We start from the raw sequence: 115343 nt of genomic DNA on the forward strand, positions 1-115343 counted from the left end.
GCTGGCTGCAAACTGATCGCTGTGTAACCACCTGTCCTCGCGATGTGGATAACTGCCCGGTGCCTGGGCGCGACCAATCTGGACAACCGCGCCGCAGACCAAGGCAGCGGATGTCCGATAGCGCACCGGTTTTCAGGAAACCCCTACTAGGGAGCGAGCACACCCGCCACTGCAGCAGCCACCGCGGCCTTGATCCTGCCGTGCAGCTCGCGCAGGGCCACCCGGTCCGTGCGCACCTCAATGATCTGGCGCCGCCCGTCCGGCCGCGAGGACAGCGCCTCGGCGAGTCCCGCCGTCGTCGTTACCAAGCAATGTTCGACGCCGTAAGCTGCGGCCAGCGCGGAAATGTCCACTGTGTGGGGGGTGCCGAAGAGGCGCTCGACGACGTCTCCGTACTGTCCGGCCGCCCGGACAGAGCCGTGCTCAAGGAGGTCGAAGATGGCTCCGCCGCCGTCGTTGAGCACCACGATCCGCAGCAGGGGGTCAGGTTCGCCGAAGCCGAGGAGGAGGCCACCGGCGTCGTGCAGGAACGTGACATCCCCGACGAGAAGCGTCGTCTCCTGCCGCCCTCCCCAAGCAATTCCAGTGGCCGTCGAAATGGTCCCGTCGATACCGGCAAGTCCCCGGTTCGCGAAAACGGTGGCCAGCGGCTCCGGGCCCGGTTGGCCAGCGAGATCGACGTCGCGGATGCCGTTGGAGGAGCCCAACACCAACTGACCGCGGGAATGCTTCCAAACGGTGGCGCCGACGGACGGGCCTGTGGCGGCATCTGAGGACGAAAGGACTTCGTCCAGGGCGTGCTGGGCCGAAGCACCCGAGAGCAGCCAGGAATCCAGCCACTCCGATGAGCCGCGCCCCGAGAATTCCGCCAGGTCGGTGAGGTTGTCGATGGGTGTTTCACGCCGGCGCCCTGACTCATACCAAGCCACGGCCACCGGCTGGTAGAGCGCACTGGGAACGTCGCGGCGGGCCAGCAAGGATGCTACCGGCCGGGACAGGGTTGGCCTGCCAAAGACCACCACGCGCTCGATGGGCAGCGCAGACTCCGGTCCGAAGTGCTCGAGCAGCAAACGGTAGGGTCCCACTGCATTTGGCCCAAACCTGGAATTCGAGGAGGGTTCGGCGAGCAGTGGCAGGTTGTGGGCGCGGGCGAACGCTTCGGCGACCGGACCGGCGTCGTGCCCGGCAAGGACAACCGTTCTCCGCTCTGGAAGCCCGCTGGGGGCGGGCGGCAGGACCAAGGCTTCCGGGGAACGTCCAACCGAATAGTGGCGGCGGTCGGGGACTGCGGGCAACCCTTCGCCTTCGGCCGGCACCAGCGGATCCCGGAAGGCGAGGTTGAGCTGGACAGGGCCGGGGGCGACGTCGTCGAACGCTCCCGTGGCCGCGCTCAGGGCGGTTTCCACGGCGCGTTGGGGATTGTCGCCTGCGGGGACGTCTGCAGCGAAACGCACGTGCTCGCCGAAGAGGTCCAGTTGGATGGTGGTCTGGTTGGCTCCGGTCCCCCGCAGTTCCGAGGGCCTGTCAGCCGATATGACCACCAGCGGAACTGCGGCGTGGTTGGCCTCCATCACGGCCGGGAGCAGATTTCCGACGGCGGTTCCGGACGTCGTCAGCACGGCGGCGGGTGCCCCTGTGGACAACGCGAGCCCAAGAGCTGTGAAGCCCGCACTTCGCTCGTCGATCCGAACCAGCAGTTCAACCAGGCCGGCGGCGTCTGCTTCAGCCAGGGCATAGGCCATGGGAGCCGACCGCGAACCCGGCGCGACCACAACGTAGTGCACCCCGCCCTCCACCAGCGACGCAACAGCAACCCTGGCCGCCGCGAGCGAGGTCAGGATGTTCCGGGCGGGCCCAGTGTTCTCAGAAGTCACCGAACCAGTCTGCCACCCTTCAAACCCTCCCTCACCTTTCCCCCCTTTTAGGGCAACCCTCCCTCACGTTTCGCCCCTTTTAGGGCAACCCTCCCTCACGTTCCGCCTCTTTTAGGGCAACCCTCCCTCACATTTCGCCTCTCGGGCAACCCTCCCTCACCTTTCGCCCCTCGGGCGACGAAAGCTGAGGGAGCGTCTCAAAAAAACCGACGAAAGCTGAGGGAGCGTCTCAAAAAAACCGACGAAAGCTGAGGGAGCGTCACAGGTCGGGCCACAGTCGGCTACATGTTCTCCGGCGTCTCGATGCCCAGCAAGTCCAGGCCTTCGATGAGCCTGTGGAGGACGAGTCCGCACAGGGCCAGCCGTGATTCCCGGACCGATTCCGCAGCCTTCAGAACGGGGCACTGGTCGTAGAACGTGGTGAACAGCTGGGCCAGCTCGAAAAGGTAGGCGCAAAGCCGGTGCGGTTCCAGGAGTTCCCCTACCTTCCGGAGGGTGCTGCCATGCTCAAGAAGATGCAGCGCAAGCGCGCGCTCCGCTGGTTCGACGACGGCGATCCCGACGACGGTTCCTGCAGCACCTGCTTCCCCCGAAACGTCGAGCGCCGCGGCTTTCCGCAGGATCGACCGGATCCTCGCCGCAGCGTACTGAACATAGGGGCCGGTGTTTCCGTTAAGGGCGAGCATCCGATCAAAGTCGAAGACGTACTCGGTATCGTGCCCCACGGAGAGGTCCGCATATTTCACCGCGCCGATTCCTACTTGCCTGGCCGTGACCTCGCGTTCCTCGGGAGTCAGATCCGGCCGGCTTAGATCCACGACTGCGCGGGCCCTGTCCACGGCTTCGTCGAGCAGCGCCATGAGCTTTACGGGGGCGCCGGAGCGTGACTTCAGAATCTTTCCGTCCTCCCCCAGCACATTGCCGATCTGCACATGCGTGGCTTCAACGGTCTCCGGCAGCCAGCCAGCTTCGCGCGCAGTGGCCATCACCATCCGCAGATGGACGTTTTGCGGAGCCCCCACGACGTAAAGCACCCGATCGGCCTGAAGCTCACGGACACGGTACCGGATGGTGGCAAGGTCGGTGGTCCCGTAGCCGTAGCCGCCGTCAGACTTGCGGATAATGAGCGGCAGGGGCTCGCCGTCGCGCCCGGTAAAGCCCGCCGGGAAAGTGCAGAGCGCGCCGTCGCTGACCCTGGCGATTCCGAGGTCCTCAAGTTCCTGGCACAGCCGTGCTAAATCAGCGTCATAGGAGCTTTCGCCGGCAATATGGTCGTCGGTCAGGCTCACGCCGAGCTTGGCGTAAATCGCATTGAAGTACAGCTTCGACTGGGCCACCAGACGCTTCCACACCTCAAACGTCTCCGGGTCGCCGCCCTGAAGCGCAACCACCCGCCGTCGTGCCCTTGTGGCAAAACCGTCGTCGTCGTTGGCAGAGGCATCAAACTTGACCCGCGCCGCCTGGTAGAACGCGCTGGGGTCATCCACCAACAGCGCGGCCTCCTGCGATCCCTCACCCACTTCCAGCCAATGCTCGATGAGCATGCCGAACGGCGTCCCCCAGTCGCCGATGTGGTTCTGCCGGATCACCGTGTGCCCGAGTGCCTCAAGGACGCGGACCAGGCTGTCGCCCACCACAGTGGTCCGCAGGTGGCCAACGTGCATTTCTTTGGCCACGTTTGGGGAGGAATAGTCGACGACGACGCGGTGGAGTACCGCCGTCGGCTCGCCGTCGGGCAGCTTCGCCTGGTTGAGGAGTTCCTCTATCCAGGTGCCATCGAACGTAAGGTTGATGAAGCCGGGACCGGAGATTTCAACCGATGTGCAGATGCCATTCACTTCCAGTGCCGCAACGATCCGCGAAGCGACTTCGCGGGGCGGAAGGCCGACTTTCTTGGCCAGGGCCATGGCTGCGTTGATCTGGATGTCGGCGAATTGCGAGGGCCGGATCACCGGGTCCGTCTGGCGAAAATCTTCACCGAAGGCTTGGGTAATGGCGGTCTGGACTCTGGGGACGAGCAGGTCGGCTGGGCTGTTCACCCTGTCAAAATATCAGTCGGCGCCAAAAGCAACCCTCCCTCACCTTTCGCGCCGAAACCCAAAACCCTCCCTCACCTTTCGCCAAGTGTGCGGCGGAACGTGAGGGAGGGTTCCCAAAAAACGGGCGGAACGTGAGGGAGGGTTCCCAAAAACGGGCGGAACGTGAGGGAGGGTTCCCAAAAAACAGGCGGAACGTGAGGGAGGGTTCCCAAAAAACGGGCGAAACGTGAGGGAGGGTCAGTCCTCGGTGCGGAAGACCTGGATCACGGACGGACGGGGAGCCGCGGCCTGGCCAGGCGCGGGGGTCGCTCCGGCAGCAACGTAATCCGGGAAGAGAGACCTTGGCGCGGCAAACGTTCCCTCTTCGCCCGGGTGCTGCACAGAGACAAACACGTTGCGCTCGGCGTCGTGGATGATGGGGCCGCACGTCTCGGCGTCCCGCGGAACGGCCAAGAACTGCTCCACCCGGCCCCGTTCGGCTCCTTCCAGGGTGACCTTGAACAGACCGTCAGCCTTACCGATGCCCGAGGGCGCGCCGTCGGTCGAGATCCAGAGGTTTCCGACCGAGTCGAAGGCCAGGTTATCCGGGCAGGAAATGGGCGAGACCTTGTCGGAAGGGAAGCCGCTGAAGTACGTGACGTCTCCCTGGGCAGGGTCGCCGCAGACCATCAGCAGGTTCCAGTTGAAGTTCGTGGCAGTCTGGTCGCCGCTCTCCGTGATCTCCACAATGTGGCCGTCGCGGTTCAGGTTGCGCGGATTGACCTCGGTGGCACCTTCCTTGCCGGCCTTGCCACGGTCCGAGTTGTTGGTGCAGGCCACGTACACCTTGCCCGTGAAGGGGTTCGGCTCAACGTCTTCGCAGCGGTCCATCTTGGTGGGGCCAACTTTGTCCGCAGCCAGACGGGTGTAGACCAGGACTTCGGCCACGGTCATTCCCGCCACAGCCGAGGCGCCGTCCACCACCAGCGGGAGCCACTGCCCGCTCCCGTCGAACTCGCCGTCGGCCGGCAGGGCGCCGGATCCGTCGATTTCGGCGAGGGGCGAGTTGCCCGTGAACTTGGCGACGTACAGGTTGCCGGCGGAGAGCAGCGTCATGTTGTGGGCACGGTCGCCTTCAATGTACTTGTCACGGGAGACGAACTTGTACAGGTAGTCGAAGCGCTCGTCGTCCCCGGAGTAAGCCACCACATGGCCGGAGTCGGCCACGATCACGTTGGCACCCTCGTGCTTGAAACGGCCCAGGGAGGAGTGCTTCTTGGGGGTGGACGTCGGGTCGAAGGGGTCTACCTCGACGATCCAGCCGAAGCGGTTGGACTCATTCGCGTATCCGGCGTTGCGGGTATCGAAGCGCGGATCGTCCAGTTCCCAGCCCCTGGCAGTGGACGACGACGTCAGGCCGTACCGCTTGTCAGCGGCAGAAGTGCCGGCTGCAGCGAAGTAGCCGTTGAAGTTCTCTTCCCCGGAAAGGATGGTGCCCCAGGGGGTGGTGCCGCCGGCGCAGTTGCCCAGGGTTCCCTTGATGGCCTTGCCGGAGGGGTCGGCCACGGTCTTGACGAACTCCGAGCCGGCCGCCGGCCCGGTGAGTTCGTAGACCGTCTCGTTGAGGTAGCGGCGGTTGAGCTTGGCACCCTGAACGTAGGTCCACGGTTTGCGGGCGTTCTGGCGCTCGAGCTCCACCACAGACAGGCCGTGGGCGGCTGCACCGACGGCGCGCACCTGGTCGGCAGGCATGGTGGGCGGGAACATGATGGCATCGTTGGTGTACTCGTGGTTCGCGAAGAGCACCGCCCTGCGGCCCTTGCTGCCGGGGATCTCCAGGATGTCCGTGTAGTCGTTGTTATAGCCGAACTGGCGCTCCTGCGCGGCAGCAGTCTGGTTCGACAAATCAAAAGCGGGCGCGTCGCTGAAGAGCGGATCGCCCCAGCGGATGACCGGCTTCCACGTGAAACCCTCGGGAACGGTGACGGCATCAACGGCGGCGTCAACTGGAGCGATGGCCGTGAACTGGAGCCGGGAATGAAGGCCCTCTTTCGCTGCGGGCGCCAGGCCCGGGCCGCCGTCGGCAACTGCAGTTTCTGCCGAACTCAAGGAGCCTCCAAGCGCGACGGCGAGGGCACCGGCGGCGCCGAACCCAAGGGCGGCGCGGCGGGACATGGTGGCGGAGGCGATGTCCCGGAAGTAGGAGTTGGAGCTGGTGTTGCAGACTTCGCCGGAGCAGGCGTTGTCGCATTTCAGGGCGCAGGTGACGGGGCTGCGCTTACCCTTCGTGTGCCCGAGCATGGGAAGCACAGGGAGAAAGGAAAATTTGCGCCGGGCAGTATCCGGGGTGGAGATTTCAGGCATGGGGACCTTCCAGGGGGTGAGATGCGGTCCCGCCCACCCTGTCAGCGCGGTGCGAAGCCCGGAGGACGGCCCGGTGAAGCTTCGGTGAACTGAAGGTGGCCGTAAACCCGGCGCAGCCGCTCCATCCACCAGTCCACACGATCGGGTGGCGCAGCGAACTCAGCCAGCAGCCCCGGGTCGGCGACGACCTCGCGGAGCCGGATGGCGCCGTCGTCGGGCACCAGGGAATCCCGGGTGACGTCCCCGGCGAGCAGCGACACCGTCCCCAGGCCGCAGGCATAGGGGAGCTCCGGGAGCGTTGCGGCGAGCGCCAGCCCGGCCCGGATTCCCACGGAAGTGTCCAGGGCGGAACTCACGACGGCGGGAAGTCCGGCCTGGCTCACGATCTCCAGGGCACGCCGCACTCCGCCCAGCGGCGCTACTTTCACCACGATCAGGTCGGCGGCACCGGCCCTTGCAACCTTCAGCGGGTCCTCTTCCTTGCGGACGCTCTCGTCGGCGGCGATCAGTACGGGGGTTCCGGCCGCTCGAAGCTGGCGCCGCACCTCCGCGAGGCCCTCGATATCCGCAACGGGCTGCTCGGCGTACTCAAGCCCGACGCCGGAGAGCCGGGTGAGTGCGTGAACTGCCTCAGCCACATCCCAGCCGCCGTTCGCGTCTACCCGGATGGCCGCCTCGGGGAGGGCTGCACGGACGGCGGCGACCCGGTCGACGTCGTCCGTCAGGAACTGTCCTCGCTCGGCCACCTTGATCTTGACGGCGTCCACGCGACCGAAGCGCGCCAGTACCTCAGGCACCTGGCTGGCATGGACCGCCGGCACAGTGGCGTTGACCGGAATGCTGTTCCGAAGCGGCTCGGGGAAGTCGTGCCAGGCAGCCTCAATGGCCGAGGCTAGCCAGCGGGAGGCTTCGGCGTCGGCATATTCAGGAAAGGGGCCAAACTCACCCCAGCCCCTGGGACCCTGTAGCAGGAGGGCCTCCCGGTGCAGGATCCCGCGGAACTTCACTCGCATGGGCAGGCTGACTACACGGGCGCCGTCGCGGATTTCCTCCCAGGGCGGGAGCCCGGGGTTATTCGGCAGGGAGGAGGTTGGTGACTCGGGCACAGCGCCACTCTACCTTCAGGCAGTTCGCAGGCTTTTGTGGCACTCTGGGAGGAATGACACACAGCCGCCAGCCCTTCACCGCCCATGCGTCCTCAGACGCTGAGCATGAGGCTGCCGGACACGATGAAGCAGCCACACGGCACCACCGTGGGGGCGGCAACATGGAAAACAGCAACGGACGCAGCATTAACAGAGACGACGACTACAGCCGTGGCGGCTTCGCGTCCGGGTTCCTCTTCCTGCTGGCCACACTCGCCTGCGGCGCTGGCGTTGCCGGGACTTACTACTTCTTTGTCCGCACCACCACAGGCCAGTACATCGATGAATCGGCCCTGGTTGAGGCGGTGGCCATCCACGGACCTGCGGGCAAGGCGGCCACGCAGCTACTGGACTGGCTTCCCACTCTCTCCCTGGTGATGGCCATCATTGTGGTCATTTTTGTGTGCGTAATCCGACGGCGGTGGATGGCCGCAGGCATTACGGTGACCGCTTGTGTGGCCGCGAACCTTGCCACACAGGTCATCAAGGATCTGGTTCCCGTCCGGCCTTTCCGGGGCGTCACGACCCTTGACCTGAATTCCCTCCCGTCCGGGCACACCACCCTGGCAGCGTCCGCCGCGGCCGCTGTTTTCATCATGGCTTCACCGCGCTGGCGTCCGCTCGCCGCGTTCCTGGGCGGCAGCTTCGCCGTCGCGAGCGGCGTTTCCACCCTGATCAACCAGTGGCACCGCCCCGCCGACGTGGTGGCGGCGTTCCTTGTGGTGGGGGTCTTTATGTTTCCGGCGGGCTGGCTGGTGATCCGGACCGGGCCGGCATGGAACGTATGGGAGGGCTACGGACGGCACCTGGGATCCCTGCGGCTGTGGGTGATCCTCCCGGTGCTGACGTGCCTGGCCGCCGCGGGAGTAGCCGCCTACTCGCTGCTGATGGTCGGGCCGGGAGCGCAGCAGGCAGGCGGCACCATCAGCTACTTTTGGGCCGGGGTCTCGCTCATTGTGATCGCCGGGTATCTGGCCACTCTGGCGGGAGTCTGGCTTTTCGGGCATGCAGTACGACGGCGGAACAGGGCCCTGCGGTAGCCCCGCCTCCCGCTAGGCCCACCCGAGCGCCCAACTAAGTAGCAGTAGATGCTGTTATGAGCGCCCAAAACAGCAGGTACTGCTACCTAGTTGGGTAGGCCGGCCCCTAGTAGTTCCGGCGGTGCCTGAGCCGCGGAATTGTCACCGCGAACACGGCGGCCGCAGCGAAACCCAGCAGCCCCGTTGCCCGCACCCCCATGCCCAACGAGGCGAGCGCGGTGACGCCGGAAAGCAGCACGGGCCCTCCGGTTGCGCCGGCATCCGCAATGAACCGCCACAGGCCAAGGAACTGCCCGCGGCCGTGTTCGGGCGAGAAGTCAGCTCCGAGAGTCATGACAAGGCCAGAGCTGATGCCGTTGCCGAATCCCACCAGCATGGCCACGAGCGTGAGCCCCAGGAATCCGGACGTCAGCGGAATCAGCATCAGGGCAATGCCCATGATGACCGTGGCAGGAAGGGCCACCCACAGCCGGCCTTTGCGGTCCATGAGTTTGCCCGCCGGGTAGAACACCAGCATGTCCACGGCGCCGGACAACCCGTAGATCAGCGACGCCTGGGTGGCATCCATCCCCAAGTGGTCGGCCCAGAGCGGGATCACCACCTGCCGGGAGGCACGCAGGGCGCTGAGCAGCAGGATCCCGAAGCCAACGGTGAGGAACACTCCGGCATGGGAGGAGCCAACGCTGCGGAGGGTGGGCGCAGGTCCGCTGTGCGAGCCCGCTGTGTCCGCCGGCGCCAGCTCCTGAATGGTCAGGGCAATGGCGGCGGCGGCCAGCATCGCCGCCACGCCCACCCAGTACGCTCCGCTGATTCCGGCCAGCTGCATCACGCCCGCCCCGATGAAGGGCCCCAGGAAGATGCCGATCCGGCTGACTCCGCCAAGGGTCGATAAGGCCCTCGCCCTGTACCTCACGGGCACAGCTTCGGTGAGGTACTTCTGGCGGGCCAGACTGAAAACGCTCGCGGCCATCCCGACGACGACCATCGCCGCCGCGAGCAGCCAGACTCCGTCCGGCACAAGCGGCGAAAGCCCGGCTGCGGTCAGCGCGAGCGCTCCCGCCGCTGCGGCGCCCGCGATGGACCACTTCTCGCCGAACTTCAGGGTAATAAGGGAGGCGGGGAGGTTGAAAAACCAGGACCCAAGGCCGATCAGGGTGACGATGAGCGCGGCAGCGGCCACGGAGGCGCCAAGGTCGCGGGCGGTCAGGGCCACCACCGGGAGGATGGCCCCCTCCCCCAAACTGAACAGCAGGCCCGGGCCGAACGCGGGAACTGCGATACCGCGGAGGCTGAAGGGAGGGGCTGCACGCTGGGTGGTCATCCCTTTTATCCTAGGTGTGATCTGGGCCGCGACGTTCGATGAGGGCGACCCGCCAACGAGATGGTCCAACGAACTGCACCCCTCAAAAGTTCCTGTTGGTCCCCACATGACGGCCTCTGCTCACAAATCCTGTCACACGAGTCACATCTGCTTGTCACCATACGTGACAGGTTTTCTAGGCTGGAGGAGCCAGTCATTCGCCCAGCCAAGGAAACCCAATGCTGCATTCGTCAGATTCCGCCGCTGTCCCCAACGATGCCCACAGCCCGCCCGGCAAGAAGGCATCCATGCAAGGCAAGCCCAGTCTCCTCAGCAATCTAGGCGCCGACCTCCCCGCATCCCTGGTGGTCTTCCTTGTGGCGCTCCCACTCTCGCTCGGTATTGCCGCTGCTTCCGGAGCGCCGGTTATGGCGGGCCTCATCGCAGCGGCAGTGGGAGGCATTATCGCGGGCAGCCTGGGTGGTTCGCCGTTGCAGGTGAGCGGCCCAGCTGCCGGTCTCACCGTCGTCGTTGCCGGCCTGGTTGACGAGTTCGGCTGGCAGGTAACGTGCGCGATCACCGCTGCGGCCGGCGTCGTGCAGCTGGTGCTGGGCATCAGCCGTGTTGGCCGGGCCGCGCTGGCAGTGTCGCCGGTTGTTGTCAAAGCCATGCTCGCCGGCATTGGCATAACGATCATCCTGCAGCAGGTGCATGTGCTGCTCGGCGGCAAAGCTGCTGGTTCCGCCGTCGAGAACCTGACTGGCCTGCCAGCAGCCATCATCAACGTGGAGTTACATTCCGCCTTCCTCGGTTTGGCGGTTGTCGCCGTGCTCCTTGGATGGAAGTACCTGCCCACCGCGGTGCGCAAAGTTCCGGGCCCGCTGGCGGCCGTCGTAGTGGTGTCTGCGCTGTCCATGGCTGTGGCCCCCAACGTCGAGCGCATCAGCTTCACCGGTTCGCTGTCCGACGCAGTTGCCTTGCCCAGCTTGCCTGACGGTAACTGGCGTGCTGCGGCCATGGCGGTCATTACGGTGGCCCTGATCGCGAGTATCGAATCGTTGCTGTCCGCCGTCGCCGTGGACAAGATGCATGCCGGTGCGCGCACGAATCTTAACCGCGAGCTCGTGGGACAAGGTTCCGCCAACGTGGTTTCCGGTATGCTCGGCGGCCTCCCGGTTACCGGCGTGATTGTCCGCAGCGCCACCAACGTCGAAGCCGGCGCGGCGACCAGAGCGTCCGCAATATTGCACGGCGTCTGGGTCCTGGTGTTCTCGGCCCTGTTCGCCGGCCTCATCCAGCTGATTCCGCTCTCAGTGCTGGCTGGCCTGTTGCTGGTCATCGGCGCGAAGCTCATCAAAATCGCCGACATCAAAACGAGCCTGCGCACCGGCGACCTTCTCGTCTACGTGGTCACCCTCGCTTGCGTCGTCATACTCAACCTGCTCGAAGGTGTCATCATCGGACTGGCACTCGCAGCCCTCTCCGTGCTGTGGCGCGTGCTCAGGGCGCAGATCCAAGCGCAAGCACCCTTAGCCGACTCCCTGCCCTGGCGTGTCACCATCGCCGGATCCTGCAGCTTCTTTGCCCTCCCGCGGCTCAATCGCGTGCTCCACTCCGTGCCCGCGAGCGAGGACGTGGTGGTCGAGCTCAACGCCGACTACCTCGACCATGCATTCCGCGAGGCCCTGGTCGCCTGGCAGACGCAGCATCGGAATACCGGCGCCACCGTGACCCTGGAGGAGCACGGCACTACCGCCTTCCGCGATGCCGCGGACAACGCGCCCCAGCGGCAGGACCCGAGCGAGTTTCCGCTGCCGCCCCGGACTTCCTGGCAGCCGTCACCACCGGAGGCCGCTCATAAAGCAGAGCACGACGACGCCGGGCAGCTGCCGCTGCGGTCAATCCTCCTGGGCAGCGACAAATACCATCGGCGGCACGCTGACAAGGTGCGCCCGCTCGTGCAGGACCTCACTGAGGGTCAGAATCCGGACACGCTGTTCGTCGCCTGCGTGGACTCACGGGTCAATCCGAACCTCATCACCAGCAGCGGCCCCGGAGATCTCCTGACACTCCGGAATATCGGCAACGTCGTGTGCAGCGACGGACGGGATGCCTCGATTGATTCGGCACTGTCCTTCGCTGTCAAAGGCTTGTCCGTGGACTCGATCGTGGTCTGCGGACACTCCAACTGTGGCGCGATGAAGGCTGTTATTGCCGACGCAGAGGGTGGTTCCAATCCCGTCTTGGGCGCCGGGTTTGATGCCTGGCTGGAGCACTCACGGCCGAGCTATCGTGAGCTCCTTAACAGTCACCCCGTGGCGGTCGCTGCTGAGGCGGAGGGGTACAGCCGCCTCGACCAGCTGAGCATGGTGAACGTCGCCCTGCAGCTCAGGAAGCTGGAACAGCACCCCGTCACCGGTCCCGCCATGGCTTCTGGTGATGTGCAGGCCACGGGTCTGTTCTACGACATCCCCACGGCCCGCGTGGTCCTGGTAACTCCGGAGGGCATCGAACAGCTGGATCCAAGCATGGCGGCTCGCTAAGGGAAGGTCCGCTCCTCACCGCAACGCCATTCAGCCTTCAGCCAGCAGCATGCCCGGAAGGACGTCACAGAGCCATGCCATAATCTGGTCGTGGCTCCAGCCGCGCTCGACAACAAGCTGGTGGTACGTGCTGTCGCCGTAAACAGTCATGAACGCATCGGTGAGCTGATCGATGGGCCCATCGGCACGGAGCGGCCCCTTCTCCGCCAGTATCTCCAGGACCTGTCCGAAACCGTCCCTGCGAAGGTTTTCATGGTACTGGTGCGTTCGGCGCACCTCGTCATCGGTCAGGGCAGCTGCGCGAAGAACTTCGGAGATGGCCGACGCACGCGCAAACAGGGGACCTGCTCCACGAATGAAGATCCGCAATGCCTCAGCAGCGTCGGGCTCCTCCATCATCTCTGTCCACCATGGTTGGGACTGCGGTGGGCGGGGATCCTCTTCGCCCAGGACCGCGGCGTCAATTACGGCACTGATGAGCTCGGGTTTGGTGTGGAACACGAAATACACGGTCTGCGAAGCTACTCCGGCACGGGCAGCAATGCCAGCCATGGTGGCGCCATGGAATCCTCGGGCAATAAATTCCTGATGCGCTGCCTTTACCAGCTTGCGCCGCGTTGCGTCCGCTTTCTTCCTGCGGGAGCTCTTGACGTGCAGTGTGTCGGGGTCCATATTTAGAGTATCTCACTAGAGCGTTACTCTAGTTGGATTCAAAATCAGAGGCCATCATGAAAACGCGGTTCTTTGGCAGACCAGCGGTCACTCTCACAGCGGTGGGCATGACGGGCGGGATTGCCTGGGCCGCGGGCTTCCGCGGTTACATGGTGGAGCTCGCCGGTCCGGCATCCACTTTCGATTGGTGGGGTACATTCGGCGGACTCATCTTTCCCGGTGCCGTTGCCGGAGGAGCGATCGCAGTGGCCCTGATGGCAGTGGGTGGTGGCTACGCTGTGTCGCGCCGGGGTCCGCTGTGGAGCAGGCTGGCCTGTGGCATCACCAGCGCAGCCCTCCTTGCGGCCCTTGCTCTGGCCGGGCCCGGAATCGCCGGCCCTGCACTCGCTCTTACGGAGCCTCGCGGCGCATGGGTTGCCGTCCTGGCCGTGTCGTTCGTGATTGTCCTGGCCCTCGCCTCGTCGATCCCGCATCGGCCCGCGGTGACTGCCGCGGATCCGCTCGTCCCGTTCCAATCAATCAAGCTTGCACGCGAAGGCGTGCGTCCGCCCCTGGGAAAGGACGCCTCATGAGACGGCTCCAGCTGGAGACTCGCATCGAGTTGCGGGCTCCGGCCTCAAAGGTGTTCAACTTCGTCGCGGACCACACGAACGCACCCCGATGGCAGAGCGGCCTCGATGAGATAAGGCGCATCACGCCGGGTCCTATCGGCGTTGGCACTGAACATGAGTTAACGCGACGATTCGCAGGAATGAAAGTCGTCGCCCGCAACCGCTTCATCGCCTACGAGCCTGGCCGCTTCGTAGCCTTCGAGATCCCATCGGGCAAGATGACCGGTGTCGCTTCCTATCTGGTTGAGCCCACCGGCGCCGACACCTGTCGGCTCACCAGCAATGTGGATTTCCAAGTGGGCGGCCTGGCCCGGTTCGCAGTGCCCCTTCTGACGGTGATCTTCAAGCGAGACGTCAAGAAGGCCCTGGCCACCCTCAAGGTCCTGATGGAGCACCACTAAGCCAGCGTCGACAGGATCTGATGCACGTGATCGCACTCCCGCTCACCACGGCCATTTAGACAGTAAGCTTACTATCCATGAAGTCCATCGACGAAGACGCCCATATCCCGCATCCCGGATCTGGTCGCGGTGAACTGCCAGGAAATGCCACGGCGGGGCGGCGATATCCTCAAGCCATGGACCGTTCCGTAAAACCTGACGTCACCGACGTCGAGTACGGAGGCCTTCGCGGGCGCATCTACGCGTCCCCCGGCAATGGGAGAAACCCCGACGGCGGGCCCACCTTCCTGCTGGTCCACGGCATCGGCGTTTCCCACCGGTACCTTGCCAGGCTTCACAAGGCTCTGTCCTTATCCGCCGACGCGTACTCCATCGATCTCCCTGGGTTCGGCTCCATGCCCAAGCCGAAGCGGCAACTGAGTGTGGAGGACTACGCCTCCTTCATCCGTTTGGCCCTGACGGACCTTGGCATCACGGAGAACTGCGTCGTTATCGGCCACTCCATGGGAACGCAGTTCGGGGTGGAGGCGGCCATCCAGGATCCGGGACTGTTCTCGTACGTGGTGCTGATGGGGCCGGTGGTTGATCCGAAGCGGCGGCACGTTCTCAAGCAGGCCTGGGATCTTATCCGCGACGGTGTGGGCTCCGAATCCTGGAGCTCCAACTGGATCGTCTTCTCGGACTACTGGAGGTGCGGGCCGCGGTGGTACCTGAAGGAGCTGCGCGTCATGATGGACTACCCCATGGAAGAACGCGTGGCACAGGTCAAGGCTCCGGTCCTGGTGATCAGGGGTGAACGGGATCCGGTGGCCAAAGGAGACTGGGCCCGCAGGCTTGCAGCGCGGGCAGGCGCCCGGATCGTCGAGTTCCCCGGATGCGGTCACGTGGTGCAGCACCTGGCCACTGAAAAGGTAGCCGAGGTGATCAGGACGTTCGCAGGCCTTCCCGCTGTGGCCTCCAAGGACGGAACGAAGTGAGTGGCGCCGCCCGGCGGGCAGTGAACGCCCGGCAGGCAATTCAGAAGGCAGCATGGTGGACGGAGGACTACGCCTACGCCACCGGGCGGCAGCTTCGCAGTTTCTTTGACCGGACACAGCCGGACGACTTCCTCAGCGGTACTGGACGCCCCGTCGTCGTGATCCCCGGTGTGTACGAAAACTGGCAGTTCATGCTGCCCCTGATCACTGCCCTGCATCAGGCGGGGCATCCGGTGCACGTTGTAACGGTGCTGCAGCGGAACCGGCTCGCAATACCGGCGGCAGCCAAGCTGGTGGCCAAGCACCTGGCCTCCGAGGACGTGATGAATGCTGCCATTGTGGCGCACAGCAAGGGCGGCCTGATCGGCAAATACCTCATGATGACGCACGACGGCGAGCGCCGGGTCGAGCGGATGGTGGCGGTCTGTTCGCCGTTCTCGGGATCCCGGTACGCGCGTTTCATGCTGGCGCCGAGCCTGCGTGCGTTCTCCCCCCGGAATGCCCTGACCCTGCAGCTGGCCAGGGAAGAACGCATCAACCACCGCATTACATCAGTGTTCGGGCAGTTCGATCCCCACATTCCGGAGGGCAGCATCCTCCCCGGAGCGCGGAACATCAAGCTGGACGTCCCGGGACACTTCCGGATCCTTGGCCACCAGGACACCGTCCGCACCATCCTGGAAGAGATTCCACTTTAGGGTCGGCAGGCGGGCTGCCATTCCGGAAGAGTGAGGCGATGGGTAGTGTGCACTCCATGACAAGCAGCGATGCGGTAGCCATAGTTGTGGTGAACTATGGCTCGCACGAGCTCCTCGAAGCAAACCTCCTCAAGGTCGCGCGGGGCACTCCTGAGGCGTACGTCGTGGTTGTGGATAATTTCTCCAGCCAGCAGGAGCGTGAGGCTGTACTGAAGCAAGCGGAGCAATTCGGTTGGGAGACGGTTCTTCCATCCTCGAACCTTGGTTTCGGAGCAGGCATGAACCTCGGCGTGGAGAAGGCCCAGGCGCTGGGAGCAACCAGCTTTCTGCTCCTCAACCCTGATGCCAGCCTGGACGCTGACAGTTTTAACGCATTGAGGAAACAGGTGTCAGCCCAACCCAGGAATCTGGTGTCACCCACTGTTATTCGCCCCGACGGGTCAGTCTGGTTCGCCGGGGTGGACTTGGATTTGGATTCGGGGACGATGCGCTCCTGGAGGAAGAGGAATCCTGCTGACGGCAGGAGGACCGAGCCGTGGCTGAGCGGCGCCTGCCTGATGGTGGGCCTTGAGCTTTGGCAGGAGCTTGGCGGGTTCACTCCGGACTATTTTCTCTATTGGGAAGATGTTGATTTGTCTCACCGGACGCGGCTGGCGGGAGGCGACGTTGTGGTTTTGGCCGGAGCAACTGCAGTCCACGACGAAGGCGGAACGCACGAGGTGCAAACACGGTCCAAAGCCGGCCACGGCAAGTCCTACACCTACTACTACTACAATCTTCGGAACCGTCTCCTGTTTGCTGCCCAGCACTTGGATGAGAAAGATGTCCGGCGCTGGATGCGGACATCGGCTGCTGCCGCCCGGGGGGTGCTCCTGCAAGGTGGCAGGCGCCAGTTCCTCCGGCCCGTCCAACCCCTTTTGGCAGCTATCCGCGGCACCCGGGACGGCCTCCGCATCGCACGTGTAGAGCTGAAACGCAGGAGCAGCCCGGAAGCCACCTCCGTCCCTCCTGAGTCACGAGCAGAACGGCTGTAGGACCCCGGCAGATACTCAATGATCAAAACTTGATGGAATAGAAGTTCATTCCTTGTCAAGTGGGTACTAGTACTGGATAGTATGCATTGATCCACCATTAACCGGGGGGAACGGGTGACACCCAGTGAATTCATAGCGATCTTGCGCAAGCAGTGGACGACGATCGTCGCCCTCGGCCTCATGGGCGCACTGATCGGTTTTGCTGTGGCGCGCTTTACTCCAGAAAGCTTCCAGGCGACAAGCAGCGTCTTTGTCTCCACCCAGCGTGGGGAGACGTCGGCAGAACTCGTCCAAGGATCCACCTTCACGCAGAACATCGTTCAGTCCTACGCGCAACTGGCCACCATGCCCGTTGTATTGGATCCCGTCATCCGCCAGCTCGGCCTGCCCGTTACCGCGACTGCCCTTTCCAAGTCCATCCGAGCGGAAACGCCCCTGAATACGTTCATCATCGAGATCACTGTGACCGACGGCTCCGCCGAACAATCGGCCAGGATTGCAAACGCTGTTTCGGACGAGCTGGCCACAGCCGTTCAGCGCATTTCACCCAAAGATGCAGACAACGAGCCTGTGGTGAACCTGGAAAACGTGGCCCAAGCCACCACCCCGCCTACACGATCCGCGCCGAACACCCCGTTGCTCGTCATCACCGGCTTGGGCATCGGCCTTGCCCTGGGTTATGCCTTCGTTCTGCTCCGGGCGGTGGTTGACACCCGGATCCGCACAGAAAACGATCTGCAGCGTATCGGTGATACGCCTGTCCTCGGAGTGATCGGACGTCAGCCTGTATATCGTTCAAAGGAACAGCGCGCACGTAACCCCATGGCTGAACCGACGGCCGAAGCTTACAGACGGCTCGCCACCAACATTGAGTTCCTCGATCCTGATACGAAGATCAGTTCCATCGTCGTAACGTCGTCAATGCCTGGTGAGGGAAAAACAACGACGGCGGTAAACCTGGCACTCGCTGCCGGCGAGCTCACTCCACGTGTGCTGATAGTGGATGCTGACCTGCGCCGTCCGAATGTGGCCAAGCATTGCGGAATTGAAGGGTCGGTAGGACTCACATCAGTACTGTCGGGACACGTCTCCATTGAGGACGCGGTACAGCAATGGAACCACATCAATATCCTTACCGCTGGCTCCCTGCCGCCCAACCCGAGCCAGATCGTCAACAGCCACGCCTTCGCAGACCTGATGGTCAAGCTTTCAAGCTCCTACGATCTTGTGGTGGTGGATTCCCCACCCCTGTTACCTGTCACTGATTCCCTTGCGCTTTCCCGCGTCACCGACGGGGCGCTGATCGTGGTTCGATTCAAGTCGACGCGGCGCCAGCAGATTAGCGGCTCCCTGGATGCGCTGGAGGCCGTCAAGGCACGGGCCATCGGCGTCGTCCTGAACCGGGTAACGCAAAAGAACAAAGATTCCGAGTACGTCTATGAGGGCACAACGGCCTTGCGGCCCCAGGAGCGCTTGCGGGCCTACGTATCCAGCCTTGGAGAGAGGACCCGCGCTGCTGCCGCCAATGCAGGCAGGAAGAACAGCGCGGCGAATGGTACTGCGCCTCAGGCTAACCCGGTCGGCGTGCTCAGCTCAGTTGTGAACACGAAACGCACCGGCAAACAGCCCAAGCCATGAACCCAAGGCGTGGTCCGGCAACGCCCGTCCTCCCTGCACGCAGAGGGGGTCCAGCCTCTGCCCACAGCGCCAGTGCTTTGTCAGTGCCGTCCAGCGGGCATGCGGGAAACATGCTGGCTGCTTACGCCGCCGCTCTCACCTTGGTTCTGCTGGGAATACGATTCAACATTGGCCAGGGAATGACTCCTGGATACCTGTTGGCTATCTTCCTCCTCCCGCTGTGGCTACCCGCGCTCCACCATTTCCGCGGGGCGAGACTGATCCTGCTCACCGGCGCTCTGGCCTTGATCTCCGGCATCTGGCTGACGGCACTCGCAGCTGCCGATCATGAAATCAGTCTCAAGAACCTGACGTCTGACTCCGTCCTGGTGTTGGGAATCATGGCTGGCGTTGGAGCGGTCCTGTGGGCCCGCCAACTGTTTCCTGTTCAGGTTGTCGGCTTGCTTTTTGGTGTCGGGCTCGTGGCATCCAGACTGATTGATGAGTCACGCATGGGGGCAAACCCATGGAAATACGCCTTCTCTGTCCCTGTTGCTGTGATTGCTCTGGCACTGGCACGGTACCTCCAGAGCCGTTTGGCCGAGATCCTCACCCTGCTCGCGCTTGCGGCAGTCTCCGCTGTCAGTGATTCGCGCTCATTCTTCACCATCATCGCGTTAACCGGCATTCTTCTGTTGTGGCAATACCTCCCACGCAGCCGTCGAAACGCCATCTACAAGACGATACTCTCGATCGGAGCTGCGGCCGTCATCACGTATAACGCTGCGGAAATCCTGGTAGTTGAGGGATATCTCGGTGAAGAATCCCAGGCCCGTTCGTTGGAACAAATCAGAACCTCGGGTTCCCTGCTTGTCGGAGGCCGGCCGGAGCTTACGGCGTCGCTGGCCCTTTTCCAGGAACGGCCCATGGGATTCGGCACAGGGGTACTTGCTAACCCGGCGGACGTCCTAGTTGGCAAGGAAGGAATGGCAGGGATTAATTACGATCCCAACAACGGGTACGTCGAACGTTACATGTTCGGCGAAAAGATCGAGCTGCACTCGGTGCTGGCCGATCTGTGGGCCTATTTCGGCATACCCGGCCTTGTTGCGGGATTGGCCATCCTTGTGCTTCTACTTCGCGTGCTGCTTACGCTGGTTGCCCACAGAAACGGCTCCGGACTCGAGTTATTCCTGATCGTCCTGACTCTGTGGAATCTGTTTTTCAGCCCCCTGTACACGTCTGCCCCCACCCTCCTGCTCACTCTTGGCCTCGCCCTGTTACGGAAGCCCGGCCGCCATGAACAGTGGGACCATTCTGCGGTGAGGGAACCCGGGGGTCGAACAACATGGCAGGGCGCTTGAGGTTTCGCCGCGGTGCTTATTAATTCGCTGGCGGAATCCAAGTCCCCCAAGTCTGACGACTTCGTCCTGAGGACCATCGTCACGCGTTCCGTATCCTGACGGTATCCGGACTGATCATTGTCGTCCTCGCGGTGACCGTCGGTCAGCGCATCGCCAAGATATTGGAAACTATTCCGCCTGGGCCGGTGATTATTGTGCGGACCCTGAGTACAGTGGAAACAACCGCTTTGGGGGGGCAACCCGGCGGCAGGTGAAGCATGAAACGAAGCTATCACTTCAAAAGTCCGGCACAGCGCGGCTGGACTCTCACCGTTGCCGCCCTCATGGTTTTCCTGCTCGCCGGCGTACTCTGGTCCGCCGCCGCCTCGGGCGGCGGGAACCAGCAGGAAATGGTTCCTCTAGCCGGGGAAACCCCAACGAACGCCGCTCCAAAAATCATCGACGAAGGCCCTCAGGAACCGATTCCGGAAGCTTCGCAGGAATCCGTAGCTGAACAGCCCGCTGATGCACCGGCGGGCGATCCTGCCCCGGAGGCCCTCGTGGCCGAGAAGCCAGCCCCCGCTCCCCCGGTTGGTCCCCCACAGCAGCCTGCTCCCTCGGCACCACCCATGGCGCGGCCATCCGCACCTCCTGTCGCTATCGGCGAACCAGCCCCGGTTAGCGCAGGAATCCTCACCAAAGTTTTGAGCATTGAGTCTGTCCAGGGGGAGGCCCGGATCCCGGGTGAAATCGCTGCTCCTGCCATCCGCGTAACTCTCCAATTCACCAACCACACTCAGTCTTCAGTGGATATGACCCGCACTGTGGTCATCGCCGAATACGGCCCCGACTCTGTACCAGCCGAAGAACTTGGCGGCGGCGCATCGGACTTTCCCACCGAGATCGCACCGGGGCAGAGCGCATCCGCCGTGTTCATTTTTGCCGTTCCAGTTGAGCAAAGGAACGGAGTCCGGTTCCTGGTGGACCACAAATTGGATCTGCCCGTAGTAGTCATCGAAGGTGCCGCGCCCCGCGGTTGACAACTGGCCAAGGAGGCCCCCATGCGCATTCTCCCCACCATGGCACACCGTGTGCTTGCCTTGCTCACGGGTTTGGCCATGATCCTCGCCGGGCTCGTTGTCCTCGGATCAACCGCGGTGGCGGACTCCTCACCGGTAGACCCGACGAATCCGGCCACTCCTCCGACGGTCACAGCGGACGCCCTGCCTACGGTGCAGGTGAACGGCGTCGTCTGGCAACAGGTGGTGGTCGGGGACATCGTCTATGTGGCCGGCAACTTCACCACTGCGAGGCCTCCGGGAGCAGCTCCCGGAACCAATACCACCCCCCGCAACCACACCCTCGCCTTCCGCCTGAGCACGGGTGCGTTGATAACCGACTGGGCTCCCAGACTCAATGCGCAGGCGATCACCATCACAGCGTCTCCTGACGGAACAAGAATTTACGTTGGCGGGGCCTTCACCACTGTGGATGGGGCAACGGCCTACCGTGTTGCAGCCATTAATGCAGTAGGCCAGCCAAACCAGGGAAAGATGATCACCAGCTTCCGGCCAGTTGTGAATACCAGGGTGAATGCCATCGTGGCAACGGCCAGCGTGGTGTATCTTGGCGGCTGGTTCAGCGGGCTGAATTCGTCGGGGCGGTCAAAGGCAGGTGCCGTAAATGCGTCGGACGGAAGCACCACGGCATGGAATCCGCTCACTGCAGGAGGAGACGTACTGGCAATGAGGATGTCGCCGGATGGGAGCCGCATGGTGCTGGGTGGAAACTTTACCAGCATGAACGGCTCGTCCAATCCCGGCTATGGCCTTGCCTCCGTTGATACCGGAACAGGGCGAACCAACTATCCGATGGCGGTGAACTCCGTGGTTCGTGACGCGGGAGCCAACGGTGCCATCCTGAGCCTTTCCGGCGACGCCAACTATGTGTATGGGACGGGCTATGACTTCGGCACCGGTGCTAACTTCGAGGGAGCGTTTTCCGCTGCCTGGGGTGACGGGAAGATCAACTGGATCGAAGACTGCCATGGAGACTCCTACGGCGTCGCCCCCATTGGAAATGTTGTCTATGTGGTGAGCCATGCGCACTATTGCGGGAATGTCGGCGGTTTCCCCCAGACCAATCCCTGGACGTATTACTACGCCAAAGCGTTCAGCCGGCAGGCTACGGGAACAGTCACCAGGGATCCGCTTGGTTACCCTAACTTCGAAGGGAACCCGGCCCCTACTCTCCAGAACTGGTTCCCGTCGCTTTCAGCCGGTTCCTTTACCGGTCAGTATCAGGCTGCCTGGACTGTCACGGGGAACTCACAATACGTTGTCCTGGGCGGTGAGTTCCCCCGGGTGAACGGCGTGGCCCAACAGGGTCTGGTGCGGCTGGCCGTTAAGGAACTCGCGCCCAACGCCCGCGGCCCGGTGCTATCCGGAGGATCATGGGTGCCTACCGTGCAGTCGCCGTCCTCGGGAACTGCGCGGATTGACTGGCAGACGAACCACGACCAGGACAATAAGAACCTGACTTACCGTGTAGTTAGAGACGGCGCAGTTACCGTCACCACGGTGTCGCGCGAATCGACTTTCTGGCAGCGGCCCACGTTGAGCTTCACGGACTCGGGCTTGGCGCCGGGCTCCACCCACAGCTACCAGGTCATCGCTTCGGATCCGTTTGGACGGCAGGCCTCGTCCGCGACGGCGTCAGTCACCGTAGCCGGAACCCCCACGGGAAACACTCCGCCCACCGCTTCCTTTACTGTCAGCGCCACGGGCCTCACCGCTTCAGTCAACGGGTCCGCCTCATCTGATCCAAACGGCACCATCAGCTCGTACGCTTGGAACTTCGGCGACGGACAGACCGGGTCGGGCGTCTCCACATCCCACACATATGCCGCAGCTGGAACGTACACCATTACGTTGACGGTCACGGATAATGCCGGAGCCACCGGAAGTACTTCCCGTCAGGTGAGTGTCACAGCGGGCGGCGTGCAGCTGCAGGTGCATGCGCGGGACGCTTTTGAAAGGGCCGTCACGAGTGGCTTCGGTCGCGCGGAGGTCGGCGGAGACTGGAGCGTCTGGGGCTCGAGCGGAACCTCCCTGAACGTCAGCGCAGGGCGGGGCAACATCACCCACTCGAACGGCGGGTCCTCCGGTACCGCTCACCTCAGGTCGGTGGCCACTAACGACGCCGATTTGTGGGTCAAGCTCTCGCTGGACAAAGTGACCAATGGCGGAGGCTCCTACTTGAGCATCGTGGGGCGTGACCGTGGAACATCCGGTGACTACCGGGCGAAGGTGGTCATCGGCGCATCGGGTGCCGTGTCGCTGCAGGTTTCCAGGGTTTCCGGCGGCGAGACAGTGCTCGGTTCCGCGAACCCAGGGCTGACGTATGTACCGGGCGACGAACTGCAGCTCAGGCTGAGAGTGACGGGCCAGTCACCCACAACAACCAGTGCCAAGATCTGGAAGGTGGGAACCGCGGAACCTGCCGCTTGGCAGATCAATGCACAGGATTCGACGGCGGCACTCCAAGGTACGGGAGCGATTGGGTTCAGCACCTATCTCTCCGGAAGTGCAACCAATCTGCCCGTGACTGTCCGGTACAACGATCTGCTGGTTCAGACCACTAAATGACAGGCAGAGATCCAAAAATCCAACGCCCTGCCGTGGGTTTGAACGCCGGCAGGGCAATGGAGCTGTCGCCCCTGCTTTCCCGCCGTGAGCTTCTGTTGCTCACGGCGGGCGGCATTCTGATGGCCTCTTGTACGGCCGTCCCGGACAAGCCCGAAGGGTCCGATGGATCTTCAGACCAGACGTCCGGATCAAGCACTGATGCCGGTACGACCCCCAGAAGCAAGCCTTTGCTCGATGAATTCCTCGCCGGGACAGACTCCTTCTTCATCGCGCACCGCGGCTCAGGGGACAACTGGCCAGAGCACACCGCCTACGCCTACGCACAGGCCGCAGCCTTGGGGGCCAAGGCAATCGAGATATCCCTGAGCAGCACTTCCGACGGCGTCCTGGTCTGTCACCATCTAACCAATACCCAGAAACTGACCGGCACCGACCGGGATATTGCCGAGCATTCCTATGCCGAACTTGCGGACCTGCGGAATGATGCCCGCAAGTGGCTAGGCCCCGCCTCACCATTGGAACCCATCCCGATGCTGAAGGACGTCCTGGACGCGCACGCGGCAGACCATGTGCTCTTCATTGAAGACAAACAGCGGACAAACACCGAGGCCCTGCTGGAGGTGCTGGACAGCTATCCGGATGCTACGCAGCGCTTTGTGTGGAAGCAGCCTGGTACTGTCCCCTTGCCTGAGCAGGTGAAGGAGCGCGGCTACAAGACCTGGGGATACTTCACGGACAGCTCGGACAATCAGTTCGAGCGTTTCTCGGCCCCTTTTGACCTTCTCGGCATCTATCACGGTGCGACCGATGAGGAGATACGCCAACTCCTGTCCTACGGCAAGCCCGTGATCTGCTGGGAAGTGCACACCCGCTGGATGCGCGATCGCCTTGAGGGGCTGGGCGTGCGGGGGATGATGTGCTCAAACTTCCCTTACGTGAGCAGCAACGGCCCCCGAAGCACCACCGACAGTTTCGGCTCCGGTCTCAGGGCACCCGGTGACCTGCCTTGGCTGCACCTGTGGGAAAACCAGCCCGTCTTTCAACCAGGGAATGCCTCGATCAGTATCGAGGGCGAGGGTTCCAGCAGCTATGTTATGGGTTCCATGTGTCCCGTCAGCGCCCCATCTTACGTGCTGACCTTCGAGATCCGGCGGCCTGGTGCGTCGTCGCAAGGGGACGGGTTGAGCGCTTGGGGAGCCGGATTAGCATTCGGGCAAGAAGACGACCATCCCTTCCGCCCATGGAGCAGGGTTCCTGTCGGCGGAAACTTTATTTCGCTGAGCGGCGACGGCCTGCTGGAGCTATATCGGCAGGATGCTGGCAGCAACAACCCCCTGCCCATCGCGTCCGCCCAAACGCCGTCGCCCGTTCCCGGCCAATGGATGAAGTTCAGCCTGACCGTAACCCCGTCCACGGTCCGGATCGCACGGCTCGACGACGTCGAAAATGCAGCGGAAGCCGTGGACCACACCTACCGCGGCGGATATTTTTCCCTCTACAAGAGCCACCCCGGTTCCGAGCCGGTGGAGTTCAGGGCCGTGTCAGTGACCCCCGCATAAGCAACGGCGGCTCCCAGTCCTCTCTCGCCCTCAGGGCTGCGTCGAAGCCTGGGTGGCTTCGGGCTCCCGATGGAAGCAAAGATAGAGGCCCACCGCCTGTTCCATCACATAGAACACGGCCGGCGGTATGTCCTTCTTGGCGGCCAGAATCGCTGCGAACGCGGGAGCGCTCAGCAGGGTGGCCACCCCGATCCATCGCCTGGCCCGGTCGCCCGGCACTGCAGTGCTTTGCGCTGAAATGCTCGACGCCGGGACGTCCCGCGCTGCGCCGCTCGCCGCCGCGCCGTCCGGCGCCGGCATTGTCAGAAGCGCTGTCCCGAGTGACGCGAGGGCTACGAGGTGGAGGGTGCAGTAGCCCATGAAGCGCCACGCCGGACCACGCTGGTAGGCGAAGCGTTCCAGGTCCGATGCGCGGTCAGCAAGGTCCGCCACGAACAAGGGCGCACCCGCGAGCAATGCCGCTGCTGCCGCCGTCGCCAGTTTCTTGGGAGGACCGGCCGGAAGCGCGTCGGCAAAGCCGGCGACGCCAACCGGGACGGCGGCTGTTCCTACGGCTGTTACGAACTGCCCGGCCACCCATGCCCGGCGGCCGCGCTGCAGCATTGCCAGACGGTCTGCAGCCCGGGGTGTAATGTACACGCGTGATACCGGGGAGACTCCGGCTCCCCACACAATGGTGGCTGCCACGATGACTGCCCCCACCCGGCGATAAGGGTGCCCCCCGCTGGTGGCGTGAGCCGCATTCATGTGTCAGCCCGCCGGGTGGTCGGCGAGCAGTTCGGCCAGCGACTCCAGGTTGGCGCGGATTGTCCTGCCCTGAGCGCGTTCGATGAGCGGATCGGCCAGTTTGCCGAATACCCCACCCAGGCCGGATTCGGCGTCAACGTGATACGTCAGCTTTGTCCCGCCGTCGACGGGTTCCAAAATGAGGGCCACCGCGAATTTCATTGGCCCCTCCACGGCGGTATTGACCACGCGGTGGGGTGGATCGAATTCCGTGGCTTCCGTTGTCCAATGGAAGCGGCGGCCCATGATCTTGCTGGTTCCGCGCGCACGCGTCCCGAGGCGCGGCGGGCCATCGCTGATCTGCTCCGCGTCGACCACCGAACTGTCCCACACGGGGAGATTCGTGGGGTTGGCGATGTAGTCGAAAACTATGTCCGGCTCCCGATGAAGCACAACACTTTCTTCTATGACAGGCATGACTGTCCCTTCAGCATCTTCCCGACGAACTCGTCAGGTGGCACAAATTCTCCGCCGCCGCTATGAGGGGGTCAAGACGCTGAAGCTGCCCGCTTGGTTAGCTGTAACCGTCCACAATCGCGGCAGCGATTTCACGGTAGGCCCGCCGGGTTTCGGGCCGCAGGGACTCCAGGGTGACCAGATCGCCGTCGGCCACTCCCCTGTCGTGGGGAACCGCAATCAACTGGCGGCAGATGCCTGAAAGGTGCTCCTCGATGGCGTCCTTGTCCACGCGTGTGGAGACCTCGTCCTTGTCCGTGATCACCACAATGGCGTTGCTCGCCAGCTCCTCGTAGCCGTGGTGAGCCAGCCACTGGAGGGTGCTCCGGGCCCGCTTGGCGCCGCTGACGGCGTAGCCCGCAGCGATGATGAGGTTGTCCGCCGATTGCAGGATGCCGCTCATGGCGTTGTGGGTGACTCCGGTGCCGCAGTCGGTCAGGGCGATCGAGTAGTAGCTGGAGATGAGCTTGCGGATGCGCAGGTATTCCTCGGCTGTGAGCGAATCCGAGACTTCCGGATCCTGCTCGCCGGCGATGAGGTGCAGCCGGCCCGCGTGGTGCATGTAGCGTGCCAGGGCCGTGAGTGAATCGATGGATTCGATGTTCTTGAGCAGGTCGGTGATGGTGCGCGGGCTGGCCTGCTGGTAGATCCCTTCGCCGAGGGCGCGCTCCACGAGGTCCCCGGAATCCGGGTTGGCGTCGATTGCGCAGGGCGGGTCACCGCGGAATTCAGCAAGGGTGAGGCCAACGCCCACGGTGGTGGAGGTCTTGCCTATGCCGCCCTTGAGGCTGAGGACTGCGGTGTTGTAGCTCCCCTGCAGCTGCCGTGAGATGCGGCGGCCGAGTTCGTCTTCCTCGCGCTGGCGGGCGCTGGGGCCAAGATTCAGGGAGCCGCCGCTGAGGGCATAGAGGACGCCGCGGAAGCCACCGATGGGGCGGGGCTTCTGCTCGCGGACAAACAGGCCGGGCGAGCTGATGAAGTCCGGCATCGGGGCATCGGCCAGGGCGTCGCGGGCCGCATTCCGGCTTTTTCCGCGCTTTGGAACGGCCTCGGCAGCAGGGGCCGGCTGGCCAGAGACGGATGAATCCGGGACTACAGGGGCTGCTGGTGCACGCTCCGGCGGGCTGGGGATCTCCGCCTCGAGGGTTGCGACGGAGCCGGCTGCGCCGGGTACGGTCGGCATGGTTCCTGTCGCGGTGGCGTCGTTGCCATCAGTACGACGGCGGTCGCGGCGGCGCACCGGCGGCTGTTCCAGGCCTGCCACGGCATTAGCAGCGCTGTCTTCCAACGAATCGGACATTTCTGATCTCCCATACTCGCAAGCTGAGACCTGCGGAGGCCGTTAAACTTCGTCCAGCTAGCAATTCTAGGTGCTCAGCCTGCAGTTCCTGTTTCCGGCGCCGGAAACGGTTACCCGCGTGCTTCTGGTTGTGCACATGGGCGGCACAATTTACATTGAAGAATGACCACTTCCTCGGAACGTGAGCGCGTTCTTGAACTGCAGGATCTCATCATCAGCAGCGAAAGCGTTGCTGAGTTTTTGGGGCACCTCTCCTCATTGGCTGCGACCACACTCAGCCGTGAAAGCGGCTCTACTGTGGAGGTCGGCGTCACGCTGAAACGACGACGGCGGACGGACACCGTTGCGGGCAGCAGCCCGCATGCGGTCAAGCTGGACAGGATCGAGCAGCAGATGGGCGATGGCCCCTGCATCGCGGCCCTGCGGGTCAAAAGTACCGTCCTGCTGGGTGATGTCCGCAGCGATCCCCGCTGGCCGGCCTACCAGGCGGAGCTGGAGAAAATCGGTTGCTACAGCACTCTGGGCGTACCCCTGGAAATCGGCGAGGATTCCTCAGCTGCCCTGAACTTCTTCGCCGGCGAAACCAACGTGTTCACGGAAGCCGTGGTGCGCGAAGCGGAGGACTTCGCCGACATCGCCGGCCGCGCCCTGCGCCTGGCGGTCCGCCTGGGTTCGGCACAAAACCTCGCCGACGATCTCAAGGCAGCAATGCAGAGCCGCACCTCCATTGACCTGGCCTGCGGCGTGATCATGGGCCAGAACCGGTGCTCGCAGGACGAGGCCATGGCGATCCTCGGCAAGGTATCGAGCCACCGCAACCAGAAACTGCGTGTTGTGGCCGAGGAGATGCTGGCCAACATTTCAGGGGCTAAGGTCAGCACGCACTTCGACGGGTAGATGGCTTCGCCACGATCGGCGGGCGATCTCCATGACCCGAACGATTCTCCATCAAAGACAGCTATCGGCCCAGAATGCGCTTAATGAGCTGTTTCGTGGAGTGCTTCACCCACAGCTGATAATGCTCCAATACGTACTGGACTCCCAGTCTCCCCTGTCCGCTCCGGAAGACGAGACCAAACGGCGATGGCGCACTCAGGGCTGATGCGGCTCGATCAGCAAGGGTCAGGTACCCGAGGGCTGTGGGATGGACGCCGTCTGATCGGAGAAGGCGCACACCTTTGAGAGCTCCGTCTACTACGATCACTCCATGCTCGAGCGCAACTTCTCGAATGATGGCTGTCGCTTCGACGCTTGCGGGTACCGTGATGACAATTACGCGATCACACATGGCGGCAAGGCTCGCTGCCGCCGTCTGCATGTTCGCGCGGAATAACGCTGCATCCCACGCGATCCGGGCGTCATTGGTACCCATACTGAGTAGGCCAACAGAGAACTTCCCGTGTATTCGGGGCAGTAACTGATCAACAATGAAGGTTGAGGTGGCACCTCCCTTCGCATACTTCGTGAACGGCAAATCCATGGCCTCAGCTAACCATTGACCCCAAGACTGTGCTTGCACTCCTGCCACCATACGACCATTACCATTCATGATGCTGTCGCCAATCGCGACCAATCCGCCCACGTTTCCCCCATGTTCATCAGTCAAGTGAGACGCAAGTCTATGGCCTCCATATGGGCTTCATGAGACTACGTCGTCATTGGGCGGAAATGAGTCGTCGCCACTGGCGGCAAGAGGGGTGGTGCAACTGAACCAGCAGTCACCTAAAAAATGCTCAGACCTGCCGCGAGATCCGAGCAGACAGCTTCCGGAGCACCCCTGCAAATTTTCTGAATCCAACAAAGACTGGGACGGGTTCGATGACGGCACTCTTAAGTACGCCGTCTTGAGCGTTAATCACGGCCATGAGCGCCTGAATATCTTGTTCCGTAACCCGGGGCCGTTGGCGCAACGACCCGCTCTTGTGCGCCTGTTGTTCCATGATCCGAGACTATGAAGTCGTGAGGAAGGACGCACGAGTAACGGCTACCTGCTTTTCCGATGCCCACTACTTATTTACAGGCGCCGATGATCCGCGATCACGTATGGATGTGTCCGCGGCTGTCCCCGCGTTCTAGTCGGCACCAAGAGCTAGGACGACCACGGCGACGGTCGCCAGAGAGAGGACTGCGAGCACCAGTAGTCCCATCCATTTGGGGCGTTGTTTATGAGGGTTGATATCGACGTACGGCACAGGGAACCCTATCGTTCTGCGGGGTATCGGGCGGATGTCTCTGAGCTGTGGACGCGCACCGGCCTCGGCTTTTGTCGGCGTTGCTTCAATGCAAGGGAGGCAAACGCCACCATCACCGCTGTTGCTGCCATGAACAGGAGAAGACTAACGGCATATCGGGTCACATCCACAGTGAGGACCTTTCAGGTTCAGAGTGAACTTCCGCGATATTAGCCCAGATGTGCACTGTCACATAGTCAAAGGGAAATCGATTACCTCTTCGCCGCTATTGTTGGCCGGATCCTAGTGATGGCCGCGCGTCTCCTGGAGCCGCTTAATAAACCAGCGGGACTGTTCCGGGCCGTAAGGAAGCACAGGGATGGCCTTCGTAGCATCCGACGGTGTGTCCCGGATGGACTGCAGCGCCTGGCGCACTGCCGTACTCATGGTGTTGGCCATGGTCTTCACGAACTGGTCGCTGCAGGGACCGCCGTGGCCGGGGATGAGGAATTCGTAGCGGTGTCTGAGGGCGGAGATATGGCGCAGAACGTCTGCCCACTCCTCCGGATAAGAGTCCTCGAAGGAGGGACGGGAGCCCTGCTCCAGCAGATCGCCCGCGAACAGGGTGGTCGGAGTGCCCACCAGCAGGTCGCCGTCAGTATGCCCCCGGCCCAGCCAGAAGAGGGTTGCGGCCAGTCCGCCCAGGTCCACCAGAACCGGTTGGTCCTTGACGACGGCGTTCGGCACCACCAGTTCAACGTTTTCGCCTTCGCCGGCGGCCATCTCCGGTTCAATGGCGGTAACGAACCGGCGCTGGGCGTCGCCTTTTCCCTCAATCTCCGCAGCGCAGTTTTCGTGGGCCCAAAACTCCGTAACGCCGGCGTCCGCAAACACCGAGTTACCGAAAAAGTGATCGTAGTGGGCGTGGGTATTCACCACCACAAGGGGCAGCTGGGTCTTTTCGCGAACGGCTTCCAGGATTTCCCGGGCCTGCCGTGGACCACAACCGGTATCAATCACCATGGCCCGTTCCGTACCGACAACCAAGCCAGTGTTCAGCAGTGAACCCCGGGTTGCGAGCACATAGTTTTCCGAGCCAACTTCTTGCCATGGTGACATTACTTCTCCGTACTTCCGGCGCGTACCTGCGTTGTTCAGGCCTCGATTCTACGCGGTGAGTTTGGGGAAGCTCGGGATTGTGGGTGTTCAGCGGCGCACGATTTCCTCGGTTATTGCCTTACCCATGGCCATACCGATCACCTGTGCAGCTGCCTCCGTAGGGTGCACTCCATCGGTTGTCATGCCCGAAGCAAAGCGATCGCCCTCGCGGACCCCTGTCACGGGGTCAACGAAAACCCAGCCACGTGACATCGCAAACTGTTTCAGCTGTTGATTGAATCGGGTGGCTAGTTCTGGCTCGAAATCGATAGGGGGAATGGCGGACACGAGAACCTTCTCGGATCCCACCTTCTCTGCGACGCGGACCAAGTTTCCGGCACTTTGCTCGAACGGCACGTCGTTGAAGACATCGTTGGTTCCAGCCAAGATGACAAGTACGTCTGCCTCAACATCCCGGGCGTTCTCTGCCATGGCGGAGGAACGCGCGCCGCTAAGGGCCCAGCCGCCGGCGAACGTCGCCCCAGGCCCAACATGTGACACCCACGAACGTGACCCGATCTTGCCGGCCAAGAAATCGCTGCTGTTGGCTTCAGTGATCGAATCACCGATGGCAGCGAAAGTAACCGACTTTGACGTTGCGCTGGACGGTAACGGTGCCACAGGCGGGTTGGCTGAACAGCCAACCGAGAAAGCAATCGCAGCCGACGCGGTGATCACCAACAAGAAGCGATGGAAACGCATGTACACCTCGGAGCTCTAGTTCAAGTACCCACTAAGTCTATTGCGTCAGGCTCTGCAGACTCATCTTTCGAAGTATGCATTTGTTGACCTTACTCTCGGTTGAATTACGCTCAATTTATTCTTATTATTCGATCAACATTGAGTCAACATTTACTTTTTCCGAAATAGCCACCCAAGTGGCCCGATTGAATAACTACGTATTCGACCACGCGAGCAAGTAGGCACCGCAAATAAAACGCGTAGTCACCACTGTGGTTTGCGCAATTTGGCGGGATTAGTTTCTAAGTACAGCAATTTATGAGTTTGGGAGGCTCAAAGTGTTGATACTTAGAATGGCAGTACCCTGCGTCGCGCGTCTCTGCATTAAAGCGAACAGGTCCATCTCAGCTCCAGGATCGGGTGCGGTCTGCTCTGGATCGAATGAGCACGCCATCATTAGGCGGTCGTATGTCTCGAGGTGCAGTCATGGCTGACGAAGAAATCAGACAGGAAGCCAGCCCAGAAGCTGGCATTAAACGCCGTGGGCTCCTCCGATTTGGAACCATACTGACTGCCTTCACAGGCGCTTCCGCTGTATCCGCTTTTGGCCCTGGGAGTGCCCAGGCCGCGCCAGGGGACAAAAACCCACCGAACACATACGTCCCCGTTGCCGAAAAGGGTGTGCCCTCAGGGGTGGCGACCCTGGATTCTGCATCGAAAATCCCTGTTGTACAAGTTCCCGATCTTTCTACGACCTATTGGCCACGGACGAGCGATGCTATTCGGATCACCAAGGAGGAAGTTGCCGGTCTAACTGACGTAGTTCCGGTGCTCCGAGCGGCTTCAGACTTTGCTGTCGCTAATGGCATCCACCGAATTTACCTCCCACCTGTAACGATGGAATATCGATCTCGATGGTACTTGAATGTTGGTCCGGAACGTGGACTCGAAATAATTGGACATGGCGAACACACGATATTTAAGCATACTGGCGGAACACCGAACCTCGCATTTATTCACGCCCTCGGTACGGACGGGCCTAAAGTAGCTGTTACTGCAGATATCCCCGCCGGCAGCACTTCAGCAGTTTTTCCCCCCGCCGTGGCATCTACGCTCACCGTAGGGAGCTGTGTTGGATTTGAATCCAGTTTGGTAGTTTTTGATGTCAACAATGAAGCTGGCATGCCTACTCACGCTAGCGAAATCCGAAAGGTCGCCGCCGTAGCCGGCGAGAACGTGACCTTTGACGGCCCGACTATATGGCCCTACAACGTCGCGCAAGCTGCTGTTGTCTGGAAGATGAATCCTGTCAACGGCATCAAGCTCCGAGATTTCGTCATCACATCGTCCGATCCTCTGGTTAATAAGTGGAAAGGAATCCAAATCGCAAAAGCGACCAACATCGAAATTAGCGGTATTACCTTCCGCGACGCTGGTGGGGGACTCTTCCTCTATGACGTACTGGATGCCGTTGTGTCAAACGTCAATGCGGATCGACTACCCAATTACACCAGTTTCCTAGGCTATGGCGTCTGCGTTGCGGGACGGTCCGCTAATATTCTCGTTCAAAATCTGAAGGGACGGGGTACGCGCCATGTCTTCACTACCTTGTCAGACGAGCGGAACGGAATTCTCTGGGGTGGCCCGAGGCACATCACTGTCCGTGGAGGGGTAGGGGAAGCTCATCCAGGCAGCTTCTCGGTTTGGGACACCCACCCGCAAGCATACGATGTAACATTCGAAAATTGTCATGCTTCGGGTGGCGTTGCGGGATCTGGGGATTCCTGCGGCTTTCAGATACGTGGACAAAAAGTACAGATTATCAATGGTGTGGCAAGAAACATGGGCGCGGGCGGCTTACGTCACCACACAATGGCTGAAAATCTCGAGGTCAATGGAGGTGAATTCTCATATTCGAAAACGTTTGGGCTCGCGCTAAATTCCAATGCCCGAATCAGTGGAGCATGGGTGCATCATAATGGCGCTTCTGGCGTCGTATTAGGGGCAAGGTCTTCGAAGGTACAAATCGTCAACAGCCGCATAGAGGACAACGCACAAATATCAAGTGGTTATGGAGTCCATGACCAAAGCAAGGGCGACCAGCCGGGGATAGTATTGGGGCCAGGAAACATTGTTCCGAAGGGCGCTTCACAGGTTATAAGCGTAATGTCCCCAAAAAACGATATGGTGATCTATGGGAATGTCTTACGCGGGTACGGTGCAGGATCCGACGGCATAGGCGGAACCCCTGGGACCGGTGTTTTCCGAGGGCAGAATATTACCGATTGACATGCAGCAACGTAGACTCAGCAATTTCTGGGGCCGCAGAAGTCGATCTATCAATGAGCGAAAATGCCCCGATAATCAACAACCAAAAATACCCCTGTTGCAGTGCCGCTGAAGTTAAAGAAAATCCTACAAGAACCGCCATTACGCCGACAATCACCGCATCCACGCCTCGGACTATTGCGTGGATGGCCAAGCCGATAATTAGGCAATATATAATCGCAAAAGCCAAGCCGAGCGCCAGGCCACCTTGGAACCATGCACGCAGAAGGACATTGTGAGTTAGCGTCACGTTGTCAAAAGTTGCACCTGACGAGAAGTCCAACCCGCGTCCCATGAGAGGGTCCGACTGGATTCTTTCCCATGCATAGGCGTACGTGTTCTGCCTGATGTCCAGGGTGCTTGCGGCCGATGTCTGTCCTGTCACCTGCAGGAACCTCTCGTAGGGTCCACGCATGATTCCGGCTTGTCCCATCTGCCCGATCCCCCAGAGTGCAGCTGCTGCACCTCCTGTGATAAGCAGTGGAACTCGGACTGAAACCCTAGCCGCACTCATGAAAACTACCACCCCTGCTGAACAAGCAATCAGCGAGCTAATGCTTCCGGAGGCGAGAAGCGCCCCGATGTTGACGATGAGACCCAGCATCCAGAGCACCTTGCGCCTGTTGCTTTTGAAGATCAGGTGAAGGAAGACAACAATCGCTACGCTGGACAGCACTCCGACGATATTGGGGTGCCCGGCGAGGCCCGGCGCCCTGCCATATAGGACCTTTGCGCCGAGTACCGACGTTCCTGAAGCTTGGACGATGGCAGCCAGAGCCGACACCGTTTGCCCGGCCAGGAGTGCCCCCACAGCTGCCTTTTGAAGGCCGGGGACGGTAGCAAGATACCGCAAAACATATGGACCGAGGGCGATGAAAAAGACAACTTGAGCGCCTATTAGCATGTGACCCGCAAGCGAGTCGGCGTGGATAGATGAACTTACTACTCCGATGACTGCCAAATAAGCGGCCGTAAGCCAAACCGCCTGCCCTACTGGACGTTGTAATTTGCCGAGCACAGCGACAGCAAATATCACTCCGAAGACGGATACGGACCAGGCAGCTGCTGCCAGTCCTGGCATTGCCTCGGAGAATGGCAACAGCAAGAAAATAATGGCTGTTGCGCAGCGGAAAAGACCATCTGTCGCATCACGACCGGGCTTGACCAGATCATCAGTATTCCCCATTTGCATAATCCTATCGGTGCCCGGGTGCCGAGGACTGAACACGAATATATTGGAGTCCTAATGCTTGATTGGTTCCATGCGATTGAGTAAAACGCCCGTTGCCTCCATATCAGCCACAACTTGTGTCCTAGTTCGAGTCAAGCCCTTGTTATCTGCCAGGCTCGTAAGCGGGTACGAAGCTTCCTGGTGGAGAAGAGTTTCGTCAGCCACGGAAACCATTGACGCACTGGAAAAGCGAAAAATACTGCGTAGACAAGCAAATAGTGGGCAAAGTCGATACCCAAGGCAAGGTATACGCCCGCATGAAAACCCACGAGGATAAGAAGGCTGAACCGGAACAGCATTGGAACGAGGACGGCAAGGATAACCCAACCCTCGGCAAGTATCGTTGCGTAATCCAACGCCTTCCAGAAGATCGCTGAGTCAATGGTCCCGAAGAAGTCCGTCAAGGGGCCAAGCTTGATCGGCTCGGCCAAGTCCCTGGCCACGTAACCCCTGGTGGCCTGACGAGAAGGATCTAGCCATCCGGTCAGGATCTTAGGCACCGCTGCAGTTAACAGGGCAAAGCCAACGGTGATTGCCCAAAGAAGCATAGGGAAACCGTATGCGGCACTACTCCGGGCACGGCGCGCATCGATCGAATAACGTGATCCCCATCCGGCAAAGGCCATCGCAGCGGGCAACGTCTCGTAGAGGATGAAATGGTCAACTTTGCCAAAGGAGTGAGTCAGGCCAGATCCAACAATCAATACAGCGGCCAACGCCAGAGAAGCCGTTTTTGTGCGGTAGCCGACCAGCACAAGTACAGCCAACAGGGCACGCAGAACCTCGAGCGCGACAAGCATTTCCATCGGCGGTGAGCTACTGAAAAACATGAACGGCCCGGGAGGAGGATGAAAGAAAGCACCAGGTACTTCTGCAACCCATTTGTAGTCGATGGGAAAAATGAGGATGTGCGCCGCAAACAGAATCCGGATACCTGACAGTGCCTTTGGCGACGCTGTGTACGCTTCAGAGAGCCCGTCAATGAAAGCCGAGAACATGCTCGTGAGTCTGCTCATAGCTTGATCACCACTGCATCGCACTCGCCTATGTTCTTGTAGGTAGCTGACCGAATGTCCAGCTCTGTCTTGTACCAACACATCTCAATCTGCTTTGGGTTCTTTCCGCCTGCGAGTTCTCTTGCTTGACCAGCAAGCCACGTTATGACTTCCTGATCAGGTGTCCCTGGACTTCCGGGCTTGAAGACGTAGTCGAAGGAATAGCGTGCAGACGAGAACCGGAAACTGCTGAGGAGCTCGGACACATGCGGCTCCAGCGTCGTCCCGTCCGAGTATGTGATTTTTACAGATGCCACATCAGTTGGGAACATATTGGACTTATTGGGGGCTGACCCAAAAGAGGGCATACGTACTGCCGGATACGGCTCCGGCTCAACGATAAAGGATATGCCTGCTTGGATTACCAGGGCACCAATGAATGCCATAGTGGTCAGCGCACGCCAGCTCAGTTGGGTAGCCGACATGCGTCGGTTCCTCCAGGCATGGCATGGCGATTGCGGGCGATGAGTTTGTATACATTCGAAGCAAGGTGACGGACCCCCGGAAGTAGTATAAAGCGTCCGGCGATCTGCCATCCCCCGCGTTTGGAGATTAGGGCCTGAGCAATGGCGGATTCTCCGCGTGCCATCACCGCCCCACCATCAGCCCAATAAGCAGCAGATTCGACCATGTCCTCAGTCAAACCTATAGATTCAAGGTCATGAATTCCCTGCCAAGGTTTGATATTGACAGCTCCGCCTTTGGCAAGCCAGTTCGCCGAGCGTGTGCAGAATCCGCAATCAGCGTCATAAATTAAAGTGCGCTCTAGCGCCATCCCCCCGATAGTCATGCCCCAAGCATAAGGGCACACATACAACGACATGCCAACATGATTTACGAATAAATCCTGCGCTGATAGTCAAGATCTTGTGATTGTTTCAGGGAATGAATGGATCGAGTACCCAGCTGCAGCGGAGGAAATGCGTGACAGCCGGCTGGAATCAATAGACCGGTTTTCGGGGCCTAGTGCTCGACTCAAAGATCAGCCAGCACAGCCCCAGGGTTCTCCATTCCGTCCGCCACGTACCGCAGGAAGCCGGCTGCCGTTCCGCCGTCACACACGCGGTGATCGAAAGTCAGGGTCAGCTCGGTGACCTTCCGGACGGCCAGTTCGCCATTGACCACCCACGGCTTGTCCACGATCCGCCCAACACCGAGGATTGCCACTTCCGGATGATTGATGATCGCCGCTGACCCATCCACACCGAATACTCCGTAGTTGTTCAGCGTGAACGTGCCGCTCCCCAGCTCAGAAGGGGTTGCCTTACCTTCACGGGCAACTGCGGTAAGTCTGCGAATTTCCTCATCAAGTTCCCGGGCACTGCGTTTGTCGGCGTTTCGAATCGAGGGCACCATAAGGCCCCGGTCAGTCTGCGCTGCGAAGCCGAGGTTGACGCCATCGAATGCGACAATTTCCTGGGACTGGACGCCTTGGCCGTCCTCGGCCGAGACGATGCGCGAGTTTAGCTCCGGGTATTTCTTTAACCCGGCTGTGACAAATCGGGCAATGAAGGCAAGAAGGCCTGGGGCGTTGTGAGGATCTGCCTTCTTCAAGGATGCCCTTATCTCCACCAAGGCTGTCGTGTCCACATCTACCCAGACAGTCGCCTCGGGGATCTCAGAATGGCTACGTGACATGTTGGCAGCCGTGGCTTTGCGGACTCCGCGGATAGGCGTCCGGCTGACGATACTGAGACCGCTCCGGGGATCTGTCTCCAGCTGGCTCTCCGATGGGCCCGCAACGCCGGCAGAATGTGTCTCCTCAAGTTCGGCGGATTCCTGCTGCCGCCTTGGTGAAATTGCAGCCTCCACATCACGGCGCATGATCAGGCCGCTTTCCCCCGAGCCCTGCAGTTCGCCGAGGTCAACGCCGTGCTCTCGAGCCATCCGGCGGACGAGCGGCGAGATGACTGCCCCCAGTTTTCCCGGTACCCGCGTCCGAAGAAGCGAGAGGTCACCTGCATCAGCCGCTGGAGTGGGCGGTTCCGGCTCCACTAAGGACAGTGAAGCTGAGCCCTTTCGTGCCCTTGTGCGTCGTGCCGTGCCCACACCGCCCGGGGTTCCGTATCCGATGAGGACGTTCCCCGAACCGGCCTTTTCCTCCTCCCGGTAGGTTTCCGCAGCTTCCCGAACCGGAGTCTGGGTTGGCTCAAGGCCCGGGCCTGAACTGACAGAGATCAGTGGCTTACCCACATCCAGTGTTTGCCCTGGCTCACCATGCAGCTCCGCTACGGTGCCCGCGAACGGCGAGGGCACCTCCACCATGGATTTGGCGGTTTCCACCTCAGCTATTGGCTGGTCCACCTGGATCTCGTCGCCGACGGCCACGAGCCAGTTCACAAGTTCGGCCTCCGTGAGGCCTTCGCCGAGGTCCGGCAGGAGGAATACTTTTGTTTCGCTCATAGGATCAGTCTTCCCACTGGAGGTCGTCAACGGCGTCAAGAATGCGGTCCACGCCGGGCAAGTAGTAGTGCTCCAGCTTGGGAGCGGGGTAGGGGATATCGAATCCGGTCACCCGCCGGATGGGTGCCGCCAGGTAATGGAAGCAGCGCTCCTGCACCCTGGCCACTATCTCCGATGACACAGAGGCGAAGCCGTGCGCCTCCGCGATCACCACTGCACGGCCGGTCTTGCGAACAGATGCGCTCACCGTCTCGTCGTCGAAGGGCACAATCGAACGCACATCGATCACTTCCAGGGAGCGTCCTTCTTCGGCGGCCGCAGCAGCGGCAGCGAGAGCGGTCGGAACAGTGGGGCCGTAGGCGATGAGCGTTGCATCTGTGCCGGGACGGGCGACGGCGGCGCGGCCTTCGGAGGAAGTCCCGCCGTCGAGGTTTGCCTGGTGTTCTGCCCGGAGGGCGCCCAGATCAACCATGTCCTTGGACCAGTACAGCTTCTTGGGTTCCATGAACATCACCGGATCATCTGAATCGATGGCCTCCCGCAGCATCCGGTATCCATCCGCAACCGTTGCCGGCGTAAAGACTTTGAGACCGGCAGTGTGCGCGTAGTAGGACTCAGAGGAATCGCAGTGGTGCTCCACTCCCCCGATGCCGCCCGCATATGGGACACGGATAACGATCGGCAGCTTCACGGCGCCCTTCGTGCGGTTATGCATCTTCGCGACATGGCTGACGATCTGCTCGAAGGCCGGGTAGGCGAAGGCGTCGAACTGCATTTCGATCACGGGGCGCATGCCATTGATGGCCATACCAACTGCCATGCCAACGATGCCCGATTCCGCCAGAGGAGTGTCGAAGCAGCGCTGTTCACCGAAGGTTTTTGTGAGTCCATCTGTAATTCGGAAGACGCCACCCAGCATTCCGACGTCTTCACCGAAAACAAGGACGGAAGAATCAGCCTGCATTGCATCGACCATGGCGGTATTAAGCGCCTTGGCCATTGTGATGGCCTGCGGGCCGGAGTCCTCAGCGGACGCTGCAGCCTTCGCGGCTGCTCGGGCCGTGGCAGCGCTGACGTTGCCATTGACCTCTGACGACGTGGTGATAGACGGGCTCATCGTTCTGCCTCTTCTGTGCTGGCGTCAGCTGCTGCTTCGCGGGCAAGTTCATCAGCGAGCATTGCCGACTGTTCCCTCAGCTGGGGTGTGGTTTTTGAGAAGACATGGCGGAAGAGTTCCTGCGGATCCACCGGAGCGTCTTGGCCCAATCCTTCCCGGAGTTGGGCGGCCACCGTCTCGGCCTTCTCGGAGATCCGGGCCTCAGCAGCTTGATCCAACAACCCCCTTTCAGTCAGGTAAACCTGCATCCGCTTCAGCGGATCCCTGGCAGCCCATTGGGCAACCTCGCTGTCCTGGCGGTAGCGCGTGGCGTCATCGGCGTTGGTATGGGCCTGCATTCTGTAAGTGTGGGCCTCGACCAAAAGTGGGCCGGAGCCACCGCGGGCAAGGCTCACTGCCCTGTCCAGCACCGCGAGCAGCGCAACGATGTCGTTGCCGTCCACGCGCTCACCTGCCATTCCATAGCCCACAGCCTTGTGAGCCAGAGATGGAGCGACCGACTGGTGGGCCAGAGGCACCGAAATTGCGTACTGGTTGTTCTGGACGAAGAACACCACGGGAAGGTGGAAGACGGCAGCGAAGTTCAGGGCCTCGTGGAAGTCACCTTCACTCGTGGCTCCGTCACCGCACATTGCCAGCACAACGGTGTCTTCGCCGCGGAGCTTTGCGGCATGGGCCACCCCGACGGCGTGGAGGAGTTGCGTGGTCAGCGGTGTGCACTGAATGCCTACCTTGTGCTCGGTGGGGTTGTAGCCGCTGTGCCAGTCGCCCCGGAATATGGTCATGGTCTGGACAGGGTCAACTCCCCTTGCCATCACAGCGACGGAATCGCGGTAGGTGGGAAAGATCCAGTCGCCCTCTGAAAGACAAAGAGCGGCGGCCACCTGGCAGGCTTCCTGGCCGTGGCTGGAGGGATAAACCGCCATCCGTCCTTGGCGGACCAGGGCCGAGTTCTGGTCATTGACCCTGCGGCCGACCACCAGTTGCTCGTAGGCGGCGAGCAGCTCTGCGTTACCGGGCAGCGGGTACTCGTGGCCGGGCTGGGTGCCCTGCTCAGTGTGGTGTATCAAAGCACCGTCCTGGTCCACCATTTGAATCGGATGCCGGGCCGGCAGCATGTAGTCCTCAACTGTGATGCCGAACTTACGTACAGCCTCGGTAACTGCATCCTCGCCGGTTTGTCCGGGCTGGCTATCTGGCCCTGCCGGCTGCGCGGCGGCGTGGTCTGCGGAGATCGTCATTGGTCAGTCCTTCTATAGCCACTATTCATTCCCAGTATCGTCCCGAAAGCTGTTTCGTATCCAGCCCCAGGGTTAATCGTGGAAAAGCGCGGCTGAGTAGCCTACTCTGAAAGACGAAACGTAAGTGTGAGCTGGATTACGGGCAGGGGTTGTAGACGAATGGCCGAGAGTGGCATCGACCGGGGGGAAGTCCGGCTGGATGATGTGGACCGGAACATCATTGCCGAGCTGACCCGCGATGGCAGGATGTCAGTAACGCAAGTGGCGGAGAACGTCCATATTTCCCGGGCACATGCCTACACACGTATTGCGCGGCTGACCAGCGAAGGCGTGCTGACTAAGTTCACTGCCCTCGTAGATCCCATTAAGGCCGGTCTCAAGTCCTCCGCCTACGTGACCCTCAAAGTCAGCCAACATTCCTGGCGTGAGCTCCGCGAACAACTTCGCACCATTCCTGAAATTCATCACATTGCCCTGGTGGGCGGGGATTTCGACGTGATTCTCCTGGTCAGGGCAGTAGACAACGTGGATTTACGCCGGGTTATCTTCGACCAGTTGCAATCCATGCCCGGTGTGCTCGACACGCAGACATTCCTGGTGTTTGAGGACTTGGATACGCGATAAATTTCGAAGTGCAGACGTCCCGACTTGCACTAACGCGAGCACCCAGCAACCCAGCATCAATCCGAATCGTTCACAAAGATTTTCCTTCTCAGACACAAGATGAACATGAAATTGAGGGTGGCTGCCTCTGCTTCATAATAAGTGAGCGGATTTCCGGTGAAATGAACCGACCAGCCCGCCGCCAGCTATGATTATCAGGACTGGACGAATAAAGGCGTTTCTGGTGGCGCGCCAATGGCTAGCCCCAGCCACGAAAATAGGGGGATCGTTTGGACCTACGCGACTATCTACGCATATTCCGCCGCAACTGGGTACTGGTCGTGGCGCTTGCCTTGACTGGGATTTTGGTTGGTGGGGTTGCTTCGGTGCTCATCAAACCCACTTACACCGCAAGTACACAGTTATTCGTCGCAATTCAGAGTTCTGGAACTGTTACGGAGCTACAGCAGGGGAACACGTTCAGTCAAGCGCGGGTTCAGTCGTATGTTAAGACAGTAACCACTCCGGTTGTCCTGGGGCCTGTTATAGAGACATTGGGGCTAAACGACTCAGCTGAACAACTGGCGGACAGAATTGAAGCCAGTACGGATCCGAATACAGTACTGATAACAATTAAAGCGGCCGACGATTCTCCAGCTAAGGCGGCAGCCATAGCCCAGGCTGTGGGAAATAGCCTAGTCAAGGCCGTTGATGACCTCGAACGACCCCAGGCGGGCGGCACGTCGCCTGTAAGGCTATCGATCATTACTCCGGCAGCGGCCCCAAGTGAGCCGTCTGCACCAAACACCAAGATAAACTTGGCACTTGGATTACTGATAGGTCTTGGACTCGGTATCTTCTTGGCGATACTAAGAACGACCTTTGACACCCTCATCCGAGCAGAGTCTGACCTGCGTCAAGTCACTGATGCGCCGCTCCTGGGCCGTATTACATTTGATCCGGATGCCTCCAAAAAGCCGCTACTCACCCAGACGGCCACCCAAAGCCCGCGAGCCGAATCATTTCGTCAATTGCGGACGAACCTCCAGTTCGCTCATGTTACTGGTGGCCGCAAGAGTGTGCTGGTTACTTCGTCCGTTCCCGGCGAGGGAAAAAGTACGACTGCTACCAATCTCGCTCTAGCAATTGCTCAAGCAGGGCAAACTGTATGTCTCGTTGACGCCGACCTCCGCCGGCCAATGGTGGACTCGTATCTGGGGCTGGAGCGCAGGGCTGGCCTTACCACTGCTCTGATTGGTTCAACAGATATTAACGATCTTCTCCAGCCTTGGGGAGAAGACGATCTCTACGTTCTTACGTCGGGAGTGATCCCGCCTAATCCAAGCGAACTGCTTGGATCTGACGAAATGAAGTCACTCCTTAGCCGACTCGAATCTGCTTTTGACGTCGTCATATTGGACGCACCTCCGCTCCTCCCTGTGACGGACGCGGCTGTGCTGTCCCAACACGTCGGAGGGGTTGTAGTCGTCGTGGGTGCACAGAAGACAAGCCGTGCCGAGCTTGAAAAATCCTTGACAGCATTAGGTCTCGTCGGCGGGCACCTGCTCGGAGTGGTACTCAATAGGCTGCCAACCCGAGGCGCGGACGCCTACTCCTACAGCTACTACAGCTACGGAGCGTCCAGCACAGTAGACAAAGACTTGGGCGCGGCCAGTCCAGCACTTCAATCTATGGACTCGAATGTGCTTGCTGAACTAAGCCGCGAACCTGCAACGTTTCCTCGAGAACAAAGTTCCGTATCGACGGCCTTGCGGTCGTCACGGCAAGGAAATTAGCCGTATGTAGCCTCACTACTACTGCTTGGAATGGTCTCATTGGTCCTGGAGATGGTTTGTCTGCAGGACCAACTCAGCAAGAACTTATTGGCATAAGTGATGCAAAATCTGCCGGGGGGCGGTGAAAGATTGAGCAGGAAGAAACTAGCGTCTCAGTTTGCTTGGATTTCGACAGGTCGTTTGCTGGGCGCACTCATTCAAGCCGTCACGATACTCCTGGTGGCCCGGGACCTCGGTCCTCATAGCTTCGGGGTGTTTTCCGCCGTCTTCGGGGTGGCGATCGTATTCCAAGCTGGTTTCGATCTGGGGATTGCAACCATGGTGGTACGTGAGCGGGCCGTAACTCCAACGAGTCCGATTATCTACTCCGCGCTCACCCTGACGGATCGGCTTGCCCTGGCGATAACGCTCATCACAGGGCTCCCTTTGTTGTTTCTGGCCATCATCATCGATCCTTTCTTCTATAATCTCCTGCCCTTGGCCATCTGGGCGGCATGTGAAAGGCACACCGATACATGGCTGGCAATTCCTTTAGCAGACGGCGATGCACGCATAAACACCCAAAATTTGGTAACTAGACGCGTCGGAACCGTCCTTCTATATCTAGGTGCGGTCTTCGCGGGCGTAAACGCCGCACTAGCCTTTTCCGCATCATTGGCAATCACGGCAACTGTATCGCTTATAGTCATCCGAAGGATTGTCATACACCGCATCGATACATCGCGTTCGAGAATGACATATAGAGAAGTTGTTAATCGTTCTTGGCCCTACTGGCTAAATTCCCTCGGGACCCAAGCGCGCAATTTGGACACTTTGGTGGTTTCGGCTGTCGCTGGACCAAGCCAGGCAGGATTCTATGCCGCTACCAGCAGGGCCACGGGCCCGCTGCGAATTCTGTCAACGTCCCTTGCCGCGGTTCTGCTGCCGGCAAGTGCTGACCGCAACAGAAAAATCGGTAGCTTGATTGGAATTGTTGGCTTCACGGCTCTTTTTTGCTGCTTACTTTATGGCAGCTTGATCCTGATTGTTCCGGCTGCTGTCGAGATGTTTCTGGGTGCCGTCTATAAGGGGGCCGTGCTTCCCCTGCAAATAGTTCTGGGCGGACTCGTATTTGCTGCTATAGCATCACTGTTCACTTCGATGCTTCAGGGTCTGGGTTACCAGCTTTTTGTGGCCAAGACAGCAATAGCAAATACGGCTATTTGTCTTTTGGCGGTCTGCATAGGTGGATTGGTTGGCGAGGCTGTAGGAGCAGCGTGGGCATTGAGTGCTTCTTTTGCAAGTCAAGCAGCCATCCTTGGATACAAGGTCGCTTTACATACGCGCAGTATGCAGAACGGCCCTGTGCCGGTACTGCTGGAATCATCGGAGTGAATTAGATTGGGACGTGGTTTGAAGAGAAGAGTATTTGGCAGCATTGCGGCCCAACATGACAACCTTGGTGACATCGCCATTCGACGTGTCTTTTTCCAGAAATATGCCGATGAAGGCCGATCGCTAGTTTTATTGTGTAAAGGAATGCCGAAGACATATATCGAGCATTTCAACTTTTCCACGCATGTAACACTTGTCCCAAATTCAATAGCTTTCCAGTTCAAGCTGCTCTGGGAGGCCCTCAACCGTCGCGCTGACTTGGTCTATGCTCCTGGCCCTCATAGGCTCGACGACGACCCAAAAGCCGTTGCAAAAACGATTCTTATGCTTGCGAATATTGCGCTCATCCGGGCCACCGGAGGCGTGATTCAAACTGCCGGGAGGGCACTCCGAGGCAACGGTCGGTTGAGTTGGATGCTAGAACGGCAAATCGTCAGATTATCCCAATTGTATGTGGTTAGGGACTCGGCTTCGCTAGCGCTGATGAAAAATGGAGTCCTGCACGCGCCCGATTTGGCATTTGGAATGGAGCGTACGGCACGATCCTCTAACCAGCCGCGCAAGTTGATTGCACTGTCTTTTCGCAACGATACGAAGATTGATGTGGACACCTTTGAACGGCTAATCCGTAGCTTAAAGTTCCACAATTTCAGTCCAGTTTTGGTTAGCCAGGTGAGGCGCGATGACGTCCAACATGAAGAGCTGGCCACAAAGTTCGGTCTGGAGGCGTTTCTCTGGGGCCAGAAAAGCCATACAGACCAACAGTCAGTTGTAGACAGCGTGTATCGCCGGTCTTTTGCCGTAGTCAGCAATAGGCTGCATGGACTGATTTTTGGAATCATGGCCGGAGCAATTCCTGTCGAATACCGTATTGGTGCTTCCGACAAGATCAGCTCGACTGTGACTCCGTGGTTCGGCTCCTACCCCATAATCAACGACCAGGAATACACTCCTGGCGCTAATACAGAGACCATCCAGTCCCTCATCGAGGGCGTCAAGGACTTTGATCAGCGAGTCGATAGTGCACGCACATCAGTGCGCCACACGCTGACCGCGCTAACGAGAGTCTCATGAAGCGTCTACTGAGCGAGAAACGCTCATGGAAGCGACTCGACCGTTTTTTGAGAGCTAGGAAATCGAATGAGTAGCTACAGCAGCCGAAGAACCAAAGCCATGTACCTGACGGTCCTTCCCTTCTATCGTGAAAATTGCATACAGTCTTTGTTCTCCGAGTCAGGGGATACCGTAGAGATATACGCAGGCCCGCGCCAGTTGACCGCGACTGTAAAAACAGGCATTGATCCAACCCTTTATCAACCATTGCGCGCGTTCTTTCTTTTTGGACGTGCAATAATTCTGAGGGACCATTGGCTACGTGCCATTAATGCAGATTCACTCATGCTTGATCTGAATCCTCGCTGCTTGACGGCGTGGGGAATGCTCCTGGCACGGAAGATTCTAAAACGGCGAACGCTGGTCTGGGGACATCTGTATCCTCGTGCCGGCGCAGGCTCATGGACCGCACGCCTTAGACGCTCAATGCGGACGCTCGCGGACGGAACTGTGCTGTATGGGTTCGACAGTGTCATTCCTGCCCAAAAGGACCTTCCTAACCAACCGGTTTGGGTTGCCCCCAATGCCCTGTATCCTGCGGAAGCGCTATATCCTGCACGTGCTGATAACGACGCCAAGGCCATCGTTTATGTGGGCCGCCTAGTAGCGGAGAAGAAAGTCGATCTTCTTATCAAGGCGTTCGCCCAAGTTGCGCATCAGCTCGGAGACGTGCGGCTTAGAATCGTCGGTGCTGGAGATGCCCTACCTGAGCTCAAGAAAATGACTGAGCGACTTGGCATCCCGGAAAAAGTTGAATTCACAGGGTCAGTGATGGGCGTTGACAAGCTTCGTGAGGTCTATTCCGACGCGTTCTGCTCCGTCTCCCCCGGATACGTTGGACTTAGTCTGACCCAGAGCTTGGGCTTTGGCGTGCCGATGCTGGTTGCTGACGACGAACCTCATGCGCCAGAGATCGAGCTGGAGAGATTCGGCGGTGTAGCACGGTTCAAGGAAGACGATGACATAGCCCTGGCATCGCTGATCCTCTCGGTCTTTGACGGCGAAACGACCTTTCCCACTCCGGAGAAGCTCGCCGCTCCTATAAAAGCAAACTACTCCGCAGAGTCAATGGCTAGAGGGCTTCTCGAGAGCTTGGATGCGTCTCCTCAAAATCTCGGAAAAGAAGGATGGCCTGACGATGACCAGCATTAATACTAGGCGGTCCCGGATCCCGGCCCCGCTGCACTCTGTCACCAGATGGGCCCTGAACAAAGTGGCTACTGGGTCCAAGGTCCGCGTGGGGCGTGGGCTTCGCGCTGGTCTCGGCAGCAGAATAAGTTCAATACATGGACTTGAAATTGGTGATCACGTTTCCATTGGCCCCGGCTCTCTAATTGAGGTCGACGGATATATTGGCGATTTTGTTCTGATTGCCAGAAACGTGCAAATAGTCGGACGAATGGATCACGACATCGGAGCGATAGGAGTTCCTGTGGTCAGAGCCACCTGGGTGGGTGACCGGGACGCGCTGCCAGAAGACGCCGTCCGAATAGAGCGAGATGTGTGGATCGGTGCCGGCGTAATAGTACTGGGCGGAGTCACCATAGGAGAAGGAAGCATTATTGGCGCAGGATCCCTTGTCTCGAAAGACATACCGCCTTACTCAGTAGCTGTAGGATCTCCTGCTCGACGAATCTCCGGAAGGTTTGCCAGTGAGGCTGAATGCATTGAACATTCCAAGGGCCTGGATGTACTCACGGAATAGCGCGATGAGAGTTATCCAAAGGTCCGGCTGCTTTCAAATGATGATTGATGGATTTCCAGTATTTTCTTTCTAATTGTTCGAAGGGTCTCGACCAATGACAAATGAAGTGTTTGAGACAGACCGCAGTCTCCGGATCACTATCCTGGGAATCAACTACCGGCCGGAGCCAACGGGAAACGCTCCCTATACCGCCAGTCTCGCCGAGGGCCTCGTTGCGGCGGGGCACAAGGTCCGGGTGATTACCGGCTACCCTCACTACCCTGAATGGGAGCTGAAGGCCGGATACACCGGCTGGATACGCAGGGAAACCATCAATGGTGTTGAAGTCATTCGCTTACGACACTACATTCCTCGAAAACCGGGCCAATTAAACCGCTTGTGGATGGAAATCACGTTCGGACTGCGCCTCGCTTTCGCACGGTGGTCAAAGCCGGACACGGTGCTGGTTATCAGTCCGGCCCTGTTCTCCAGCGCCCTAGCTATTCTGCGAACGAGGTTGCGACCCAACCGGCCAGCGGTCGGTATCTGGGTGCAGGACATCTATAGCCGCGGTGTTGTTGAAGTGAATGGTAAATCGCGGGCAGGAAGTGCTCTCGCCGCTGCTGAGTCCTACATTCTCAAGTCAGCCGACGGCGTGGTGGCCATACACGAACGTTTCAGACAGTATTTTGTGAACTCACTGGGCGTATCTTCGAACGATGTCAAGGTCATCAGGAACTGGACACATCTGCCTCCCTCTCCCGCTTCTGGATCAGTCGATGTTCGGTCGCGGTTTGGATGGTCCCCCGACGATGTCGTTGTACTTCATGCGGGAAACATGGGCCAGAAACAAGGGCTGGAGAACGTCCTGGAAGCAGCGCGACTTGCAGACCAGTCCCAAAGCAGGGTTCGCTTCGTGCTGATGGGAGATGGTAACCAGCGACGCCGACTTGAAGAGTTGGCCAATGGAATCAAGTCCATAGAATTTATGCCCCCACTACCGGGTGATGACTTTATGGACGCCTTGGCCGCGGCAGACATTCTCCTCGTTAATGAATTACCGGGCGTTAAGGATATGGCAGTACCCAGTAAGTTGACTTCCTATTTCAATGCCGGTGTACCTGTAATCGCGGCAACGGATCCAGAAAGTGTGACGGCCTCGGAAATTGCCGCCTCTAGCGGAGGAGTCCGCGTCGACGCAGGGGATCCACAAGCCCTTCTCTCTGCTGCCGAGAGTTTGGGCCGGGATAAGGTAACCGCCAAAACTCTGGGAACCAGTGGGCTCAAATTTCGGAATGAAACACTTTCGGAAACTGCGGCCATCGGACACTATGATGACTTCATAAAGAGTTTGGCAATGTCGCGCGGCCGATAGGCTGTGCTTTTTTATTTTTCGCATCAGGGGGAAGCATGAAAAAACGCGCGCTCATCACGGGGATCACAGGGCAGGATGGATCCTATTTAGCAGAGCTTCTGCTTACCAAGGGCTACGAGGTCCATGGACTCATCCGCAGGGCCTCTACATTTAATACCGCCCGAGTGGACCATTTATATGTAGATCCCCATGACTCCAGTGCAAAACTCTTCCTGCACTATGGGGACCTCAGCGATGGAGCTCGGCTCGTAACCTTGCTCGCCGAAATCAAGCCTGATGAGGTATATAACCTTGCTGCTCAGTCGCACGTTCGAGTATCTTTCGACGAGCCTGAGCATACTGCCGACACCACCGGCGTGGGCACAATTCGACTGCTCGAAGCCGTGAGAATGTCGGGCATTAAGACGAGGTTCTATCAAGCATCTTCGTCGGAAATGTTTGGAGCCACACCACCGCCCCAGAACGAAGACACGCCTTTCTATCCACGATCGCCATATGGCGCTGCCAAGGTCTATAGCTATTGGATCACGAAGAATTATCGCGAGGCGTACGGCATGTACGCAGTCAATGGCATACTGTTCAACCACGAATCGCCCCGCCGAGGCGAAACCTTTGTTACTCGGAAAATTACACGCGCGGTTGCTGCTATCAAGGCGGGTAAACAGGATTTGCTCTTTATGGGAAACCTGGACGCTGTGCGCGACTGGGGATATGCCGCCGAATATGTCGAAGGCATGTGGAGAATGCTCCAGGCAGAGGAACCGGAAGACTTTGTCCTCGCTACTGGCGGCAGCTACACCGTGCGGGACTTTCTCCAAATAGCCTTTGAGCACGCGGGCTTGGACTGGGAGGAACACGTCCGCTTTGATCCCCGCTACCTTCGACCTACAGAAGTTGACGCCTTGGTGGGTGACGCGTCCAAAGCCCAGAACAAGTTGGGTTGGAAAGCCTCCGTCCACACCCCTGAATTGGCCCGGATTATGGTGGACGCAGACATAGAAGCACTCAGGAACGCGGGAAACCAGTGGATCGACCGCGTTGATCTCGAGAGTTGGAAAAACTGATGGCGGATGACTTGGATTTCCGCCCGGAGCTCCTTGACCGGTCATCGACCTTCTATGTAGCCGGTCATCGGGGCCTTGTGGGCTCAGCAATCTGGCGCCGGTTGGTGGCCGAGGGGTTCACGGATCTGGTTGGTCTCACTTCGTCAGATCTGGACCTCAAAAACCGGGAAGCAGTATCCGACTTCTTTGCCCAGACGTCTCCTCGATATGTCGTTCTGGCAGCCGCGAAGGTTGGCGGCATTCTTGCTAACAGCACTTATCCTGTCGACTTCCTTAGCGACAATCTTCGTATCCAGGTGAACGTCCTTGATGCGGCTCGAACTCATGGTGTGGAAAGACTACTTTTCCTTGGGTCGTCGTGCATATATCCCAAGTTTGCTGAGCAGCCCATACGGGAAGAGTCTTTGCTTACCGGACACTTGGAACCAACGAATGACGCTTACGCCATCGCCAAGATTGCCGGAATTTTGCAGATCCAAGCAACTCGTCGCCAGTACGGCTTGCCATGGATCTCAGCCATGCCAACGAATCTGTATGGGCCGGGCGATAATTTCTCTCCGGAAGGTTCGCACGTCCTGCCTGCTCTTATCCGCCGTTACGACGAGGCAGCGAGAGCTGGCTTGCCGACCGTCACAAATTGGGGCTCCGGATCACCCCGACGTGAATTCCTTCACGTTGACGATATGGCTTCAGCTTGCCTGCATCTTCTTGAGAACTACGACGGTCCCTCGCAAGTTAATGTGGGCACGGGAACAGATGTAACTATCCGCGAACTGGCATCGATAGTCGCTGATGCCGTCGGCTACACGGGACAAATCGAGTGGGACGCCACGAAGCCGGATGGAACTCCTCGCAAACTACTCGATGTTTCCAAGTTGGCTCAGTCCGGCTGGGCGGCCTCAACCGGGCTTAAAGAGGGCATCGATTCAACGGTCGCTTGGTATCGCGCTAATTTGCTCCAGGTTCGAAGTTAGATAGCGGGCCAGTGTGCAACAGACACCAAGCAACATAGCTGTTGAAATGGGGATGGTGGTGGCTGAAGGGCCAGATTGGAGAACACAATCGTCCCGGCTACTGCGCGTGGTTGATGCGTTTGTGGTGGTGTGGGCTGTGGCTGGGGCATTCATCATCAGATTTGGTTTTGAGCCCGGCTACGTGGTTGCTGGCCAGGAACTGACCTACGTGTGGCTTTCCGTAGTCCTGGCCGTCGTTTGGTGGCTGATGTTGGGCGCTTGGAACAGCCGACAAAGCCGGGTGCTAGGGTCTGGTGCCGAAGAATACAAGCGCGTTGCAGCCGCATCACTTTGGCTCTTCGGCATCGTTGCGATCGTTTCCTATGTACTGAGGATCGATACTGCGAGGGGATATGTAGGCCTTGCCCTACCCGTAGGGCTCGTGGGACTCCTGGTCGCTCGATGGCTTATCAGACAACACCTCAGTATCCGACGACGGCAAGGTCTCAGCATGTCCCGTCTACTGCTGTTGGGAGGGCCGAGCGCTGTAAGCCATCTGGCTTCCTCATTGCATGAGGCCAAACACGCAGGGTACCTTCCCGTGGCTGCATACATGCCAGGCATTCCATCAGGAAGTGGGCTGGAGCCTGGCTGCGATCTCCCAGTCCTGGGGTACCGTTCTGACACACACTCAATTGTCGATGCCATCAGGACCTGCGGGGCAGACGCCGTAGCTGTTTCTGCCGGCGTTCAATTGCACCCTCAGACCCTGCGCCAGCTTGGATGGGAACTGGCTGCCCTCAATATCGGCCTGATTATGGCGCCGGCGCTCACTGACATCGCGGGTCCACGAATTCACACGCAACAAGTAGCGGGTCTTCCTCTTATTCACGTGACAACGCCAACGCTTGAGGGTGGGCAACGTGTAGCAAAGAGGCTTTTTGATGTGGTCGTCTCTATGTTGCTCATAATTTTGACTGCCCCTGCAATGGCCGTTGTGGCGCTTCTTATCAAGATCGAAAGTGGAGGGCCCATCCTATTCAAACAGGAGCGAGTGGGTATCGAAGGATCCCTTTTCCGCATGGTCAAATTCAGGTCCATGGTCACCGATGCGGAAGTAAGACTTGCCGAATTGGCAGAGAAGAATGACGGTAGCGGCCCCCTCTTCAAGATGAAAAATGATCCACGGATCACTCGCGTGGGAAGGGTCCTTAGGAAGTACAGCATTGATGAACTCCCGCAGCTTTTCAACATTCTGGCTGGTTCGATGAGTCTGGTTGGACCTCGACCGCCATTACCAGCCGAGGTTGCCCAATACGAGCAGGACGTACGGCGACGGCTGCTTGTAAAACCAGGGCTTACAGGATTGTGGCAGGTCAGTGGCCGTTCCAATCTCTCTTGGCAGGACGCCGTCCGACTGGACCTCTACTACGTCGAAAACTGGTCCCTTGCGGGGGACCTGGTAATTATTCTCAGAACCATCAGAGCCGTCTTCGGCAGTACTGGTGCGTACTAACGTAGTTCGGCTTTGATCAATTGCCCACTGGGGAAGGACACAAGACAATGCGAATTTCGGTAATCGGTTGTGGTTATCTCGGGGCCGTTCATGCAGCATGCATGGCGAAGCTTGGTCATCACGTGGTCGGCATCGACGTTGATCCCAAGAAGATCAGCGCGCTTTCAAGTGCAAAGGCTCCCTTTTATGAACCGGGCTTGGACGAGCTGTTGCGCGAGGTTCAGGCGACCGGTCGACTTTCATTCACTTCTGAAATGTCCAAAGCCGCGGGCAGTACAGTACATTTTGTTTGCGTTGGAACTCCTCAAAAAAGGGGCGAAAACGGTGCCGACATGACTTACGTCGACGCCGCGATAGACTCCCTGCTTCCGTACCTTGAGCCAGGGAACGTTGTGGTCGGCAAGTCAACCGTTCCCGTGGGAACAGCTGCCCGGCTGGCTTCAGTCATCGGCGAGCAACTGGATGCGCACTTGCTTTGGAACCCGGAGTTTCTTCGGGAAGGACATGCAGTTTCGGACACGCTAAACCCGGACCGCTTCGTATATGGAGTCTCAGACGGGTCGGAAGAACACGAAGCGGTCAGCATTCTCGATGACGTCTACGCCCAACCATTGGCAGAGGGAACACCACGGCTGGTCACTGACCATGCGACGGCGGAACTGGTCAAGGCCGCAGCGAACTCCTTCCTAGCAACCAAGATCTCCTTCATAAATGCCATGGCAGAGGTTTGTGAAGCTACGGGCGCAGATGTGACCCGTCTGGCCGATGCCCTGGGCATGGACGATCGAATAGGGCGGAAATTCCTCAATGCAGGGATCGGATTCGGCGGTGGGTGCCTGCCAAAGGACATCAGAGCGTTTATGGCGCGCGCTGGGGAATTGGGAGCCGACCAGGCCCTGACATTTTTGCGGGAGGTGGACGCTATCAACATGCGCCGCCGCACGCGTGTTGTTGAACTTACTCGTGAACTCTGCGACGGCATTCTCCTCGGCAAGCGGATTACGGTTCTTGGCGCTGCATTCAAACCGGAAAGCGACGACGTACGAGATTCGCCGGCACTGAGTATTGCCGCGCAGTTGCAGTTACAAGGAGCGGTGGTTACGGTGACAGACCCCAAAGCGCTTTCCAATGCCGCGAAGAGATTCCCTGAATTACAGTACGAGCGCGCGCTCGAGATTGCAGTGTCGCGTTCGGACGCTTTGCTTCTACTCACCGAATGGCAGGAGTATCGGGACTTGGATCCATACGAACTAGCGGGTGCTGTTTCCTCCCAACGGATCCTGGACGGTCGTAACGTCCTTGATGCTGCGAAATGGCGAGCAGCGGGCTGGACGTACAGAGGACTGGGACGCCCATAAATGATTCACACTGAGGGCTCCGCGGAGCACAGCGATAGGAACGCAAATCGCCGGAAATCGGGCGATCGGAATACGCGCCATCGATTGCTAATTGTGGGAACGTCCATGGCAGCGATTCTGGTGCTCTGCGCGATCTGCGGAGTCTGGCTTGCCATCAAGGCAAGCACTGTCAAGGGAGAGCTTGAGGCAGCGTCTCAATTGATCCCCAGTCTTAAGACAGCGATCACTGAGGACAAGCCTCAGGACGCAGCCCAGACAGCAGAGAGGCTCCAAGCTCACACCTCCGCTGCCCGAAGGGCTACAACGGATCCTCTGTGGACTTTGGCTTCCGCTGCCCCAGTCATTGGCGCCAACTTCAGTGCCGTGACCGAGGTCGCCAGATCCGCCGACGATGTTGCAACACTGGGTATAGCCCCGCTAGTCAAGGTATTTGATTCCCTAGATTGGGATCGTCTTACTCCAAGCAGTGCAGAAACGGACCTGAAGCCCCTCCAGGATGCCGCTCCAAGTGTCTCAGCAGCCGCGCATGCAGTGAGGGTCTCTGCGGCACGACTTGGGGAAATTGATACAAAACAACTATTGCCGGACGTAGCCAGGCCCCTCGACGAAGCCCGCGCACAGTTGGCATCTGTAACCGGCACCTTGGACGCAGCGTCGAGTTTTTCTGAGCTTGCTCCTCGAATGATGGGGGCAGACGAGCCGCGAAACTACTTGCTTATGATCCAAAACAATGCCGAAGCCCGGGCATCCGGCGGAATCCCGGGAGCTCTGGCTGTACTAACTTTTGACCGCGGAAAATTGGCTTTGACGGGTCAGAGCAGCGCAGCGGCCCTGGGGACTATGTCGCCGACTATCGGAGTGGATCCGGAACAGCAACACATCTATTCCGGTAGGCTCGGAAAGTTTATGCAGGATGTCAATTTAACTCCCGATTTCCCTACTGCGGCCACAACTGCCCAGGCTATGTGGGAACGGAAAACCGGTCAGCAGGTGGACGGCGTAATATCCGTAGATCCGGTTCTATTGAGTTACTTCCTCAAGTCAGTAGGACCCGTCCAGGTCACAAGCCCTGAGTTGCTGGCGATTACTGGCGGAAAGCTTCCGACAGAACTTTCCGAGCGGAACGTGGTTAAGACGTTACTGTCAGACGTTTACGCTGAAATACCCCGACCCCAGCTTCAGGATGCCTATTTTGCTGGAGTAGCGCAGGAAGTATTTACTGCCCTCTCAGCGGGCAAGGCTGATGCCAAGGAACTCGTCGAAGGAATTACACGGGGAACAGCCGAAGGGCGACTTCTTTTGTGGTCGGCGTCAAAAGACGAGCAAACCGTAATCGACCGATATCAGCTGGGCGGTTCAATCTCCGGACCCAGCGTTTCTCCCGCCCAGTTCGGCGTGTACTTCAACGATGGAACCGGCGCCAAGATGGACTATTACATCAAACGCACAGTCCAGTTGGTAAAAGAATGCGCGAGGGACGGCTATGAACAGACAACGGTTCGAATTACCAGTACCAATACGGCGCCTGCAGATGCTGCGACTTCACTGCCGGAGTACGTAACAGGTGGAGGCATCTTCGGAGTTCCACCCGGCGAGGTGCAAACGAATATCATTTCCTATGGTCCGTCTCAGGCCAATATAGAAACTGCAGTGATTGACGGTAAGAAAAGCGAATTCGCCTCATACAGGCACGGTGACCGACCAGTGGGCACGCTAATGATTCGCCTCGCCCCTGGGCAGACCAACACTGTGGAGCTAACTTTCGGAAAGATTGTTCAACATACGGAACCGAAATTGGTTGTTACACCGACAGTGCAGCCGATCAAAGAAGTGATTCTCAATAACGAATCTCGGGACTGCGTTGCTGCTACAAAGACCGCAGGTTAAGCCCATGTAAATGATCTGGATTAACCTTTGCGGATGATCAAGACTAAGTGGTACCGTCAATTCGGGATACATATCCGGCAGTTCCGCAGTTGGTCTCAGGCGGAGAGGGAACTTTCCTCAATTTCGGGTAAACAAAAATATCAGGTCTCCGGGGGGACACACGTGAAAAAAGCAATAGCAGCACTCGCACTCGCAGGTTCAATCGCACTTATCGGCGCGGCTCCGTCCGTAGCCGCAAACTACCCGCCACTTCCGCCTCAGGCTGCCGTTTCTGACGGCACGGTAGGCCCGGGCGAGGACTTCGTCTTCACAGGCCAGGGCTTCCTCGCCGGCGAACCGCTTACTATCACCGTGACGCCGGGGGCCAACCCGGCAGCAACCGGTGCAAGCATCGCCGGTGGCAGCCAAACTGTGTCAGGCAAGATCACCTTGCCAATGGCAACGGAATCGTTCAGCACGGTTGCCGATGCTCAGGGTAAATTCGCCTATACTCTCGAAATCAACAAGCCCGGCATGTACTCACTGAGGGCTACCGGCGCCACTTCTGGAGTGACTGTGGGACCGGTAACCGTTCAGGTCCTTCCGGAAGCCGCACTCAAGAACATGTCAAGCACTGAACTGGCCAACACGGGTCTGGACGCCAACCTGGCCCTCTGGTCGTTGGTCGGCGCGGGTGCTCTTGTAGCTGGAGCAGCGTCAGTGGTAGTAGTTCGCCGCCGCGCTAAGGCTGAAATCTCAGCGTAGTCTCGCAATAAAAACATCAAGAACAAGCATCCAAAGTGAGTGGTTCTCCGGGAAACCGGAGAACCACCCACTTTTTTCATTGGACTACGCATATTCATCAAGGGCCTCCCTGTGGTAATCATTTGCTTATGGGGCGACACTGGCGCAATAGCGACGTAAGAGCGGGCAGGACCATCACCCTGCCGCCGCGGACGTGGCTACCCTACGTATGGCTCGCTCTGTTGGCTTTAGCCGCTGCAGGAACAGCAGCGATAGCCCTAGCGCGGACAACCTGAGTGCCCGAGAGTACCCAGCTGGGAGGTCGGTTCCTTGGGGCTGGATACTCGCCACCTACTTTGCCGCGCTGGCAGTCATCGGTTATTGGCCCACACCCGTTGATGAGCCTGCCAGCGACGCCCTGAACGCCCTCTTCCGTTGGCTGCATCGGCACGGTGCACCCCGCTGGTTCAACTACAAGCTGCTGGAAGCGGGAGCCAACGTGCTCCTGTTCGTCCCGGTGGGTGCCCTGTGTGTGGTCGCCTTCCCGCGGAACACCTGGCTGCAAAACGCCGCAATCGGTGTGATGGTGTCAGCATCCATGGAGCTGGGGCAGTTCCTTTTCCTTGACCGCCGTGACCCCAGCTCAAGGGACCTCGTTACAAACACCACGGGAACCGTGGCAGGTATTGTCCTGGCCTACACCTTGATCTGGTGGCTTAAAAGGAGGCAGGCCCAGCGCTCCCAACCGCGCTGAGCCTGCCTAAAGATAGTGAAGCCTCCCGTGTCATTGCTCATGATCCGAGTGGCAGCCAGACGTCACTCACTTTGCGCGTCACCCCATGGGCTTGTTCTCTCTGATGTTGGACACTGCTAAATCCAACTGAAAAATCGAGCCGGCTAGGGCCGCCAAGGCGCTTGCTGTGTCTGGAAGGCAGTTGGCTGTGTCTGGACGGGCCCTGCTCTAGCCCGTCCTGCCTTCAGTGGACTCCGGGAAAGGGCCGTGGTGCAGGTGGCAGGTGTCGCAGAAAACTCTTTCTGCTGGCTCGCCACAACATTGACAGCGGTGTTCCAACGCTTCAGGTGCAACCGTGTATTTGGCCATGAGTCCATGTTCGAACCTCGGATCCGGAATGTTAAGAGTAGCTACTACTCACATTTAGGGTCCGTGGCTACTAGGATAACGCGGCTAATTGTTGCCGCAGCCACGACGATCCCAGTTCCCCCTAGGGGGAAACTCATGCCAGACTGAATCGTGCCTGATTCCGTCGCTGTTGTGCTTCCCTCGTCACAAGTGCGACCACAGCCACGTTAGAGGCAAATAACACGGCAACAAATTACATCAAACGGACGGCACGAGCCGTCAAAATCCGGACAACTACAAATCGCGTACCCTCTTGAGAAGTGCCGCCCGAATGGCAACATGAGCATTCCCCGGGAACCGTGAAGAGCGCAAATAAATGCCTTCATACAAGCTGCTTCCCGGGTCGGGATGTCCACCTAGGGTCAGGGCGGTGCAGGCGCCCATCAGGGTTTCTTGTACCAGGGCTGCTGCTTCCCGTTTTCGGAGACATCCCCCAAAAGCAGTCATGCTTTTTCCATAATCGACAACGCAGCTTCAGTCCGTGCCAGCTTGCCTTCAGTCACCTCAAGATGTCGCCGCAGACGCCCGACTTCTGCATGTTCAGCAGGGGGCTGGCAAAATCATTTCCCCGGCTTCTTGCCCTCCAGGACGCCGGCGTCGCGGAGCTTGCACCACTCGATGATCTGGGACGAACACTGCCCGCACCGCGCAGATACCCCGCCGCCGGTGTCGTCGTCAGGCCTGCTGATATGCATCCAAGTACGCCGATTTTGTGCCGCAGTGAATGTTCTACATGAGGACGGCCCTCCGGCGCGGGGGCCGGCATTGCTCATGAACCCGTTCTCCCGCGGCAGAGAAATTGTTGAGAAGCCAATGGTAGCAATTCTGATTTTCGCCCTACGGATTAGACGAAGTTGCGATGAGTCGCTGGCCTCATTGCAACCCTGACACGTAGGGGTATTGACCGGGGCGAAGTCTGCCTGGACGACGTGGACCGGAACATCATTGCCGAGCTGGACCCGCGATGTGACGAAGGTGGCCGAGTTCACGCTGCGTCCCAAGCCATTCGTCGCTGCGTGTTTTGCGGATCTTCCCGTACCGGCTGTCCCAGTAGTTACTTGCTGCCCCATTGCTGGTCCAAGTAGTCGCTGCTGAATAAGACGCGTAGCCTCCACGGTGGTATCGGGAGTGCTATGAATTTAGCTTCGAGAGACGGCAATTGTGATTGGGAGAGGTACAAGATGTCGATTCTTGAAGCGATGATTCCTGGCGTTTTCAGCTCAATTGCTTGGGTTTGTTCCCATGGCTAGCATGGGGCGCAAGGAGGAACAGCCTCCACGCGAGATAGGTGCAGTGCTAAGGCGCCGTCAACTCTTCAGTGTTGGAACAGTCGCTGCAGCGTTCACTGGTCTTTCCGCCATGGCAGCACAGAGCGCCGCTGCGGCGCCGGGCGACAAGAACCCGCCTGTTAGTTATGTTCCCCTGGCGGAAAAGGGTGCGGCTTCAGGCGTAGCAACACTAGACGTTGAGTCCAAAATTCCGCCCGCCCAACTGCCGGACCTCTCCCGCACATACGCAACGGTCGATTCGCAGGGCAGGCAGCCCGTGCGCAAGGGTGAACTGTTCTTGAACGTCAAGGATTACGGTGCTGCAGGCGACGGAGTCACTGATGACACCATAGCGTTCCAGTTGGTCGCAAACATCGGCGGCATCGCTTACCTCCCTGCCGGGATCTACATTATTGCCAGCGTGAGCGTCACCAAGAATCTCAGTGTTGTCTGCCAGCCTGGTGTAACCCTCAAGCGTGCTATTGGTTCGGACGGGGCCGGCACCAGCTACTGGGCTGCTGGAGCCGCGATGTTCGAAGTGGATGCGGCTGGCGTCACATTACAGTTCTCCGAGTTCACTTATGATGGAAATTCTGCGAAGCAGACAACGACCGAACCATCTGGTTTCTTCCTTAAGACGTCTCCACCGGCCGTTATTTCCGGTGCTCCTACTACCGTTCGCGTTAACAAAGGCAGGTTCATCAACGGCACCAGCGGCTATATTCTGCTTCGGGGAGATGACTACCGTAGGCGCTACGAGACTCTCACCTACCTCAATGACTGCCACTTTTCCGACACCATATATGGCAAAGGTAAGGGCGATCCCTCAACCCCTAACGCGCTCGGCTATGCTCCGACTTATGTCATGGTGATGGACTACGTCAAAATGCGGACCAAAAACTTCCAGGCGGAATTCTTGAAGCCCACGGGTACCGGACAGTACGCTGCATGTGCTATCAAAGGCACTTTCTACGGACAGTCTCACTCAATGTCGGGTGAATCCTCCGTCTTCATGCACGGCACCACTGAAATCAGGGGACTGGGGCGATCAGGCAAGAGGTTCGACGACGACAACGAGTTCAAGACGAACAATGGTATCGGCTGCATCGACATGTATGGCAATGCGGAATCTCTCTACATTGAAAACGTCGTTGCTGTCGATTGCAAGAACGTCGTCATACGTGCCAAGGGCAGTCTGAAGAACTACACAGTTCTAAATGCAGCACTAACGAATTGTCACCGAGGCTTACAGGTCAGCCCATCCTCCACCGGGGCTTGCGAGACTGTCGTCAAGGTCGGGAACGTGAATGCGTGCGGCGGGGCGATGCCTCAGCTGGAGTTTGTTGGCAGCTCGGCGACAGATCGCCTGAGGTCGGTGACCATCAACTCCGCACACCTTCTCGGTACTTTCACCAACCCTGAAGGTCTCGGGCTACAGGGCGTGGTCCACTTCAGGAACATCACCAGTTTGTCTGTCGAAGGAGTGACTGTGATCGGGGCCCCGTCGATAGGCATTAGCGTCATAAATGTCACGACTACAAATGTTTCTGGACGGGTCGACGGCGTGGCAGGAACGGGAGTTGGAATCTACTACGATGGCGGCGACTTCCACAATCTGAATAATTTCGTGATCAACAATACGGTCGGGGCGGGGCTGTACTTTGCAACCAACCCTAAAAAAGTCACCGCGCGTGACGGGTGCATCACAAATTCCACGAACTATGGGATTTACCTGAATACAACAACAACGGAAGCTCTGGTCTCTGGCGTCGACGTTGATAACGTGACCGGCTCATCATGCGGGTTCTACATTGGTGGCGGCACCTCGTCGTTCCTCAATAACAAAGCAACAAACGTAAGGGCGCCACTCTCAACGGCCAACGGGGCAAGAGTCCGTACTGTGGGCAACTCGTGGAATGGGATCCAAACGACCGGGCGCACCGCACCCACCGCGGGAGCGTGGAGCGTAGGCGACATCGTCTACAATCTGGCGCCACTAGCGGGTGGAACGGTTGGATGGATATGCACGACTTCTGGGACGCCGGGGGTGTGGAAGACGTTTGGGGCGATTGCCGTCTAGTCGTCCCCGCAGCCCAAAATGATCTACCCGCTGGTCACGGATCTTGCCGCCGATGGTGTCCCCGTCGCCTGGTTTTCATCGGCAATAATCTCGGGGATGCAGCATACGTTGCTCGCTTACATACGGACGGCTGCCGTGTCCAGTTTCGGCCGAGGGGCAACTCATGCCAAACTGAATCGTGCCTGATTCCGTTGCCGTTGTGCTCTTCGTGCGCCGGACGCTTACAACGGTGTTTGTTGCCTTCGTGGTTTGGCTTATGGCCGCAGTCCAGTTGTTCTTCAACGTTCCAGCACCTGCTGCCGCGCGAACGGAAGCGGTGATCATGCTGGGAGGTGCCAGCACGGAGCGGCTACCGGTTGCTCAACAGCTTCGGGAATCATTGGGCATCCCAGTATTGGTGATCTCCCACACGAGCACCCCCGGGAACGCTAGTGCCGATGCATTGTGCGAGGACGCCTCCCGCACCGACCTGACGCTGCTGTGTCTCGGCTTGGATGAGCAGGACACGCGGGGCGAGGCCCGCGCCATCGGCAGTTTAGTAGCAGCCAAGGGCTGGACCAGCATCAGTGTCGTTACCTCGCGCTACCACTTGACCAGGGCTGGAATGCTGATTCGTCAATGTACGACGGCGGACGTTCGTCTGATTGGCTCAAATCCAGACTTCAACCTGAAACAATGGATGGACAGGTTTGTAGTCGAGACAGGCGGGCTGCTGGATGCCACCTTCCGACCGGAATGTGGCACATGATCTGACACTTTCAAAAAACCTGGAGCCATGATACGTCTGGACTGCCGTGAGGGGTGATAGACAAATGGAAGCACCTCGTCCGAATGTGCGCATTGCATATTCCCCTCGGCACATGCGCAAGCGACGCTTCAGCTGGGAAGTGCCAGCATCGATGATTGAAGGAAGGGGTACTCCAGGCTACCGAAGACCCGCTGACGATCTCGGTAGAAATTCGGATTTCCCAGCGCTCGCTGCGGTCACCGATTCCTCGCCGCCCCCATCGATGCGTGAAAAAGCCAGCTACCACCGCAAGCGGTTGGTTGCCCTCGGTTCCGTGATTCTGGTCTCCATCAGCATCCCCGCTCTCGCGCTCACGTTAATCTTTGCGCGATAACAGCGTCTCGTATCTGAGCACGATGAGTGTCTTGCAGTGATTTTGCTATAGCATCGTTGGGTTCATCACTACTTTTTTGGGGGATCCATGCCTAGGGTTATGCCTATTTTCGGCACTCGTCCGGAGGCCATCAAGATGGCACCGATTGTCATTGCCTTGCAGGAGTCTGCCGAATTCGATTGCATCGTGACAGTCACAGGTCAGCACCGTGAGATGTTGGACCAAGTGAACGAACTCTTTGGCATCGTTCCCGACCACGACCTCAATATTTTGCAGCAGCGACAGTCCCTGTCTGCCATTATGACCCGCACCATTGATGGCTTAGACAAGCTCTTCACCGAAGCCAAGCCCGATGCCGTAATCGTCCAGGGCGACACCACCACCTCTACGGCCGGCGCCATCGCCGCGTTCTACCACGGCATTCCTGTTGTGCATGTGGAAGCCGGTCTGCGCAGCGGCAATTTACTGTCGCCGTTCCCTGAGGAAGCCAACCGCAAAATCACCAGTCAGATTGCCAGCCTACACCTGGCGCCCACCAGTATTAGCAAGGCCAACCTCCTTGCCGAGGGCATCTCCGAGGATGACATCGTGGTCACGGGAAACACTGTGATCGATGCCCTGCTGACCACGGTCAATAAGCACATCCCTTTCTCCGATCCACAACTTGAAGAGTTGGCAGAAAGCGGCCGGCGGATTCTGCTCGTTACCACTCACCGCCGTGAGAACCAGGGCGACGCCATGCGCGGAGTGGCGCGAGCCCTGGCCAGGATTGCGGACGCAGAACCGGAGCTGACCATTGTCCTGCCCGTACACCGGAATCCCGTCGTACGCGAAGCAGTCCTTCCGGCCATTGAGGGGAAGGGTAATGTCATTGTCACCGAGCCGCTCGCGTATGGTGAATTCACCCGCATGCTGTCGCTGTCGCACGTGGTGCTTACTGATTCCGGCGGGGTTCAGGAAGAAGCGCCAAGCCTGGGCAAGCCGGTCCTAGTTATGCGGGACAACACCGAGCGCCCCGAAGCCATCCATGCTGGGACAGTCGCACTAATAGGCACTGACGAAGAACGTATCGTCAAAGAAGTGGACCGCCTGCTGAATGAGCAGGAACACTTCGACGCGATGGCCAATGCTGTAAATCCCTACGGCGACGGCAAAGCGGCTCAACGAACAGTGGCCGCCGTAGCGGAGCTTCTGGGCATCGGCAAGCGGATCGACAGCTTCAACTAGCTGTGGGCGGGACCGGACTTGGCATTCAGTAGTCCCATCAACGCTGAATACTGGTCTCCGATGAGAAGCAGCGCAGGAACCCTTGGAGAGTAATCATGGCGAGAATTTACATCTATGGCAGCTGCGTCTCTCGGGATGCCTTCGATTTTCTGGACAAATCAGAAAATGAGCTACTCGGCTACACAGCGCGACAGTCGCTGATCAGTGCCACCAACAAGCCCTATTTGGCTGATGCATCCAAAGGAGCCTTGTCCAGTAGATTTCAGATCAAGAACCTTCAAGGTGATTTTGATGGAAACGCGATCCAGAAGCTCTCTGAAATTGCTGAGAGCGCCGACTACATTTTCTGGGACCTCACCGACGAGCGACTGGGCGTCATCGAGCTTGACGAAGACATCTTCATCACTAGATCAACAGAACTGGTACAGAGCGAACTGCTTGGCGACCAGACAAAGCAAAAGTGGATAAAGTTCGGGACGGACGAGCATCTCGAGCTGTGGACGCAAGCCGTTGCCCGCTTTTCAGACTTCGTTCGGTCAAAGAATCTCGAAACGAAAATCGTTCTGTTCAATCTATCGTGGTCAATGTACGACGACGGCGAAGCGGTACTGGGACGGTACTTCAGCATGCTGCCTGACGAAGCGAATAACACGTTTGCGCGTTATGTAGCAGTAATACGTGAATGCCTGGACGTATTCAGCCTTGAGGTACCTTGGGAGACAGCCATTGCTAATCGAGACCATAAATGGACACTGGCACCATACCACTATGTGGACGACGTCTACACCGAGGTCGTCCATCAACTTGCGGCCCACGGGACCCGCAGGAAAACTCCGCGAACTGAAGGTTTAGTCCGGGAACTCAAGTCTCCAGAGAAGAGTTCGGAGGCAGATGCGTGGCGAGATGCAGTTGGGACGCCACTCCGGTTGGAGCTGCCTCCTGACACCTCGTCCTTCGGGATAGAGTTCGAGGCCCAAACCCATCTTCCGCATGGACGCCATCTGTTGATCTCTTTGGACCTGAGAGGGGCAACTGATAGCGATCTCGCCAAAAATCGAATTGCGAAATCGGGGCATGAGGATATCGGCTTCTTCCGCTATGTCGACGTTGACCGAGGTCGCCGCTCCTATTTCTCGTCCTTTGAGCTTTCTGCGGGTGTAACTTGTGCATCCATTTCGGTTCGCGGCTGGCAAATCGAAAGCGACAGCGTTAGCGTCCGCCAAATCAGGACATGCAATGCACAGGCCTCCAGGAGGAGAGAGAGCTCAGAATCGAATCGTGGTCTTACCTCTTGACACACTGGCAACTACAACGGAGTACTCCCTTTTCGGATGGTGCCGTTCCACGAGCACTCGTTTTCAAAGCGATCCGGTCTTCACGGTTCCCGGGGAATGGTCTGCTGAGATGAATGCTCATGTTGCATTGGGGCGGCACTTCTCAAGAAGATACGCGATTTGTGGTTGGCCGGATTTCGACAGCCTCGTGCGGCTCCCTTGATGTAATTTATTGCCGTGTTATTTGCCTCTACGTTGGCCGTGGTTGCACTTGTGACGATGAGGACCTCGATCTCAGCCCACCAGCGGCACACAGTCCGGTTGAGCCTGGCTTGATTCCGGCATCGCGGTACCTACCAGGAGGTCAGGAAGCGCGTTCTTTGCCGCACCCGTATCCTCAAGGGAGCAGCTAGTACTCGGCAGCGTGCGGAGCTGTTCCTTGACCTGCCAAGGGGCTTGGAGGCTGCCATTGGGATCATCGGCGGCGAACACGCCTGCCAGCCGAGCTAGCCGCGTTCGACAGATGCTCTTCGGCCTTCAGCAACAGCATCCGGTTCGCCCACGCCCGGCCGTTGCCCTGCCGCGCCGGTCCTGAACCCGCTGTAACAGTCCCTGCCGAACTGTGGTGAGCATGTTGTTAACCAAGACACCGTCAGGACGGCAGCAGGCTCGTTGCCCTGGACCACACACATTGTTCCGAAAGCCCGGAATTTCGGCGGTGCCGAAATGGGCCCGCACCGGTCTGCAACGATGCGGGCCCCTAACACTATTTTTCCTCTGCGAACCCAGAGTGACCTAATAGTGCGAGTTCTTGTGGAATAACAGTAGACGCTGCACTCTGCTTCCGCACGCGTGCGGAAGCTGCCTGTGACTTACCGCGGAATAGCGCCTTGGACCTGGCAAGCCGGGCGACAGCTGCAGCAATTGCGGAGGCGCTCTCCGGTTCCACTAGCTCTGCACAGGTCTCGTCCACAAATTCGGGTATTGCAGCCGTTGAAGAAGTGACAGGAACCAGGCCCGATGCCATCGCCTCGTCCCTAGACACGCCGTGGGTATCCATCCGAGATGGACAAAGGAATATGCCATATTCTCGATGCATTTCTGCAATTTCATCTTGGGTCAGGAAACGTTGATCTAGGGTTACATTTGAGAAGTTGCGCAAGGATTTCGTTAATTCTTCAAACAGGTGTCCGTCGCCCACAAGACGAAATTCCATATCATGAAAGTCGGGTTCCTTGGAAAGAATGTGGATAGCCTCAACAACTAAGTCATTAGCATAAACTGATGAAGCGTACGGTCGAATCGAAAGCACCTTAAGTCGTTGATTCGAAGACTTCCGCTGGTATGCAAATTTCTGCGTGTTTATCGGATTGTGGATAACCGCTACATTGTTACGTTCATCGGGCATACCCAGGTCTTCGAGAGCGGTTCTCGCTAGCCACTCCGAAACAAATACAACCGTCATCTCCGGCGTCAGATCGCTGAATATGCTAGTCCAGACTGCCAGGCGAGCATCACTCGATTTCTTAGCCTCCTCAATCTCATCATCAGTTTCATAGAGAAATGCTCTGCGAGTCCATTTCTGGATATCGGCCCCATGTGCCCAAATAGCCAATCGCGGACGCCGAGGAAGGTTCCTCACCATGTTCCACATGGTCTCATTCACAAAATGAAGCGAAATTGACGTGTGCTCATTGTCCCGAAGAAATGTTTCAAGGGCATCCGATGAGCCAGTTAGGACAGCGACGCCCTCAAACTCCCTGAAACGCAATGGTGAGGATTCATCAAGCACAAAGACCTCGGTATGAACACCGGACTGAATGTATTTCAGGACCCTACTATGAACAAAGGCATTCTTATAAAGGTCACCGTAGGCCGGATATCGATTAGTAACAACTAGATTCGCCGCCCGAGCTGCAATAAAGGCTGGCTTCAAGTTCTTGTGTTTCCAAAGGACACGTCGAAGCATCGCCTCCCCCGAAGAGTGGATTCGTATGCCGACTTTTATGCGTGAGGCACCTGCAGGCACGATCAATGTTTGATTTTGGTTTGAGCCCCGAACCGTCCCGGAGATTTTTTCGCTTGTATCGCCGTAAAAGATGATCGCCATTTGAAGGTTGAGTCCCGGGTCCGCCTCAATATGGAATTCAAGGTGGTCATCTACAGCCAGATTTTCAAGGTCCAAAAGCTTGGTCGAATAGAGATAGTCATGGACTCCGTCGTCAAGAGTCGACTTGAAGCTCCATCCCTCCGCAGTCACCTCTGTATGCACGCCAGGTCTTGACATAGTCACGAAGAGTTCCGCCAGCTCTCCTCCCGAAGTGACTCGGCCGACTTCAGGTGCGAAGTCGACTGCGCGAATCTGAGCGGCAACAGTTGTCAATTCATCGAGACCAATCCCAGTGTCGTAGACTCCGCTTCCAACAGCTAGCCGGTCGGTATCCCCAAGACCTGACCCGTTTCGGCAATAATCGAAGAGTTCTGTTCCTAGCAGGGAATCCCCTTCATAAGTCCCCTCTTCGGCCTTTCGCAGCCATTCGCGTGGAACTAGCCGAATGGCCATAGGTCGCAGCACCAGGCTAGATCTGATCGGTAGGTTATTTACGGCAGTGTAGGGCCGCTCCGTCTCTTTCACCGCTATAGTGCCTCGTGCCAACTCAAAGAAGGAAGACTTGCCTACAACAGATGCAGAGGAATACCGTCCGGCGAGGGCAAGGTCGAGAAGGTAATGCTCGCCATAATAATCCTTGGCGACCATTACTCCAGCCGCGTTGCCAACTTGGACTAAATCGTTGAGTGTGGCTTCGGCCAGGCTGGAAATCGGGGCAACGGCAACATCGGTGTGCAAAGTGCACTTATCGAACCAACTCATGTCTTCGGAGTAGATTCTATGGATAACATCCACACCGATTTGCCGCCGCACGCTTTCGAGTACTGCGTGCAACTCCGACTCGGTGGACACTAGGCTGAACACCTCGACAACCGGCCTTTGCAAGGTTGCATGGGGAATAGCAACCTGGTCGAGGATGAATTCAAGGCGATGCTGGTACGTGTGCTCAAGCATTACTTTGCGTAAGCCGGCCAGACGCCGCTTACGCCCGGAGAATGTTCCAGTCGACGAATTCAATTGTCTAACTATCACTTTGCCACTGTCGCCCAATAGCGGAAGTTCACCGAACATCAACTGAAGTCCGCGAGAATAGTTGCTGATAATTGTCGTATTTGATGCAAAGAGCTCATAAACTCGACGCGCAAACATAGATTGAGATTCTTTGACGGAATTCAAGTTGACAGCGTAGTCGTAGCCTTTGTAGGCTAAATCAATTTCTGCACTGCTCAATGTGCCGACAATATAACTCTGGTACTCGTCGGGGAACTTGTACTGTTCATCCGACTTTCCAAAGTTACGGTCAAATATATCCAGCGGAGCATATTGAGGTATCGCGGCCAAAAATGACTCTAGATCGCGCGTGCGGTCAGGATATCGTCGATAATAAGCGCCAGCAAAGCAAAGACTTGGACTCCGTTTGTAAAGTTCCAACGGATTGTGTAAGAGCGGTTGGCAGGCAAACGGCAGGAAATGTACCCGGTTGTGCCCCAAGTCATCCTTGTACCTTTGGATGCAATCAATATCGGTAGTGAATACGTGATCGACATGCTTGGCCGTATTCAGAAATGTCGAATAATGAACCGGATCCTCTTTGTTCCAAAGAACAGTGGGGACATTGTTCTGGTTGGCCCAAGCAATGATTTCCCGGACTTCCGCAGCTGTCTGGGCTACGCGGTTGCCCCAAGCACCCCCTTTGCCCCGCCATGCGGATTCAAGAAAGACTACGTCAGGAGAAAAGGTCTCAAGTTCAACAAGATAATTGTCGATACTTAATTCCTGGAGGTCGCACTCTGGCGCAAAAGCCTGCACCGTGAAGTCGTCCATGATCGCAGCTACACGGAACGCCTTTTTTTCATCTTTCGGGCCGAGCTGCAAAGCAGCAGTCTTGCCGCTATTGGCCAGTAGCCTTGAGTCCCGTATTTCCGGCGCTCTGTTGAGCGGCGTTCTCTCGGCCTCCGGCAGAGGAGCCAATTCCTGCTCTTCTGGGAAAGTGATGCTCGAGGATGCTCTGTTGCGCAGCCTATGCTGTGACATCAGCGTGTAGAGGTTGAGTGGGAGCCTCAGTAGGTTAATAGGGGATTTTAGTGAGTCCTTAACCACCAGGCCAAGACGGTAGGTGACACTTTGGCGCAGCGATTTCGTCCTCAGTTCGGCGTTAACGAGTTGCTGCCGGGCTCCATCCAGTGCCGACTCAAGCTGCGCGATCTTGGCCTGAGCTTCTCGTGTGGTGGTCTTAGCCGCTCTGAGCTCGACCTCGGATTCCACACGCACCTTGTCGAGCCGGGAGGTTAACCCCTTCTCTATTGTCAGCCGTCGATCCGCTTCCTTAAGCTCGACTTCTATGTCGGCAAGGGCTGATTCGACGGTAGACAGGCGGTCTGCATATTCATCTCTTTGTACTAGTGCTTGGCGTGTCCTAGACGAATAGAGCTTCATCTTCCGGCGCAGTCGAGAGTGTTGTCTAGCCGCATGTGCGAGCTGCTGATCGTATTCTTCACGGTGCTGAATCCACCGTTGGGTCTCCGAAGAAAACTGCGATTCCAGCTCAACACTTAGGGCGTTTGCCTGCTCCACAAGTCGTTCCAGTCCTTGTGCACGCCTCTGTTCGACAGATAGCGAAGAACGCGTGTCGGACAGTGCGGCCACAGTGCTTTCAGCTTGCGCTTTAAGCTTGTCGTTCGCACGTACGCTGGCCGCAAGTCGTATCTTGAGCTCTTTGCTTTGAGAATCCCCGGCTTCCACAATTCGCACCAGTTCTTCAACACGCCCCTCTTTGTCTTGCAGTGCGCGTTCCAGTTGCTGCAGGCGCTCAAGGTGGCGGGATTCTGAGGCCGCCGTCAGTCGAAGCTGTTCCGATATGGGTCGTAACTGAGCACTCACGCCACGGTATTTGGCGTTCGCTTCCGAAAGGCTCTCGCGCAGGCGGGCGATAAGTTGCTGGTCATAATAGGCCGCCGATACCTGCTGCCGGACGATCTGCTCAAAACGATCGCCAGAAGAAACGGAAGCTCGGGCCGAGAAATGATGTGTTGGTGTGGCGTTGAAAGTTCTTTGATATTGATAACCAAACTCCATCAACCAGCTATGAATCAATTCAAAATCGTGGCGTGTTTGACATTCGATATATATCTCAGGGTGATCCTTGTCAACTAGATTCCGGGCACCGTTGAGGACCTCCAATTCCATGCCTTCGACATCAATTTTCATCACTTGAACTGATTTGTGGAAGTTCAAATCATCCAACCGGACGATTCTCATTTCTGAATCATCATCGGCAACTCGGTGCAAACGCTGTGCGCCTCGGTTGTGCTCCGCTGTTTGCACTAGCCGGCCGAAACCTTCGGCATCTCCTACTGCCACGTCATGTATGGTCACTAGATGCTCAACACCGTTAATTGCCGCACTTGAGCGAATGCTGGAACAAAGATCGCCGTCGGGTTCAAAAGCATGCACTTCGACGCCAATAATGCAGCTTAGATACAGAGTATGATTGCCGCAATTTGCCCCAACATCCAACACCAAATCACCAGGCGCTAACGATTTCGCGATGTCGATCAACATCTCTTCTTCGTACGGCCGCTTAGTGTTTGCTATCGATTTCTGAATGTAGTCAACGTCCGCCTCCGGTAGGTCCAAAAAGTAGCTTTTCCCGGCCGCGAGGACCTCGATAGGTTTCACTGCTGATGCATTCCCGCGACCGCTTGCAGTCCGAGATTGAGCGCTCCACGAGTGTCAACGACTGTCTTTCCCACCAAGGATTCCGACGACACAGCCTTGACCTCGTCGTGGTCCACGAGAACAACCACCACATCCGAACGGCTGATCGAGTCATCGATGGACACCAATTCCACGTTGCTGCGGCCTGCGAGCTGTCTGGGCAGTTCCTGGATGTGCGGCTCCGCGACATTGATTTTCCGGTCCTTCAAGGCTTCAGCCAAGTGCACGGCAATCTCGATGGCGGGTGACTCGCGAAGGTCATCGATGTTGGCCTTGAAAGCGAGACCAAGGACGGCCACCTCTGCGGTTTGAGGAAGGGTTTCAAGCGCGGAAAGAATCTGCTGAAAGACCCATTCAGGCTTCGCGTCGTTCACTTCGCGCGCAGTACGGATCAGGCGCGATTCCTGCGGCGCTGCTGCCACAATGAACCAAGGGTCAACAGCAATGCAGTGGCCGCCGACTCCCGGACCGGGCTGAAGGATGTTCACCCGTGGGTGGTGGTTCGCCAGGCGGATCAGTTCCCAGACGTCGATACCGAGCTTGTCGCTGATGACGGACAGTTCGTTGGCGAAGGCGATATTCACATCGCGGTAGGAGTTCTCCACGAGCTTGGCCATTTCAGCGGTAACGTCGTCCGTGATCAGGATTTCTCCCTGGCAGAACACGGCATAAAGGTCCTTGGCCAGCCGAGCAGCCTCCGCCGTAATGCCTCCGACGATCCGGTCGTTCGTGACCAGTTCAATCATGACCCGGCCCGGCAGCACACGTTCCGGACAGTGGGCGAAGTGAATCACCGGCGCCCCGTCTGCACCGTCAAGGGACAAATCCGGGCGAAGTGCCAAAATAACGTCTGCCATGTGGCGTGTTGCCCGGGGCGGAGACGTCGACTCGAGAATCACCAGTTCACCGCCCTGCAGTTGGGGAGCGATCCCGCGTGCTGCAGCCTCAATGTAGCTAAGGTCAGCGGTGCGGTCCTCCCGGAACGGCGTGGGAACGGCCACGATGAAGGCCTGCGCCGCCGGCGTATCGGTAGTGGCCTTCAGGTGCCCCTGGCTCACGGCACCGGCAACATGCACCGCCAGATCGGGCTCCACGAAGGGAACCTCCCCGCGGTTCACGGCGTCCACAGTGGCTTCGCTGACATCGACGCCGACGACGTTGACGCCGTTTGTGGCCAGAATGGCGGCGGTGGGCAACCCTATATAGCCCAGACCAATGACCGCTACTGTCTCAATGGATGTCATTTCGTTCCCCTTTTTATACGGTGATGTGTTCTTTGGGGTCTCCAAAGAACTTGATTTCTCCAGACGCAACCAGTTCTTCGTCTGACACGTCCCAGGTGTGACCTTCAGTGCTCCGCAGTTGACAGAAATTGAACCTGTCGGCTGAGTAGATGGAGCCGCCCGCCGTCGTTACTGCCTTCAGGAAGGCAGTATCTTCCCCACGGTTCAGCGGCTGAAAGGGATGGGCCTCGAAAACTTCCCGCCTCGCGGTAATCGTGGGCCCCATAACGATGCGGGTTGAGGTGTGCTCCAAATGAGGCATGCGCAAAACAGTCGCCTTGTTCGACGAGAAGTGCATATGATGGGCAAGCTTTCCGACGACATCGGCTTGAGAGAACTCCAGTGCATTCAGGAGGTCGGCCAGATAGTTCGGACCGTAATAGTCGTCGTCGTCCATCTTGGTCAACACATTCCCCGAAGCGGCGTGGACGCACATGTTCAGGCACTCTCCCAGCGACAGCTCCCGTGGTGCCGTCAGGACCTTGTATCGCGCAACACCGTAGTACTTGGCCAGATCCTCCAGCCGGACAGCGTCGGCTTCAAAGCCGTGTGTTAGCAGAACAAGCTCAAGGTCCACTCCCACCTGGCTGCCCACCGTCGCAAAGACGTGCTCCAGCTGATGTGGCCGGATGGTGGAGACCAAAGCGCTGGCTGTGGGCAGTTCCACTGGGTGGCTGCGCGCGGGCAGCACCGAGGCAACTATCGTCTCGGCCCTGTGGGCATAGGTATTCGAGGCCCAAATGCGGCGCTGCCCCTTATGAACCACACGGTCATTAAGTTCCGAACTGCTGGCGAGCATCCGAATCTGATGTTCCGCCTGCTCCTGCGAGCCCGCGACCAGAACTTCGTCAGGCTCAAAAAAGTGTTCAATCGCCGCGCTGGGAGCCGACACTACCGGCGTACCGCATGCTGTGATCTCGAATATTCTCCTCGCGCACATGCTCGGCGAATCCACCACTGAATTTACGTTGAGGAATACTTTATAGGTGCGGTAGGCGGTAAGCATGCGCGCATAGTCCAGTGTCCCGATCACGTTCTCACTGAAAGGCACAGGGAACTGGTAGTTTGACTCCCCACCTAGCTGACGGGAGAAAATTTCCAGTTCAAGCCCGCCCTGGCTGGCATTCCTTGCAGCGGTCAGGAGCATATCCATCTGCTGGCGCCGCTCCGGGTACTTGTGGGCAAAGTACATCCCGGCGAAGGCCACACCGCGGGAGTGTCTGTCCTGCCCTGTACGGATGGGGTTGTGGATGGCTGGCTGCGCCGCGAATGGCAGGGCAGCTACACGGTCATGTCCCAGATCCTCGAGGTAGGAGGGGATGCGGTCAGAATCGCTGGTGAACACGACGTCGAAGCATCGCGCCGCAGGCAGGAAGTCATCGTAGTGCGGGGGGTCTTCTTTATTCCAGAAGACAGTGGGAATGGACTGCGCACGGCACCATTCCATCAGGGCAAGGAATTCGGGCTTTGGCCCTGAAGTACCCGTCAGTTGGAACTTCCATGATCCCGAGTTCCCGTTCCAGGCTGATTCCACGAACAGGAAATCGATACGGGTGTCAGCCAGCTGTTGTTCCCATGAGTCCTTGCGGAGGAGCACAAGGTCCCACTCGAACGAAAACGCTGCGCTCGAAAAGTCGTCCAAGATGACGCCTACAGTGAGATCATTTCGTCTGGGGGCGCGGTCGGGAATCCGATGCGGGGCAAAAGCTGGCGGCTGGTTCTGATCCCGCCGCTCCTTGATATGGGCCAGCCTCTTTTCGGAACCACCGAGGCCACGGTTTTCAACTTTTCGCCTCCTCAGCCATTCCTTGACCTGCGCAGGTCCACCATCGCGCAGATGCCAAAGGGCAGTTCTGGCGTCCGTCATCATGGGCATCTCAGCGTCCTTCCGCTCGCCGGCCGCTGGCCCGCTCGAGAATCTGGGTGGCTACTAGATTCGCCCTCGCTTCGTCCTTGATCTTGGCAGCACTGATGTTGTTCCCCTTGGAAAGATGAGAAGAAAAATCCTGATACAACTGCGTGGTCTCCTCAGGCGTCCCATCCATGATCAACTCGCCCTTATCCAACCAGATGACCCGGCTGCACATGTCCCTGATGGTGTCCAGGCTGTGGCTGACAATGAACACACAGCCGGCCTGGGCCCGCAGCTCATCCATGCGCGCCTTACTGCGGTTGCTGAACTGGGCGTCGCCTGTGTTCAGGGCTTCATCCACCAGGAGAATTTCCGGGTTGACGGCAGCCGCAATCGCAAAACGAAGCCGCGACGCCATCCCGGAGGAATACGACTTCATTGGGAGGTAAATGGCCGAGTCCAGGCCCGAAAGCTCGACTATGCTCTCAAACTGGGCATCGATCTGGTCCATATCCATGCCCATGGCCAGGCACCCGAGCACGACGTTCTGATCTCCTGAAAGTTCAGGTACAAGCGCAGCATTGACTCCGAGAAGAATGGGCGTGCTGGAGGCATAGACGCCGCCTTGCGTGGGTGCCACCTGCCCGCTAATGAGCTTCATCATGGTGCTCTTTCCGGAGCCGTTGCGGCCGATAATCCCCACCGACTCGCCGCGCTCAACCACCAGTGAGATCTCTTTCAAAGCACTGACAGTGACCAGATTGGGTCTCTGAAGGACCTTCCGGAGGGCACCTTTCAGCCCGCGGGAGGAAACAGTTCTCTCATCAGAGGATTGAACCCGATAGGTCATTTTGACCTTGTCGATCACGACACAGGGCGGACCGTCAAGGAAGAGAGCCTCATCAATCACGACCATACGTTTCTTCTCCCTTCCAGAAAAAGAAGAAGCCGACCAGCAGGGCAGCCATCGCGACACAAGCCAGGCTCGCCCATGATTCCCATGCCGGGAGGGTGTCATAGAGAACACAGCTCCGCACGATGTCGATGACGTTGAACAGCGGATTCAGCTTCAACACCTCGAGCAACGTTGGGTCTGTGATAAAGCGCTCGTAAGAATAAAAGACCGCTGACGCATACATCCACGCTCGGAGGGCAAACGGCAGGAGATGCGTCACATCATGGACTCTTGCTATGACCCTCGCCAGGATCATGCCGATTCCAAGATTGAATACGCCTTGCAAGAGGACTGCGGGTACAACCAGCAACCAAAGCCACGAGATGGTCTCAGCGGGCGGGAACACGACGATGAACAGCAACATCCCCAGGATCAAGGGCACAGCTGAGAGCACTGCCCTGATATTTGCACCCAAGGGAAGCGCAGCACGTGGAAAATTGAAGGCCTGGACCACCGATTTGCCGTTGCGGATTGAGCGGGCCCCTGCGGTAATTGCCCCGGAGCTGAATTGGAACAGGAAGACCCCCACCACGAGATAGCCAACGAAATTTTCGATGCCCTGACTGGTCTGCAGCAGCACGCCAAAAATGAGGTAGTACGTCAGCCCATTGAAAATGGGGTTCAGCAGCAGCCAGGCACTACCGAGGCGGTCACGCCGGGTGCCACTCTGCACCCTCGCGCGCGCATCGTAGAAGATGAATTGCCTGAAGTCCCAAAGTTGGACCAAATAATCGAGGAAGCCCGGCCTGGATCCGACACGGGACAACTTCCGCATGTCCACGGACAGCGGCTGAATGCCAGCCGGTTCCGGCAGCTTGGCCTTCTTTGCGGACACTAGCGGGCTCTCCTTGATTGTTCTACTGCTAAGGTGCGGTACGCCTTTATGCAGGCCAGCGTGTTGGCTTCCCATGTGCGGGTGCGTAACACGCTCGCCCGCCCGGACCTGCCCATTGCCTGCCGCAACGGGGCATCTGCAAGGAGGGAGGCTAAGGCCTCCGCCAAGGCAGCCGGATTTTCAGCCGGCACCAGCAGGCCTGATCGGCCATGATCGACAATCTCGGCCAGCGCAGGAAGTTGACTGGCCACAACCGGCCGTGCGCTCGCCATTGCCTCCACCGGCTTCAATGGTGTCACAGAACGGGTTACATCAAGATTCTTACGCGGCACGACGAAGACATCCAAAGCCTGATGGTAAGCCCGCGCCTGGTCCCGGGGTACCAACCCCGTAAAGACGATACGGTCGCCAAAGCCTGTCCGCCTGGCCTGGTCCTGCAGAGATGGAAGGGACACTCCGGACCCTACAATCACTAGCCGCAACTGCGGGTTTGAGGGCGCCAGGCGTGCGAACGCCGAGATCAGGTCGTCCAGCCCTTCATAGGGGACCAGGCTGCTGACCGTTCCAATGATCTGGGCGGCCGGATCCAGCCCAAGCTGGCTGCGGGCCTCGCTGATGTCCTTGGGCTCCAGTAGGTAGTCCCCGCCTACGGAGTTGGGCGCAACGATGATTTTCCCCTCCGGCACCCCGGCGGCCATAATGTTCTCCTTCATGGCCTGGCCCAACGTGATGACGAGGTCAGCTGACCGCGTCATCTCAGACTCGCGGTCCTGAAACAGCTTGTACCTCTCGCTCTCCTTGGCTTCAGGACCCCTGGCGGACGCCCAGGTGTCAGCCAACTGCCCACGGACCTCGTAGACCCACGGAACGCCAAGCGAGTCGGCGACCGCCCGCGCTACAAGTCCATTGACGTAGTGAGTAGTTGTATGGATGATGCTGGGGCGAAACTCCACGGCTAACCGTAGGGTTTCCTCTGCCTGCTGTTGCAGTCGCCCAGCGGGGGTGGTCGCAAGACGGGCAGGCAGTAGCCGCCGGTACCGGACGCCGTCGACCAGGTCTTCCTGCCGGGCTGCGAGCTTCCCCACCAGCAAGGGATAGCCCAGGCGCGTCAGGGCCATGGTTTCCCAGCCAGCGTCCTGCTGGGCAACAAGAATTGAGTGAGACCGTTGGGCATAGCCGCTCTGAGTATGCGGCATGGAGTTTGTGAGCAGGTGCAGCACGCGGTTGGGGACCGGTTCCATCAGTGTTGAGGGGAGGTCAGGAGCCCATCCAGTAAGCAAGGCCTGTTCGGATGCCAGGCGCACATGCTGTTTCGTTTTGGTCCGGGGTGCTGGCACTCCTCTTAGCGTCGCAGCCGCCTCGCTCACGGCCCCGACATACCAAAAGCGGCGGGCAAGTACTTCAGCATGGCCCCTCACATTGTCCGAGGAGGCACCAAGGAACTTACCCGCAATTGCCGGCTCGTTAGCGACCAGCGCGATGTCGGCCAACCTAATGGCTTTGCGTGCAGTCTTATCCTGCTGCAGGGCCAGCTGCAGGCGCCGTCTTAGTCCGTCGTGATCGCCAACGAGCAGTTCTGCCACGAGGATCGGGACGGCGGTTGATTCCAGGGGTGCAGCAGAGATAACCAGACGGGCAGCCGGTATTACCAATCTCGGTGGAAGCTTTCGGGAGACCTGAAGGAAAAACTGGAAGGGGTCATCCATAAGGTTCTCAGCGACAACCCTGCAGGTCAGGCGGAGATTGCGGAACAGGCGCGTCATTCGCTCCGGCCGTTCCCGGACACCAAGCCGCAAATGAGCTCCGCGTAGCGCTGGGAAAGGACGCCGTAGTCCGCATTGTCCTGGACCCAGGCGCGGCTTGCCCCGGTTCGGATCAATCGGCTTCGGTCTTCGGCCAGCCCGTGCCATAGGTCCGCCAGGGCCTGGGGGTGGTTCTCCACGATATCTCCGGCCTCCGCCTCAGCCACCACTCGCGCGGCCTCACCCCGGACCACCCCTGTGATATGCCGCCCGAGAGCAAGAACCTCATAGGTCTTGGACGGGATTGTGGTCTCAAACGACTTCCAGTCATCCCGCAGGGAAACGATGCAGGTGTCCGCCGAGGCATACCGGTCCAGAACATCCTGACCATGCAGCGACGGGTGGAAAGTCACGGGAGCACCGAGATCGCGGGCAAGCTTCTGCAGAACCGGTCTTCGTGATCCATACCCCACCAGGTGCAGGTGCATGCGGCTGCCCACTATGGCGCTGGCCCTTATAGAGGTTTCGAGATTCTGGCTCTCCCCATGATTCCCTAAGTACAAGGCTTCAAAAACCTCACGGTCCGCCGGAGGCGCGGGCAGCACCGGCAGGGAACTCACGTGCAACCCGTTCGAAATGGTTGCGACGTTCAGTATTCCGCGGCTACGAAGCACGTCGGCAAAACCCTCCGTCACCGTCACCACCAAGTTGGCGCGGCGCTGTACGAAATCAGCGAAGACTTCGAATCCGCTTTTGACGCTTCCCCGGATCAACCGTGCGTCCCGGGCAAGATCCGGCCAGGCGTCCCGCATCTCCAGGATGAGCGGCACGCCGCGCAGGCGCGCGAGCAGATAACCGGCGGCCATGATGGGAAGGCTCGGCACCGTGACGATAATGAGGTCCGGCCGTCGGGTGAGCATCCCAACAGGGAGGGACCATAGTGCCGAGAAGCACTGGTCCACTAGCCGCCAGAGATGCCGCTTTCCATGCGGCAAGTAAGGCACACGGCGGATTTTCTCGCCATTAGGGCCGGTCTGGGAACGAAACATCTTCCCGGCAACACCCCGGAACGCCTTGCGGCTGCCTCCGGGTGCGTGTGCAACGGGAGTCACGACGTCGATCTCCCAGTCCAGCTTCCGGAACTCACCTATCAGTGCGCTCCACCTGCGTTGTGGCGGGCTGCTCTCGGGCCAGTAGGAATGCGTGAGAAGAGTCACACGCATTTTTTGGCGTAGCTCATGGGGGTGATCTTCGCTGCTAATCATCCCGCGGGTTACTTTACAGACCTGGAGGGGGTTCGCATGCCTTTGGAGCCGAGGGCTCTGAAGTAAACGAATCCGGCGCCTAAGAGCAAGGCCACAGTCAGCAGCTGAACCCCCAGCGGACTCCCGCTGGCGGCCGCGACCACGGCCTGAACAGTGGTGGCATGGCTCTGCTGCTGAGGTGGCGTCGCCGATGATGTTGGAGACGGCGGGACTACCGCAGCTGTCTCCGCTGGTTCTGCGGACGGAAGACCTGACGATTCTGGGGCCGCTTCTTCAATCGGCGTTGGCGGCGTTAAGAGTTCCTCCCCGGGCGTCGCCGGTTCCACCGGCACGGGAACCACGACGATAGGTGGAGCCGGGGCAACGCCAACGGGAACAGGATCAGCAGGAGGTGCGACCGGTTCGACGGGAGGCACATTCGGGGCTGGCGGCTGGACTGGCACTTCCGGCGGCACCGGCTCTCCCGTTGGCTGTGGCTCCGGCTCTGAAGTAGGCCCAGGCTCTGGCGAAGGAGATGCGATCACCCCCGGATCGGGCAACAGGGCCCCGTCATCGGCGGTCGCTGGCTGAAAAGGCGCCAGCACTACAAAGGCCAGGATAAGAAGTGCACAAACAAGTCGCAGAGGAAGCGGGTGCGCCGAAGCGACTTTTCCTTTCGCGCTCAAAATATTCATGCCCCCATGACAGCGGTTGTTACGACAAAGTCTGTTAAAAACGCTGCCACGAAACCGGATCATGAAAATCTAGGCAACTCAAGTCAAATCCTGACGTCGCTATCTTACTTGATCCATCCGGGAACCGGTTATCCAACCCTTTTCGCTAAGCTGGGCTTTCATCGTCCTGACTTTGGAGAAAAACTGCGCATGTCAGCCCCTGAAACTTCACCCAACGATCAGACGCCAGGTCGACGGCTCTCGGCGTCAAACCGGAAGAGCAAAGTGAAGATTGTTTCGCTGGTCCTCGCGATACTGATAGCAGTGGCAGGCATACTAGTAGTGGCCATTCCCGGTCCAACCCAACCCACACAGGACGTCGCCACCCAGCCTGCCCCGACTGTCAGCGAATCATTGGCACCGGCGCCAGCGGTGACCTATTACCAACAGTCCGGACCACCCGCTGGTTCGCCCCTGGAAAAAGTGGACCCACTCACGGTTAAGGTCAGCAACCGGGAGGCGGGCACAGCCCTGCGCCAAGGAATGGCCGGAATTTCCCTTGAAGCAACAGACCTCGGTGACCCCGCGTTGAGCAGCACCAACGCCTCCTTGGTGAAACTTCTGGCGGAGGTAGACGAGCCCATCCTGCGGTTCGGGGGAAATGCCGTTGACCGGCGATTTTTCTGGACGTCCTCCGGCGAAGCCATCCCGGCGTCCTACAAGGGCGATAAGGCCCACCCTGCCAGGGCTGTCGGCCCCGAGGATCTGACCCGGGTCAAGACACTGCTGGATGCTACGAACGCGAAAGTAAGCCTCACAGTGGACCTTGGCCATTTCGGGCCTGAACGCGCGGCTGACATGGTAAAAAACGCGTCATCCATCTTTGCAGAGCGGCTGCTAAGCATCACTGTTGGTAATGAGCCAAACGGTTACGGTTACAACGGGGTTCGCCCTGGGGGTTACACACCGGAGAATTATGTTGCTGAACTGAAAGAGTATGCCAAAGCCATATTTGCGGTGGCCCCCGAAGTTGTCATATCCGGTCCTGGCACCTACAGCGAAAAATGGTGGGGGCCATTCATTGATGCCGACATTCCACAGAAGAAGATCCTGTCGTTCCATAACTACCCCCTCTACAGCTGCGATGGAAAAGATCCTCACGGCTCCCCCACCCTTAAAAATCTCATGTCCCCGCTGATGCACCAGCGTGCGGCCGATTACCAGCAGGCAGCTCTCAGAGCGGGACAGGAGGCCGGGCTTGAAACATGGCTCCCCGAAACGGGGATAGCAGCGTGCCCTGGGGCCAATGAAACTTCCCGCACCCATGCCTCCGCACTGTGGACGGCTGACTACCTGCTCAACGCTGGGAAGCTCGGAATCACCAGAATGGGCTTCCACAGTTCCTTGCTAACCTGCCAGGGAGGACCACCCATGTCCCTGATCTGCAGCGGCGGCGCTTACCTCCAACCTGATGGGCGATATGAGGCCCGCGCCAACTTTTATGGACTCGCGATGGTGGCGGAGCTTGAGGGCGGTAAATTCCTTGAATTGGAAAGCGCCGGAGGAGGCCTGTCCTACAGCTACGCCCTGAGCAACCCCGACGGCAGCACAACCGTCATCGTGGTGAACCAGAATGATCCAGAAAAGGCCGCCCAGACGGATGTGACCCTCACCCTGCCCGGGAGGGCTCTCACAGGCACCATGACGCAGCTAAGCGGTCCAAGCTATGACGCTGAAGGCGTTACCGTGATCGATGGCGCTAAAGCCGGGCCAAAGCCTGTGAATGAGAGGCCAACCGTCCCGGGATTCGAGTACGGCTCATCAACGCAGTCGTTCTCGCTCACTGCAGGCACCGTCACGGTCCTGAATTTCACGTACTAGGTAGTTACGTGCAAAAAGGGAGCGGTCCAGGACATAGCCCTGGACCGCTCCCTTTTTCACACTCCTGAAAGGAACCAGGTCAGTTCACAAACGCCTTCATCCAGGCCCGGAGTTCTTCGCCGAACTCCACCCGCTCCGATGCCAGCGTTATTACTGCCTTCAGGTAACTCAGCTTGTCTCCGGTATCAAAGCGCCGGCCCTTGAACACCACGCCGTACACCCCGCCGCCCTCGCCATCTGTGGCGAGTGTCTGCAAGGCATCGGTCAACTGGATCTCTCCCCCGCGCCCGGGCCCGGTCTTCTCGAGGACACCGAAAACGGCGGGATGGAGCACGTACCTGCCTATGACAGCGAGGTTGGAAGGAGCCTCATCCACGGATGGCTTCTCAACGAGGCTGTTCACGCGGACGTAGTCTTCGCCCTCCACCACGGAGACATCGGCGCAACCGTAGGCGCTGATCTGTGAGGGATCCACTTCGATCAAGGCAATGACGGAACCGCCGGTCTTCGCCTGAACCTCCATCATGGTGGTGAGGAGCCCATCATGCTCATCTATGAGGTCATCACCAAGCAGGACGGCAAAGGGCTCCTCACCCACATGCTGGCGGGCGCACAGGACCGCGTGGCCCAGGCCTTTGGCTTCGCCCTGACGGACATAGTGAATGGGCCCAAGCTCGGAGGAGTGTTTTACAGCCTCCAGACGAGTCCTGTCGCCCTTCTCCTCCAGCGCACGTTCCAGGGCGGGTGTCCGGTCAAAGTGATCCTCCAGGGAGCGCTTGTTGCGCCCGGTAATCATCAGCAGATCGGTGAGTCCTGCATGGACGGCTTCCTCCACCACATACTGGATCGCCGGCATATCAACCACCGGCAGCATTTCCTTCGGCATGGCCTTGGTGGCTGGCAAGAATCTAGTGCCCAGCCCGGCTGCCGGAATTACTGCTTTACGAACTTTCCCCATACTCATCTTTGAACCTTACAATCCGGGTTGAAAAAGCGAAATCGGCGCAGGGAAAACGAGTACTCAGACAAGAAGGCTTGGGAAGGGCCTTGGGGAGCTCGACCAGCGGGACGGAGGCCGTTCTTCCTTCTTCCAGCGGGAGCTCCCCAGGCCCTTCAAGTAACTAATGTGCCGACGGGGCTGAAGGTCTCAGGCTCAGCCCCGAAAGTTCCAAAATGCCCTTTCCGCTCCAAGGGGACGGGATACAGAAGGACCCTGGGGCGCTCAACCACTAATGAAGGCCGTTCTTCCTTCATCCCCCAATGGGAGCGCCCCGTGGGTCCTACATCTGGTTAATGTGGCGGGTCCTCAAAAGGTCTCGCCTATTTTCACAATCATTTTCCTAATCCCGCCCAAGCCCCTGAGCCAACGAGCCCAAGCCCCCGAGCCAACGAACTCAGACCCCTGTTCCCTTGAAGTTTGGAGCCCGCTTTTCCTGGAAAGCGCGGAACCCCTCGGCATAGTCAGCCGTCTTGCACAACCGGGCCTGTTGGGCGTTCTCCTCTTCCATGGCTTCCCAAAGTCCCAGCCTCTCGTCACGGATATGCGCCACCAATTCCTTGCTAACGTTGAAAGCTCCGGTGGCCCCCGACGCTACGCCGGCAACTATCCGGCGGGTACTCTCCAGCAATTCACCCTTGGGTATGGCCCTGCTGAACATTCCTTGGGCCACAGCGTCCGCTCCGCTCATCAGCTCGGCTGTGTAGATGAGGTCCAGCGTCCGGTGCATTCCGAGCCGTTCCGTGAAGTACCAGTGCCCACCGGAATCCAGGGTGGCGCCAAGCTTCGCGAACGGGGAGCCGAACTTGGCATCCTCCGCCACGTACACCACGTCCGTTGCCAGCAGCAGGCCCAAACCCACGCCAAGGCAGGCGCCCTGGGCGGCCGCAAACGTGGGAGCCGGGAATGCGCTCATCTTCTTCAGCAGCGGCTGCACCAGCCCGCCCAGGTACGCGGCGGCGTCGTCCGTCTCAGGCGTTACGCCGGAAATGTCACGTCCCGCGCAGAAGGCGCGTCCCTCCCCCCGCAACAGCAGCGCCCGCACGTCCCCTCCGGAGGCGGCGGCAGCGGCGTCGTCGTACGCTTCACTGAGATCCCGGAGCGCCTGCTCATCCAGCGAGTTCAGCTTGTGCGGGGCATTCAGCACTATCTCGGCAACACCGTCGGCTGTGGACAGGGAAATCATCGGGCTCCTTGAGGGTTCAGCGGGCGTTGAAGGGCCGGGCTCGGCTGGCGAGGCGGCGAAACTAAACGTCGAAGTCCACGGTGACTTCCGGCGTCGTGGGGTGCGACTGGCAGGTCAGGACGTAGCCCCTGTCCAGTTCATCCTGCTCCAAGGCGTAGTTTTCGTCCATGTTCACGCTTCCGCTGACCAATTTGGCCCGGCAGGTGCCGCAGACTCCCCCGGCACACGCGAAGGGGACGTCGGGCCGGACGCGCAGGGCCGCGTTGAGGATGGATTCACGGGCATGGGTAGGGCTCGCCACCTCGCCCTGCAAACCGTCCAGCTTGAACGTGATCTTGTACGTTTCCTTGGACTCGTCCGCCACCACGGGACGGCCGGCGTTGCCCTCGGGACGGTCGGGTTTGCCGGAGGTGAACAGTTCGAAGCGGATGTGCTCAGGCTTCACCCCGCGCTCGGCAAGGGTGTCCCGGCACAGCTGCACGAGTTCGAACGGCCCGCACAGGAACCATTCATCGACGTCGTCCGCATGGATCGCGGTACCCAGCAGGGCCTGAAGCTTCCCGGCGTCGATCCTGCCGGTCATCAGGGGCGCGATCCGTTGCTCCCGCGACAGCACATGGTGAAGCGCCAGCCGGGACGGGTATTTGTCCTTCAGGTCCGCGAGCTCCTCCAGGAACATCACGTCCATCGCGGCCTTGTTGGCATAAATCAGGTCAAAGCGGGTGTCCGGATGCGCGGCCAGCAGGGTGCGGGCTATGGCGATCACTGGAGTGATCCCCGAACCGGCAGCGATGGCCACAAAGTTGCCAGGCTGCCCATCCCGCTCGCCGGCCATCTCCACCGGATTGTTCATGGAGTTCATCAGCTTCTGCTCCACGGCCTTGCCATCCTTGCCGTGCCGGGAGACGAAAGCACCCATGGGACTCATGACGTCCAGCGTGTCCCCCGGCTTGAGCTCTGCATTCGCCCAAGTGGAGAACAGCCCGCCGAGGTCCTGCTTGATGGCCACCCGGATCTCGCTGCTGCCGTCCTCAAAGGTCCGCGGCTCAGCACAGATGGAGTAGCTGCGGCGGACCTCGTGCGGCTCGCCCTTCTCATCCGGCAGGGTGGTTCGCAGCGCCACGTACTGGCCGGGGAGGTAGTCGAACTGCCCGGCCAGTTCCGGCGGCACCCCGAACGACACCTCGATCGCGTCCTCGGTAAGCCGGCGGACTTCCGTCACGGTCAGGGTGTGGAAGGACGCACGACGGCGGCCGGTGGCTGCGGCCGATTCAGCGGCAGTCTGGCGGACAACAGTCATGGGACACCTGTTCCTTACAAAACTTTGAAGTAGTCGAACGGTTCCCTGCAGTCCTGGCAGACGTACAGGGCCTTGCAGGACGTGGAACCGAAGCGGGTGAGTTCCTTGGTGTTCAGCGAGGAACACTGAGGGCACTTGACGGCGAGGGTCAGCCTTACCGGGCCGCCATGCCGCAACGCCGCGGCCCGACCACTCGGCGGCGCGATGCCATACTCTTGCAGCTTCGCCCTGCCGGCTTCACTCATCCAGTCCGTGGTCCACGCCGGCGAAAGCACCAGGTCAACTTTGACGTCGGCGTAGCCCTCTTTGGCGAACGCTGACATAACGTCGTCACGGATCGCGTCCATGGCCGGGCAGCCCGAGTACGTGGGCGTGATGGTGACCCGGACGGTCTGGCGAGTGCCGCCGTCGGGCTCCCTTCCCTCTATTACTTCGACGTCCCGGAGGATGCCGAGGTCCTCGATGGTGAGCACCGGGATCTCGGGATCGCAGACGGTCGCGGCGATGCTCCAGGCGTGTTGCCGGGCCCGTTCCTGTTCCTTCGTCTGGGTCCGTTGCTCCATTACGGCCGTCACCACTTCGCCCCCGGATGTTCGCGGGCCAGAACCTGCATTTCAGCGAGGATGTAGCCCAGGTGTTCGGAGTGGCGTCCCCGCCGTCCGCCGCCCGGCGCTGCCGGAACCTCCGGAGCCTCCAGTTCGGCTTCGGCGAGGACTTCAGCCGTGAGGCGGTCAAAGTCGCCGCGCAGGCTGGAAGGTTCGACGGCGACGCCGGCTTCAGTCAGGCGCGTGGTCAGCTCATCGTCGTGAAAGAGCTCATCAACGTAGGGCCAGATAAGTTTGAAGGCGTGCTGGATCCGCTCACGGGATTCCTCGGTGCCGAGGGCCAGCCGGAGTACCCATTGGGCACTGTGGTCGCGGTGGTAGTCCACTTCCTTCACGGCCTTCGCGGCGATGGCGGAAAGCGTGGAATCGGCGGACTCGGTTAGCCGGCGGTACAGCTCGAACTGGTAGTAACTCACCAGGAACTGGCGGGCGATGGTGACTGCGAAGTCCCCGTTGGGCTGCTCGAAGAGGTGGGCGGAGCGGAACTCGGGCTCCCTGCGGAAGTAGGCGAGATCGTCCTCGCTCTTGCCCCACGCTCCCCCGGCGTAGCTGAGGAAGGATCGGGCATGGCCCAACTGGTCGAGGGCGATGTTGCCCAGAGCCACGTCCTCTTCCAGTTCAGGGGCGCGTGAAATCCAGTGCCCCAGGCGCTGGGCGAGGATCAGCGCATCATCGCCCAGTCGAAGCGCATATTCAGCTGCATCTTCGCCGGGCTTAACCAGGCCGGTGTTGACCTCAAGCGCAATGTCCTCGGGGCGCAGCGCATTACCGGGAGTGATGCGGGTGGCTGACTCGTTACTCACAGGTGCTTCACGCCCTCGCTCTTGGTGTAATACGTGGCGTGGCGGTAATCCTTGCCCTGGGGTGACTCGAAGAACGCGCCCTTGGCATCGGGATCGCTTGAGGCAATGGCGTCAGCCGGGACTACCCAGATGGAGACGCCCTCGTTGCGGCGGGTGTAGAGATCACGGGCGTTGCGCAGGGCCATGGCGGCGTCCGGCGCGTGCAGGGACCCCGCATGCACGTGCGACAGGCCACGGCTTGAGCGCACAAAGACTTCCCACAGAGGCCAGGCGCTGCGATGGCCTTGGCTCGTCTGAGACCGGGTCTGAGTCTGGGGCGTGGCCTCTGGTGACGCCTCAGTTGGGGCGGACGACGACGAGTCCTGCCCGCCGCCGGCGCTGTCCGGCATCTCGGGATTACCGTGGGGTTTCATGCTGCGAGTTCCTTCTCTGCCTGCTTGCGGCTCTGTTTTTCCGCGTAGGCTGCGGCTGCTTCGCGCACCCAGGCGCCGTTGTCATGGGCCTCGCGCCTGCGCTCAAGGCGCTGCGCGTTGCAGGGGCCACGGCCGTTCAGCACTTCCTTGAACTCATCCCAGTCCAGGGGGCCGTGTTCCCATTTCTTCGTTTCCTCGTTGAAACGGATCTCACTGTCCGGCAGCGTAAGCCCCAAAACTCTCACCTGTTCCACCATCATGCCGACGAACCGGCTGCGCAGCTCGTCATTGCTGAAACGCTTGATGTTCCAGGCCATGGATTGCTTGGAGTTGGGGGAGTCGTCGTCGGGAGGGCCGAACATCATGAGCGACGGCGCGTACCAACGGTTCACTGCGTCCTGGGCCATCTGCTTCTGCTCCGGCGTTCCATGCGACAGCTCCAGGAGAATCTCAAAACCCTGGCGCTGGTGGAAGGATTCCTCCTTGCAGATGCGGACCATCGCCCGCCCGTACGGTCCGTAGGATGCCCGGCACAAAGGAACCTGATTGCAGATGGCGGCACCATCCACCAACCAGCCGATCGCACCCATGTCCGCCCAGGTCAGAGCCGGATAGTTGAAGATCGATGAGTAACGGGCCTTGCCCGCGATCAGGTCCTCCATCATCTGGTCACGCGATTGGCCAAGGGTCTCGGCAGCGGAGTACAGGTAGAGACCGTGGCCTGCCTCGTCCTGGACCTTGGCCATCAGGATGGCCTTGCGTTTGAGGCTTGGCGCGCGGGAAATCCAGTTGGCCTCGGGCTGCATACCGATGATCTCCGAGTGGGCGTGCTGGGAAATCTGGCGCAGCAGAGTCTTGCGGTAGCCCGCCGGCATCCAATCCCTGGGTTCAATCCGGGAGTCCTCTGAAATGATGCGGTCAAAGTAGGCCTTGCCTTCAGCCTCGAGGGCGCCCTCGTCCTGCTCTGACTGCAGAATCTGCGATGCCATGGTTGCTCCTATGCATTCCGAACATCAGTAAATAATTACCGACCGTTCGTTCAGGATATGCGGAACCGTCCGGAAGCGTCAAGCAACTGATCACGCCGGGACTACCCAAGTGGGGCGGTTTGGCACGTGCCGACTGCGTTCCTGCGTGTTAAGTTGAAGTTCAGGGATCAGCCGATCTACCCGCTCTCCGGAAGAAGCCCTCGCCTTTGGAAACGCCCGCACCAGCAACCGTCCGAATCCTAGCCGTCTGTACCGGCAACATCTGCCGCTCGCCCGTGGCGGAACGGCTGCTTCAGGCCGGGCTCGACCAGGTTCTTCCCGGCGGATTCAAAGTGCGAAGCGCCGGCACCAGAGCGATGGTGGGGGACCCCATCCAGCCGCTTTCCGCTGAAATAATCACCGCGTACGGAGGAAACGCCCTGCATTTCGCGGCACGCCAGCTGACACCAGGAATCCTCCGCGACACAGACCTGGTGCTAACTATGTCCACCGCGCACCGGGGTGAAGTCCTCAAACTGGACCCCTCGCTGCTGAAGCGGACTTTCACCATCCGGGAATTCGCCCGGATGCTCGAGGTACTGGAAGAGCGGGGCGACCAGCAGCGGCCAGGCCGAACGCGACGTGAGGCCGGGACGCCGTCGTCGTACCCGGACAAGTCGTACCCGGACAACAAGCAGCTGTGGCGGGACCTCCCAACCAGGGCCGCATCCGTCCGGCACCTCGCCCTGGCCGCAGACCCCAAGGACAACGACGTGGTGGATCCGTACCGCCGCAGCGCGGATTACTACAGCCGGATGGAGGATGAGCTGGCGCCGGCCATCCAGACCATCCTGCGTTACGCCAGGGTCAATGCCGTTGCGGGCGAGCCCGCCACCAGGGGACATTGACTTGGCCTCTAGTCCGGCGTGCCCCACTGGACGCTGAGCAGGTGGATGCACTACTTGCTTAAAACAGGTACAGGTACTCGCTTTTCTGCGCCGAAAAGTACCTATATTCCGCGGATTTCAGAGGTGGTAGCGTCCCCCTCATGGCACCCCCGCCTGGCGCATGGGACGAAACCGCAGAGCCATTTGATTCTGCAGGTTCCCCCTCTGCGCACGGCAAGAAAATCGGTAAGGCATCCACAAGAAGACGAAGAGCGCTCCTTTACACGCTTGCGGCCCTCATCCTCGTCCTCACGGCATCGGGCACCTACGTCTACAACCTCGGGCGCATCTATGACTCCAAGACCACCAAAATCGAGGATGTCTTTCCGGACGAGTCCCTGCGGCCTCCTCCGAGGGCGGTTCCCGGTACTGCGCCACAAGGGACACGCCCCAACGACCCGGACAGCCCCAGCTCGACCAATCCTGCCGGCCCAGGCATAAGCAACCTGGCCAGTCCCATCAGAACAGGTGCACCGGTGAACATCCTGTTGCTGGGCTCCGACAGCCGCAACGAAGTACTTGAAACGGCCAGTTCTGGATCCGCTTCCAACCAGCGCGCAGACACCATCATGCTGCTCCACATCCCCGCTGATCGCTCCACCGTCTATTCCATCTCCCTCATGCGGGATCTCTGGGTCAGAATTCCTGGAAACGGCTCTGCCAAGATCAATGCTGCCCTCGCATTCGGCGGCGTTCCCCTGATGGTGCGAACGATTGAAGATCTCTTGCAGCAGCGCATTGATCACGTTGCCATGATCGATTTTGCAGGATTTAAAGAATTGACCGACGGGCTGGGGGGTGTGGAAGTGACCATCGACAAGCCCTTTACGTCCTATCACGACCACTTTGAGTTCAGTGCCGGAAAGAACAAGCTCAACGGCGAACGCGCCCTGGCCTTCGTCCGGGAACGCTATGCCTACTCCGACGGTGACTACCAGCGTGTCCGCAACCAGCAGGCGTTCCTCCGCGCCGTTGTTGGCAAAGCGCTTTCAGCGGGCACATTGGGGAATCCAATGCTGGTGCACAACTTGCTCGACGTCACCGCTCCGTATATCAGCGTGGATGCCGGGCTCGATGCAGCCACAGTAGGTTCCTTGGCCCTGAGCCTCCGCGACATTCGCAAGGACGACGTCGTCTTCTTTACACTTCCCACTTCCGGAACAGGGCGGTCAGGGGATGGGCAGTCGATTGTGGTTCCGGACCTATCAGCAATCAGGGCAATGGCCGCGGCCCTCGGCAACGACTCGCTGGGCGACTACGTAGCGGAAAAGGGCCTCGGGGATGGAAACTGATTCCAGGGAGGAATCATGACCGAAGAATCTCATGACCCGCAGCCTGCAAGGGGTGGAACGAACCCGGCTAACATGCAAGGGCGGCCTCAACTTTTCCTTGCCCTGGCCATATCCTTCGTTCTGGTACTTGGCGTCATCAGCGCGGCCCTCTATTTCAACCGGCAACCCACAGCGAGTCCCGGGCCTTCCCCGACGGTAACGTCAACCCCCACGGAAACCCCCACACCAACTCCCACGCCTGCTCCTGCACCCCCACCGCCACCCCCGCCTCCGCCGGAGCCGCCCCCGGTGGCGATGAATATCCTCCTGATCGGCAGCGATATCCGCGGCGACGCCCGTGCGGCGGAAGCCGAGCGGGGGTTCACAGGGCAGCGGGCTGATCATCGTGCAGATGTCCTGATGCTGGTGCACGTCCCTGCCGACAGGCAGCACATCTATGGCATCTCGCTGATGCGGGACCTCTGGGTGGACATCCCGGGCTATGGCGGGTCGAAGATCAACGCCAGCCTTGAAATAGGCGGCGTGCCCCTGGTGCACCACACTGTAAGCACCCTGCTGAACAGCCCGATCGATCGCACAATCATGGTTGACTTCGACGGTATTAAGCACATCGCCGAAATACTGGGAGGGGTCGAGGTGAACGTCCCTATACCGTTCACGTCCACTCATGACGCCCGGGATCACTTTCCTGCCGGTATCAACAAGCTTTACGGCTCGCAGCTCCTGCAGTTCCTCCGGGAGCGCTACGCATTTTCCGACGGCGACTACCAGCGGGTCCGTAACCAGCAGACCTTCCTGCGCTCGCTCTTGGCCCAGGCCCTGAACTATAGCTGGCTGGCGGAGCCCAACAAGGCCCGGGATATGGTGGTGGCGGTTGCGCCGCACGTCACCCTCGACCCCTCGGCGGACCTGGCAGAGCTCGGCCGCCTCGCTTACAGCCTTAGGGGTACAAGACCCGAGAACACCATCTTTTTCACCCTGCCGACCGCCGGCACGGGCTTCTCCGCTGACGGTCAGTCCATAGTGCTGCAGAATCCCGCAGCCACCGCTGCTGTGGGCGCCGCCCTGTCCGAGGGCAGGATCGGCGAGTATATCGCCGCCAATGGGTTAAGTGCTGGGAATTAGTGCTTGGAGTTTTCCGTCTTCCCATTCATAACGGCGCTGGCTGCTGGGCCAACACCACCGCGAAGTAGATCATGGAAACCAGGGCGAAGGTGGCAATAGCGTAGCCAATGACCAACGCGGCCAGCGCCAGGCCTTTGCCCCGTTCGTCTCGCAAGTTGATCTGGTTGATGGCTACGTGCCCTGCTCCTACGGCGAAGACAGCTATGACGCCAACGCTGGAAAGAAGCATCCCTCCAGCGGCCACAGCTGCCAACAGCAGTGACCCAACGGCCAGCCGATTGATTCTTTTAACAGGCGTCCTGTTTTGGGTGCTCTGAATAGACATGTTCTCCCCCAACTCTCGTTCGTGTCACGAGTCTAGACCTGTCGTTCTTTGCTGCAGGTCATGAGGCAAACGTAGCTCAGGGATACCAGACAAGCGACATTAACCCCCTGCCGCCTTTCCGCCGCAGGGAAGGGGACGTCAGGCCGCCGCTGCCAGTGCGGGCAGCCAGGGCGTCGAAAAGGACATCAGGATGTGGTCTCCCTGCCCTCACCAGCCCTGAGTGTGGGACACCTTCATTCGTTGACGTCCAGAGCTTCAGGAGGCCTATCAGCCCTTGGTCGCCGCAAAAGAGAGGCTCATTACGCCAAACCTGTCAGTTGCTTTGCGGGCCCTGCCGGACAGGAATTCGTATGGATTCCTCTTTTGCTCCCCCAGCCGCAGCCCGCTGTCGGTGATCAGCTGCTGATACACATCCATCTGCTCAGCACCACCTACGCATGCAGCCCATAGGTCAGCATCACAAACAATCTGGGGAGTCAGCGGCCTGCTGGTAACGATGTCCGCAAAGACGAGCCGTCCGCCCTTTCGCAGTACCCGCTCAGCCTCGCGGAACACGGCTACCTTGTCCGGAGACAGGTTGATCACCCCGTTGGAGATGACGACGTCGAAACTGGCGTCTTCGAATGGCAGCTCTTCTATGTGACCTTGCTTGAAGTCCACAGTGGGGAATGCTCCGCCCTTTAGGAACCCGCTTGCCTTGTGGAGTTGCTCCGGCGTCATATCCAGGCCCATAACGGATCCACCGTGCCCAACAGAGACCGCCGCAGCGAAGACATCCGTTCCGGAGCCACTTCCCAGATCGAGGACCCTTTCACCAGGGGAAAGCCGGGCAAGGTCAAAGAAATAGCCCACTCCGGCGAAGGACTCCACGGCACCGGTAGGAATGGCGTCGAGCAGTGGCACCGGGTAGCCGAGGCGTTCCGCCAGGGAGCGGCCCAGCTCAAAGTGATACGTCCCCTCCGGTGCCAAGGCCACCTGACGGTAAACACCTTTGACTTTGGCCTCCAGGTCAGCGCGATCCACAGCCTCTCTCGCATTCCTCAGACCAGCCTCGATCAAATTTTCTACGTCGTTGCGGACGGTCTGCACTTCCTCCATTACGGTTCGCCTCTTTCGATATGACACCAGGGGGCCGGAGGAACTCCGGGCATATTCAAGTAGATGCTTGAATTTTGTTCCTGACCGGCGTATCTTGTCAAGGAGTTACTTGAATAGTATCGAGGGACACGCAATGAGCAGGCACAAGAAGAGCATGGGCAGCACCCCAGGCGGCCACGACGCTAAGAAGGAACTGTTCGACGGTTTCGCATCCGTGGCCAAGGTCATGAGCAGTGGAAGACGCGCGGAGATCGTGGACGTCCTTGCACAGGGTGAGCGTCCGGTTGATGAGATCTCACGTGAAATTCGCCAGAGCATCGCCAACACGTCCCAGCATCTGCAACTGCTATTGCGCGCGGGGCTCGTCAAGAGCCGGCGCGACGGGACGAGGATCTACTACTCGCTCAGCGGCCCAGCTGTCATCCGACTGTGGGCAGCCGTCCGGGACGTGGCCGTTGAGCACCTTGCCGAGCTTGACGATCTTGCGACGTCCTACTTGGGAGACCGGTCCAGCCTGACCACCATGACCCGCGATGAACTGCGTGAACGGATCGGCGATGGCGACCTGATGCTCATCGATGTCCGTCCTGAGGCAGAGTTCCGGGCCGGCCACATTGCAGGCGCGGCGTCAGTGACAATCAAGGAGCTGGAGACTCGGCTGGACCAACTGCCCAATGACAGGCTGATTGTTGCGTACTGCCGCGGGCCTTACTGCGTCTATGCAGACAACGCCGTCCGAATTCTGACTCGCCACGGCATGAAGGCCGCACGGCTCGAGGAAGGATTTCCCGAGTGGAAAGAAGCAGGCCTCCCGGTGGAAGCCTCCAATACCAACGCATCCGGGGCATGACATGTTCCGGAACGGAAACCAGGACGACGCATCCCTGCCGCCTTTCCAGCGGCAGGGAGTGTTTCTCAGGCGGCCGTTGCCAAAGCGGGCAAGCGGCGTCCCGCCATAGTGCGCCTCCCGGCGTTGGAGACGGCCACCAGGGGTTTTTCCACTGCGGGGGCCACGATGCGGAGTCTGCACTCGGACTGGAACGGATCAATGGAGGCTGGCAGGTGATGGGTTTTGGAGCACTCGCGGAGCTGCTCCAGGGCCGCTGTGTCTACCCTTGCGTGGCTGACGTCAACAACGACGTCGAGCCCTTCCCTAAGATGATTGGCTCGCTTCACAACCACGTACAGTGCTTGGATGCTTTGGGCGGTCACATGACCTTGGGCGGCCACCTCGGCCTGTCCGCAATCCAGGTCAACGCGGACCAGTACTCGAAGTTTGTCGTTCAATGGAATCCCCCTCCATGGGTGGCCGCGACGCTGCGACCGAACCCCACACTAAACAGCACAATGTGATGTACGCAACATTCGCCGTCATATTGATACCGGAATGCGTCAAAGAGTTGCGCCGTTGGGTTTGGCATCGGGAAACACCCGGACGCCACTTATTGACATTGCCTATCCCCGGGAGCACCCTGATATCGCCAGTCGCCGGAGTTCGGCTCTGCCTCGAAAGACGCTGCGGAGCCTGCATTCCCGGAGCACCCCGGCAGGGGCCTCCGGAGGACCAGTTATTGCCGCTCCCTCTTGAGGAGAACTGAAATGCCCGTAGTAACAGTCAAGGCTCTTGAATCAAAGTCCTTCAACGAACCGGATGAGAAGCGCCGCCCACCCAAGACCGAAGTAGACGTCGTCAACATTAGCGACACCACTTTGGGCAGGTTTACCTTTGAGCCCGGCTGGCGCTGGTCCGAAACAGTCAAGACGGTAGTCCACACCGACAGCTGCCAGAGCAACCATCTGGGCTTCTGCACGGCCGGCACGCTCACCGTTCAGCTGGAAGACGGGACACGCACCACCATCCATGCCGGCGACGCCTATGCCATTCCTCCTGGGCACGATGCCTGGGTGGAAAATGACGAGACGTTCGTGGGGTACGAAATCATGAGCGCGGCTACCTACGCCAAGCCCGCTTAGTTTTTCGAGGCCAGAGACCAGGGTTTCAGCCCTCAGCTGGAACCCTGCCCGGCCGGAGGCGCACAACGGAACGTGGCGGTAGATTGTTGGAATGACCGAAACTCCGCTGCAGACCACCGTCGCCGCTCCGCCCGTTGCCCGGAAAGTCCCCACAGAACGCACCCACCACGGTGACACGTTCGTGGACAACTATGAGTGGCTCCGGAGCAAGGAATCCGCGGATGTTGTGGAGCACCTGAAGGCAGAAAACGCCTACCAGGAAGCGGTGACTGCCCACCAGCAACCCCTGCGCGAGGCCATCTTCCACGAGATCAAGGGCCGCACCCAGGAGACGGATCTGTCGGTACCCAACCGGAAAGACGGCTGGTGGTACTACACGCGCTCTGTTGAGGGCAAGGAGTACGGTATTTCGTGCCGTGTCCTCGCCAGCAATACCGGCGACCCCGTGGCCGACTGGACCCCTCCCGAGGTGGAAGCCGGCGTTGAGATCCCCGGCGAGGAGATTTTGCTGGACGGGAATCTGGAGGCCGAAGGCCAGCCCTTTTTCTCCGTCGGCGGGACAGCCGTCACTGTGGACGGCAACATCTACGCCTACGCGGTGGACAACTCGGGCGACGAACGCTTCACCCTGCGGATGAAGGATCTCCGGACCGGCGAGATGCTGCCCGACGTCATTGAGAACGTGTTCTACGGCGTTGCCTTCTCCCCCGACGGCAGCCGGGTCTTCTACACCGTGGTGGATGATTCCTGGCGCCCGTACCAGGTGAAGGCCCACATCCTGGGCACCCCCGTGGAACAGGCCGCCATTATTTACCAGGAGGACGACGCCGCGATGTGGTTGGGCTTTGAGCTCTCCGCTGACCGGCGGCACCTCGTGCTGAGCATCGGCTGCTCGGAGTACAGCGAAACCCGGCTCCTGCGCTTCGACGATTACGACGCCGGACTGACCACCGTCGTCTCGAGGAATGAACGCGTCCTGTACGAGGCCGAGCCATTCCTGCTCGAAGACGCCTCGGGTGCCCGCACAGAGCAGATCCTCGTCACGCATAACCGCAACGCTGTGAACTCCATGGTCTCGCTCGTCGACCCTTCCGAACTTTCAAAGCCGCTGTCGGAGCAGCACTGGACCGCCGTCGTCGAACATTCCGACGACGTCCGCGTCAACGGTGCCGGCGTCACCTCAACTCACCTCATTGTCTCGGTCCGCAAGGACACCATCGAACGCGTCCAGGTCCTGCCCCTGGCGGGTCTGGGGACTCCGGCGCAGAGCGCTCCCGTAGAGCCCGCGTTCGATGAGGAGCTGTACACGGCCGGGGTGGGCGGCTCCGACTACGAGGCGCCCGTGATCCGGTTGGGCTACACGTCCTACTTCACGCCGTCGCGTGTCTATGACTTTGTGCTTCCCACGGCGGAACAACCGGCCGGGGAACTGCTGCTCCGTCGCGAAAGCCCGGTGCTGGGCGGCTACTCCGCCGCTGACTATGTGGCGACCCGGGAGTGGGCAATCGCCGACGACGGCACCCGGATTCCGCTGTCAGTGCTCAGGCACGCGTCACTGAAGCAGGACGGCAGCAACGCCGGGCTGGTGTACGGCTACGGCTCGTACGAGATGAGCATGGATCCGGGATTTGGGATTGCCCGCTTATCCCTCCTGGACCGCGGGATCGTCTTTGTGATCGCCCATATCCGTGGCGGCGGTGAGCTTGGCCGGCACTGGTACGAGGACGGCAAGAAGCTCCGGAAGAAGAACACCTTCACTGACTTCATCGCTGCCACTGACTGGTTCGCGGGCTCCGGCTGGGTGGACCCGGCAAGGATTGCTGCGCTGGGTGGTTCGGCCGGCGGACTCCTGATGGGCGCCGTGGCCAACCTCGCACCGGAAAAGTATGCGGCAGTGGTGGCGCAGGTGCCGTTCGTGGATCCCCTCACGTCCGTGCTGGATCCGGAACTGCCGTTGTCCGCCCTGGAGTGGGAGGAATGGGGGAACCCCATCACGGATCCCGAGGCGTACGCCTACATGAAGTCCTATGCGCCTTATGAGAACGTGCGCGCGGCCAGGTATCCCAAGATCGCCGCGGTCACCTCCTTCAACGACACGCGTGTCCTGTATGTGGAACCGGCCAAGTGGGTTCAGGCCCTGCGCGAGGTCACCACCGGCAGCGAGCCGATCGTGATGAAGATCGAGATGGAGGGCGGGCACGGCGGAGCCTCCGGCAGGTACGTCCAGTGGCGAGAGCGCGCCTGGGACTATGCCTTCATCGCCGATTCCCTCGGAGCCAACGAGCTGCTTCCCGGAGCCGGGCTCAAGTAACCCCTCCCCTATCCATTGCTCCGTAGGTGCCCTTTTGAGCACTGATAACGGCACCTACGGAGCAATCGATGAGGGGTGGAGCAGCGACGGTTCCTAGTACCGCATCGGCCGCTGGAAGACTTCCTCGGGCGGGACATCACCCAGGCGGTGCGTCCGTTCCACCGCTTGGGCCACCATCCCGGCGAGGGAACCGGCAGCCAGCGCAGCCCGGCGCTGAATCGCCGCACCCGTTCCGCCAGCGAGGATATCCCCTACAACACGCGCCACGTCACCGTCTTCTCCGGACTCTGCCAGGGCCTTCTGTACGTGGTCCAAGAGCGCGGCGACGACGACGGCGGCGTCCCGTGGCTGCCCCGTGATCGGATGGATGAGATCGCCTTCCACCCCTGACTTGCTCGCCTTCCACGATGCCAGGCGCAGGGCACTTGCCGGGACGGGGCGGGGTTTCCGGCCCGCTTTCCAGTCACGCGCGGCCGTCTGCACGAGTGCCCGGACCACAGCGGCCATCCCTGCTGCATGTTCCGCTTCAAGGCACACGTCAGCGATCCGCACTTCCACCGTGGGGTGGTTCCGGGAGAGCCTGGCGTCGAAGTAGATCATTCCGGGGTCAAGGGGAACCCCCGTGTCCAGCAGCCGAGCCACCTCCCGCCGGTAAGCGGGCGCAGAGCCGAAGATCTCACAGGGTCCCGACGTCGGCCACCGGTTCCACAGCTGGTACCGGTAACTGGCAAAACCGCTGTCGGTCCCACTCCAGAACGGCGAGTTGCTGCTCAGGGCAAGAAGAACCGGCAGCCAGATCCGGATCCGGTCAAGAACAGCCACGCCTTCCTCTGCAGAGCCCACCTCCACGTGGACGTGGAAGCCGCACGTGAGCTGGTCCTTCATGGTCCGGCCAAAGCGGGACTCCATGGCAAGGTACCTGCTGGTCCGCACAATATGGGGGACCACCGAAACGGCGGAAGTTGCCAGTGCCACAGCCCTGGCCCCTGCGCTGGATGCTGCGGCATCGGCAAGACGCCGGCCCTGCCTGATGTTGGACAAGGCATCGGCCATCGTCAGGGACGGGGACCCGACCACTTCGATCTGCTCCTGCTTGACCTCAAGTTCGAGGAAGGCCGCATGGACGGCAGCAGGTTGGCCGGCAAGGGCCGAGGCTACGGCGGGCACCGGCTTGAAGGTGAGGGAATCCACAAGCAGCAGTTCCTCTTCGACCCCAAACTGACGCAATTGCCCGGGCTGTTGATACTTCACGTTTGACCTCCATGGTCGAACGATCATCTTTGACGGGCCACCTGCTCGACCCGGAGAGAACGAACCAATCCCTTCCAGCCGGGTCCGAAGGATCTCCTCAGGCCAGGATGTGAAATCAATTATAGGCAGGCTGTCTGTGCCGCCAGCAGGGCCATTTGCTGAGAATTACCGGTCAGTTTCCCCAACGTTAAGCCGGAGAGCCGTTGCAGCGGTCAACCGCGGACGACGGCGGCAGTTGCCTCCGCGATGGCCTGCTCTTCATCGGTGGGAACCACAAGCACGGGGATGGCCGAGTCGGCCGCAGAGATAACCCGCGCCAACTTGGACCGCACCTGGTTGAGACCGGCGTCGAGCTGTATCCCCAAGGCGGCCAGATGCTCCCCGACGAGCGCGCGGAACTGATGGGAGTTTTCGCCGATCCCTGCCGTGAACACAATCGCCTTTGCCCCGCCGGCCGCCACATGGTAGCCGCCGATGTACTTTGCCAGCCGGTACGAAGCAACGGCGAGCGCCATGGACGCCTTGGCATCGCCGGCCTCGGACGCTTCCACTACTGAGCGCATGTCGTTGTTCCCGGCCAGTCCCTTGAGCCCGGACTGGCGGTTAAGCATTGAGTCGATATCCTCGGTTGACCAGCCGGCTCGGGCCAGGAAAACGAGGATGGACGGGTCCAGATCTCCGGACCGCGTGCCCATGACCAGACCCTCCAGGGGAGTGAAGCCCATGGAGGTGTCCACTGATTTTCCGCCCTGGATCGCAGTGACGGAGGCGCCGTTCCCCAGGTGGGCGATGACGCCGTCGAACTCTTCCACGGGAAGATCCAGCATGGCTGCGGCGCGCTGCGTCACAAACTCATGCGATGTGCCGTGGAAGCCGTAGCGGCGGATGCCGTGGTTCGTGTAGAGCTCGTCCGGGACGGCGTACCGCCAAGCGTGCTCGGGGAGGGTGCGGTGGAAGGCGGTGTCGAAGACGGCCACCTGCGGCATGTCCGGCCACTTCTTGGAGATGGCGCGGATGCCCAGCACGTTCGCCGGATTGTGCAGGGGCGCCAGCGGGTTGAGGCGTTCAATGGCCCTGGTGATCTCGTTGTCGATCAGGACGGGCTCGGAAAACCGTTCGCCGCCGTGCACAACGCGGTGCCCCACTGCTGCCAGCTCAAGCTCTCCGAGTTCCTGATGGATGGCGGCGTCCACTTGCTCAAGTGCTTCGGCGTGGTCCCTGGGGCCGATGATTTCGCCGTCGCCCTCCCCTCCGTTGCCCATACCGATTTTCTCGATCAGTCCTTCGGTGAGCACGTTGGCTGCTTCCACATCACGGACCTGGTATTTGAGCGAGGACGAGCCGGAATTGATGACGAGGACGAGCACGGGGCCTCCTAAGCCTTCGGTTCTGCTGCGGACTGGGCCTGGATGGCGGACGGGCTTACTGGTCTGGCGTCAAACGGGGCCTGGCGCAGCGCCCTTGGGTCCCACTATAAATTGCCGGGCTGGCAGTTCCGTGGCTCGCCCGGCCACAATTCGGCTGCCTTGCGTATCCTGTGGGCGGCGCCTACAGTCGGCGGACAGCCTTGACCCATACCGAGAGGAACTTTCCATGACGAACGACCCCGGTCAGCCGGACAAGACCACGCCTGAGAACATCGAGGCCCATACCGAAACCGCCCAGCCGCCTACAGGCGGCACGGAGGGCGAGAAGAAGAATGCTGATGACATGGACCTCACGCCCCTTGGTCTTTCTGGCGAGGCGGCCAAGGAGGAGGACCCGGAGAGCTTCGCGAAGCCCGAAAACAGCTAGTTCTGCGGTAGAGACTGGTCTGCCGGAAGCTGTGTGGCTGTCATCTGGGCCTGGATGGCGGTGATGGCCACGGTGTTCACGATGTCCTCCACAGTGCAGCCGCGCGAGAGGTCGTTCACCGGCTTCCGCAACCCCTGCAGGACAGGCCCGACGGCGACCGCCCCGGAGGATTGCTGCACCGCCTTGTAGGTGTTGTTGCCGGTGTTCAGGTCCGGGAAGATGAACACCGTGGCCTGTCCGGCAACTGTTGATTCCGGCATCTTGGACTCGGCGATGGCGGCGTCCACTGCGGCGTCGTACTGGATGGGACCTTCGACGGCGAGGTCCGGCCGGCGGGCCTTCACCAGTTCCGTGGCCTGCCGGACAGCGTTCACGGCCTCACCGGAACCGGAACCGCCGGTGGAGTAGGAGAGCATGGCGACTCGCGGCTCCACCCCGAACTGGGCTGCGGTTTCGGCCGAGGCCAGGGCAATGTCTGCGAGCTGTTCCACGTTCGGATTCGGGTTCACGGCGCAGTCCCCGTAGACCAGCACACGGTCAGGCATCAGCATCAGGAACACCGAGGACACGATCTTGACGCCGTCGCGGGTCTTCACGAATTCCAGGGCGGGGCGGATGGTGTGGGCCGTGGTGTGCGCGGCGCCGGACACCATGCCATCCACTACTCCCAACTGGACCATCATGGTTCCGAAGTAGCTTTCGTCATGCATCACCTCAAGCGCTCTGGGTAGGTCAACGCCTTTGTGTGCCCGTAAGTCGGCGTACTTCCGGGCGAACTCCTGCCGCCATCTGGAAGTGACGGGATCCACGACGTTGATCCCGGTCAGGTCGATCCCCTGGCTTACCGCGAGCTCCCGGATGTCCGCTTCACGGCCCAGCACCGTGAGCTCGCAGACATCGCGACGGTGCAGGATCTCGGCTGCCCGCAGGATCCGAACGTCCGTGCCTTCGGGGAGCACAATGTGCCGCCGCTGCGACCTTGCCCGCTCAACCAGGTCGTGCAGGAAGCGCAACGGCGTCATCCGCTCCGCGCGTGGCAGGTGAAGCCGCTCCACCAGTTCCGTTTCGTCCACCCGCCGGGCCCACAGGCCAAGGGCAGAAGCAACCTTGCGGCGGTGGCCGGACCAGATTTCGCTGCGGACCTCCGAGACCTGCTTGGCGGTGGTGTATGTGTCGTGCGGCGCCGTGAACACGGGAAAGGGTGCCTGCGCCAGAAGCGAATAGATGGTGGGATCCGGGGCGAGGTTGCCGGTGAGGATCAGGCCGGAGGGCACCGGGAACTCCGGCGAGAACGACGACGCGAGGCAGGCCACCATCACGTCCGCCCGGTCACCCGGAACGATCACCAGCGCGCCGTCGTCGAGCACGTGCAGGAAGTTGGCCACATTCATGGCCGCCACTTTGTTGGAATGGACATCCCGTTCCATGTCCTGGCGCCCGGCCACTTGCCGGATTCCGAGGGCGGACGCTACCTCCCCGATGGTGGGGCGGGCGATGTCCTCCAGCTCGGGAAGGACATAGACCGGGCGGCCGGAAGCGCCGGGACGTACGGCTGCGGCAATGGCTTCAAGATCGCCGGCATCGGCGCGGTTCACCATGATGGCCAGGAGGGAGCAGCGCTCTGCGACCAGTTCCTTGCGGGCTACGTCGACGGCGTCAGCGGCTTCCGCCACAGTGCGGCCTTTTGCCCCCACAACGGCTACGACGGGGGCCGCAAGATTGTTGGCGAGGCGGGCATTGAGATCGAATTCGACGGCGGCATCCTGGCCTGTCAGATCTGTGCCCTCAACAATCACCACATCGCAATGGCGGGACATTTCCGCGAAGATCTCCACACACTGGGCGTCAATTTCGGCCCGGTTGCCCTCGGCCAGGAGCTTCCTGACTTCTGTGGAAGTCAGGCCGCCACGGCACCGTTCATCGTCCAGGTCGAAGCGGGCCTTCATCAGCGCCACCATGGGATCAGCCGAAGGGTCATCGCCGTGCACTACCGGCTTGAAGAACCCGATCCGGTCCGCGTGCCTGTGGAGCGTGTCCGCCAGGCCCAACGCGACGAGCGATTTCCCCGAGCCTGGAGTTGTTGCGCTGACGTAGATCCCTTTAGCCATGGTCCACCCTTGGTTGTGCTGGTCCCGTCCCACCATCCTTTCACCTCTTGACAGCCACCACCCAAATGGGATTACCTAATGAACATTCGGTAAATAAAGCTGGAGGCAATGACGCATGGCTGAACTCACCATTACCCATCCGATACTGAAGGACGACTACGCCTCCGAATGGATGGGCATCGAGGTCCTAGCGCTCAGTGAAGGCCACGCCACCATCCGGATGACCCTCCGCCAGGAGATGCTCAACGGCTTCGGAATGGCGCACGGCGGAATGATCTTCGCCTTCGCCGATTCCGCCTTCGCCCTCGCCTGCAACCCGGTCAACCCAACAGCAGGGGAGGCGGACACCATCACTGTTGCCGCCGGCGTCGACATTAACTTCCTGCAACCTGCCTATACAGGCCAGGTGATCACCGCCATCGCGGACCTCCGGGCGAGCGCCGGGCGTACCGGACTCTATGACATCCGAATCTTTGCTGCCGACGCCGGCACTCCGGCCGCGGCGGCGACGCCAACTTCCGACGCCGGTGCCGACTTCACCCCTGGCGAACTCATCGCCGAGTTCCGTGGGCGAAGCCGGACCATCGCCAAGAAACAGAACCCCACCGGGCCATAGACCCGGCCTGGCAATAGAACAGAGAACCATCATGACCCTGCACGCCACCGAGCCCGCATCAGCTTCCAATGAAGCCGTCCTGGACCGCGAAGAAACCATGTCGCGCGACGAACTGGAGGCCCTGCAGCTCAAGCGCCTGCAGGACACCGTGGCCTACGCCTACGAGCGAGTGCCACTGTATAAGCGCAAATTCGATGAGGCTGGCGTCCACCCCAGCGACCTGGAGGATTTGGCCGACCTGGGCAAATTCCCCTTCACCACCAAGGAAGACCTCCGGCAGGAGTACCCCTTCGGCATGTTTGCCGTCCCGCAAAACGAGGTGGCGCGCGTCCATGCCAGTTCAGGCACCACCGGCCGCCCCACCGTGGTTGGCTACACGAAACAGGATCTGGCCGATTGGGCAAAACTGGTGGCCCGATGCCTGCGTGCCTCGGGTGTCCGGCCCGGCATGAAGGTCCACAACGCTTACGGCTACGGTCTCTTCACCGGCGGACTGGGCGCCCACGCCGGCGCCGAACTCCTGGGCTGCACCGTCATTCCGATGTCCGGCGGGCAGACGGAGCGTCAGATTCAGCTCATCCAGGACTTCGAGCCTGACGCGATTCTGTGCACCCCTACATATCTGCTGACCATCGCCGACGCCATGATCCATGCGGGAATTGACCCCGCCTCGACGTCCCTGAAGTACGCCGTGCTGGGAGCAGAGCCGTGGACCGAGGAGATGCGGCACGAGCTTGAAGCCACCATGAACATCAAAGCCTGCGACATTTACGGACTGTCCGAAGTCATGGGCCCGGGAGTGGCGGGGGAAGCGGTGGAGACGCAGGACGGCAGCCACATCTGGGAGGACCACTTCCGCCCCGAGATCATCGACGCGTTCAACCCTGTGGTTGGCGTGGACGCGGTGCTGGGCGACGGCGAGCACGGCGAACTGGTGTTCACGTCCCTCACCAAGGAAGCGCTGCCCATCGTTCGTTACCGCACCAAGGATCTCACCCGCCTCCTGCCGGGCACGGCCCGCCCTGCGCATCGAAGAATGGGCCGCATCACGGGCCGCAGTGACGACATGATCATCCTCAGGGGCGTCAACCTTTTCCCGTCCCAGATCGAGGAGATTGCGCTGCGGATCCCTGAGCTGAGCCCGCACTTCCAGCTGGAACTCACCCGCCCTGAAGGCCAGCGCATGGACCAGATGACGGTCAAGATCGAGCGGCGGGAATCAGTCACACCAGAGCAGAGTTCGACGGCGGCACAGACCTTGCGGGAGCAGATCAAGATCCACGTGGGTTCTTCGTGCGAGGTTGCTGTGGTGGAGCCCGGAACGTTGGAGCGCTCGAGCGGGAAGCTGCGGCGGATCTACGATCTCCGGCCCAAGGGTCAGTCCGGCCAGGCCGCACCAACCGACCGTTCATGAGAAACTAGCCAACATGTCCAGTACAGCACCCACGAAGCGCGGCAGGCCCGGTTACGACCAGCAGTCGGTGCTGCTGATCGCCGTCGACGTTTTCAACAAGCACGGCTACGACGCCACGTCGATGGGGATCCTGGCCGAGAACCTGGGCATCTCCAAGTCGGCGATCTACCACCACGTCCCGTCCAAGGGCGATCTGCTAAAGCTGGCTCTGGAACACGCCCTGGGTGGGTTGGAGGCCATCCTGGACGAGTCGGAGGCCAAGGAAGGCTCGGCAGAGGCACGGCTTGAATTCGTGTTGCGGCAGACCATCAAGGTGCTGGTGGACCGATTGCCGTTCGTAACGCTGCTCCTGCGGTTGAGAGGCAATACGGAGATCGAACGGAACGCGATGGAACGTCGTCGCGCCTTCGACCACATTGTTGCCGAATTGATCTCGTCAGCCCAGGACGAGGGCTCCATGCGCAAGGACATCGACCCGCGCACGGTAACGAGGCTCCTGTTCGGAACCATCAACTCCATCGTGGAGTGGTACAAACCGGGCGGTTCCCTGTCCCCCGAAAAGCTCGCCGACGACGTCATCACCATGGCGTTCCGAGGGCTCCAAACCAAGCCCTAGCCCAACGCTCCCTCACATCCCGCGGGCTTTTCCCCAACGCTCCCTCACATCCCGCGGGCTTTTCCCCAACGCTCCCTCACATCCCGCGCCCGACAGGGCTCAGGGGCGAGGCTGCGCCTGTGTCGTCGAGACACCATGGAATGGCGGGTTGATTTTCGGACCGGCAGTGTCCGGGCTGACTTGAGACCCCGCATGGCCCTCTGTCATTTCGGGGAGATCCTGCGGCACCGACCCACTGGGTTCAGCACCTTCCTGCAGAGCGTGCAGCCGGCTCTCCAGAACCTGAATCACCGGCAACCTGTCCCCGTGATGCCGTTCATAGTCCAAGATGGCTTCGATGCCTGCCTGATCCAAGGCGTGGATCCGCGAAGGAAGCGTGCCGAGGGGGATGTGATCGTAGTCCGGAAGCGGCAGTTGACCCCGTTCAGGGGAATGGTTCATGACTCCTCCTGGGTTGTTGGTCTGTCCACGGTAACAGCGGCAATCTTGAATTTGAAGAGGCCCCTGAAGCCCCTAAACGCATCGAAAAGCTGAAGGCGTCCCACTTGTGCGAGACGCCTTCAAAGGCGGGTTTCACAGCTGATATTCGGCCTGCTGCCCCAAGGTTTCATGGATGCAGAGGACGTTGTTCTCCGTGTCCATAAACCAGGCGCACTTCTCGGATTCGGTTGAACAAATATGGTTCTCCGTTTTGAGATCCGGCTCGTCGTAATCCTGGAAACGGATGCCCTTCCGCTCCAATTCCTGAACGGCCTCCTCGATGTTGCGCACCTCGAAACTCAAGGTTGTGTGCTCCGAGTGCTTACCATCCTTAATGGGCTTCAACTGCAGCATGTGGCCGCCGTCCATACCGAACAATTCGCTTCCGTCATCTGCCACTCCACGGTGCGGAAGTCCCAGCGCCTCTGCATAGAAACGGCGGGCACGCGCTACATCATCGACGGGCAGGACAGTAGTGGCCGTGCTTAGTCCCAAGGTCATCATTTCGCCACCTCCTACGCTGAAAATTTTACGCTTCAGAGCCGTTGAAGACCCGTGAAATATCGTCCATGAGAAACTAGTGATTCAGGTTCGCGCCCAAATGACAGGATCGGCTCATTTCTACTGACGCATTTTTTAGCAGACTGTCATGGTTCCGGTCCCGACTCATCCCGCTTCGTTTGGAACGGGCACTGAACTCGCCCGCCGGCCTGCTCATCGGCTACCTGATTATCCACATGGGCTTCCTGGTTTTCTCACTCGCGTTCTCGATGCGTGGCGCAGCACTTGGCGACACTGCGATTTACCGCGAATGGATGCTCAATGGCTTCAGCAGCGAAAATCCCAACGGAGGGCCGAGCGCGTCCGTGTATCCGATTCTTGCCGTGGTACCCATGGCAATAGCGGGCCTCGCAGGGCACCAGCTCTTCTTCTCTGGATGGGTCTTAATGGTCACCGTTCTCAACGGCTTGGCCTTAGCCAAATTGACCAGTTGGGGCCGTCGGCAGAAAGCGATCAGAGCAGCGTGGTGGTGGCTCGTTTTCACAGTTCTGCTGGGTTTCGTTGGATTCTCACGGGTGGACGGCGTAACAGCACCCATCGTTCTCATCGCCCTGGCTTTTGGAGTGTCTGCGCCGTTCATCGCCGCACTGCTCTTAAGCATTGGCACATGGATCAAGGTCTGGCCAGCCGCAGTGCTGCTTGCCTTGTTTGCTGTTACCAAGAGCCGGGTGCTACTCCTGACCGCCGGGATCTTGGTGACAGGGGCAGCGGTAGGACTGGCAAGCCTCATGGGCTGGCTCCCTGCTTTGATGAATTTCCTGACGCTGCAAGGCAGCCGGGGCATGCAACTCGAGGCCACGTTCAGCACTCCCTGGTTATGGCTGGCGGTGCTCGGCGTCGACGGCTCAAGAACTTATTTGAATGTAGGGATTGGCTCCATGCAGCTGGATGGACCAGGAACCGAGCTTATGGCCGTCCTGATGCAACCATTGTTGATTCTGGTTGCCCTCTTGGTCGCCGGGTTGATTTTTTGGGCACTCCACAACGGCAAGCGCGCAGGGGGCCAGGATCGCAGCGAACTTTTGCTCGTGGGATCGCTCGCCATGGCGACAGCATTCGTTGTGTTCAATAAGGTGGGGTCACCCCAGTTCGTCCTGTGGCTGGGCCCTGCTGTGGCAGTGGGACTGGCGCACAACTGGAAAGAGTGGCGTGTTCCGGCCGCTTTCTTGACTGTTATCGCCGTCGCTACATTCTTTGTCTTCCCAGTGCTCTTTCAGCCCCTCAGCCACAACAACCCGTTTGCCGCACTGGTCCTTACAGTCCGAAATCTCTTGCTGGTGGTGCTGCTCCTCTGGTCGCTGCGGCGCCTCTATGCTCTGGGCAAAGAGCCCCGAAATCCGGAAGCGGACGAATTACAGGAAAAAGCACCTGAGCAGAGGAGCACTGCCGCCTAAACCCGCCAAACGTGAGGGAGCGTCCCCCAAAAACCCGCCAAACGTGAGGGAGCGTCCCCCAAAAACCCGCCAAACGTGAGGGAGCGTTACTTCTCCACGAGGGTCAGGACGTCGTAGGTTGCCACAATTTCGTCGTTCTGGTTGGTCAGGAGGGCATCCCACGCCACCTCGCCATACTCGTCAGTTTCGCGGGGCGTGATCTTCTTCGCGGTGAGCGTGACACGGATCGAGTCCCCTGCCGCCACGGGGGTGATGAAGCGCAGGTTTTCCAGTCCGTAGTTGGCGAGGACAGGCCCCGGAGCCGGCTCGACAAACAACCCCGCAGCCCAGCTCAGGAGCAGGTACCCGTGGGCCACTATGCCTGGGAAGAACGGGTTGGCTTCCGCAGCTTCCTGGTTGGTGTGCGCGTAGAAGGTATCCCCGGTCGAGTTGGCGAATGCGGTGATGTCCTCCAAAGTCACCTGACGCAGCTCGGAACGGACTGCGTCCCCGATGCGCAGGGTCTCCAGAGACTTCCGGAACGGGTGCGTCTGCTCCGTTTCCAAGGTGAAGTTCCGGTCGGCCCCGGCATGCCAAACACCCGTGACGGCGGTGAGCATGTTCGGTGAACCCTGGATGGCGGTCCGCTGCATGTGATGCAGGACGGAGCGGATTCCGCCCAGCTCCTCGCCACCACCGGCACGCCCCGGACCACCATGAACCAGGTGCGGCACCGGCGAACCATGACCTGTTGAGCTTCGCGCGTCCTCACGGTTGAGCATGAGCACGCGGCCATGGTGGGCTGCAATTCCTGTCACCAGTTGTCGGGCAACCTCGGGATCATTCGTGCAGACGGAAGCAACGAGGGACCCGCCGCCACGGGCAGCGAGCCGGACGGCGTCGTCAATATCCGTGTAGCCGATCACGGAGGATACTGGCCCGAAGGCTTCAAGCGAATGGACCTCTTCTGCCTCTGCATCCGCCCAGCTCAGCAGGACGGGCGACATAAAGGCACCGCCCTCGACGACGCCCACTCCCCCGTCCTTATTGGTGACCTTCGGGGAATCGAGCGTGCCGTACGCGAGTTCACCTCCGGCGTCGAGCATCGACTGAACGGCCGCACGCACGTCCGCAAGCTGTTCCAGCGAGGCAAGCGCGCCCATGGTGACGCCCTCAGCGCGGGGATCACCAAGGACCACGCGCTCCCGGACACGATCACCCACGGCGTTGACGACGTCGGACACCAGTTCCTGGGGCACAATAGCCCGCCGGATAGCGGTGCACTTCTGCCCGGCTTTAGTGGTCATCTCGGCAACCAGGGACTTGATGAAGGCATCGAACTCCGGGGTCCCCTTGACGGCGTCGGGCCCGAGGATGGCCGCATTGAGGGAGTCTGTCTCGCAGGTGAACCGAACTCCGCCTTCGCCAATGTTGACGTGGGACTTGAGCTTGACGGCCGTGGACGCGGATCCCGTGAATGACACCAGGTCCCGGTAATCCAGATGGTCCAGAAGGTCGCGGGCTGAGCCTGAAATAAGCTGCAGCGCACCCTTGGGCAGGATGTTGGACTGCACGATTGCCTTGACCACGGCAGCAGCAACGTACCCCGTGGGCGTAGCCGGCTTCACGATGGTGGGGACCCCGGCAAGGAAAGCAGGGGCAAGCTTCTCCAGCATCCCCCAAACAGGAAAGTTGAAGGCGTTGATCTGGACTGCGACGCCGGGGATGCGCGTGTAGATATGTTCGCCGGCAAACGATCCGTCCTTCGACAAGACCTCCATGGGGCCGTCCACCACCACTTGGGCGTTGGGAAGTTCGCGCCGCCCCTTTGAACCGAACGTGAAGAGCACACCGATTCCGCCGTCGATATCCACCATCGAGTCGATCCTGGTGGCGCCGGTCTGCGAGGAGAACACGTAGAACTGCTCGCGGCGCTCATTGAGGTACTGCGCCAGCTCCTTGAGCTTCAGGGCGCGCTGGTGGAACGTCAGCTTTCCGAGCTCCTCCTGCCCGGTGGTACGTCCATAATCCACGACGGCGGCAAGGTCCAGTCCCTCTGTGCTCACCTTCGCAAGGAGCTCGCCCGTACTGGCATCCAGGACCGGGACCGCGGATTCTGCGGCGACGGCGTCCGGCGTCCACCAGGATTCCTGAACGTAGCTGGGAACGGTTTCTACTGCATCTACCGTGGGCTGGGTGTCTCCAAAGGAGCTGGTAATGGTGGTCATCGTTGACGGGTCCTTCCAACGCGGGGCAAGATCATACAGCCAGCATTACTGACCGTCCGTTCGGTAATATGACTAGAGTACATGAATGTGCGGTGCCGCACACTAGAACCCGCACACTGGATACAGCAGGCAGACCCGATCCATGGCACACAGCTCCAGAGGAGAAATGAATGATTCCCGAACCCGGCATCCCGGCGAATGCCGCCGACGATGAGGCTTTCGACCCAAGCCGAGCTGAGGATGGCGGCTCCGAAAACACCGGGCTCTGGAAAATCACACTCGGCGAACTCGACGAGAAGATGGGGGTCAGGATCCTCGAGGAGTCTGTGGAGCGGGTGGTCGCCACAATGCCCGTGGAGGGAAACCGCCAGTCGTTTGGGCTCCTGCACGGTGGGGCATCCCTGGCAGTGGGAGAGGCTGTTGGATCCTGGGCTGCGGTGATTCACGCCAGCACGATGGGCAAGACCGCCGTAGGGGTGGACGTTTCCGCAACCCACCATCGCTCAGCCCGCGAAGGCCTCATCACCATCACCGCTACTCCGCTCCAGCTCGGCAGAACACTCACCGCTCACGAAGTAATCATCACCAACGAAGGCGGCCAGCGGCTGTGCACCCTCCGGATCACCAATCTGCTGCTTGATCGGAAAGACTCCGCCGACGACTGAGGCCCTAGCGGCGGGCGCGGCGTCGTCTGACCGTAAGCAATGCGATTGAGCCGAGGAGCAGAACGCTCCCTCCGATGCCAGTAACAAGCCAGATACCGTAGGCGCCCGTGCGGGCGAGCCAATCGGACGACGCCGGGTTGGTGCTTCCGGCGCGGCTGGCACCTGACGTATCACCAAGGTCGGCGGGAAGCACGGCCGTAACTGAGGGCTTCGGATCCACGATGAAGGTCAGGGCAGCCTCGGCCGACGCCACGCCTTCCATGGACTGGGTAACGGCCAAGGTATGGGCACCGGCCGTGACGGTTTCAGGCAGGGAAACGCTCCAGACCCCGTTCACTACGGCAGCCCGGGAATCCCGGGCATCTACGGCGGGTTTGGCAGCCACGGCGCTTTCGAGCCTGACGCCGTCCAACTCGACACTGACAAGCGCGCCGTCGAGGCCTGTGCCGGTGAGTTCCGGGGGAACGGCATCCCAGGCGAAATGCTGGCCGTCCTGGACGTTGGTCACAGTGGGAGCGGGCGGTACCAGGGTGAAGTTTCGGGTCACGGGTGGACTGTCCTGCATCCCGGTTGCTCTCTGGTGTGCGGTCACGGCGGCGGGGCCGAAGTCGGTTTCGCCCTCTACGGGGAAAACCCATTGGCCGGTCCAGGAAACAGGGGCCGAACCGCCAACCGCTCCGGAGAGTTCCACGGTGGCGCCGGGTGTTCCGCTTCCGCGGATTTCGTCGATGGAGGTGAGCACCGCATTTTCGGAGGGGCCGTCAATTACCGGAGCAGGCAGAGTTCCCGACTCGACGACGACGTTCAACGCCGCCGCGCCTGAGCTGCTGAAGCCATTGACTGTCTGGGCCGTGAAGTTGAGTTGGCCAAGGGTAGCGGGCGCGGTGAACCGCCACGTGCCGTCCATGTCGACAGGCACCTCGAAGGGGTCCTGCCCGGGCACCGAGATCCGGACCTTGGAGTTGGCCGCGAGGGAGGTGGCAGGGGCGGCATCTACTCGGCCAGTGATGGATCCGCCTCCTGCGACCGGCCCGCCGTCGGCCGGGCTGGTGAGCACCGGCTTACTCAGGAAGACCTCCAGCTGCACGCCGGGGAGGCGGGTCATGGCGTCATTGAGGGTTGTGGCAACAGCGAAGTTCTGCGCGGATCCTGGAGAATCGCCTGCAGTGTGGGTTCCCACCGCAAAATTGCCGCTGATCCAGGGCCCACCTGAATCTCCACCGCTGGACTGCACGGAGAAGGAGAGGAATCCGCGGACGGCCCTGAAATCATCGGTGTGACCACTGTGGCCGCCCATGACATAAATCCCAACCTCGTCCACGGTGCCGCAGGACCATCCTGAAGTGCGTCCGGACCGGCAAACGTGCTGTCCTTGGAATGGCTGGGTGCTGCCCACGATCTGGACGCTGCTGGCTCCGAGGTCCGAGGGGTCGCCCCACTGCGTAGCCGCCGGCTGGGGTTTGAGGGCGGCTGGAACCGACTCGATAACGGCGATGTCCGTGCCGATATTGCCCATAGTGTCCGGATTCTCGGGGTTCCCGGTTATCCAGGAGTTGTTGGGACCGCCGAACTGGCTGAATCCGAAGGTTCCGAGTTTCTCCGTGATCCCCGGTGGTACGGAGGCTCCGCCGGCTGGTTCGCTTGCGGGGAGTGCCACCTCAGCCAGCTGCGCAGTACCGTCGTTGGCGCAATGCCCTGCGGTCAGTACCAAGGGTTCGCCGCTGGCGCTGAAGGCCGAAAAGCCAGCCGAGCAGACGGTATCCCGGTCGATGAAATACCCCTGTCCGCCGAAGAAATCATCTTCGGGCGCGATGGGTTCGCCTTCCTCGAGTTTGACGTTGGCATATTTAGCCACAAATTCCGACGGCGACATCTTCGCGGCACTGTCAGTCTCGCCGATGGCAGCCTCCCCTGCACGGCTCTCCCCAGCAGGGATCTCGCCTGCGGCGGGTCCTCGGGCAGCGGGTCCTCCGGACGGAACCCGGGCAGGCTTGGACGATTCAGGCGAATTGGAGCCGCCGGTGCGAATGACGAAATGCCCGTCGCTGAACGCCACGGACTGAAGGCCCGAGGTCCCCACCTCCTGGACGTACGCCTGATACAGCTGGTCGATGCTGGCAGCCATCAAAGCGGACTCGGCTTCCTGCGGAGGGGCCGGCGGAGCTGCGTCGGGGCCCCCCTCAGGGGAGGGCGACGGCGCCGGCGTGGGTTGAGGCGAAGATGGCGGGTCTCCTGCCGGAGACGTTTCAGGATCCGCAGGTTTTGATGCCACGGGTGGGTCAACGAGTACTATCTCATCCGGTCCCTGGTCATTCAGTTCGGCAATCCTGGCCTGGAGCTCCCGGCCTGATCCTTCGACCACTATCTTGCCGTCTTTGATGCTGATGCCTACAAAACCGGGGAGGTCCCGCAAGGAGGCTGCGGCGTCGGCAGCGCGCTTGCCCTGCTCGCCGGCGGCGGCGAACTCCTCCGGGGTCATTCCCAGGTCCCGCAGGATGGCCTCTTGCAGACCGTCGGCGCTGATTCCTGCCGAAAGTTCTCCCGGTGAGGTGCCGGACGGATCCCCGGATTCAACTGGAGCTGGGGCGTCCGTGGTGGTTGGAGCGAACGTGGCCGCAGACGCCGTCGTCCCTGAGCCGTCAGAGTTGGGTTCTGTCTCAGCAGAGGCCGGAAGGGCGCCCAGCGTGGCTCCCAAAAACAATGCCGCCGCGGCGCCCAGGGCGAGAGTCCGCCGCAAGCTGTTCCGAACCACGCTGTAACTCACGGTCTCCCCCAAAGATCGGTTGCTCGCCGGAACACTGATGCAGCTGCCGCCAAGAGGAGGAGCTTAAGAGTTCACACCGCCACCCTACCGCGCAGCAGGGCCAGGATTGCAGATAGTTCCTCATCCGTGACCCTGTTTTGTAGCAGATATTGCCGGGTATTCAACCGGCGCACAAATTCGAGGACCCTTTTACCGCGGGATTCGAGCAGGGGGGCAAGGGCCGTTTCGTCCAGATAGCGTTCGTGGACGTGTGGCGCTCCCAGGGCGCGGTGACGCTCGTTGATCCCCCGCATCGCTGCCTGGTAGCCGGAGACGATGCTGTCATCATCGGCGCCGGCAAGATCCTGAAGCATCGCGGCGATCATTCCGCTGCGGTCCCGGCCTGCGGAGCAATGGATGATGACGCCGCCGGGAGCTGCTGCAACGGCTTTGAAGACCGCTGCCAGTTTCTCCGGGAAAAGCCGCGCATTGTCCAGATACGCTGCCGGATCATTCAGATAGGGCTGGCAAATGGAGCGGAATTCAACATTCTCCGGATCTTCAGTTGGCGCCAGCAGCACCTGAAACCGTGCCATCACGCTCTGGCCCACCACCGGGTCGGCGTCCCGTGGCTGCCGTTCTCCCCCATTGCGAAGGTCAATAACTGTTCGGATACCGTCGTCATACGCTTGGTCCCAGCCGGTCTCAGTGAGCCACTCGCGCCTGCCCATGCGGTAGACGTCCCCGGAAATCCGCCACGCGTTGACTGCGCCCTCCCAGTTGACGGCGGAGGCCTGATTCCGGGCCCCAGCCGTGCGATGCGCAGTCTCATCCATTCAGCCAGCTAAGCACATCGGGGGTGTACTCGCACTCTCTGTTCCATCTCCATCCAAGCGAGCAAAAAAACGAGTACAGGCTGCCCGTGTCAGTCGCCGCATCCGGGCGTATCGTGTCACTACGACCGCGCTTTCCGGCGCAGTGTCGTCATGCTTGCGCCGGATTCCACGGGGTCCAGGTCGGATTTTCAGGCCCGGCCATCCACTCACAAAAGGGGACATGACATGGCACTTCTGAAAGTTCGACGTCGGCGGCCCATTTTCGCGGCCGGCCTGGCTACCGTAGTACTCGCCTTTGCGGGCTTGGCCACCGCTCCAGCCCAAGCTGCAATGCCGCCGGCGCCGCCGCTGGCCTATGTTGCCTTGGGCGATTCTTATGCCGCTGGACAAGGGGCCGAGCCGTATCTGGACTCCTGCCTCCGCAGCGCGAGCAGTTATCCCGCCCTCGCGGACGTCTCCAAGTGGGTGAAGCTCGTCGAAAACGCGGCCTGCAGCGGAGCCACTGCCGACGACGTTGTGGCAACGCAGCTGAAACGGCTCTCTCCCGCCACGGATGTGGTCACGCTGACAGTGGGCGGGCACAACCTCGACGTAAATGGCTTGGTGCTTGCATGCTCAACGAGTGAACTTGCCTGTGCCACCGCTCTTGCCCAGCGTGAAGCACTCCTCGCGCAGGCGATCCTTGACCCTGCGTCCAGCCCACTCGTGGCAGATCTCACCGCCACCATCAACGCCATCCAGGCAGCAGCGCCTAACGCCACCATCTATGTGACCGGCTATCCGCTGCTTTTTGACGAAGGCTTTCAGGACCCAGCCTTGGCCTTTGTGGTCAACTCGCTCACCGTGACGCTCAACACAGTTATCAAGAACGTGGCCGAGGCCAACGGAGCCACCTACGTTGACGTGACTGTAGCTTTTGCGGACAACGGCATCGGTTCAACTGACCCCTGGTTCAGCTTTGATCCCTTGAATCCCTTTGATCCGGAGAACCTGCATCCCACCGCAGAAGGGTACGCCGCGTACTACACGGCCCTCGCCAACGCCGGAGCGTTCACACCGTAGCGCCACCGATCATCGGGGCAGCAGGTGGGAACAACTGTTGCCTCGATGGTCACCCCATCTCCACGAATGGTCAGTCGGCCGTCAAGTGCTGATTCCGGGACTCTATGAGCCTTTTCAGATAGCGGGCAAGGAATAGTTTTTCGGCAAGCCGGCCGAGAAGTCCCAAGGGTGCAGTGAACTCTATTCGGTCGATCATGAGCGTACCGGTCGCATCGTTGGCGAATTCATGGACGTGGCGGAAACTGCGGAAGGGTCCGCTGACCTGTTCGTCCACAAAGTAGTCAGGTGCATCCATCGCCGTAATCCGGCTGGTCATCCGGAGCGGCACCCCGAAGTGCCACGCACGCCAGGTCACCTCTTGTCCCAATGAAATAAGGCCCGAGGTGACTCCTGCCACCGCTTCTTCCCGAGAACCGGACATCGAGAGCTTGTGGGCATCGATGCTACGGGAGAGATCGAATAATTCTGATTTCGGCATTCCCGTTCGCGTTCTGCATTCGAAATAGACCGTCATCGTCAGAGTATGGCATCTCCCGCTGGCAGCGACGTTCGTTATTGAACGCGCTCCTTGGCCAGCCGGTACTCAAGGCCGTTCCGAACCATCGGCCATTCGTGGTCAAGGATCGAAAACACCACGGTGTCCCGGAGCGCTCCATCCTTACTCCGGGTGTGGCTGCGGAGAACGCCGTCCTGTTTGGCTCCCAACCGGGCGATAGCCTCGCGGGACTGGTGGTTCATCCAGTGCGTACAGAACTCGACGGCGACGCAGCCCAGCGTTTCGAAGGCGTGCCGGAGGAGCAGCATCTTCGAGTCGGGGTTGGTGCCGGAGCCTTGGGCGGATGCCGCATTCCAGGTGGAGCCGATCTCCAGCCTGGGTGTTTCGTGATCGATGTTCATGTAGGTGGTCATCCCGATCACCCTCCCGGGACCGCCTGTGGCAGGGTCCAGCAGCCTGGTGGTAAATGGCACCATGGAACCCTGCTCCTGCAGAGTGAGGCGCCGGCGGATTTCGGCCGCCATGTCCTCAGGAGATGGGACCGAGGTGTACCAGAGCTTCCACAGCTCACCATCCCGGGCGGCAGCCTGGAGTCCCTCATGGTGTTCGTGGCTCAGGGGCTCCAACACGACGTACTGGCCGGTCAGGGTAACGGGTTCGATGCGGGTCACCGCTCCATCCTAGGCACAGCACGCCCAGCCGCTCAGTCGGTCCAGTCGAAGAATCCCTTACCGCTCTTGCGCCCCAGCTCACCCCGGGCCACCTTGTCGCGCAGGATCCGGGGAGGGGCGAAGCGCTCACCAAGAGTCGACTGGAGATACTCAGCGATGCCGAGGCGGACGTCGAGCCCCACGATGTCCGTGGTCCGGAGGGGTCCGGTTGGATGTTTGTAGCCGAGCACCATGGCGGCATCGATGTCCTCGGGGGAGGCCACCCCTTCTTCCACCATGCGCATCGCCTCCAGCGCTATGGCAACGCCCAGGCGCGAGGATGCAAAGCCCGGAGCATCCTGGACGACTACGGCCGTCTTACCCAGCGCCTCCGTCCATTCCTTCGCTGCGGTGGCCAGCTCGGGAGACGTCTCCCGTCCGAGAACCACTTCGATCAGGCTCGAGGCAGGCACGGGGTTGAAGAAA

At 59.9% G+C, this 115343-nt stretch carries 96 protein-coding genes (1 of these 96 running past the window's edge); 47 read left to right on the forward strand and 49 right to left on the reverse strand.

Annotated elements, in window-relative coordinates:
* Positions 1-146: 146 nt before the first annotated feature.
* The 4 genes from menD to MU551_RS07465 all read right to left on the reverse strand — a co-directional run bounded on the left by menD (position 147) and on the right by MU551_RS07465 (position 7338).
* On the reverse strand, positions 147-1874 hold the full coding sequence (menD, locus tag MU551_RS07450) for a 2-succinyl-5-enolpyruvyl-6-hydroxy-3-cyclohexene-1-carboxylic-acid synthase (RefSeq protein ID WP_247042101.1): 1728 nt from the start codon (positions 1872-1874) through the stop codon (positions 147-149).
* A 281-nt stretch (positions 1875-2155) separates the two neighbouring features.
* The gene (gene argS, locus MU551_RS07455; protein ID WP_247042104.1) at positions 2156-3913 is read right to left on the reverse strand and encodes an arginine--tRNA ligase; all 1758 of its coding nucleotides are present in this window, start codon (positions 3911-3913) and stop codon (positions 2156-2158) included.
* Positions 3914-4150: 237 nt separating this feature from the next.
* Positions 4151-6256 carry a PhoX family protein gene (locus MU551_RS07460; RefSeq protein ID WP_247042106.1) on the reverse strand — a complete coding sequence of 702 codons (2106 nt, stop codon included), beginning with the start codon at positions 6254-6256 and terminating at the stop codon, positions 4151-4153.
* 41 nt (positions 6257-6297) lie between these two features.
* Positions 6298-7338, reverse strand: a complete 1041-nt coding sequence (locus MU551_RS07465; protein ID WP_281506993.1) for an o-succinylbenzoate synthase — start codon at positions 7336-7338, stop codon at positions 6298-6300.
* A 185-nt stretch (positions 7339-7523) separates the two neighbouring features.
* Here MU551_RS07465 and MU551_RS07470 point away from each other — a divergent pair, with 185 nt between their 5' ends.
* Positions 7524-8441 (forward strand): phosphatase PAP2 family protein, encoded by a 918-nt coding sequence (locus MU551_RS07470; protein WP_372489816.1) that lies wholly within the window; start codon positions 7524-7526, stop codon positions 8439-8441.
* 106 nt (positions 8442-8547) lie between these two features.
* Here the strand turns inward: MU551_RS07470 and MU551_RS07475 are convergent, their stop codons facing one another.
* Positions 8548-9762: an MFS transporter gene (locus MU551_RS07475; RefSeq protein WP_247042111.1), complete on the reverse strand. Its 1215-nt coding sequence runs from the start codon at positions 9760-9762 to the stop codon at positions 8548-8550.
* A 218-nt stretch (positions 9763-9980) separates the two neighbouring features.
* On the opposite strand from MU551_RS07475, the gene MU551_RS07480 reads away from it, so the two are divergent.
* Positions 9981-12284: a SulP family inorganic anion transporter gene (locus MU551_RS07480; protein ID WP_247042113.1), complete on the forward strand. Its 2304-nt coding sequence runs from the start codon at positions 9981-9983 to the stop codon at positions 12282-12284.
* A gap of 30 nt (positions 12285-12314) precedes the next feature.
* On the opposite strand, the gene MU551_RS07485 is transcribed toward MU551_RS07480, so the two are convergent.
* Entirely contained in the window at positions 12315-12956 is a 642-nt protein-coding gene (locus MU551_RS07485) for a TetR/AcrR family transcriptional regulator (RefSeq protein ID WP_247042114.1), read from the reverse strand.
* Between the two features lie 32 nt (positions 12957-12988).
* Here MU551_RS07485 and MU551_RS07490 point away from each other — a divergent pair, with 32 nt between their 5' ends.
* The 10 genes from MU551_RS07490 to MU551_RS07535 all read left to right on the forward strand — a co-directional run bounded on the left by MU551_RS07490 (position 12989) and on the right by MU551_RS07535 (position 24843).
* On the forward strand, positions 12989-13528 hold the full coding sequence (locus tag MU551_RS07490; RefSeq protein ID WP_247042116.1) for a hypothetical protein: 540 nt from the start codon (positions 12989-12991) through the stop codon (positions 13526-13528).
* A complete protein-coding gene (locus MU551_RS07495; protein WP_247042118.1) occupies positions 13525-13968 on the forward strand; it encodes an SRPBCC family protein in 444 nt (147 codons plus the stop codon). Before MU551_RS07490 ends, MU551_RS07495 begins: the two co-directional genes overlap by 4 nt.
* Positions 13969-14144: 176 nt before the next feature.
* Positions 14145-14945 (forward strand): alpha/beta fold hydrolase, encoded by an 801-nt coding sequence (locus MU551_RS07500; protein WP_247042120.1) that lies wholly within the window; start codon positions 14145-14147, stop codon positions 14943-14945.
* Positions 14942-15643, forward strand: coding sequence for an esterase/lipase family protein (locus tag MU551_RS07505; RefSeq protein ID WP_247042122.1), 702 nt, complete (start codon positions 14942-14944; stop codon positions 15641-15643). Before MU551_RS07500 ends, MU551_RS07505 begins: the two co-directional genes overlap by 4 nt.
* Before the next feature lie 56 nt (positions 15644-15699).
* Positions 15700-16677, forward strand: coding sequence for a glycosyltransferase (locus MU551_RS07510; protein ID WP_247042126.1), 978 nt, complete (start codon positions 15700-15702; stop codon positions 16675-16677).
* A gap of 114 nt (positions 16678-16791) precedes the next feature.
* Positions 16792-18315, forward strand: a complete 1524-nt coding sequence (locus tag MU551_RS23480; protein WP_247042127.1) for a tyrosine-protein kinase domain-containing protein — start codon at positions 16792-16794, stop codon at positions 18313-18315.
* Between the two features lie 110 nt (positions 18316-18425).
* Positions 18426-19658, forward strand: coding sequence for a hypothetical protein (locus MU551_RS07520; RefSeq protein WP_247042129.1), 1233 nt, complete (start codon positions 18426-18428; stop codon positions 19656-19658).
* 257 nt (positions 19659-19915) lie between these two features.
* Complete coding sequence (locus tag MU551_RS07525) at positions 19916-20677, forward strand: hypothetical protein (protein WP_247042131.1); 762 nt, start codon at positions 19916-19918, stop codon at positions 20675-20677.
* A 21-nt stretch (positions 20678-20698) separates the two neighbouring features.
* Positions 20699-23284 carry a PKD domain-containing protein gene (locus tag MU551_RS07530; RefSeq protein ID WP_247042133.1) on the forward strand — a complete coding sequence of 862 codons (2586 nt, stop codon included), beginning with the start codon at positions 20699-20701 and terminating at the stop codon, positions 23282-23284.
* Positions 23281-24843: a glycerophosphodiester phosphodiesterase gene (locus MU551_RS07535; protein ID WP_247042135.1), complete on the forward strand. Its 1563-nt coding sequence runs from the start codon at positions 23281-23283 to the stop codon at positions 24841-24843. The genes MU551_RS07530 and MU551_RS07535 overlap by 4 nt, the downstream gene beginning before the upstream one ends.
* A 30-nt stretch (positions 24844-24873) precedes the next feature.
* Here MU551_RS07535 and MU551_RS07540 read toward each other — a convergent pair whose 3' ends face one another.
* From MU551_RS07540 to MU551_RS07550, 3 genes are all read right to left on the reverse strand, one after another.
* Positions 24874-25590, reverse strand: a complete 717-nt coding sequence (locus MU551_RS07540) for a hypothetical protein (RefSeq protein ID WP_247042137.1) — start codon at positions 25588-25590, stop codon at positions 24874-24876.
* Positions 25591-25593: 3 nt separating this feature from the next.
* Positions 25594-26046: an SRPBCC family protein gene (locus tag MU551_RS07545; RefSeq protein ID WP_247042138.1), complete on the reverse strand. Its 453-nt coding sequence runs from the start codon at positions 26044-26046 to the stop codon at positions 25594-25596.
* Positions 26047-26143: 97 nt separating this feature from the next.
* Entirely contained in the window at positions 26144-27385 is a 1242-nt protein-coding gene (locus MU551_RS07550) for a MinD/ParA family ATP-binding protein (RefSeq protein ID WP_247042139.1), read from the reverse strand.
* 162 nt (positions 27386-27547) lie between these two features.
* On the opposite strand from MU551_RS07550, the gene MU551_RS07555 reads away from it, so the two are divergent.
* Complete coding sequence (locus MU551_RS07555) at positions 27548-28282, forward strand: GAF and ANTAR domain-containing protein (protein WP_247042140.1); 735 nt, start codon at positions 27548-27550, stop codon at positions 28280-28282.
* A gap of 61 nt (positions 28283-28343) precedes the next feature.
* Here the strand turns inward: MU551_RS07555 and MU551_RS07560 are convergent, their stop codons facing one another.
* The 3 genes from MU551_RS07560 to MU551_RS07570 all read right to left on the reverse strand — a co-directional run bounded on the left by MU551_RS07560 (position 28344) and on the right by MU551_RS07570 (position 31335).
* Complete coding sequence (locus MU551_RS07560; protein ID WP_308198295.1) at positions 28344-28967, reverse strand: SGNH/GDSL hydrolase family protein; 624 nt, start codon at positions 28965-28967, stop codon at positions 28344-28346.
* 892 nt (positions 28968-29859) lie between these two features.
* Positions 29860-30675 (reverse strand): MBL fold metallo-hydrolase, encoded by an 816-nt coding sequence (locus MU551_RS07565; protein WP_247042141.1) that lies wholly within the window; start codon positions 30673-30675, stop codon positions 29860-29862.
* Positions 30676-30762: 87 nt separating this feature from the next.
* Entirely contained in the window at positions 30763-31335 is a 573-nt protein-coding gene (locus tag MU551_RS07570) for an SGNH/GDSL hydrolase family protein (RefSeq protein WP_247042364.1), read from the reverse strand.
* On the opposite strand from MU551_RS07570, the gene MU551_RS07575 reads away from it, so the two are divergent.
* Complete coding sequence (locus MU551_RS07575) at positions 31283-31435, forward strand: hypothetical protein (protein ID WP_247042397.1); 153 nt, start codon at positions 31283-31285, stop codon at positions 31433-31435. The genes MU551_RS07570 and MU551_RS07575 overlap by 53 nt on opposite strands.
* A 446-nt stretch (positions 31436-31881) precedes the next feature.
* A complete protein-coding gene (locus MU551_RS07580) occupies positions 31882-33684 on the forward strand; it encodes a right-handed parallel beta-helix repeat-containing protein (protein ID WP_247042142.1) in 1803 nt (600 codons plus the stop codon).
* Here the strand turns inward: MU551_RS07580 and MU551_RS07585 are convergent.
* The 7 genes from MU551_RS07585 to pdhA form a co-directional block, all read right to left on the reverse strand.
* Positions 33674-34909, reverse strand: a complete 1236-nt coding sequence (locus tag MU551_RS07585) for an O-antigen ligase family protein (protein ID WP_247042143.1) — start codon at positions 34907-34909, stop codon at positions 33674-33676. The genes MU551_RS07580 and MU551_RS07585 overlap by 11 nt on opposite strands.
* Positions 34910-35046: 137 nt before the next feature.
* Positions 35047-35952, reverse strand: a complete 906-nt coding sequence (locus MU551_RS07590) for a hypothetical protein (protein WP_247042144.1) — start codon at positions 35950-35952, stop codon at positions 35047-35049.
* A gap of 14 nt (positions 35953-35966) precedes the next feature.
* A complete protein-coding gene (locus MU551_RS07595) occupies positions 35967-36395 on the reverse strand; it encodes a hypothetical protein (protein ID WP_247042147.1) in 429 nt (142 codons plus the stop codon).
* A 20-nt stretch (positions 36396-36415) separates the two neighbouring features.
* Positions 36416-36799, reverse strand: a complete 384-nt coding sequence (locus MU551_RS07600) for a thiol-disulfide oxidoreductase DCC family protein (protein ID WP_247042149.1) — start codon at positions 36797-36799, stop codon at positions 36416-36418.
* Positions 36800-36984: 185 nt separating this feature from the next.
* Positions 36985-38412, reverse strand: coding sequence for a dihydrolipoamide acetyltransferase family protein (locus MU551_RS07605; protein ID WP_247042151.1), 1428 nt, complete (start codon positions 38410-38412; stop codon positions 36985-36987).
* 4 nt (positions 38413-38416) lie between these two features.
* Complete coding sequence (locus MU551_RS07610; RefSeq protein ID WP_247042153.1) at positions 38417-39529, reverse strand: alpha-ketoacid dehydrogenase subunit beta; 1113 nt, start codon at positions 39527-39529, stop codon at positions 38417-38419.
* Entirely contained in the window at positions 39526-40770 is a 1245-nt protein-coding gene (pdhA, locus tag MU551_RS07615; RefSeq protein ID WP_247042155.1) for a pyruvate dehydrogenase (acetyl-transferring) E1 component subunit alpha, read from the reverse strand. The genes MU551_RS07610 and pdhA overlap by 4 nt, the downstream gene beginning before the upstream one ends.
* Positions 40771-40929: 159 nt before the next feature.
* Between pdhA and MU551_RS07620 the strand changes: the two genes are divergently transcribed.
* The 14 genes from MU551_RS07620 to MU551_RS07685 all read left to right on the forward strand — a co-directional run bounded on the left by MU551_RS07620 (position 40930) and on the right by MU551_RS07685 (position 56970).
* The gene (locus MU551_RS07620) at positions 40930-41394 is read left to right on the forward strand and encodes an Lrp/AsnC family transcriptional regulator (protein WP_247042156.1); all 465 of its coding nucleotides are present in this window, start codon (positions 40930-40932) and stop codon (positions 41392-41394) included.
* A 269-nt stretch (positions 41395-41663) separates the two neighbouring features.
* Entirely contained in the window at positions 41664-43169 is a 1506-nt protein-coding gene (locus tag MU551_RS07625) for a tyrosine-protein kinase domain-containing protein (protein ID WP_247042158.1), read from the forward strand.
* Positions 43170-43268: 99 nt separating this feature from the next.
* Positions 43269-44543, forward strand: a complete 1275-nt coding sequence (locus tag MU551_RS07630) for a lipopolysaccharide biosynthesis protein (RefSeq protein ID WP_247042373.1) — start codon at positions 43269-43271, stop codon at positions 44541-44543.
* Positions 44544-44561: 18 nt separating this feature from the next.
* Positions 44562-45617 carry a polysaccharide pyruvyl transferase family protein gene (locus MU551_RS07635; protein WP_247042159.1) on the forward strand — a complete coding sequence of 352 codons (1056 nt, stop codon included), beginning with the start codon at positions 44562-44564 and terminating at the stop codon, positions 45615-45617.
* Between the two features lie 66 nt (positions 45618-45683).
* Complete coding sequence (locus tag MU551_RS07640) at positions 45684-46808, forward strand: glycosyltransferase (RefSeq protein ID WP_247042160.1); 1125 nt, start codon at positions 45684-45686, stop codon at positions 46806-46808.
* Positions 46795-47361 (forward strand): acyltransferase, encoded by a 567-nt coding sequence (locus MU551_RS07645; protein WP_247042161.1) that lies wholly within the window; start codon positions 46795-46797, stop codon positions 47359-47361. Before MU551_RS07640 ends, MU551_RS07645 begins: the two co-directional genes overlap by 14 nt.
* 94 nt (positions 47362-47455) lie before the next feature.
* Entirely contained in the window at positions 47456-48715 is a 1260-nt protein-coding gene (locus MU551_RS07650; RefSeq protein ID WP_247042162.1) for a glycosyltransferase family 4 protein, read from the forward strand.
* Between the two features lie 35 nt (positions 48716-48750).
* Positions 48751-49779 carry a GDP-mannose 4,6-dehydratase gene (gmd, locus tag MU551_RS07655; RefSeq protein ID WP_247042164.1) on the forward strand — a complete coding sequence of 343 codons (1029 nt, stop codon included), beginning with the start codon at positions 48751-48753 and terminating at the stop codon, positions 49777-49779.
* Entirely contained in the window at positions 49779-50753 is a 975-nt protein-coding gene (locus MU551_RS07660) for a GDP-L-fucose synthase family protein (RefSeq protein ID WP_247042166.1), read from the forward strand. Before gmd ends, MU551_RS07660 begins: the two co-directional genes overlap by 1 nt.
* Positions 50754-50805: 52 nt before the next feature.
* Positions 50806-52248 carry a sugar transferase gene (locus tag MU551_RS07665; RefSeq protein WP_247042378.1) on the forward strand — a complete coding sequence of 481 codons (1443 nt, stop codon included), beginning with the start codon at positions 50806-50808 and terminating at the stop codon, positions 52246-52248.
* A gap of 47 nt (positions 52249-52295) precedes the next feature.
* Positions 52296-53606, forward strand: a complete 1311-nt coding sequence (locus MU551_RS07670; protein ID WP_247042168.1) for a UDP-glucose dehydrogenase family protein — start codon at positions 52296-52298, stop codon at positions 53604-53606.
* 105 nt (positions 53607-53711) lie between these two features.
* Positions 53712-55493: a DUF4012 domain-containing protein gene (locus MU551_RS07675; RefSeq protein WP_247042170.1), complete on the forward strand. Its 1782-nt coding sequence runs from the start codon at positions 53712-53714 to the stop codon at positions 55491-55493.
* A gap of 162 nt (positions 55494-55655) precedes the next feature.
* Positions 55656-56237 carry an LPXTG cell wall anchor domain-containing protein gene (locus MU551_RS07680; RefSeq protein WP_247042172.1) on the forward strand — a complete coding sequence of 194 codons (582 nt, stop codon included), beginning with the start codon at positions 55656-55658 and terminating at the stop codon, positions 56235-56237.
* Between the two features lie 208 nt (positions 56238-56445).
* Positions 56446-56970 carry a VanZ family protein gene (locus tag MU551_RS07685; protein WP_247042174.1) on the forward strand — a complete coding sequence of 175 codons (525 nt, stop codon included), beginning with the start codon at positions 56446-56448 and terminating at the stop codon, positions 56968-56970.
* A 947-nt stretch (positions 56971-57917) separates the two neighbouring features.
* Here the strand turns inward: MU551_RS07685 and MU551_RS23315 are convergent.
* Entirely contained in the window at positions 57918-58052 is a 135-nt protein-coding gene (locus tag MU551_RS23315) for a hypothetical protein (protein ID WP_281506973.1), read from the reverse strand.
* 664 nt (positions 58053-58716) lie between these two features.
* Between MU551_RS23315 and MU551_RS07690 the strand changes: the two genes are divergently transcribed.
* The 4 genes from MU551_RS07690 (at position 58717) to MU551_RS07705 (ending at position 64348) form a co-directional block, all read left to right on the forward strand.
* Positions 58717-60705, forward strand: coding sequence for a right-handed parallel beta-helix repeat-containing protein (locus tag MU551_RS07690; protein WP_247042175.1), 1989 nt, complete (start codon positions 58717-58719; stop codon positions 60703-60705).
* Positions 60706-60883: 178 nt separating this feature from the next.
* Complete coding sequence (locus tag MU551_RS07695; RefSeq protein ID WP_247042176.1) at positions 60884-61453, forward strand: YdcF family protein; 570 nt, start codon at positions 60884-60886, stop codon at positions 61451-61453.
* Between the two features lie 460 nt (positions 61454-61913).
* Complete coding sequence (gene wecB / locus MU551_RS07700) at positions 61914-63053, forward strand: non-hydrolyzing UDP-N-acetylglucosamine 2-epimerase (RefSeq protein WP_247042177.1); 1140 nt, start codon at positions 61914-61916, stop codon at positions 63051-63053.
* Between the two features lie 95 nt (positions 63054-63148).
* Complete coding sequence (locus MU551_RS07705; protein WP_247042178.1) at positions 63149-64348, forward strand: DUF6270 domain-containing protein; 1200 nt, start codon at positions 63149-63151, stop codon at positions 64346-64348.
* Between the two features lie 80 nt (positions 64349-64428).
* Here MU551_RS07705 and MU551_RS23600 read toward each other — a convergent pair whose 3' ends face one another.
* The 8 genes from MU551_RS23600 to MU551_RS07740 all read right to left on the reverse strand — a co-directional run bounded on the left by MU551_RS23600 (position 64429) and on the right by MU551_RS07740 (position 78044).
* Complete coding sequence (locus MU551_RS23600) at positions 64429-64641, reverse strand: transposase (protein ID WP_372489812.1); 213 nt, start codon at positions 64639-64641, stop codon at positions 64429-64431.
* Between the two features lie 452 nt (positions 64642-65093).
* A complete protein-coding gene (locus tag MU551_RS07710) occupies positions 65094-70115 on the reverse strand; it encodes an FkbM family methyltransferase (RefSeq protein ID WP_247042179.1) in 5022 nt (1673 codons plus the stop codon).
* Positions 70112-71398, reverse strand: a complete 1287-nt coding sequence (wecC, locus tag MU551_RS07715; RefSeq protein ID WP_247042180.1) for a UDP-N-acetyl-D-mannosamine dehydrogenase — start codon at positions 71396-71398, stop codon at positions 70112-70114. Before wecC ends, MU551_RS07710 begins: the two co-directional genes overlap by 4 nt.
* Before the next feature lie 13 nt (positions 71399-71411).
* Positions 71412-73313, reverse strand: a complete 1902-nt coding sequence (locus MU551_RS07720; protein WP_247042186.1) for a glycosyltransferase family protein — start codon at positions 73311-73313, stop codon at positions 71412-71414.
* Between the two features lies 1 nt (position 73314).
* On the reverse strand, positions 73315-74205 hold the full coding sequence (locus MU551_RS07725) for an ABC transporter ATP-binding protein (protein ID WP_247042188.1): 891 nt from the start codon (positions 74203-74205) through the stop codon (positions 73315-73317).
* On the reverse strand, positions 74192-75079 hold the full coding sequence (locus MU551_RS07730; protein ID WP_247042190.1) for an ABC transporter permease: 888 nt from the start codon (positions 75077-75079) through the stop codon (positions 74192-74194). The genes MU551_RS07725 and MU551_RS07730 overlap by 14 nt, the downstream gene beginning before the upstream one ends.
* On the reverse strand, positions 75079-76842 hold the full coding sequence (locus tag MU551_RS07735) for a glycosyltransferase family 4 protein (RefSeq protein WP_247042192.1): 1764 nt from the start codon (positions 76840-76842) through the stop codon (positions 75079-75081). The genes MU551_RS07730 and MU551_RS07735 overlap by 1 nt, the downstream gene beginning before the upstream one ends.
* Positions 76839-78044 (reverse strand): glycosyltransferase family 4 protein, encoded by a 1206-nt coding sequence (locus MU551_RS07740; RefSeq protein WP_247042379.1) that lies wholly within the window; start codon positions 78042-78044, stop codon positions 76839-76841. The genes MU551_RS07735 and MU551_RS07740 overlap by 4 nt, the downstream gene beginning before the upstream one ends.
* A gap of 905 nt (positions 78045-78949) precedes the next feature.
* On the opposite strand from MU551_RS07740, the gene MU551_RS07745 reads away from it, so the two are divergent.
* Positions 78950-80620 carry a hypothetical protein gene (locus tag MU551_RS07745; RefSeq protein WP_247042194.1) on the forward strand — a complete coding sequence of 557 codons (1671 nt, stop codon included), beginning with the start codon at positions 78950-78952 and terminating at the stop codon, positions 80618-80620.
* 79 nt (positions 80621-80699) lie between these two features.
* Here MU551_RS07745 and galU read toward each other — a convergent pair whose 3' ends face one another.
* From galU to paaA, 7 genes are all read right to left on the reverse strand, one after another.
* Positions 80700-81584, reverse strand: coding sequence for a UTP--glucose-1-phosphate uridylyltransferase GalU (gene galU, locus MU551_RS07750; RefSeq protein ID WP_247042196.1), 885 nt, complete (start codon positions 81582-81584; stop codon positions 80700-80702).
* 430 nt (positions 81585-82014) lie between these two features.
* Positions 82015-82803: an enoyl-CoA hydratase/isomerase family protein gene (locus tag MU551_RS07755; RefSeq protein WP_247042198.1), complete on the reverse strand. Its 789-nt coding sequence runs from the start codon at positions 82801-82803 to the stop codon at positions 82015-82017.
* A gap of 61 nt (positions 82804-82864) precedes the next feature.
* The gene (gene paaE, locus MU551_RS07760) at positions 82865-84103 is read right to left on the reverse strand and encodes a 1,2-phenylacetyl-CoA epoxidase subunit PaaE (protein ID WP_247042202.1); all 1239 of its coding nucleotides are present in this window, start codon (positions 84101-84103) and stop codon (positions 82865-82867) included.
* A 14-nt stretch (positions 84104-84117) separates the two neighbouring features.
* Positions 84118-84666 (reverse strand): 1,2-phenylacetyl-CoA epoxidase subunit PaaD, encoded by a 549-nt coding sequence (gene paaD, locus MU551_RS07765; protein ID WP_247042385.1) that lies wholly within the window; start codon positions 84664-84666, stop codon positions 84118-84120.
* Positions 84667-84674: 8 nt separating this feature from the next.
* Entirely contained in the window at positions 84675-85511 is an 837-nt protein-coding gene (gene paaC / locus MU551_RS07770; protein ID WP_247042205.1) for a 1,2-phenylacetyl-CoA epoxidase subunit PaaC, read from the reverse strand.
* Complete coding sequence (paaB, locus tag MU551_RS07775; RefSeq protein WP_247042207.1) at positions 85508-85924, reverse strand: 1,2-phenylacetyl-CoA epoxidase subunit PaaB; 417 nt, start codon at positions 85922-85924, stop codon at positions 85508-85510. The genes paaC and paaB overlap by 4 nt, the downstream gene beginning before the upstream one ends.
* Entirely contained in the window at positions 85921-86913 is a 993-nt protein-coding gene (gene paaA / locus MU551_RS07780; RefSeq protein WP_247042215.1) for a 1,2-phenylacetyl-CoA epoxidase subunit PaaA, read from the reverse strand. Before paaA ends, paaB begins: the two co-directional genes overlap by 4 nt.
* Positions 86914-87119: 206 nt before the next feature.
* On the opposite strand from paaA, the gene MU551_RS07785 reads away from it, so the two are divergent.
* From MU551_RS07785 to MU551_RS07795, 3 genes are all read left to right on the forward strand, one after another.
* On the forward strand, positions 87120-87800 hold the full coding sequence (locus MU551_RS07785) for an arsenate reductase/protein-tyrosine-phosphatase family protein (RefSeq protein ID WP_247042217.1): 681 nt from the start codon (positions 87120-87122) through the stop codon (positions 87798-87800).
* Between the two features lie 140 nt (positions 87801-87940).
* Positions 87941-89131 carry an LCP family protein gene (locus MU551_RS07790; RefSeq protein WP_247042219.1) on the forward strand — a complete coding sequence of 397 codons (1191 nt, stop codon included), beginning with the start codon at positions 87941-87943 and terminating at the stop codon, positions 89129-89131.
* Positions 89132-89146: 15 nt separating this feature from the next.
* The gene (locus MU551_RS07795) at positions 89147-90256 is read left to right on the forward strand and encodes an LCP family protein (protein WP_247042221.1); all 1110 of its coding nucleotides are present in this window, start codon (positions 89147-89149) and stop codon (positions 90254-90256) included.
* A 25-nt stretch (positions 90257-90281) separates the two neighbouring features.
* Here the strand turns inward: MU551_RS07795 and MU551_RS07800 are convergent, their stop codons facing one another.
* Both MU551_RS07800 and MU551_RS07805 read right to left on the reverse strand, forming a co-directional pair.
* Complete coding sequence (locus MU551_RS07800) at positions 90282-90581, reverse strand: DUF4190 domain-containing protein (RefSeq protein WP_247042223.1); 300 nt, start codon at positions 90579-90581, stop codon at positions 90282-90284.
* A 267-nt stretch (positions 90582-90848) separates the two neighbouring features.
* On the reverse strand, positions 90849-91679 hold the full coding sequence (locus MU551_RS07805) for a methyltransferase domain-containing protein (RefSeq protein ID WP_247042225.1): 831 nt from the start codon (positions 91677-91679) through the stop codon (positions 90849-90851).
* A 133-nt stretch (positions 91680-91812) separates the two neighbouring features.
* Here MU551_RS07805 and MU551_RS07810 point away from each other — a divergent pair, with 133 nt between their 5' ends.
* Positions 91813-92529, forward strand: coding sequence for an ArsR/SmtB family transcription factor (locus MU551_RS07810; protein ID WP_247042227.1), 717 nt, complete (start codon positions 91813-91815; stop codon positions 92527-92529).
* A gap of 65 nt (positions 92530-92594) precedes the next feature.
* Here MU551_RS07810 and MU551_RS07815 read toward each other — a convergent pair whose 3' ends face one another.
* Entirely contained in the window at positions 92595-92966 is a 372-nt protein-coding gene (locus tag MU551_RS07815; protein ID WP_247042229.1) for a hypothetical protein, read from the reverse strand.
* 312 nt (positions 92967-93278) lie between these two features.
* Here MU551_RS07815 and MU551_RS07820 point away from each other — a divergent pair, with 312 nt between their 5' ends.
* Both MU551_RS07820 and MU551_RS07825 read left to right on the forward strand, forming a co-directional pair.
* Entirely contained in the window at positions 93279-93653 is a 375-nt protein-coding gene (locus tag MU551_RS07820) for a cupin domain-containing protein (protein WP_247042231.1), read from the forward strand.
* 91 nt (positions 93654-93744) lie between these two features.
* Positions 93745-95964, forward strand: coding sequence for a S9 family peptidase (locus tag MU551_RS07825; RefSeq protein WP_247042233.1), 2220 nt, complete (start codon positions 93745-93747; stop codon positions 95962-95964).
* Positions 95965-96057: 93 nt separating this feature from the next.
* Here MU551_RS07825 and MU551_RS07830 read toward each other — a convergent pair whose 3' ends face one another.
* Positions 96058-97215, reverse strand: a complete 1158-nt coding sequence (locus MU551_RS07830) for a glutamate--cysteine ligase (protein ID WP_247042234.1) — start codon at positions 97213-97215, stop codon at positions 96058-96060.
* Positions 97216-97427: 212 nt separating this feature from the next.
* A complete protein-coding gene (locus MU551_RS07835; protein ID WP_247042235.1) occupies positions 97428-98582 on the reverse strand; it encodes an acetate kinase in 1155 nt (384 codons plus the stop codon).
* A 226-nt stretch (positions 98583-98808) separates the two neighbouring features.
* On the opposite strand from MU551_RS07835, the gene MU551_RS07840 reads away from it, so the two are divergent.
* A complete protein-coding gene (locus MU551_RS07840) occupies positions 98809-99009 on the forward strand; it encodes a hypothetical protein (RefSeq protein ID WP_247042236.1) in 201 nt (66 codons plus the stop codon).
* Here the strand turns inward: MU551_RS07840 and pta are convergent.
* Entirely contained in the window at positions 99006-101117 is a 2112-nt protein-coding gene (gene pta / locus MU551_RS07845) for a phosphate acetyltransferase (RefSeq protein ID WP_247042237.1), read from the reverse strand. The genes MU551_RS07840 and pta overlap by 4 nt on opposite strands.
* Positions 101118-101232: 115 nt before the next feature.
* Here pta and MU551_RS07850 point away from each other — a divergent pair, with 115 nt between their 5' ends.
* The 3 genes from MU551_RS07850 to MU551_RS07860 are packed head-to-tail and all read left to right on the forward strand — an operon-like array spanning position 101233 to position 103763.
* A complete protein-coding gene (locus MU551_RS07850; RefSeq protein ID WP_247042238.1) occupies positions 101233-101733 on the forward strand; it encodes a hotdog fold thioesterase in 501 nt (166 codons plus the stop codon).
* Between the two features lie 31 nt (positions 101734-101764).
* Positions 101765-103147 carry a phenylacetate--CoA ligase PaaK gene (paaK, locus tag MU551_RS07855; protein WP_247042239.1) on the forward strand — a complete coding sequence of 461 codons (1383 nt, stop codon included), beginning with the start codon at positions 101765-101767 and terminating at the stop codon, positions 103145-103147.
* A 13-nt stretch (positions 103148-103160) separates the two neighbouring features.
* Positions 103161-103763 carry a TetR/AcrR family transcriptional regulator gene (locus MU551_RS07860; RefSeq protein WP_247042241.1) on the forward strand — a complete coding sequence of 201 codons (603 nt, stop codon included), beginning with the start codon at positions 103161-103163 and terminating at the stop codon, positions 103761-103763.
* Between the two features lie 99 nt (positions 103764-103862).
* Here MU551_RS07860 and MU551_RS07865 read toward each other — a convergent pair whose 3' ends face one another.
* Positions 103863-104204 (reverse strand): DUF8129 domain-containing protein, encoded by a 342-nt coding sequence (locus tag MU551_RS07865; RefSeq protein WP_247042243.1) that lies wholly within the window; start codon positions 104202-104204, stop codon positions 103863-103865.
* Between the two features lie 132 nt (positions 104205-104336).
* Positions 104337-104744 (reverse strand): VOC family protein, encoded by a 408-nt coding sequence (locus MU551_RS07870; protein ID WP_247042386.1) that lies wholly within the window; start codon positions 104742-104744, stop codon positions 104337-104339.
* 179 nt (positions 104745-104923) lie between these two features.
* Between MU551_RS07870 and MU551_RS07875 the strand changes: the two genes are divergently transcribed.
* Positions 104924-106198 (forward strand): glycosyltransferase family protein, encoded by a 1275-nt coding sequence (locus tag MU551_RS07875; RefSeq protein WP_247042249.1) that lies wholly within the window; start codon positions 104924-104926, stop codon positions 106196-106198.
* 86 nt (positions 106199-106284) lie between these two features.
* Here MU551_RS07875 and paaZ read toward each other — a convergent pair whose 3' ends face one another.
* A complete protein-coding gene (gene paaZ / locus MU551_RS07880) occupies positions 106285-108405 on the reverse strand; it encodes a phenylacetic acid degradation bifunctional protein PaaZ (protein ID WP_247042251.1) in 2121 nt (706 codons plus the stop codon).
* A 299-nt stretch (positions 108406-108704) separates the two neighbouring features.
* Here paaZ and MU551_RS07885 point away from each other — a divergent pair, with 299 nt between their 5' ends.
* Complete coding sequence (locus MU551_RS07885; RefSeq protein WP_247042389.1) at positions 108705-109070, forward strand: PaaI family thioesterase; 366 nt, start codon at positions 108705-108707, stop codon at positions 109068-109070.
* Between the two features lie 4 nt (positions 109071-109074).
* Here the strand turns inward: MU551_RS07885 and MU551_RS07890 are convergent, their stop codons facing one another.
* Both MU551_RS07890 and MU551_RS07895 read right to left on the reverse strand, forming a co-directional pair.
* Complete coding sequence (locus tag MU551_RS07890; RefSeq protein ID WP_247042253.1) at positions 109075-111834, reverse strand: S1 family peptidase; 2760 nt, start codon at positions 111832-111834, stop codon at positions 109075-109077.
* Positions 111835-111905: 71 nt separating this feature from the next.
* The gene (locus MU551_RS07895; protein ID WP_247042255.1) at positions 111906-112649 is read right to left on the reverse strand and encodes a tyrosine-protein phosphatase; all 744 of its coding nucleotides are present in this window, start codon (positions 112647-112649) and stop codon (positions 111906-111908) included.
* 225 nt (positions 112650-112874) lie between these two features.
* Here MU551_RS07895 and MU551_RS07900 point away from each other — a divergent pair, with 225 nt between their 5' ends.
* Entirely contained in the window at positions 112875-113711 is an 837-nt protein-coding gene (locus MU551_RS07900; RefSeq protein WP_247042257.1) for an SGNH/GDSL hydrolase family protein, read from the forward strand.
* Between the two features lie 70 nt (positions 113712-113781).
* Here MU551_RS07900 and MU551_RS07905 read toward each other — a convergent pair whose 3' ends face one another.
* The 3 genes in view from MU551_RS07905 to MU551_RS07915 are tightly spaced (at most 38 nt apart) and all read right to left on the reverse strand, a layout consistent with a single transcriptional unit that may run on beyond the window.
* Positions 113782-114225, reverse strand: a complete 444-nt coding sequence (locus tag MU551_RS07905; RefSeq protein WP_247042260.1) for an SRPBCC family protein — start codon at positions 114223-114225, stop codon at positions 113782-113784.
* Positions 114226-114263: 38 nt separating this feature from the next.
* Positions 114264-114878, reverse strand: a complete 615-nt coding sequence (locus MU551_RS07910; protein ID WP_247042262.1) for a GNAT family N-acetyltransferase — start codon at positions 114876-114878, stop codon at positions 114264-114266.
* 32 nt (positions 114879-114910) lie between these two features.
* Positions 114911-115343: the 3' end of a 3-hydroxyacyl-CoA dehydrogenase family protein gene (locus MU551_RS07915; RefSeq protein WP_247042263.1), read on the reverse strand. The gene runs 452 nt beyond the window's last position; only the last 433 of its 885 coding nucleotides appear in the window; its start codon lies beyond the right edge, outside the window; the stop codon is at positions 114911-114913.

It is taken from the genome of Arthrobacter rhizosphaerae, from assembly GCF_023062595.1.
Lineage (GTDB): Bacteria > Actinomycetota > Actinomycetes > Actinomycetales > Micrococcaceae > Arthrobacter > Arthrobacter rhizosphaerae.

What these genes read in the sequence shown, in the direction of transcription:
- MU551_RS07575 (WP_247042397.1), top strand. Translation starts at nt 31,283, where the DNA reads ATGGCAGCGAAAGTAACCGACTTTGACGTTGCGCTGGACGGTAACGGT.
- MU551_RS07840 (WP_247042236.1), top strand. Translation starts at nt 98,809, where the DNA reads ATGACGAACGACCCCGGTCAGCCGGACAAGACCACGCCTGAGAACATC.
- MU551_RS07795 (WP_247042221.1), top strand. Translation starts at nt 89,147, where the DNA reads ATGACCGAAGAATCTCATGACCCGCAGCCTGCAAGGGGTGGAACGAAC.
- MU551_RS07665 (WP_247042378.1), top strand. Translation starts at nt 50,806, where the DNA reads ATGGTGGTGGCTGAAGGGCCAGATTGGAGAACACAATCGTCCCGGCTA.
- MU551_RS07540 (WP_247042137.1), bottom strand. Translation starts at nt 25,590, where the DNA reads ATGAATGCGGCTCACGCCACCAGCGGGGGGCACCCTTATCGCCGGGTG.
- MU551_RS07885 (WP_247042389.1), top strand. Translation starts at nt 108,705, where the DNA reads ATGGGGGTCAGGATCCTCGAGGAGTCTGTGGAGCGGGTGGTCGCCACA.
- MU551_RS07600 (WP_247042149.1), bottom strand. Translation starts at nt 36,799, where the DNA reads ATGACTATCGGGGGGATGGCGCTAGAGCGCACTTTAATTTATGACGCT.
- MU551_RS07740 (WP_247042379.1), bottom strand. Translation starts at nt 78,044, where the DNA reads ATGCGTGTGACTCTTCTCACGCATTCCTACTGGCCCGAGAGCAGCCCG.
- MU551_RS07605 (WP_247042151.1), bottom strand. Translation starts at nt 38,412, where the DNA reads ATGAGCGAAACAAAAGTATTCCTCCTGCCGGACCTCGGCGAAGGCCTC.
- pta (WP_247042237.1), bottom strand. Translation starts at nt 101,117, where the DNA reads ATGGCTAAAGGGATCTACGTCAGCGCAACAACTCCAGGCTCGGGGAAA.
- MU551_RS07900 (WP_247042257.1), top strand. Translation starts at nt 112,875, where the DNA reads ATGGCACTTCTGAAAGTTCGACGTCGGCGGCCCATTTTCGCGGCCGGC.
- MU551_RS07675 (WP_247042170.1), top strand. Translation starts at nt 53,712, where the DNA reads ATGGCAGCGATTCTGGTGCTCTGCGCGATCTGCGGAGTCTGGCTTGCC.
- MU551_RS07480 (WP_247042113.1), top strand. Translation starts at nt 9,981, where the DNA reads ATGCTGCATTCGTCAGATTCCGCCGCTGTCCCCAACGATGCCCACAGC.
- MU551_RS07590 (WP_247042144.1), bottom strand. Translation starts at nt 35,952, where the DNA reads ATGTTCTCGGCTTTCATTGACGGGCTCTCTGAAGCGTACACAGCGTCG.
- MU551_RS07720 (WP_247042186.1), bottom strand. Translation starts at nt 73,313, where the DNA reads ATGCCCATGATGACGGACGCCAGAACTGCCCTTTGGCATCTGCGCGAT.
- MU551_RS07475 (WP_247042111.1), bottom strand. Translation starts at nt 9,762, where the DNA reads ATGACCACCCAGCGTGCAGCCCCTCCCTTCAGCCTCCGCGGTATCGCA.
- MU551_RS07500 (WP_247042120.1), top strand. Translation starts at nt 14,145, where the DNA reads ATGGACCGTTCCGTAAAACCTGACGTCACCGACGTCGAGTACGGAGGC.
- wecC (WP_247042180.1), bottom strand. Translation starts at nt 71,398, where the DNA reads ATGACATCCATTGAGACAGTAGCGGTCATTGGTCTGGGCTATATAGGG.
- MU551_RS07470 (WP_372489816.1), top strand. Translation starts at nt 7,524, where the DNA reads ATGGAAAACAGCAACGGACGCAGCATTAACAGAGACGACGACTACAGC.
- MU551_RS07460 (WP_247042106.1), bottom strand. Translation starts at nt 6,256, where the DNA reads ATGCCTGAAATCTCCACCCCGGATACTGCCCGGCGCAAATTTTCCTTT.
- MU551_RS07865 (WP_247042243.1), bottom strand. Translation starts at nt 104,204, where the DNA reads ATGAACCATTCCCCTGAACGGGGTCAACTGCCGCTTCCGGACTACGAT.
- MU551_RS07535 (WP_247042135.1), top strand. Translation starts at nt 23,281, where the DNA reads ATGACAGGCAGAGATCCAAAAATCCAACGCCCTGCCGTGGGTTTGAAC.
- MU551_RS07705 (WP_247042178.1), top strand. Translation starts at nt 63,149, where the DNA reads ATGGCGAGAATTTACATCTATGGCAGCTGCGTCTCTCGGGATGCCTTC.
- paaB (WP_247042207.1), bottom strand. Translation starts at nt 85,924, where the DNA reads ATGAAACCCCACGGTAATCCCGAGATGCCGGACAGCGCCGGCGGCGGG.
- MU551_RS07725 (WP_247042188.1), bottom strand. Translation starts at nt 74,205, where the DNA reads ATGGTCGTGATTGATGAGGCTCTCTTCCTTGACGGTCCGCCCTGTGTC.
- MU551_RS07645 (WP_247042161.1), top strand. Translation starts at nt 46,795, where the DNA reads ATGACCAGCATTAATACTAGGCGGTCCCGGATCCCGGCCCCGCTGCAC.
- wecB (WP_247042177.1), top strand. Translation starts at nt 61,914, where the DNA reads ATGCCTAGGGTTATGCCTATTTTCGGCACTCGTCCGGAGGCCATCAAG.
- MU551_RS07860 (WP_247042241.1), top strand. Translation starts at nt 103,161, where the DNA reads ATGTCCAGTACAGCACCCACGAAGCGCGGCAGGCCCGGTTACGACCAG.
- gmd (WP_247042164.1), top strand. Translation starts at nt 48,751, where the DNA reads ATGAAAAAACGCGCGCTCATCACGGGGATCACAGGGCAGGATGGATCC.
- paaD (WP_247042385.1), bottom strand. Translation starts at nt 84,666, where the DNA reads ATGGAGCAACGGACCCAGACGAAGGAACAGGAACGGGCCCGGCAACAC.
- galU (WP_247042196.1), bottom strand. Translation starts at nt 81,584, where the DNA reads ATGAGTATGGGGAAAGTTCGTAAAGCAGTAATTCCGGCAGCCGGGCTG.
- MU551_RS07735 (WP_247042192.1), bottom strand. Translation starts at nt 76,842, where the DNA reads ATGACGCGCCTGTTCCGCAATCTCCGCCTGACCTGCAGGGTTGTCGCT.
- MU551_RS07495 (WP_247042118.1), top strand. Translation starts at nt 13,525, where the DNA reads ATGAGACGGCTCCAGCTGGAGACTCGCATCGAGTTGCGGGCTCCGGCC.
- MU551_RS07805 (WP_247042225.1), bottom strand. Translation starts at nt 91,679, where the DNA reads ATGGAGGAAGTGCAGACCGTCCGCAACGACGTAGAAAATTTGATCGAG.
- MU551_RS07565 (WP_247042141.1), bottom strand. Translation starts at nt 30,675, where the DNA reads ATGTCACCATGGCAAGAAGTTGGCTCGGAAAACTATGTGCTCGCAACC.
- MU551_RS07620 (WP_247042156.1), top strand. Translation starts at nt 40,930, where the DNA reads ATGGCCGAGAGTGGCATCGACCGGGGGGAAGTCCGGCTGGATGATGTG.
- MU551_RS07510 (WP_247042126.1), top strand. Translation starts at nt 15,700, where the DNA reads ATGACAAGCAGCGATGCGGTAGCCATAGTTGTGGTGAACTATGGCTCG.
- paaZ (WP_247042251.1), bottom strand. Translation starts at nt 108,405, where the DNA reads ATGACCACCATTACCAGCTCCTTTGGAGACACCCAGCCCACGGTAGAT.
- MU551_RS07825 (WP_247042233.1), top strand. Translation starts at nt 93,745, where the DNA reads ATGACCGAAACTCCGCTGCAGACCACCGTCGCCGCTCCGCCCGTTGCC.
- MU551_RS07545 (WP_247042138.1), bottom strand. Translation starts at nt 26,046, where the DNA reads ATGCCTGTCATAGAAGAAAGTGTTGTGCTTCATCGGGAGCCGGACATA.
- MU551_RS07580 (WP_247042142.1), top strand. Translation starts at nt 31,882, where the DNA reads ATGGCTGACGAAGAAATCAGACAGGAAGCCAGCCCAGAAGCTGGCATT.
- MU551_RS07485 (WP_247042114.1), bottom strand. Translation starts at nt 12,956, where the DNA reads ATGGACCCCGACACACTGCACGTCAAGAGCTCCCGCAGGAAGAAAGCG.
- paaA (WP_247042215.1), bottom strand. Translation starts at nt 86,913, where the DNA reads ATGGCATCGCAGATTCTGCAGTCAGAGCAGGACGAGGGCGCCCTCGAG.
- MU551_RS07690 (WP_247042175.1), top strand. Translation starts at nt 58,717, where the DNA reads ATGGCAGCACAGAGCGCCGCTGCGGCGCCGGGCGACAAGAACCCGCCT.
- MU551_RS07640 (WP_247042160.1), top strand. Translation starts at nt 45,684, where the DNA reads ATGAGTAGCTACAGCAGCCGAAGAACCAAAGCCATGTACCTGACGGTC.
- MU551_RS07660 (WP_247042166.1), top strand. Translation starts at nt 49,779, where the DNA reads ATGGCGGATGACTTGGATTTCCGCCCGGAGCTCCTTGACCGGTCATCG.
- MU551_RS07800 (WP_247042223.1), bottom strand. Translation starts at nt 90,581, where the DNA reads ATGTCTATTCAGAGCACCCAAAACAGGACGCCTGTTAAAAGAATCAAT.
- MU551_RS07745 (WP_247042194.1), top strand. Translation starts at nt 78,950, where the DNA reads ATGTCAGCCCCTGAAACTTCACCCAACGATCAGACGCCAGGTCGACGG.
- MU551_RS23315 (WP_281506973.1), bottom strand. Translation starts at nt 58,052, where the DNA reads ATGCATATCAGCAGGCCTGACGACGACACCGGCGGCGGGGTATCTGCG.
- MU551_RS07810 (WP_247042227.1), top strand. Translation starts at nt 91,813, where the DNA reads ATGAGCAGGCACAAGAAGAGCATGGGCAGCACCCCAGGCGGCCACGAC.
- MU551_RS07530 (WP_247042133.1), top strand. Translation starts at nt 20,699, where the DNA reads ATGCGCATTCTCCCCACCATGGCACACCGTGTGCTTGCCTTGCTCACG.
- MU551_RS07820 (WP_247042231.1), top strand. Translation starts at nt 93,279, where the DNA reads ATGCCCGTAGTAACAGTCAAGGCTCTTGAATCAAAGTCCTTCAACGAA.
- MU551_RS07585 (WP_247042143.1), bottom strand. Translation starts at nt 34,909, where the DNA reads ATGGGGAATACTGATGATCTGGTCAAGCCCGGTCGTGATGCGACAGAT.
- MU551_RS07630 (WP_247042373.1), top strand. Translation starts at nt 43,269, where the DNA reads ATGCAAAATCTGCCGGGGGGCGGTGAAAGATTGAGCAGGAAGAAACTA.
- MU551_RS07870 (WP_247042386.1), bottom strand. Translation starts at nt 104,744, where the DNA reads ATGACCTTGGGACTAAGCACGGCCACTACTGTCCTGCCCGTCGATGAT.
- MU551_RS07790 (WP_247042219.1), top strand. Translation starts at nt 87,941, where the DNA reads ATGGCACCCCCGCCTGGCGCATGGGACGAAACCGCAGAGCCATTTGAT.
- MU551_RS07595 (WP_247042147.1), bottom strand. Translation starts at nt 36,395, where the DNA reads ATGGCATTCATTGGTGCCCTGGTAATCCAAGCAGGCATATCCTTTATC.
- MU551_RS07685 (WP_247042174.1), top strand. Translation starts at nt 56,446, where the DNA reads ATGGCTCGCTCTGTTGGCTTTAGCCGCTGCAGGAACAGCAGCGATAGC.
- MU551_RS07895 (WP_247042255.1), bottom strand. Translation starts at nt 112,649, where the DNA reads ATGGATGAGACTGCGCATCGCACGGCTGGGGCCCGGAATCAGGCCTCC.
- pdhA (WP_247042155.1), bottom strand. Translation starts at nt 40,770, where the DNA reads ATGACGATCTCCGCAGACCACGCCGCCGCGCAGCCGGCAGGGCCAGAT.
- MU551_RS07670 (WP_247042168.1), top strand. Translation starts at nt 52,296, where the DNA reads ATGCGAATTTCGGTAATCGGTTGTGGTTATCTCGGGGCCGTTCATGCA.
- MU551_RS07850 (WP_247042238.1), top strand. Translation starts at nt 101,233, where the DNA reads ATGGCTGAACTCACCATTACCCATCCGATACTGAAGGACGACTACGCC.
- MU551_RS07755 (WP_247042198.1), bottom strand. Translation starts at nt 82,803, where the DNA reads ATGATTTCCCTGTCCACAGCCGACGGTGTTGCCGAGATAGTGCTGAAT.
- MU551_RS07520 (WP_247042129.1), top strand. Translation starts at nt 18,426, where the DNA reads ATGCTGGCTGCTTACGCCGCCGCTCTCACCTTGGTTCTGCTGGGAATA.
- MU551_RS07610 (WP_247042153.1), bottom strand. Translation starts at nt 39,529, where the DNA reads ATGAGCCCGTCTATCACCACGTCGTCAGAGGTCAATGGCAACGTCAGC.
- MU551_RS07555 (WP_247042140.1), top strand. Translation starts at nt 27,548, where the DNA reads ATGACCACTTCCTCGGAACGTGAGCGCGTTCTTGAACTGCAGGATCTC.
- MU551_RS07650 (WP_247042162.1), top strand. Translation starts at nt 47,456, where the DNA reads ATGACAAATGAAGTGTTTGAGACAGACCGCAGTCTCCGGATCACTATC.
- paaE (WP_247042202.1), bottom strand. Translation starts at nt 84,103, where the DNA reads ATGACTGTTGTCCGCCAGACTGCCGCTGAATCGGCCGCAGCCACCGGC.
- MU551_RS07905 (WP_247042260.1), bottom strand. Translation starts at nt 114,225, where the DNA reads ATGACGGTCTATTTCGAATGCAGAACGCGAACGGGAATGCCGAAATCA.
- paaK (WP_247042239.1), top strand. Translation starts at nt 101,765, where the DNA reads ATGACCCTGCACGCCACCGAGCCCGCATCAGCTTCCAATGAAGCCGTC.
- MU551_RS07550 (WP_247042139.1), bottom strand. Translation starts at nt 27,385, where the DNA reads ATGTCCGATTCGTTGGAAGACAGCGCTGCTAATGCCGTGGCAGGCCTG.
- MU551_RS07525 (WP_247042131.1), top strand. Translation starts at nt 19,916, where the DNA reads ATGAAACGAAGCTATCACTTCAAAAGTCCGGCACAGCGCGGCTGGACT.